The organism is Streptococcus mutans, from assembly GCF_006739205.1.
Lineage (GTDB): Bacteria > Bacillota > Bacilli > Lactobacillales > Streptococcaceae > Streptococcus > Streptococcus mutans.
The window spans coordinates 1-115,343 of sequence record NZ_AP019720.1 but is presented as its reverse complement, the minus strand read 5'-3'; the positions used below and the strand labels follow the sequence as shown (position 1 = coordinate 115,343).

Annotated in this window: 92 protein-coding genes, 20 tRNA genes, 3 rRNA genes and 4 pseudogenes (1 of these 119 running past the window's edge); 10 read left to right on the top strand and 109 right to left on the bottom strand. The window is 37.5% G+C overall.

The window, feature by feature from the left end; all coding sequences use genetic code 11:
• Both FNL60_RS00630 and pfkB read right to left on the bottom strand, forming a co-directional pair.
• A protein-coding gene (locus FNL60_RS00630) for a PTS fructose transporter subunit IIC (RefSeq protein ID WP_002280274.1) crosses the window boundary here: on the bottom strand, window positions 1-662 show its start. The gene continues 739 nt to the left of window position 1, outside the view; 662 of the gene's 1,401 nt are visible here — the first part of the coding sequence; the start codon lies at window positions 660-662; the stop codon falls past the left edge of the window.
• Window positions 663-666: 4 nt separating this feature from the next.
• Window positions 667-1,599 (bottom strand): 1-phosphofructokinase, encoded by a 933-nt coding sequence (pfkB, locus tag FNL60_RS00625; protein ID WP_002263695.1) that lies wholly within the window; start codon window positions 1,597-1,599, stop codon window positions 667-669.
• Window positions 1,600-1,727: 128 nt separating this feature from the next.
• Here pfkB and FNL60_RS00620 point away from each other — a divergent pair, with 128 nt between their 5' ends.
• Both FNL60_RS00620 and FNL60_RS00615 read left to right on the top strand, forming a co-directional pair.
• Window positions 1,728-2,477, top strand: coding sequence for a MurR/RpiR family transcriptional regulator (locus FNL60_RS00620; RefSeq protein WP_002263694.1), 750 nt, complete (start codon window positions 1,728-1,730; stop codon window positions 2,475-2,477).
• A gap of 320 nt (window positions 2,478-2,797) precedes the next feature.
• Window positions 2,798-3,658 carry an Rgg/GadR/MutR family transcriptional regulator gene (locus FNL60_RS00615; RefSeq protein WP_018110233.1) on the top strand — a complete coding sequence of 287 codons (861 nt, stop codon included), beginning with the start codon at window positions 2,798-2,800 and terminating at the stop codon, window positions 3,656-3,658.
• Between the two features lie 22 nt (window positions 3,659-3,680).
• Here the strand turns inward: FNL60_RS00615 and FNL60_RS00610 are convergent.
• The 3 genes and pseudogenes from FNL60_RS00610 to FNL60_RS00595 all read right to left on the bottom strand — a co-directional run bounded on the left by FNL60_RS00610 (window position 3,681) and on the right by FNL60_RS00595 (window position 5,923).
• Window positions 3,681-4,900 (bottom strand): annotated as a pseudogene (locus FNL60_RS00610) (MFS transporter).
• Between the two features lie 164 nt (window positions 4,901-5,064).
• Window positions 5,065-5,202: a class I SAM-dependent methyltransferase gene (locus FNL60_RS10445; protein WP_002263691.1), complete on the bottom strand. Its 138-nt coding sequence runs from the start codon at window positions 5,200-5,202 to the stop codon at window positions 5,065-5,067.
• A gap of 648 nt (window positions 5,203-5,850) precedes the next feature.
• Window positions 5,851-5,923 (bottom strand) — tRNA-Thr (locus FNL60_RS00595).
• Between the two features lie 277 nt (window positions 5,924-6,200).
• Between FNL60_RS00595 and FNL60_RS00590 the strand changes: the two are divergent.
• Window positions 6,201-6,896, top strand: a pseudogene (locus tag FNL60_RS00590) (transposase family protein).
• Between the two features lie 95 nt (window positions 6,897-6,991).
• Here FNL60_RS00590 and FNL60_RS00585 read toward each other — a convergent pair.
• The 8 genes from FNL60_RS00585 to FNL60_RS00550 form a co-directional block, all read right to left on the bottom strand.
• A complete protein-coding gene (locus FNL60_RS00585) occupies window positions 6,992-7,990 on the bottom strand; it encodes a LacI family DNA-binding transcriptional regulator (RefSeq protein WP_002263583.1) in 999 nt (332 codons plus the stop codon).
• A complete protein-coding gene (locus FNL60_RS00580; RefSeq protein ID WP_002280324.1) occupies window positions 7,991-10,186 on the bottom strand; it encodes a glycoside hydrolase family 31 protein in 2,196 nt (731 codons plus the stop codon). It abuts the gene before it with no gap.
• Complete coding sequence (locus tag FNL60_RS00575; protein WP_002263581.1) at window positions 10,186-10,599, bottom strand: PTS sugar transporter subunit IIA; 414 nt, start codon at window positions 10,597-10,599, stop codon at window positions 10,186-10,188. The genes FNL60_RS00580 and FNL60_RS00575 overlap by 1 nt, the downstream gene beginning before the upstream one ends.
• Window positions 10,599-11,417 carry a PTS system mannose/fructose/sorbose family transporter subunit IID gene (locus FNL60_RS00570; protein ID WP_002263580.1) on the bottom strand — a complete coding sequence of 273 codons (819 nt, stop codon included), beginning with the start codon at window positions 11,415-11,417 and terminating at the stop codon, window positions 10,599-10,601. The genes FNL60_RS00575 and FNL60_RS00570 overlap by 1 nt, the downstream gene beginning before the upstream one ends.
• A complete protein-coding gene (locus tag FNL60_RS00565; protein ID WP_002263579.1) occupies window positions 11,410-12,207 on the bottom strand; it encodes a PTS mannose/fructose/sorbose/N-acetylgalactosamine transporter subunit IIC in 798 nt (265 codons plus the stop codon). The genes FNL60_RS00570 and FNL60_RS00565 overlap by 8 nt, the downstream gene beginning before the upstream one ends.
• Before the next feature lie 12 nt (window positions 12,208-12,219).
• Window positions 12,220-12,711, bottom strand: coding sequence for a PTS system mannose/fructose/N-acetylgalactosamine-transporter subunit IIB (locus tag FNL60_RS00560; RefSeq protein WP_002263578.1), 492 nt, complete (start codon window positions 12,709-12,711; stop codon window positions 12,220-12,222).
• Between the two features lie 324 nt (window positions 12,712-13,035).
• On the bottom strand, window positions 13,036-13,917 hold the full coding sequence (locus tag FNL60_RS00555; protein ID WP_002280323.1) for a class II fructose-bisphosphate aldolase: 882 nt from the start codon (window positions 13,915-13,917) through the stop codon (window positions 13,036-13,038).
• A gap of 156 nt (window positions 13,918-14,073) precedes the next feature.
• Window positions 14,074-14,159 (bottom strand) — tRNA-Leu (locus tag FNL60_RS00550).
• Window positions 14,160-14,621: 462 nt separating this feature from the next.
• Here FNL60_RS00550 and FNL60_RS10325 point away from each other — a divergent pair.
• The gene (locus FNL60_RS10325; protein WP_002269676.1) at window positions 14,622-14,759 is read left to right on the top strand and encodes a hypothetical protein; all 138 of its coding nucleotides are present in this window, start codon (window positions 14,622-14,624) and stop codon (window positions 14,757-14,759) included.
• A gap of 317 nt (window positions 14,760-15,076) precedes the next feature.
• On the opposite strand, the gene FNL60_RS00545 is transcribed toward FNL60_RS10325, so the two are convergent.
• Both FNL60_RS00545 and rpoE read right to left on the bottom strand, forming a co-directional pair.
• Complete coding sequence (locus tag FNL60_RS00545) at window positions 15,077-16,687, bottom strand: CTP synthase (RefSeq protein WP_002265914.1); 1,611 nt, start codon at window positions 16,685-16,687, stop codon at window positions 15,077-15,079.
• 133 nt (window positions 16,688-16,820) lie between these two features.
• On the bottom strand, window positions 16,821-17,405 hold the full coding sequence (gene rpoE / locus FNL60_RS00540) for a DNA-directed RNA polymerase subunit delta (RefSeq protein ID WP_002280322.1): 585 nt from the start codon (window positions 17,403-17,405) through the stop codon (window positions 16,821-16,823).
• A 624-nt stretch (window positions 17,406-18,029) separates the two neighbouring features.
• On the opposite strand from rpoE, the pseudogene FNL60_RS10440 reads away from it, so the two are divergent.
• Window positions 18,030-18,767: pseudogene (locus FNL60_RS10440) on the top strand (IS982 family transposase).
• A gap of 139 nt (window positions 18,768-18,906) precedes the next feature.
• On the opposite strand, the gene tig reads toward FNL60_RS10440, so the two are convergent.
• Window positions 18,907-20,190, bottom strand: coding sequence for a trigger factor (gene tig, locus FNL60_RS00530; RefSeq protein ID WP_002265918.1), 1,284 nt, complete (start codon window positions 20,188-20,190; stop codon window positions 18,907-18,909).
• Window positions 20,191-20,427: 237 nt separating this feature from the next.
• Here tig and FNL60_RS00525 point away from each other — a divergent pair.
• Both FNL60_RS00525 and FNL60_RS00520 read left to right on the top strand, forming a co-directional pair.
• A pseudogene (locus tag FNL60_RS00525) lies at window positions 20,428-21,245 on the top strand (formate/nitrite transporter family protein).
• A 217-nt stretch (window positions 21,246-21,462) separates the two neighbouring features.
• Window positions 21,463-22,320 (top strand): mechanosensitive ion channel family protein, encoded by an 858-nt coding sequence (locus FNL60_RS00520; protein ID WP_002280092.1) that lies wholly within the window; start codon window positions 21,463-21,465, stop codon window positions 22,318-22,320.
• A 170-nt stretch (window positions 22,321-22,490) separates the two neighbouring features.
• Here FNL60_RS00520 and FNL60_RS00515 read toward each other — a convergent pair whose 3' ends face one another.
• The 21 genes from FNL60_RS00515 to ruvB all read right to left on the bottom strand — a co-directional run bounded on the left by FNL60_RS00515 (window position 22,491) and on the right by ruvB (window position 49,245).
• The gene (locus tag FNL60_RS00515) at window positions 22,491-23,054 is read right to left on the bottom strand and encodes a TIGR01440 family protein (protein ID WP_002280093.1); all 564 of its coding nucleotides are present in this window, start codon (window positions 23,052-23,054) and stop codon (window positions 22,491-22,493) included.
• 45 nt (window positions 23,055-23,099) lie between these two features.
• Window positions 23,100-23,564: an ECF transporter S component gene (locus FNL60_RS00510; RefSeq protein ID WP_002263421.1), complete on the bottom strand. Its 465-nt coding sequence runs from the start codon at window positions 23,562-23,564 to the stop codon at window positions 23,100-23,102.
• The gene (locus FNL60_RS00505; protein ID WP_002280094.1) at window positions 23,551-24,318 is read right to left on the bottom strand and encodes a bifunctional hydroxymethylpyrimidine kinase/phosphomethylpyrimidine kinase; all 768 of its coding nucleotides are present in this window, start codon (window positions 24,316-24,318) and stop codon (window positions 23,551-23,553) included. Before FNL60_RS00505 ends, FNL60_RS00510 begins: the two co-directional genes overlap by 14 nt.
• Complete coding sequence (gene truA / locus FNL60_RS00500; RefSeq protein ID WP_002280095.1) at window positions 24,308-25,057, bottom strand: tRNA pseudouridine(38-40) synthase TruA; 750 nt, start codon at window positions 25,055-25,057, stop codon at window positions 24,308-24,310. The genes FNL60_RS00505 and truA overlap by 11 nt, the downstream gene beginning before the upstream one ends.
• Before the next feature lie 301 nt (window positions 25,058-25,358).
• A complete protein-coding gene (gene dnaJ, locus FNL60_RS00495) occupies window positions 25,359-26,492 on the bottom strand; it encodes a molecular chaperone DnaJ (RefSeq protein ID WP_002263418.1) in 1,134 nt (377 codons plus the stop codon).
• Between the two features lie 527 nt (window positions 26,493-27,019).
• Window positions 27,020-28,858 carry a molecular chaperone DnaK gene (gene dnaK / locus FNL60_RS00490; protein WP_002280096.1) on the bottom strand — a complete coding sequence of 613 codons (1,839 nt, stop codon included), beginning with the start codon at window positions 28,856-28,858 and terminating at the stop codon, window positions 27,020-27,022.
• A 374-nt stretch (window positions 28,859-29,232) separates the two neighbouring features.
• Entirely contained in the window at window positions 29,233-29,772 is a 540-nt protein-coding gene (gene grpE / locus FNL60_RS00480; protein WP_002263416.1) for a nucleotide exchange factor GrpE, read from the bottom strand.
• A 42-nt stretch (window positions 29,773-29,814) separates the two neighbouring features.
• Window positions 29,815-30,849 carry a heat-inducible transcriptional repressor HrcA gene (gene hrcA / locus FNL60_RS00475; protein WP_002264691.1) on the bottom strand — a complete coding sequence of 345 codons (1,035 nt, stop codon included), beginning with the start codon at window positions 30,847-30,849 and terminating at the stop codon, window positions 29,815-29,817.
• 174 nt (window positions 30,850-31,023) lie between these two features.
• Entirely contained in the window at window positions 31,024-32,583 is a 1,560-nt protein-coding gene (locus FNL60_RS00470) for a glycoside hydrolase family 32 protein (protein ID WP_002271317.1), read from the bottom strand.
• 70 nt (window positions 32,584-32,653) lie between these two features.
• Window positions 32,654-36,925 (bottom strand): fructan beta-fructosidase, encoded by a 4,272-nt coding sequence (fruA, locus tag FNL60_RS00465; RefSeq protein ID WP_002280097.1) that lies wholly within the window; start codon window positions 36,923-36,925, stop codon window positions 32,654-32,656.
• 614 nt (window positions 36,926-37,539) lie between these two features.
• On the bottom strand, window positions 37,540-38,127 hold the full coding sequence (locus FNL60_RS00455; RefSeq protein WP_002263412.1) for a glycoside hydrolase family 73 protein: 588 nt from the start codon (window positions 38,125-38,127) through the stop codon (window positions 37,540-37,542).
• Between the two features lie 3 nt (window positions 38,128-38,130).
• A complete protein-coding gene (locus FNL60_RS00450; RefSeq protein WP_002280098.1) occupies window positions 38,131-38,880 on the bottom strand; it encodes a M15 family metallopeptidase in 750 nt (249 codons plus the stop codon).
• Window positions 38,864-39,574 (bottom strand): histidine phosphatase family protein, encoded by a 711-nt coding sequence (locus tag FNL60_RS00445; RefSeq protein WP_002280099.1) that lies wholly within the window; start codon window positions 39,572-39,574, stop codon window positions 38,864-38,866. Before FNL60_RS00445 ends, FNL60_RS00450 begins: the two co-directional genes overlap by 17 nt.
• Before the next feature lie 72 nt (window positions 39,575-39,646).
• Window positions 39,647-40,984, bottom strand: coding sequence for a PFL family protein (locus FNL60_RS00440; protein WP_002264688.1), 1,338 nt, complete (start codon window positions 40,982-40,984; stop codon window positions 39,647-39,649).
• Window positions 40,985-41,003: 19 nt separating this feature from the next.
• Complete coding sequence (locus tag FNL60_RS00435) at window positions 41,004-41,270, bottom strand: ACT domain-containing protein (protein WP_002264687.1); 267 nt, start codon at window positions 41,268-41,270, stop codon at window positions 41,004-41,006.
• A gap of 357 nt (window positions 41,271-41,627) precedes the next feature.
• Entirely contained in the window at window positions 41,628-42,929 is a 1,302-nt protein-coding gene (locus FNL60_RS00430) for an MATE family efflux transporter (RefSeq protein ID WP_002280100.1), read from the bottom strand.
• 456 nt (window positions 42,930-43,385) lie between these two features.
• Window positions 43,386-44,870 (bottom strand): threonine synthase, encoded by a 1,485-nt coding sequence (gene thrC, locus FNL60_RS00420; RefSeq protein WP_002269369.1) that lies wholly within the window; start codon window positions 44,868-44,870, stop codon window positions 43,386-43,388.
• A gap of 681 nt (window positions 44,871-45,551) precedes the next feature.
• Entirely contained in the window at window positions 45,552-47,342 is a 1,791-nt protein-coding gene (locus FNL60_RS00405; protein ID WP_002263405.1) for an acyltransferase family protein, read from the bottom strand.
• Window positions 47,339-47,722, bottom strand: a complete 384-nt coding sequence (locus tag FNL60_RS00400; protein WP_011074470.1) for an MORN repeat-containing protein — start codon at window positions 47,720-47,722, stop codon at window positions 47,339-47,341. Before FNL60_RS00400 ends, FNL60_RS00405 begins: the two co-directional genes overlap by 4 nt.
• 64 nt (window positions 47,723-47,786) lie before the next feature.
• Entirely contained in the window at window positions 47,787-48,212 is a 426-nt protein-coding gene (locus FNL60_RS00395) for a low molecular weight protein-tyrosine-phosphatase (RefSeq protein WP_002264681.1), read from the bottom strand.
• A gap of 37 nt (window positions 48,213-48,249) precedes the next feature.
• Window positions 48,250-49,245: a Holliday junction branch migration DNA helicase RuvB gene (ruvB, locus tag FNL60_RS00390; RefSeq protein ID WP_002263402.1), complete on the bottom strand. Its 996-nt coding sequence runs from the start codon at window positions 49,243-49,245 to the stop codon at window positions 48,250-48,252.
• A 216-nt stretch (window positions 49,246-49,461) separates the two neighbouring features.
• Between ruvB and FNL60_RS00385 the strand changes: the two genes are divergently transcribed.
• Window positions 49,462-50,766 (top strand): transposase-like zinc-binding domain-containing protein, encoded by a 1,305-nt coding sequence (locus FNL60_RS00385; RefSeq protein ID WP_002270793.1) that lies wholly within the window; start codon window positions 49,462-49,464, stop codon window positions 50,764-50,766.
• A 339-nt stretch (window positions 50,767-51,105) separates the two neighbouring features.
• Here the strand turns inward: FNL60_RS00385 and FNL60_RS00380 are convergent, their stop codons facing one another.
• The 4 genes from FNL60_RS00380 to FNL60_RS00365 all read right to left on the bottom strand — a co-directional run bounded on the left by FNL60_RS00380 (window position 51,106) and on the right by FNL60_RS00365 (window position 54,422).
• Window positions 51,106-52,122, bottom strand: coding sequence for a restriction endonuclease subunit S (locus tag FNL60_RS00380; RefSeq protein ID WP_002280101.1), 1,017 nt, complete (start codon window positions 52,120-52,122; stop codon window positions 51,106-51,108).
• Window positions 52,123-52,125: 3 nt separating this feature from the next.
• Window positions 52,126-52,359 (bottom strand): hypothetical protein, encoded by a 234-nt coding sequence (locus tag FNL60_RS10435; RefSeq protein ID WP_018110251.1) that lies wholly within the window; start codon window positions 52,357-52,359, stop codon window positions 52,126-52,128.
• Between the two features lie 69 nt (window positions 52,360-52,428).
• Window positions 52,429-54,051, bottom strand: a complete 1,623-nt coding sequence (locus FNL60_RS00370; RefSeq protein ID WP_002280103.1) for an HsdM family class I SAM-dependent methyltransferase — start codon at window positions 54,049-54,051, stop codon at window positions 52,429-52,431.
• A gap of 95 nt (window positions 54,052-54,146) precedes the next feature.
• Window positions 54,147-54,422: a hypothetical protein gene (locus FNL60_RS00365; RefSeq protein WP_002270796.1), complete on the bottom strand. Its 276-nt coding sequence runs from the start codon at window positions 54,420-54,422 to the stop codon at window positions 54,147-54,149.
• A 497-nt stretch (window positions 54,423-54,919) separates the two neighbouring features.
• Between FNL60_RS00365 and FNL60_RS00360 the strand changes: the two genes are divergently transcribed.
• A complete protein-coding gene (locus FNL60_RS00360) occupies window positions 54,920-56,764 on the top strand; it encodes a carbohydrate-binding domain-containing protein (protein WP_002280104.1) in 1,845 nt (614 codons plus the stop codon).
• 531 nt (window positions 56,765-57,295) lie between these two features.
• Here FNL60_RS00360 and FNL60_RS00355 read toward each other — a convergent pair.
• From FNL60_RS00355 to FNL60_RS00275, 16 genes are all read right to left on the bottom strand, one after another.
• Entirely contained in the window at window positions 57,296-58,210 is a 915-nt protein-coding gene (locus FNL60_RS00355) for a helix-turn-helix domain-containing protein (RefSeq protein WP_002280105.1), read from the bottom strand.
• A gap of 385 nt (window positions 58,211-58,595) precedes the next feature.
• The gene (locus tag FNL60_RS00350; RefSeq protein ID WP_002280106.1) at window positions 58,596-59,282 is read right to left on the bottom strand and encodes a DNA alkylation repair protein; all 687 of its coding nucleotides are present in this window, start codon (window positions 59,280-59,282) and stop codon (window positions 58,596-58,598) included.
• Between the two features lie 19 nt (window positions 59,283-59,301).
• On the bottom strand, window positions 59,302-60,600 hold the full coding sequence (gene purB / locus FNL60_RS00345) for an adenylosuccinate lyase (protein WP_002280107.1): 1,299 nt from the start codon (window positions 60,598-60,600) through the stop codon (window positions 59,302-59,304).
• Between the two features lie 293 nt (window positions 60,601-60,893).
• Complete coding sequence (locus tag FNL60_RS00340; protein ID WP_002280108.1) at window positions 60,894-61,625, bottom strand: hypothetical protein; 732 nt, start codon at window positions 61,623-61,625, stop codon at window positions 60,894-60,896.
• Between the two features lie 21 nt (window positions 61,626-61,646).
• Entirely contained in the window at window positions 61,647-62,243 is a 597-nt protein-coding gene (locus FNL60_RS00335) for a hypothetical protein (RefSeq protein ID WP_002280109.1), read from the bottom strand.
• A 103-nt stretch (window positions 62,244-62,346) separates the two neighbouring features.
• Complete coding sequence (locus FNL60_RS00330) at window positions 62,347-62,766, bottom strand: SRPBCC family protein (RefSeq protein ID WP_002280110.1); 420 nt, start codon at window positions 62,764-62,766, stop codon at window positions 62,347-62,349.
• A gap of 43 nt (window positions 62,767-62,809) precedes the next feature.
• The gene (locus tag FNL60_RS00325; protein ID WP_002280111.1) at window positions 62,810-63,421 is read right to left on the bottom strand and encodes a CPBP family intramembrane glutamic endopeptidase; all 612 of its coding nucleotides are present in this window, start codon (window positions 63,419-63,421) and stop codon (window positions 62,810-62,812) included.
• A gap of 93 nt (window positions 63,422-63,514) precedes the next feature.
• Window positions 63,515-64,207, bottom strand: coding sequence for an aspartate/glutamate racemase family protein (locus FNL60_RS00320; protein WP_002271307.1), 693 nt, complete (start codon window positions 64,205-64,207; stop codon window positions 63,515-63,517).
• Window positions 64,208-64,219: 12 nt separating this feature from the next.
• Window positions 64,220-64,900 (bottom strand): hypothetical protein, encoded by a 681-nt coding sequence (locus FNL60_RS00315; RefSeq protein ID WP_002280113.1) that lies wholly within the window; start codon window positions 64,898-64,900, stop codon window positions 64,220-64,222.
• An 11-nt stretch (window positions 64,901-64,911) separates the two neighbouring features.
• Window positions 64,912-66,003, bottom strand: coding sequence for a 5-(carboxyamino)imidazole ribonucleotide synthase (purK, locus tag FNL60_RS00310; RefSeq protein ID WP_002280114.1), 1,092 nt, complete (start codon window positions 66,001-66,003; stop codon window positions 64,912-64,914).
• The gene (gene purE / locus FNL60_RS00305; RefSeq protein WP_002311839.1) at window positions 65,990-66,478 is read right to left on the bottom strand and encodes a 5-(carboxyamino)imidazole ribonucleotide mutase; all 489 of its coding nucleotides are present in this window, start codon (window positions 66,476-66,478) and stop codon (window positions 65,990-65,992) included. Before purE ends, purK begins: the two co-directional genes overlap by 14 nt.
• Before the next feature lie 322 nt (window positions 66,479-66,800).
• Complete coding sequence (locus FNL60_RS00300; RefSeq protein ID WP_002280116.1) at window positions 66,801-67,982, bottom strand: ATP-grasp domain-containing protein; 1,182 nt, start codon at window positions 67,980-67,982, stop codon at window positions 66,801-66,803.
• Between the two features lie 59 nt (window positions 67,983-68,041).
• Window positions 68,042-69,301, bottom strand: a complete 1,260-nt coding sequence (gene purD, locus FNL60_RS00295) for a phosphoribosylamine--glycine ligase (RefSeq protein WP_002280117.1) — start codon at window positions 69,299-69,301, stop codon at window positions 68,042-68,044.
• Window positions 69,302-69,525: 224 nt separating this feature from the next.
• Window positions 69,526-69,993 (bottom strand): hypothetical protein, encoded by a 468-nt coding sequence (locus FNL60_RS00290; protein WP_002280118.1) that lies wholly within the window; start codon window positions 69,991-69,993, stop codon window positions 69,526-69,528.
• Between the two features lie 159 nt (window positions 69,994-70,152).
• The gene (locus FNL60_RS00285; RefSeq protein ID WP_002266362.1) at window positions 70,153-71,193 is read right to left on the bottom strand and encodes an SEC-C metal-binding domain-containing protein; all 1,041 of its coding nucleotides are present in this window, start codon (window positions 71,191-71,193) and stop codon (window positions 70,153-70,155) included.
• 483 nt (window positions 71,194-71,676) lie between these two features.
• The gene (locus FNL60_RS00275; RefSeq protein ID WP_002263123.1) at window positions 71,677-72,186 is read right to left on the bottom strand and encodes an HXXEE domain-containing protein; all 510 of its coding nucleotides are present in this window, start codon (window positions 72,184-72,186) and stop codon (window positions 71,677-71,679) included.
• 167 nt (window positions 72,187-72,353) lie between these two features.
• On the opposite strand from FNL60_RS00275, the gene FNL60_RS00270 reads away from it, so the two are divergent.
• Complete coding sequence (locus tag FNL60_RS00270) at window positions 72,354-72,896, top strand: TetR/AcrR family transcriptional regulator (RefSeq protein WP_002275344.1); 543 nt, start codon at window positions 72,354-72,356, stop codon at window positions 72,894-72,896.
• 182 nt (window positions 72,897-73,078) lie between these two features.
• Here the strand turns inward: FNL60_RS00270 and purH are convergent, their stop codons facing one another.
• The 52 genes from purH to dnaA all read right to left on the bottom strand — a co-directional run bounded on the left by purH (window position 73,079) and on the right by dnaA (window position 115,343).
• Window positions 73,079-74,626 (bottom strand): bifunctional phosphoribosylaminoimidazolecarboxamide formyltransferase/IMP cyclohydrolase, encoded by a 1,548-nt coding sequence (purH, locus tag FNL60_RS00265; protein WP_002311836.1) that lies wholly within the window; start codon window positions 74,624-74,626, stop codon window positions 73,079-73,081.
• Window positions 74,627-74,667: 41 nt separating this feature from the next.
• A complete protein-coding gene (locus tag FNL60_RS00260) occupies window positions 74,668-75,375 on the bottom strand; it encodes a suppressor of fused domain protein (RefSeq protein WP_002265925.1) in 708 nt (235 codons plus the stop codon).
• Between the two features lie 106 nt (window positions 75,376-75,481).
• On the bottom strand, window positions 75,482-76,036 hold the full coding sequence (gene purN / locus FNL60_RS00255; protein WP_002280381.1) for a phosphoribosylglycinamide formyltransferase: 555 nt from the start codon (window positions 76,034-76,036) through the stop codon (window positions 75,482-75,484).
• Window positions 76,036-77,058: a phosphoribosylformylglycinamidine cyclo-ligase gene (gene purM / locus FNL60_RS00250; protein WP_002280382.1), complete on the bottom strand. Its 1,023-nt coding sequence runs from the start codon at window positions 77,056-77,058 to the stop codon at window positions 76,036-76,038. The genes purN and purM overlap by 1 nt, the downstream gene beginning before the upstream one ends.
• Window positions 77,059-77,115: 57 nt before the next feature.
• Window positions 77,116-78,555, bottom strand: coding sequence for an amidophosphoribosyltransferase (gene purF, locus FNL60_RS00245; protein WP_002263130.1), 1,440 nt, complete (start codon window positions 78,553-78,555; stop codon window positions 77,116-77,118).
• A 25-nt stretch (window positions 78,556-78,580) separates the two neighbouring features.
• A complete protein-coding gene (locus FNL60_RS00240) occupies window positions 78,581-79,201 on the bottom strand; it encodes a DNA alkylation repair protein (protein ID WP_002267556.1) in 621 nt (206 codons plus the stop codon).
• A gap of 22 nt (window positions 79,202-79,223) precedes the next feature.
• The gene (locus tag FNL60_RS00235) at window positions 79,224-82,949 is read right to left on the bottom strand and encodes a phosphoribosylformylglycinamidine synthase (protein ID WP_002280383.1); all 3,726 of its coding nucleotides are present in this window, start codon (window positions 82,947-82,949) and stop codon (window positions 79,224-79,226) included.
• Window positions 82,950-82,958: 9 nt separating this feature from the next.
• Window positions 82,959-83,666, bottom strand: coding sequence for a phosphoribosylaminoimidazolesuccinocarboxamide synthase (gene purC, locus FNL60_RS00230; RefSeq protein WP_002263133.1), 708 nt, complete (start codon window positions 83,664-83,666; stop codon window positions 82,959-82,961).
• 121 nt (window positions 83,667-83,787) lie between these two features.
• Complete coding sequence (locus FNL60_RS00225; protein WP_002280384.1) at window positions 83,788-84,369, bottom strand: ATP-binding cassette domain-containing protein; 582 nt, start codon at window positions 84,367-84,369, stop codon at window positions 83,788-83,790.
• A 227-nt stretch (window positions 84,370-84,596) separates the two neighbouring features.
• A complete protein-coding gene (locus FNL60_RS00220; RefSeq protein ID WP_002280385.1) occupies window positions 84,597-84,845 on the bottom strand; it encodes an acyl carrier protein in 249 nt (82 codons plus the stop codon).
• A gap of 1 nt (window position 84,846) precedes the next feature.
• Window positions 84,847-85,845 carry a phosphate acyltransferase PlsX gene (gene plsX, locus FNL60_RS00215; RefSeq protein ID WP_002280386.1) on the bottom strand — a complete coding sequence of 333 codons (999 nt, stop codon included), beginning with the start codon at window positions 85,843-85,845 and terminating at the stop codon, window positions 84,847-84,849.
• Window positions 85,846-86,052: 207 nt separating this feature from the next.
• A complete protein-coding gene (recO, locus tag FNL60_RS00210) occupies window positions 86,053-86,808 on the bottom strand; it encodes a DNA repair protein RecO (protein ID WP_002263137.1) in 756 nt (251 codons plus the stop codon).
• Window positions 86,798-87,973 carry a pyridoxal phosphate-dependent aminotransferase gene (locus FNL60_RS00205; RefSeq protein ID WP_002263138.1) on the bottom strand — a complete coding sequence of 392 codons (1,176 nt, stop codon included), beginning with the start codon at window positions 87,971-87,973 and terminating at the stop codon, window positions 86,798-86,800. Before FNL60_RS00205 ends, recO begins: the two co-directional genes overlap by 11 nt.
• 88 nt (window positions 87,974-88,061) lie before the next feature.
• On the bottom strand, window positions 88,062-89,030 hold the full coding sequence (locus tag FNL60_RS00200; protein ID WP_002263139.1) for a ribose-phosphate diphosphokinase: 969 nt from the start codon (window positions 89,028-89,030) through the stop codon (window positions 88,062-88,064).
• A gap of 124 nt (window positions 89,031-89,154) precedes the next feature.
• Window positions 89,155-90,444 carry a glucan-binding protein GbpB gene (gene gbpB, locus FNL60_RS00195; protein ID WP_002280387.1) on the bottom strand — a complete coding sequence of 430 codons (1,290 nt, stop codon included), beginning with the start codon at window positions 90,442-90,444 and terminating at the stop codon, window positions 89,155-89,157.
• 109 nt (window positions 90,445-90,553) lie between these two features.
• Window positions 90,554-91,060, bottom strand: coding sequence for a rod shape-determining protein MreD (gene mreD, locus FNL60_RS00190; RefSeq protein WP_002263141.1), 507 nt, complete (start codon window positions 91,058-91,060; stop codon window positions 90,554-90,556).
• 1 nt (window position 91,061) lies between these two features.
• Window positions 91,062-91,880 (bottom strand): rod shape-determining protein MreC, encoded by an 819-nt coding sequence (gene mreC, locus FNL60_RS00185; protein WP_002263142.1) that lies wholly within the window; start codon window positions 91,878-91,880, stop codon window positions 91,062-91,064.
• Window positions 91,881-91,944: 64 nt separating this feature from the next.
• Window positions 91,945-92,032: transfer RNA gene (locus tag FNL60_RS00180), tRNA-Ser, on the bottom strand.
• Between the two features lie 9 nt (window positions 92,033-92,041).
• Window positions 92,042-92,115, bottom strand: a tRNA-Ile gene (locus tag FNL60_RS00175).
• A gap of 34 nt (window positions 92,116-92,149) precedes the next feature.
• Window positions 92,150-92,220 (bottom strand) — tRNA-Gly (locus FNL60_RS00170).
• Between the two features lie 6 nt (window positions 92,221-92,226).
• Window positions 92,227-92,299 (bottom strand) — tRNA-Phe (locus FNL60_RS00165).
• Between the two features lie 9 nt (window positions 92,300-92,308).
• Window positions 92,309-92,382 (bottom strand) — tRNA-Met (locus FNL60_RS00160).
• Window positions 92,383-92,394: 12 nt separating this feature from the next.
• Window positions 92,395-92,484, bottom strand: a tRNA-Ser gene (locus FNL60_RS00155).
• Between the two features lie 14 nt (window positions 92,485-92,498).
• Window positions 92,499-92,572 (bottom strand) — tRNA-Ile (locus tag FNL60_RS00150).
• A gap of 23 nt (window positions 92,573-92,595) precedes the next feature.
• Window positions 92,596-92,669 (bottom strand) — tRNA-Met (locus tag FNL60_RS00145).
• A gap of 5 nt (window positions 92,670-92,674) precedes the next feature.
• Window positions 92,675-92,748: transfer RNA gene (locus FNL60_RS00140), tRNA-Pro, on the bottom strand.
• A gap of 52 nt (window positions 92,749-92,800) precedes the next feature.
• A tRNA-Arg gene (locus tag FNL60_RS00135) sits at window positions 92,801-92,874 on the bottom strand.
• A gap of 13 nt (window positions 92,875-92,887) precedes the next feature.
• A tRNA-Leu gene (locus FNL60_RS00130) sits at window positions 92,888-92,973 on the bottom strand.
• 7 nt (window positions 92,974-92,980) lie between these two features.
• Window positions 92,981-93,052 (bottom strand) — tRNA-Gly (locus FNL60_RS00125).
• Window positions 93,053-93,054: 2 nt separating this feature from the next.
• A tRNA-Thr gene (locus FNL60_RS00120) sits at window positions 93,055-93,127 on the bottom strand.
• A 14-nt stretch (window positions 93,128-93,141) separates the two neighbouring features.
• A tRNA-Leu gene (locus FNL60_RS00115) sits at window positions 93,142-93,223 on the bottom strand.
• A gap of 9 nt (window positions 93,224-93,232) precedes the next feature.
• Window positions 93,233-93,305, bottom strand: a tRNA-Lys gene (locus tag FNL60_RS00110).
• A 27-nt stretch (window positions 93,306-93,332) separates the two neighbouring features.
• A tRNA-Asp gene (locus tag FNL60_RS00105) sits at window positions 93,333-93,405 on the bottom strand.
• A gap of 29 nt (window positions 93,406-93,434) precedes the next feature.
• Window positions 93,435-93,507: transfer RNA gene (locus tag FNL60_RS00100), tRNA-Val, on the bottom strand.
• Window positions 93,508-93,511: 4 nt separating this feature from the next.
• Window positions 93,512-93,627, bottom strand: a 5S ribosomal RNA gene (gene rrf / locus FNL60_RS00095).
• A 182-nt stretch (window positions 93,628-93,809) separates the two neighbouring features.
• Window positions 93,810-96,710 (bottom strand): 23S ribosomal RNA (locus tag FNL60_RS00090).
• A gap of 256 nt (window positions 96,711-96,966) precedes the next feature.
• A tRNA-Ala gene (locus FNL60_RS00085) sits at window positions 96,967-97,039 on the bottom strand.
• Between the two features lie 60 nt (window positions 97,040-97,099).
• Window positions 97,100-98,656: ribosomal RNA gene (locus FNL60_RS00080) — 16S ribosomal RNA — on the bottom strand.
• Together the 16S, 23S and 5S rRNA genes with 18 tRNA genes alongside form the textbook arrangement of a ribosomal RNA operon.
• A gap of 314 nt (window positions 98,657-98,970) precedes the next feature.
• Window positions 98,971-100,386 (bottom strand): APC family permease, encoded by a 1,416-nt coding sequence (locus tag FNL60_RS00070; RefSeq protein ID WP_002262635.1) that lies wholly within the window; start codon window positions 100,384-100,386, stop codon window positions 98,971-98,973.
• Window positions 100,387-100,873: 487 nt separating this feature from the next.
• Window positions 100,874-102,844, bottom strand: a complete 1,971-nt coding sequence (ftsH, locus tag FNL60_RS00065) for an ATP-dependent zinc metalloprotease FtsH (protein ID WP_002266494.1) — start codon at window positions 102,842-102,844, stop codon at window positions 100,874-100,876.
• A 21-nt stretch (window positions 102,845-102,865) separates the two neighbouring features.
• On the bottom strand, window positions 102,866-103,408 hold the full coding sequence (gene hpt / locus FNL60_RS00060; protein ID WP_002262637.1) for a hypoxanthine phosphoribosyltransferase: 543 nt from the start codon (window positions 103,406-103,408) through the stop codon (window positions 102,866-102,868).
• Between the two features lie 3 nt (window positions 103,409-103,411).
• A complete protein-coding gene (gene tilS, locus FNL60_RS00055; RefSeq protein WP_002280010.1) occupies window positions 103,412-104,683 on the bottom strand; it encodes a tRNA lysidine(34) synthetase TilS in 1,272 nt (423 codons plus the stop codon).
• Window positions 104,680-105,915 (bottom strand): serine hydrolase, encoded by a 1,236-nt coding sequence (locus FNL60_RS00050; protein ID WP_002280011.1) that lies wholly within the window; start codon window positions 105,913-105,915, stop codon window positions 104,680-104,682. The genes tilS and FNL60_RS00050 overlap by 4 nt, the downstream gene beginning before the upstream one ends.
• Before the next feature lie 9 nt (window positions 105,916-105,924).
• Window positions 105,925-106,044, bottom strand: a complete 120-nt coding sequence (locus tag FNL60_RS00045) for an SP_0009 family protein (protein WP_002264629.1) — start codon at window positions 106,042-106,044, stop codon at window positions 105,925-105,927.
• The gene (locus tag FNL60_RS00040; protein WP_002262641.1) at window positions 106,044-106,415 is read right to left on the bottom strand and encodes a septum formation initiator family protein; all 372 of its coding nucleotides are present in this window, start codon (window positions 106,413-106,415) and stop codon (window positions 106,044-106,046) included. Before FNL60_RS00040 ends, FNL60_RS00045 begins: the two co-directional genes overlap by 1 nt.
• Window positions 106,402-106,674, bottom strand: coding sequence for an RNA-binding S4 domain-containing protein (locus tag FNL60_RS00035; RefSeq protein ID WP_002271741.1), 273 nt, complete (start codon window positions 106,672-106,674; stop codon window positions 106,402-106,404). The genes FNL60_RS00040 and FNL60_RS00035 overlap by 14 nt, the downstream gene beginning before the upstream one ends.
• Before the next feature lie 129 nt (window positions 106,675-106,803).
• Window positions 106,804-110,301, bottom strand: a complete 3,498-nt coding sequence (mfd, locus tag FNL60_RS00030; protein WP_002280012.1) for a transcription-repair coupling factor — start codon at window positions 110,299-110,301, stop codon at window positions 106,804-106,806.
• Window positions 110,294-110,863, bottom strand: coding sequence for an aminoacyl-tRNA hydrolase (gene pth, locus FNL60_RS00025; protein WP_002262644.1), 570 nt, complete (start codon window positions 110,861-110,863; stop codon window positions 110,294-110,296). The genes mfd and pth overlap by 8 nt, the downstream gene beginning before the upstream one ends.
• Window positions 110,864-110,949: 86 nt before the next feature.
• Entirely contained in the window at window positions 110,950-112,065 is a 1,116-nt protein-coding gene (gene ychF, locus FNL60_RS00020) for a redox-regulated ATPase YchF (protein ID WP_002264633.1), read from the bottom strand.
• A 163-nt stretch (window positions 112,066-112,228) separates the two neighbouring features.
• Window positions 112,229-112,420 carry a DUF951 domain-containing protein gene (locus tag FNL60_RS00015; RefSeq protein ID WP_002262646.1) on the bottom strand — a complete coding sequence of 64 codons (192 nt, stop codon included), beginning with the start codon at window positions 112,418-112,420 and terminating at the stop codon, window positions 112,229-112,231.
• 272 nt (window positions 112,421-112,692) lie between these two features.
• Window positions 112,693-113,829, bottom strand: a complete 1,137-nt coding sequence (gene dnaN, locus FNL60_RS00010; RefSeq protein ID WP_002262647.1) for a DNA polymerase III subunit beta — start codon at window positions 113,827-113,829, stop codon at window positions 112,693-112,695.
• A 155-nt stretch (window positions 113,830-113,984) separates the two neighbouring features.
• A complete protein-coding gene (gene dnaA, locus FNL60_RS00005) occupies window positions 113,985-115,343 on the bottom strand; it encodes a chromosomal replication initiator protein DnaA (protein WP_002262648.1) in 1,359 nt (452 codons plus the stop codon).

Genomic DNA, 115,343 nt, shown 5'->3' with positions numbered 1-115,343 from the left:
CCGCCATTCACCGCCATCATGCCGCCAACAAAACCAGCAGCAAAGCCGGGGCGTTTTGCAATAGACTCTGCAATATAAGCCGCTAGAATAGGAGTCATAACGCCCATCGCAACACCACCAATATCTGTTTTCAGCAGTGCTGCAAACCAATTATATTGTTCGCTTTTAGGATCAAAAGAATAGATACCAAATAAGAAAGAAATGGCTACCAAAACACCACCAGCAACAACAAACGGTAACATATGGGAAACACCATTCATTAAATGTCTATAAACTTGCCGTCCAAAACTTTCTCCCTCAGTATCTGAAGAAAGCTCTGCACTTTCTATTTTAGTGCCGCCCTTAATTTGTCCTTTGCCAGCTAAAGCATCTGCTATTAATTGGTCTGCTTTTTTAATCCCATCAGCAACAGAAACTTCAATAACTCTTTTTCCAGCAAAACGTTCTGCTTGAACATCCTTGTCGGCTGCAATAATAACAGCTTTGGCGCCTGCTATTTCTGCAGGAGTCAATTCATTCTCTACTCCTACTTGTCCATGGGTTTCAACCTTAATAGAAACACCTTTTTCCTTGGCAGCCTGTTCTAGAGCTTCTTGTGCCATAAACGTATGGGCAATACCAGTAGGACAGCCAGTTGCTGCAATAAGTTTAAATTCTGACATAATCTTACTCCTTTATTTTTTTAACCATAATTTGTTCTTTTAATTCATTGACATCACTAAAGTCTGTGATACCACTTCTAAAAGCCGTTGAAGAACCAGCAGCTACACTTTTTGCTAATACCCTTTCTAAAGATTCCTGTCTGATGAATCCTGCCAAAAAGGTCCCCAATAAAGTATCCCCTGCACAGGCTGTGTTCACCACCTTTCCTCTAGGAGCATTAGCCTGATAGACATTAAAGTGAGAATCAATAAAAATAGCTCCATCTTGTCCTAAGGACAAAAGAACATGACGTGCTCCCTTGACAATTAATTGCTTAGCATAAGAAATCAATTGTTCCTCTTCCAATTGATTTTTGCCAAACCAAGTAGCTAATTCCTCCTCATTTGGTTTCAACAAAAAAGGATGAAATGACAAACTATCCATAATGATACAATCACTCACATCAAAAATAAGATTAACACCCTTTTCGTAACATAATTTAGCAATATCATATAGGATTTGCGATGGAACACCTCTGGGTAGGCTGCCAGATACAACAAGATAATCTCCTTTTTTAAATTTAGAAATTTGCTGTAATAGCCTGCATTGAGCAGCTTCATTGACCAAAGGTCCCTGATTGACTAATTTAAATTCCTGACAGGTAGCATTTACTTTAGTAAAGACATTAATTCGTGTCAGTCCTTCTACTTCAACAAAAGGGGCAGCTATCCCTTCAGCTTCTAAATTGTCTGCGACATATTTTCCTGTAAAACCTCCCGAAAAACCAAGAGCAGTGTTCTCAAGCCCAAGTCTTTTCATAATAAAAGACACATTAACGCCCTTCCCATTTGCCTGAATATCATCTGATAAAGCACGATTAACCTTAGACTCATACAGGTGTTCTGTCTCAATAAATAAATCAATGGCTAAATTCATGGTACAAGTATAAATTCCCATAAATGTTTTCCTTTCTAATTTAGTTGCAATTTATTATCATATCCTGTATATTTATGATAGCACTTTCATTTAGAATGAAATTTCTAAATAAATCATTAAAAAGAAAAATTTTTCTAAGGCGGGATTGTATGAAAAATAACAAGAAATTAACCGAAACAGAAGAATACACTTGGCAATACATCACCCGTGATTTCAATGAGATTGGGAAATTAAATATTTCTGAACTGAGTCAAGCTATTAATGTTTCAAATGCAACCATCATTAGAACGCTTAAGAAAAAAGGATATGGCGGTTTTTCAGAATTTAAACACGAAATAGAACAAAAGAAAAATAACAGCCTGCACGTGTTAACTAATAAATCTTTAAAAAAAGATACCAGACGTTCCATCATTAAAAATTATCAAGAAGTCATGCGGACACTTAATACGCTGGATGTTACCGCCATAGAAGAAAGTATTTTAATGATTGAAAAGGCACAGCGCATTATTATCTTTGCTAGGGGATTTTCAGAACTTATCGCTTCTGAAATGCTCGTCAAATTTCAGTTGCTCAATAAATACTGCGAATTACATACTGACCCTAATATTATTCGCCCAGTCAGTGCACGGTTAACATCAAAAGATCTTGTTCTTTTTATTTCCCTTAATGGCGAAACGGTTGCTTTGGTTGATGCTGCTAGAAATTGCATTAAAAATAGGGTTAAAACCATTTTATTGAGCGCTAGTGAAAGCAGTTCTCTAGCTCATTTAACCTCACTACAATTAATAGGTTTTAAAACAGAACTGTCTTACTTTCCAGACTATGAAGTTCACTCACGCTTACCACTTTCTATCCTTTCGCGCATTCTCCTAGATGCTTATGCCGCTAGTTTAAATTGAATGATTATCTAGCTCAAAGCAAAAAGAGAGTAGAGAACAAACGTAATGTTCTCTACTCTCTTTTTAAGTATTTTTATCTCTATGCCAATTGCAGAAATATTTTTTATTTTTCTTTGCAAAGATAATATTAAAACACCCTATATCAATAATTTTAAGGATTTACCCAACTTATAAAATGGTATCTTAATTTTATTTCCCAATAATTAGCTACACCAGAAATTAAGGCTTATACTGATTTTATATGACATCATTTTCAATTATCAAAATGTTATTTTTTTGCTAAAATAGATGGTGTTAACAATAAGTAAAGGAATAATATTTTGACTAAATTAGACTCGTTTCATTTAGGAGAGCTTTATAGAGAACTGCGAGTAGCTAGAGGTCTGAAAATGAAAGATGTAGTTAGTGATAAATTGTCGCAGGCACAATTATCTAAATTTGAAAACGGACAAACGATGTTGTCAGCGGATAAATTATTGACTGCAATATCGGCTATACACATGAGTTTTGCTGAATTTGAGCATGCGTACTATCAATATGAAGACAGTGCCTTTTTTAAACAAGCTAAGTTAATTTCCAAATACCATTCAAATAAAAATATTGAAGGTCTTGAAAAGCTTCTAATAATTCATGATGATAATTCCGAAACTTATGATGTCTATGATAAACTCAATAAACTTGTTATTCGTTGTGCTATTCATGATTTAAACCCAGAATACATTATCTCAGACGACGATAAAGATTTCATTACAACTTACCTTTATAGCATTGAAGAGTGGACAGAATATGAATTGTACATTTTTGGCAATACTTTACAAGTATTATCAGATAGTGACCTTATATTTCTTAGCAAGTCTTTTATAGAAAGAGATTCATTATACTTGTCCATTCCAAATAATAACTTTCGGACTCAATTAGTTGTTCTAAATATTATCTTTGTGCTATTAGAGAGGAAAAAAGATTATTGTGTTCACTATTTTATGAAACACCTAGAATCTATTCTGACTTATCAAGACATGTTTGTAAAAACCACATTTATATTTTTAAAAAAAGTTTTAAACTATCGAGAAGGAAAAGGTACTCATTTAATAGATTTAAAAAAATATATTCATGATGTTGAAGAGCTAGGGCATGAAGATGTTGCAGAATTTCTCAAAGATAATATTGTTAATCTACTATAAGATAAAAAGAACACTTGACAACTCAAGCGTTCTTTTTTGCTAGAAATAGACTAATTACTATCAATAATAAAGCATAAACAATAAAGCCAGAGTAAGCAAGCAGCATACTAATAGTAGATAGCATTGGGAATATCAGGCTTGTTAATGGGGGGCTATTACTAAGAGAGCGTTAACAGTTGTAATAATTCCACCAATTCTTTCGACTGGGTAACGATTAACCACATCAGCAGAAAATCTTGGGGCAACAATTCCTAATAAGAAGGCAAGACTACTATTAGCTAAGAAGATTATCCAAATACTATTAAGATTAAAACCAATACCTATTAGAAGAATCATCACGTCAGACCATACATTGATATGAAAAATAGAATATTTTCTAAGAATTTTTGATGTTAGGCTATTTCCAAGTATCATAGATAATGTCATAATTCCTGATAAGAGAGAAATCTTAACAGGATTACTTAACAGAACTAGTTCATTATTGCTTTTTATAAATAGAGCAAATATAGGAGTTAAACCTCCAAAAAATCCATTAAGCATTGCTAATTGAATGAGATTAATGAGCAATATATTGTCAGATAGAAAAGAACGTAAATTTTCTTTAACAACTAAGAATGTCTTCTCGTGTTCAACTATTTTTAGTTTGTCTTCTTGTTTTTTTAGAGGCGACTTAACCGACCAGTAAAGCAAGGTAACAATTAGGAAAATGAGGGCATTTAGCATCGCTAATAAACTCTCTGTATAAATGGTTAGCAATGATGCACCAATAAAAGTTGCAAAAACGGTAACTAGTTGTGTCCCAACACTGATAAAACCCTGTGCTTCTTCCATATCTTCTGATTTAATCAGTATTTTAGTAAAAGGTGAAAATAGCGCCGTTGAGTAATTCCCACTAATATCAGAAAGCAGATTTAATAAGGAGGCAAATATAACTAAAAGTAAAGTTGGAGGGTATTTAAAAATAAATCCTATACTAATATACATGACTGCTCTGAAAAGAGAACTGCCTATCAAGTGTTTTAGTTTTTGCCTTTGTCTATCAGCTACTACACCTAAAAATAAACTAATTAAGATAGGAAGAGTTTCTGAAGCTGATACTACCATAACTGCTATGCTTCCATCTGTAAGAGAGGTTGCTGTCGTTAGCATTGCTGTATAGAATAGTTTATCTCCAATCTTTGATACGAGATTAATGCTAGCAAGTTGAGTGAAGAGTTTATTTTTCTTGAAAAAATTGAACATTTATTCTCCATTATAAAACGAGGTATATTATAATAATTTGTATTATGCAATGATAATAAGACCTTGTTCTGCTGCCATAGTTCTTCACCTCCTTCAAATAGACTTTTCCTAATGTTACGCAATAATGATGAGACCTTGTTCCGTAGTCATATGCTCATTCCCTTTCATTTATTGTTTATTATTGATTTTTGAGCAGTATTTACTGCTTCGGGATTTATATCAACACCATCCACCATGTAATCTTCATCATTTAATTTTTTTACATGTCGACCAGTACCACAACATAAATCTAAAATAGTCATATCATTTTTCGAAGTGGCTTTTAAAATAATTATTCTTCAAAAAACTAATTTGTGATTCTAATTCTACATTTAACAATTCTGAATATACTTTTGAGTAAGAATAATTAAAAAATCATTTATATCATTATTTGATTGAGCTTTTTCAAAATCTCTTATTTGTTCTAGTTCCAAATTAACACCTCAAATCTTTATTACGTATAATATCACAAAAAATAACTATAACACTTTTTATTCAAATATGAATATTAAATATCGATAATTTTCATATTTAAGAAAAATGGTTACCAATTGACATATAAAAAAGATTGAAGAAACATTATTCTTCAATCTATAATTAAACTAGCGGTCACTATTTTGAATTCATAATATTATTAGTTAATTTTCTAGATTATCGTCGTTCTATTGTTCTCTACGTCCTATATTTTCTCTTTAAGATAGGTAAGCATTTTGGGGAATCGATTCAGAGGCCATTGCTAAAATTTTAAGACATAAAGATATTTCTATGTTGGTAGTTGTTTATGGGTATACCCTATAAGAAAAAATCGAGCAAGAATTTAAAGTTGTTAGAACTTTACTATGATTTCCCAACAAAAATACTTTTAATTAGCGAAAAAGCCCAATTCAAGGGCTTTCTATCTTGTATTTTTATGCCGATTGCAGGACTTGAACCTGTGACCTACGCGTTACGAGTGCGTTGCTCTACCAGCTGAGCTAAATCGGCTAACATTAGTATTTTACTATTTCTAAAAATTTTGTCAACAAAAATAAACAACAAAGATTTCAGAATATTCTGGTCTCGATCAGCATCGTGAAAAACTTTAAAATATATCATTTCAAAACTTTCTTAATAATAACTTGGAACTAAACTATATACTATATCTAAAGAAGAATAAATAAGAAGATTTATACCTAACCCGTGGTGCTAGTTAATCTTTTAGTCCACAAAAAAGTCCATTTGGACTATGCTGTTAGTGAGCAAACGAACAGAAGACATCCAAATGAACGACTTAAATGATACCGCTAAACATCATCACTTGCAATACAGTGGTGGAACGATTAAAAACCATGTGTTCTATTATCGGCGTTATGCACTTAAAGAACTGACGCACCGTCGAAATTCAACTATTGTAAAGTTAATGACAATGCCATTCTTGTTCTTCTAGTACTTCAGGCTGAACTCGGCCTCAAATCTCAACGTCAATTCTATCAGCTATGCCAGATATTTCTTGTAAAAACTGGCTTAGAGAGAACCCGATTTTATTGAAGAGCTCGGTATTTGATTCCCTTATTGAAGCTTATTCATCAAGGCATGACCGAGCCATTCCATCAGGATGATATGGTGATCAGGGATAGCTTTCCCATACCTGTTTGTTTACCAGCTCGCAACGACAAGGTTCGTAGTTTTAGGGATCAAGTAAATCAAGTAACTGTGGCCTACAATCCTCCAAAAAAGATGTGCTTTTACGGCTTTAAAGCCCATATGCTGGTGACCTTGTCAGGATTTATTGTCAATTATGGTGTGACGCCAGCCTCTGTATTGGAGGCTCAAGGCTGAAAGGAGAACCATTGAAGCGCGATTTTCAGTTTTATGTTCTGAGTTTGACATCGAAAGGCCATTAGCGAGAAGTTTAAAGGGGTTGGAGCCTTGGTTAGAGCAGACTATCTTTGCCTATAACCTAGGATTTTTTTACTAGCACCACGGGTATTACCTATATAAAATAAGCATAAATCCTCTGTAAACTATTTCGTTCACTTGACTATTTTATTCCCGGTTTATCTATTACCAGATTTACACTAACCTTTCAGGCTCAACAAAACTAACATCAAATACCTTACTATAATGACTTGGAACCTCCTCGCCATCAATTAACTTTTTTAAAACTTTGACAGCTGCCTTCACCATTGCTTCCACTGGCTGCCTAATGGAAGCAATTTGATAACTGCCTTTTTCTTGCGACTTTGAGCCATCAAACCCTATAATGTTCACTTTGTTTAAATAAGAGGGATTTAGCTCAAAAAGCACTTGTTTAGCAATGACAGCATATTCATCAGTTACACCAAATATGCCATCAAAAGTTAAGACATCTCCAGAAAAATGAGTTTTCAAATAATGGATAAATTCTTCAATATAATTCTCTTTTAAAGAAGCCTCAAAAATGTCAACAGGAAGATTATTTTCTTTCATAATATGTAAAAAACCTTCTGTCCGTTTATCAGTCGCATTATAATGATTTGTTTTTCTTCTCAAAAGTAAGAACCGTTTTGAACCAAATGTGATCAATTTCTCAGCAGCTAATTGACCTCCACCATAATTATCACTGGTAATAAGAGGGACATCTTCTGAAATAAAACGTTCAATGGAAACCAAATTTAATTTCTTCCCAATATTTATGAAATTATAAATATTGGAATAGGACATCGTAATCACACCTGTAACCTGATTCAAGGATGCCATGCGAAGAATTTCTTCTTCTTCATCAGGATCTGCATGAGAATTGGCCAATATCATTTTAAAACCAATTCGATCCAATTCAACTTGCATTCTATAAACCAACTCTGCAAAAAAAGGACTCCACGTCGTTGGTACAATTAGCACAACAGTCGATGTTTTTGATGTTTTTAACTCCCGAGCTCTAGCATTGGGAACATATTTCAACTCTGCAATTGCTTTTTCAATTTTAGCCTTGTTCTCTTCTCGAATAGTAATACCATTGATATAGTTTGATACAGTTCCTCGACTGACATTAGCCAGTTGAGCTACATCATTGATTGTAGGATTTCTTTTCATTTATTTATTATAAGATTCTCTAATATAAGCTATCTCACTTATACTATTGCGTAAATCTATATCCTCCACTGTATTTAGTAGATTTATGAAACTTCCGTATTCATAATCACAATCGATAAAAGCATCATATATCTGTTGTTTTAAATTAAATTCAGTATATGCCTGTTTTAAACGTTTGTCAATTTCATCAAAAACATCATCAATATGAAATTTGTGTATAGTCTTACTAAAGGTTCTCGTCTTAGGAATTATTTTATGAGGATCATCTACAATAATATCTAATTTTTGAGATGCCTCATTCCAATTAAATGACGTTTTTGCCACAGTTCCTTGACTATTTTCATAGAGATCAAAAGCAGCATCTTTGCCTGTAAATATCTCAATATTGATCTTATCAGGTAGTACATCAGCATAAGACATATAATTTTGATTGGTGACAATGATACTGCCTTTTCTAACAAACACAGGAAAGCTATCTAAATTACGATAGGTCTTAATAACAGTATTTCCTTTATATACAAGATGTGTGAAGTAATCAACCCACTCGCCTTTTGGAAGCCATGTTTCGCTAAAGGAGCTTTGTGTTACTTTATCATGCGGTCTTGTAATTGGAGAAACAATCATTTCAGAACCAAATAGATATTCATTCTTAAACTGATAAGCCTTTTCTTGTTCGGGCCATTCATAATATAAGGGTCTGTTTATTGGTATACCAAAAGCATGTGTTTTATAATTAGCTGTATCAATATAAGGTATCAACTTAGCCCTCAATCTTAAAAAATATTCTTGCGCCTCTTCAAAATCTCTTCTATAATTCCAAGGTTCTTTTCCAGAAAATCTATTATCTGAAGAATGCAGACGATTAATCGGGCTAAACACGCCAAATTGGATCCATCTTGTAGCCAATTCTCCATCAAAACGACCTTTCATATGGCCTCCAATATCGTGACTCCACCAAGTGTAACCAATGTTTGCCGCCGTACTTGTAAAATACGGTTGAAATGATAGAGAGTCCCAAGAAATCACTGTATCACCCGAGAACCCCACGGGATACCGATGAGAGCCCGGTCCAGCATATCTACTTAACGTTAATCCACCATTATGCGACTTTTTATTATCTTCATAATGATAGTAATTTAATAACCATAATGGATCCATCTTATCTAGTGTTTTTGCTGCTCCTTGTTGCCAATCAATCCACCAAAAATCTACTCCTTCTCTTTCTAAGGGATGATGAATATTTTCAAAGTAAACTTTTCTAAATGTTTCATCCTCCAAATCGAAGGTTGCAGGCTCTTCAGTATCTACATTTAAGCGAAGTCTTTTAGCAACCTCTTTATACTGATCTTCAAATGCACGAATCCCTGCCGCTGGATGTACATTTAGAGCTACTTTTTTCCCATCAGTATGAAGCCAGTCTATAAATTCTTTAGGGTTTGGAAATAAATCTCTATTCCATGAATACCCCGTCCATCCCGAACCGTATTTTTGAGGAATTTTTCTTCTATGCCAGTCCATATCTAGAACTGAAACACTGATTGGTATTAGCCTCTTATTAAATTGGCGCATCAATTCTATATATCCGTCTTGTGTGTAGGGGAAAAATCTGCTCCACCAATTGCCAAGAGCAAATCTTGGTAACATCGGCGGAAAACCAGTTAAGCGATAAAAATCAGTTAACTCATCTTGATAATCCCTCCCATAGCAAAATAGGTATAAATCTACCGTTCCCTTTCTTCTTGCCACAAATGAATCTGAGTCTTTTATATATAAAAAATTTGTTGAATCATCTAAAGAACTAAAACCATCTTTAGACATAAGACCGTCTTCCAGAGGAACTTCACCATCGGCACGATCCAAAGTTCTGACAGTCCCCTTAAGATTTTTTGTCCCATTTTTCTTACCAAAAAACCATCTATTATGATAAAGAGAACTGGACTTTTTAATATCTACGTATAATGATATTGGAGATAGAGAGCCACCATCATAATACAAGTGAAACGAGGGAGTCACTATTTCCAAGATATGATTATTATGATTTCGGATTATCTCCGCATTAACTTCTCCAAAGGAACGATTTAGTACTGTTGTTGAAGGACGATCTTCAAATACTTTTTCAATATCTTCCTCAATTCTTAGAAGTGAATTTGTAATAATTGAAAAGCGTACTGAACCTTCTCTAATTATTTTTTCCATCACTCATCCCCCTCATCATTTAAATTCATTTCATTTACATACACTAATGATGAACGCGCCTCCTGAACCATATAACTTACCTGTTCTTCTTCCAGATATACTTCCTGATGATTCAAAACCATGGCTAAAATAATAGGTAAGTTCATTCCTGTTATCAGATGTACATGTTCCCTAACTCTATATGGAAAAAATTTTTGATTAACAGATCCCGAGAGTAAATCAGTAAAAATAACGACTTCACATTCTTGGGGAAAATCATTAAAAATTTTCTCGATTTTATCTCCAATCGGTTTCCCATCAGTATAGGCATCTAATGTTACTATATTATTCTGGATACCAGCTAGAAATTCTATGGTACTTTTTAGACCTGATGCCATATGATTATGAGAAGCTATGATGATTCTTCTTTCCATCATTTTACACCTAAAATTCCTGTATATGCTCCTAGCAATGAAACAATAATAATTGCCATAATTATTTTAGTAGGCGTCCACCATTTAGACTCAAGCATTTTGTAAACAACATATGTCAACACCACTGCAAGTAGGGAAGGCATAATAGCATCTAAAATTTTCTCTTGCACTAACAAGGTTACCTTCCCAGCCTTGAAAGTTAAAGGCGTATATACTTTTACGACTGTAGATACCAATGTTCCAACAACCATCAGACCAAAAGCTGACATGGCTTCTGTAAAAAGAGACAACTTATCACTGAAATTAGTGACTAACTTCACACCTGATGTATAACCAATATCAAATAATTTAATACGTATCCAAAATAAAAGGGCTCCAATAATAATCCATGCAATCGTACCTAAAGGATTGCCTTTAACTGCCATATAGCCCGAAATAGAACCCATGATGGTTGGTAATAAAACCCAGATAATGGTGTCCCCAATTCCTGCAAAAGGTCCCATAAGAGAAGTTTTTAATGATTTAACTGCGTCCTTAGTTTGAATTCCATCCTTTTCTTCCATGGCAGTTGTTGCCCCAAGTATAATATTTGCCATTGCAGTCGTTGTATTAAAATAATTAAAATGATTATCCAATGCTTCTTTGTATTCCTCATCATTTGGATATATTTTTCTTAGCAATTTAGCTAAGGACCAAACAACTGAGCTTGCTTGCCCTGTTTCATAGTTATATAATGCTGAACCCATAAACATCCATCTGAGAATAGCATTGTGACGATCACGTTTTGTAATAATATTATTAATTTCTTTTTTATTCATCATAATCTCCTTCATTAATAATGCTTAAAGAGCTCATTTTTTCTTTTGAAGTAACAATTTCTTCAGCTTTACTTTGATAAATCAAAATTGCAGCTGCAGCACCAACAATTGAGACCCCAATGATTGGAACTTTTAAGTAGGTACTAAGTACAAATCCTATTAAAACTGCCCATAAGTATTTCTTTGCAGGCATATAGTGTAATAACAGTGCAATCCCCAATACCGGTAACATTCCACCAGCAATATTTAAACCATCTGTAACCCATTGTGGAATAATATTTAAAATGGATTTGATAACTCCTGGACCTACTGTCACAATAATAGTGACAATAATAACACTTTTTAACATAAACATTATTGGTCCGATCCAACCCCATAATAACATTTGTTTATATTTGCCTTCATGAGCTAATCTTTGCATTTTATGTGCCACAAAATTATTTAAAATTTTTACTAAAACATCAAAATTAATCGCTAATAAACCTACTGGTAAGCCAACTGCTACCGCAGTAGACAAACCCGATCCTGTCCTAATTGCCAAAAACGTACCAACAAGAGCAGCAAGTCCATAATCCGGAACGGAAGCTCCGCCTAGCCCAGCAACACCTAAAGACATTAATTGAAAAGTCCCTCCAATTAAAAGTCCTGTATTGATATCCCCCATTATTAAACCAACAAGCATGCCTGTTGTTACAGCCCAATAATTAAAAATTGTAATTCCAAGATTATCCATTACCACGTAGGCTGACAATAAAATAACTAAAATATTTTGAATAAACTCTATTGACATTTTTGTTCCCTCTCATTTAAATTTTTTATTTTCTATTGCCTTTTCAAAGACAATTACAGAATCATCCGGAATATATTGAATGATGATTGGAATTCCACGTTCCTCAATTTTCTTCAATTCATTTACTTCAGATTGATTCAGATTTACGAACTTACTGACATTTGTCCTAACATCATCAGCAAACACAATTCCTAAGTTTACTCTGGGAATAGAAATACCATTGTCAAGTAATTTAAGCAAAGTAGAAGGTTCTTTGACAATGATAAACACATCTTGCTTATCATAATTACCATTTTTGAAATTTGCAATAGCCTTTTGTGTATCAATAATACTCATGCTTTTCCCAGAGGGCTTCGCCATCCTCATAGAATTTTTTATCTCTGGCTGATTGCTTACAATATCATCAATAATCATAAACCGTTTAGGATTCAGTTTCGAATTCCACTGATTCACTACAATTCCATGGATTAATCTTTGATCTACTCTAGCCTCAACAACTGTCATAATAAATTCCTCCTTAAAATATTGAACGTTCAATTTCTCTCAAAAAACTACTTTAAGTGTAAGCGTTTTAGTGATTATATTATACATGGAACGTTCCATATTGTCAAGAGACCCTTTCTGATTTTCTATAATGATTTTTTGTAGTTTCTAGATTTCAAGCCTTAATTTTTACTATACTTTTTCGTTTATCCATGGTGCATCATTAATTCTAATTTTAATCTTGTGCCTCCCTCAAAAGAGAAAACAAAAAGACTGAAGAAATTATCCAAAATAGGATTTCCTCAGTCTAGGGAAAGAGAATCTTTCAATTTGTTAACCAAGTAATTAAGCTTTACCTTCTGAACCAAAGACATCAATACGTTCTTCAACCGCTTCTGTAATAGCTTCAAAACCTGGTTTCAAGAATTTACGTGGGTCAAAGAGTTTTTTCTTGTCGTATTCTGCTTCATTTGCTTCGTATTCAGCAGCAAATTTACGTGTAGCATTAGCAAATGCGATTTGACATTCAGTATTAACGTTAACTTTGGCAACACCAAGTTTAATTGCTGCGCGGATTTGGTCATCAGGAATACCTGAACCACCGTGAAGTACAATTGGGAAACCTGAAACAGCCTCTGTCAATTTTTTCAAATGATCAAGGTCAAGACCTTCCCAATTTGCTGGGTACGGACCGTGAATATTACCAATACCAGCTGCCAAGAAATCAATACCGGTTTCGACCATTGCTTTAGCGTCATCAATTGGTGCCAATTCACCGCGGCCGATGATACCATCTTCTTCACCACCGATAGTACCAACTTCAGCTTCTACTGAAATACCTTTAGCATGTGCTTTTGCAACAACTTCTTTAGCTTTTTCAAGGTTTTCTTCAACTGGAAGATGAGAACCATCAAACATAATTGAAGTATAGCCAACTTCGATACATTCAAGAGCATCTTCATAATGACCATGGTCAAGGTGGATAGCAACTGGTACAGTGATTCCCATTGATTCTACAAGAGTTTCGATAAGAACTTTACAAAGTTTATAACCACCCATATATTTGGCAGCACCCATAGAAGTTTGAATGAGAACAGGAGCTTTTTTAGCTTCTGCTGCACGCAAGATAGCTTGAGTCCATTCAAGGTTGTTAGTGTTAAATCCACCGACAGCATAACCATTATCACGAGCTGCTTGGACAAATTTTTCTGCTGAAACGATTGCCATTTTTAAAGGCCTCCTAAATATTTTTTGGGTCAAACCCATTACGTTGTTTATTTTATCACTTTTACAGTAAAATTGCCAGCCCTTATCAAAAGTTTCAACCTTTTCTCTAACTGACCTAGACAACAAAAAAAGCTGACTTGAACAGTCAGCTCACTTTGCGGAGAGAGGGACTTGAACCCTCACGACCAAAAGCGGTCACAAGATCCTTAGTCTTGCGCGTCTGCCAATTCCGCCATCCCCGCGTAGCAACTTTTTAAATTATATCAACTAACAAAGATAGTGTCAAGAGTTTTTTCACTTTTTTCATTTGAGTGTCAAATCTTAAAAAGGTCAATTGAAACCACCAAAGTAAAATCAAAACTTTTGATACTGAAAAATATATCTATAAAACGTCAACATTTTTCCCTTGAAATTATAGTAATCTCCTCATTACTCAAAGTGACTTAATACAATCAAATTCGTTATTACTTTAAGCTATTTAATACAATAATAGCTGCTAAAAAATAATTTTGCATGGCAAAAAACTTAAAAAAACAGAAAAATAACACAATAATGTCTAAATAATAAATATTTCATTACAATGATAAAATCCTCTTGAATTTTTCTTGAAAAAAACTAAACTATACGTGTATTCGTTTTGTTGGCAGCCAATTTCTTTAACTATAACGGGTATAGAAACCATATTTATTTAAAGGAGATTCAGTATGAATAGTTTAGCTTTTGAAAAGTTTGAATCTTTGGATGCTGATTGTCTTGTTCAATTCCAAGGTGAAGGTTGGCGTAGTAGTTGTTGGGGGTTGGTTACAATACGCCATTATAAAGAGGTTGTGCTGAATATATGATGTTTATTATTTACTCGTTCATACTATTAAGTTTCGCAGTATTAGTCTTAATTTCTAAGTATAGCCGAAGCGGTACTGTCAAGCTTCTCTGTTTTGGAATTTTTATGCTGGAATGTATTTTTGTAATAGCTAATATGATTTATTCATTTTTGAATTGAACGATTAGCTGTAATAATGATCCAAAAAAAGAAACACCTTCTTAAATCTCATTTACTAGATTTAAGAAGGTGTTTCTTTATAAGCAAAAGTTTAATCTACATGGAATCTCTTTATTCTTTTTACTGAAAGCTATGTCAAGTAACTCATTTTTCTATCAATTAATGTGCCTGACTGTTTTCAACCGCTGCAGTAATAAAAGCTGTATAAAGTTCTTCCGGACGATTCGGACGAGACTGTAATTCTGGATGATATTGAGCTGCAACAAAAAATTTTTTATCTGACAATTCCACCACTTCTACCAAGCGATTATCTGGTGATACTCCTGAAAATACGAAACCAGCCTCCTCAAATTGCTGACGAAAGGCATTATTAAATTCATAACGATGACGGTGACGGCGCTGTACGACCTCTTGATTGCTATAAGCTGATGCTGTTTTGCTGCCTGATTTCAATTTACATGGATAAAGGCCAAGGCGAAGCGTTCCTCCCATATCCTCAATATCAATCTGATCGCGCATAATATCAATAACTGGATATTTGGTATCTGGATCCAATTCCGCAGAATTAGCTCCTTCAAGGTTAAGGACATGACGAGCATATTCAACACAAGTCAATTGCATGCCAAGACAGATTCCTAGCATAGGCACATCGTTTTCACGCGCATAACGAATAGCTTCTATTTTCCCTTCTGTCCCACGATGGCCAAATCCACCCGGAACAATAATACCATCAGCATCTCCCAGCAAATCAGCAACCGTTTCAGGAGTGACTTCATTAGCATTAATCCAATTGAGATCAATGGCTGTATCATTGACATAGCCCGAATGCTTAAGAGCTTCAACGACTGATAAATAAGCATCTGGCAATTCTACATATTTCCCAACTAGAGCAATCTTAGTCTTTTTCTTGAGATTCATAACCTTATCAACCATTGCTGACCATTCGGTCATATCGGCAACAGGCACATCCAGTTTTAAGTGATCGCAAACAATCTGATCCATATTTTGTGCTTGAAGATTTAACGGAATTTGATAAAGATGATCCACATCAAGTGATTCAATAACAGCTTCTGGAGCAACATCACAGAATTGAGCTAATTTATTTTTAATACCTTGTCCGGCTGGCTGTTCTGTCCGAATAACAAGCATATTAGGTTGAATTCCCAAACCACGCAGCTCTTTAACAGAGTGTTGGGTTGGTTTTGTTTTCATTTCTCCTGCAGCTTTGAGATAAGGAAGCAAAGTCGTATGAATATACATGACATTATCAGCACCCACATCAGCTTTCATTTGACGAAGGGCTTCAAGGAAGGGCAAGCTTTCAATATCACCAACCGTACCACCAACTTCAGTGATAATAACATCTGAGTCTGTTGTTGTAGCTGCACGTTTAATTTTTTCTTTTAGAGCATCTGTAATATGGGGAATAACTTGAACAGTTGCTCCAAGATATTCACCTTTACGTTCTTTACGCAGAACCTCGCTATATATCTTTCCTGTTGTAACATTTGAATATTTATTCAGATTAATATCAATGAAACGTTCGTAATGTCCAAGGTCAAGATCAGTTTCAGCACCATCATCAGTCACATAAACTTCACCATGCTGATAAGGACTCATTGTTCCAGGATCAATATTAATATACGGATCAAATTTTTGAATGGTTACTTTAAGCCCACGATTTTTCAAAAGACGTCCAAGACTTGCAGCAACAATTCCCTTACCAATTGACGAAACGACACCACCTGTTACAAAAATATATTTTGTCATTAAATGCTCCTTTGTTTTATATTGTGAGGAAAATGAAAAAATGCCCCCTACAAGTAGAGAGCTTATTCTGACCTCAAAAGAGGTGCCCAATAAATAATATAAACTATCTTATGAATTTTGTCAATGAAGAAATTTATTCTCCTTCTTCATCTTCCTCATCATCAGAATAATCGTCATCTTCTTCATCTAAATCAACATTTTCGTCTAAATCTTCATCTGGAATGATTTCATTGATTTCAGAATCATAGGATTCAACCTCGGACTTTTCATCATCTGGATCTTCCTCATCATATTCTGTATTCTCTTCAGCGGTATTAAAACTTTCATCTTCAGGATCGTCATCACTGTAATCAATAGCATCCTCATCACCATCCATAAAGGCATTAACACGTTTCCTCTTATGTTTTGGTGCACCGTCTTCATCTTCTTCAAGTGTCACAATCTCTTCATCAATTTCATCAATACCATACCAAGATCGCAGACCCCATTTGTTTTCACCAAGTGGGATAAAGCTGCCATCTGTGTTTAAGTCTGAATAGAAAAACGGTAAAGCTTCACGAATGTCTGCATCTGACTTTTCTAAATAAACTTGAATAGCATTAACGAGATCACTAAAATACATTTCTTTATCTCGGCCACGTTCTTCTAAAATGGCACGGGCAACTTCAATCATTGACAATTCATTTTTTTCTTGTCCAGCAAATACTTCTAATTCCAAAGTGGTTCTCCTTATCATAATCGGTCAAGGCTAAATCCCCACAATAATCCGATTATCTATAATTATCGTTCCTTACTATTTTACGCTAAAATGTATTATTCGTCAAAGGTTAATTCTTCTTTCAAAACTGATAAAAGGGAAGTATCTTTATTTAAAATCCTAAGATAGTAAATCTCATCAAATCAACTATCACAAATTACGCATAATGCCCACCAGTCTTTCTTTGTAACAATAATGCAAAAAGCCGTTCGAAATAAAAAACTAAGTACGAATATTTTACAAATAAAATATTTCAGATTGAAGACAAACCTATTTTCCAACGTAAAAAAATTTTGAGCTCTGCAAATTTCAATTTAAATTTTTCTTATTTGCGAGCGAAGCGAGCTTTAAACGAGATTTTCCGCCGTGATAAAAGTGCCTGAAACTTTAAAGTTTCAGGCACTCGGAAGATTTGAGACCTTAGGCTCAAATCTTAGGTATGGAATTCCGAAGGAAGTCGCTACCGTCCGTATCACCTAAGGAAAGTCTCAAAAGAAGACTTTTTCTACATTCTCTTTTTTTGAAATACAGGTTTTTTAAACACAAAACAAGATATGAACGCTGCTTTTTATCATATTATTATCCATGGTGCTAGTTATGAAACAATTAAAGGCAATGTTTTCTTGCTATTATCGACGCTATGCCTCTACAGAACTGGCGCAGCGTCGAAATATCAATCATTGTAAAATTAGCAACAGCTCCATTCTTGTCCTTTTAGCGCTTCAAGTTGAACTTGACAGCAAATTCCAATACTGATTTTATTGACTATGTCAAGTGTTGCTTGTGAAAACCGGCTTAGAGCGAACCCGATTCTACCGAAGAGCTCGGTATCTTATTCCTTTATTAAGGTGAATTTATCAAGGCATGACGGGGCCATTTGATTAGGACGATATCGTCATCATGGATAGCTTTCCGCTAGCCGTTTGTTCGCCAGCTCGCAATTATAAGGTTCGTATTTGGCTGTTGCCTATAATCCTTCAAAAGAGATGTGGTTTTACGGCTTTAAAGCCCATACGCTGGTGACCTGTCAGGATTTATTTGAACTATGTCGTGACACCAGCATCTGAGTGGCCGAAGAACTGCTTGAGAACACAATCTTTCCCGTTTTTTAGCTGACTGAGGTTCCCTTAGTGAGGCCTTAAAACAATCTCTAACACAGAAAGGCTACTGTTTTTGGACTCAAATATGGCAAAAGCTAAACAGCATAATCAGGGGAGGATCAAAGCCGAAAGACTAACCATTGAAACACAATTCTCAGTTCTATGTTCTGAGTTTGATATGGAAAGACCATTAGTGAGAAGTTTAGAAGGTTTGGGGCTTTGATTAGAACAGGTTATCTTTGCTTATAGCCTAGGATTTTTACTAGCACCACGGGTATATTATCCTTAATACATTAGATCATAAAAAATCACATTTTTTGCACTCAAAAAGCCAGATGTTTCTCCCATCTAGCTTTTATTTTTTATTTAACTTTAGCAGAATCAGTAATAACGTTAACCGCTTTTTTCATTGCAATGTCATGTTTGAGCATATCTGGTGAAAGAAGAGAGCGCACTTGCTCAGCTTCCATCTTGTATTCTGTTGCAAGATCAGAAATTTCTTTTTCAATTTCTTCATCTGTCGCTTCAAAGCCTTCTGCTTTAGCAACTGCTTCAATAACAAGGTTTGTTTTTACGCGTTTGTCAGCATCCGCTTCGTATTGCTTGCGAAGATCCTCTTCAGTTGTACCTGTCAATTGGAAGTACATCTCTGATGAAATCCCTTGGCGCTGCATATTACCCATGAATTCTTGCATCGCACGTTGGACCTCATCATGAATCATTTCTTCCGGCAATTCAACGATTTCAGCATTAGCGACCGCTAAGTCAATAGCTGCTGCTTCAACAGCATCATTGTATGCAGTCTCTTTAGTAGCTTCCAGTTCCTTACGATACTTAGCTTTTAGTTCATCCAATGTTTCAACTTCTTCATCAATATCTTTAGCCAATTCATCATCAAGTTCTGGAACTTCCTTGGCCTTAACTTCATGAATAGTCGTTACGAATGTTGCATCTTTGCCTGCAAGATCAGCAGATTGGTAATCTTCTGGGAAAGTAACATTAACCTTAACTGTCTCACCAGCCTTTTTGCCAACCAATTGATCTTCAAAACCTGGTATAAACTGACCAGAACCAAGTTCAAGCGAGAAATTATCGCCTTTACCACCATCAAATTCAACACCATCAACTGAACCAACAAAGTCAATCACGACAGTATCACCTTCAACTGCTGCATCTTCTTTAAGAACCAGTTCAGCTAAATTATTGCGTTCACGTTCAATTTTTTCATCAACTTCTGCATCAGTAACCTCTTTTGATTCTTCTACTGATACTTCAAGATTTTTGTAATCTCCAAGCTTTACTTCTGGTTTTGTTACAACTTCTGCTGTAATTTCCCAATCCTTACCTTTTTCCATTGACTTAACATCAACTTTCGGCTGAGTGACAACATCAAGTTTTAATTCAGCAACGGCTTCTTCATAAGCTGCTGGTAAAATACTGTTTAAAGCCTCTTCATAAAGAGCCTCTTCTCCAAATTTTTGATTAAAAACAGTACGTGGCATATGACCTTTACGGAAACCTGGTGCTGTTAAATCCTTTTTAACTTTATTAAAGGCCTGATCAAGAGCTGGTTTGATTTTATCTTGACTGATCGTAAATGTAACAACACCACGATTGGTAGCTTTGTTTTCAAATGATGTAGACATGAAGTCATTTCTCCTTAAAATTTATTTGCCTTTCCAGTGTATCATATTTATTGCTAATTTGGAAGTTTTTTTCTTTTTGAAAAACTTCCAAACTCTCTGAAAATAGCAATTAAAGTTAGTTTCTTTCATAAAAGAAGAGGGTTTTATGAAATCCTTTTCATTTTAGTTTAAAAAAGGTATAATATAAGCAAATTTATCCTAAAAAATAACAAATTAAAATTTAGAAAGGTACTATTTATGACTGATACAACTATTACAAGCACTTTTTATGAAAAAATTGCTTCCGCCTGTCGCAAAAAAGAGGCACTTTTTGATGAAAACCTTGGCCGTTACGCTCTGCGTTCCATGTTTGCTGGTGCTTATTTGACAATGAGTACTGCAGTCGGTGTAGTTGCAGCCTTGCAGCCGATGTTATTTCACAATTCTCACTTGCCTTTGGACGATTTGCTTTTGCTTTTATTTTTAGTTTCGGCTTGGTTTATGTTTTGCTCTTCAATGGTGAGTTAGCGACATCAAACATGATGTTTCTCTCTTCAGGAGCTTACTACAAACACATCTCTTTCAAGAAAGCCATAACCATTTTATTGACATGTACTTTTTTCAATTTAATCGGTGCTATCATTTTAGCTTGGCTCTTTAACCAATCTTTCTCTTTTGCTCAATTGACACATAAAAGCTTTTTAGTTAATGCCGTTCAAACCAAATTAGCTAAGAGCGATTGGCAAAACTTCTTTGAAGGCATTACAGCCAATATGTTTGTCAATATTGCGATTTTAGGGTACATGCTTCTTAAAGAAGAAAGTGCCAAAATTACTATTGCTCTTTCGGCTATCTTTATGTTTGTCTTTTTAATCAACGAACACTTGATCGCCAACTTTGCCTCATTTATGCTGGCAGCTTTTAGTTCTGTAGAACACATTAAAGGACTTGAATTTTTCAATGTTATCCGTCAATGGATTATTGTTTTCTTCGGTAACTGGATTGGTGGCGGCATCTTTATCGGTCTGGCTTATGCTTGGCTTAATCAGACTAAAACGCCGCATAAAGAACAATAACCTATTAAATAAGCCAGTAGGCATAATAACTTGATTCATGGCTTTCAAAGGTGTTATTGTTTTTATTAATCTGCTTTGAAAGCCTTATGATATGTTATTGTACTGATGAAGTCAATTTCATTGCTCCCATTTCCCATCTCAAGCAGAATTGAGAGCCAAATTAATTCTTGTAGGATTCACATTTCCCTATTTTTTCATTTTTTGATAAACTAAATTTATGAAATTGATTACTTCTTATTTTGGCCGTTTTAACTTAGAAAACCTCTTATTTGAATTTGCGTCAAAACTATTGTCCCTTCTGCTCCTACTCATTGTTTTTATTATTGCTAAAAGAGTTATTAGTTATCTTTTTGAAAAAACAATTGCAAGATCCACTGCTCTAGCTAGATATAGCCAAGGCCGACAAAAAACCTTGATTAAGCTTTTTCATAATATCATGGATTATAGTCTCTATTTTCTGTTGATATATTGGATTTTAGCTATTATTGGTCTGCCTGTTTCAAGCCTTCTAGCTGGTGCAGGTATTGCAGGGGTGGCTATTGGTCTTGGTGCTCAAGGATTCCTTTCCGATCTGGTAAATGGCTTTTTCATTTTGTTGGAACGTCAGTTTGATGTTGGAGATTCCGTTAAATTAAGAGCAACAACGGGTTCAATCTCTGGAACAGTCTCTAGTGTTGGCATCCGAACCACACAAATTCGTGATTTTGATGGCACTCTGCATTTCGTCCCCAATCGCAATATTACCATCGTCAGTAATTTGTCACGCGGTGATATGCGAGCACAGATAGATATTCCTATCTATGCTAATACTAATCTTAGACAAGTAACTACCATTATCAAGCAAGTCAATGAAGACAATATCAGTCAGTTTCCTGAAATCGTTGGTGTTCCTAATATCTTAGGAGCAACGACCTCTCCCGTCACAGGTCAAATCGTTTTTCGAATAGATATTTTTGTTCAAAATAGCAAGCAAAATCATATTTACTATACTTTTTATCGCCTCTATCAAGAAGCATTGCTGGCAAACCATATTTCCCTGCCAACAGCTAATACCATCTCTATTGCTAAAAAATAAGAAGGCTATTATCACAAATCAACAACTAGAAAATAAATGTAGGTCAAACGCCTACCACTACCGTTGATAATAATTTCCAAAACAGACCACAAACGCTAAAAGCCCTCATTAGAATGATTTCTAATGAGGGCTTTTAGCTTATTCTTATTTCCAAATTCATTTTTACAATTTTAAAATTTACGAATAGGATCTGGCTGATAGCTAGCACGGCTGCCACCGATTAACTTAGGCCGACTGGCAAGAGCCGTTAAATGAGCACCCTCCAGTTCTCTTAGGAGAGGACGCAAAGGAACTTGGACGCGTTTCACGTGCATACCAATAGCAGTATCTCCAATATCAAGACCTGCATCAGCTACAATTTCTTCAACTTCCACAGGATCTTTCATGTATTTAAAAGCTGCTAGTTGACCACTGCCGCCAGCATGAAGATTAGGCAGGACATTTACAATTTCCAAATTTCTTTTATCAGCTAACTCTCGTTCAACCACAAGAGCACGATTGAGATGCTCACACCCCTGAACCGCTAGGTAAATTCCTCTGTCATTGAGATAAGTAAGAATCGTCTTAACAATAACTTCTCCGATGTCAAGATTAGAATTCTTCCCAATTATACCACCGGCAACCTCACTGCTGGACAGACCTAAAACAAAAATCTGTCCTTTCTTGATGTCGCTTCGTTTAATCAGATCTGCTAGAACAATTTTCGTTTCTTCGGCTAAGTTTTCTAAATCCATTTTCAACCTCTTTATTTTCGTTTATCATCACTAAATCAGAAATGATCAAGGCTTCACGCGCCTATAGGCAAGGCTAAGCGTATAACCAACAAACATACCAAAAAAGTTTTGCAAAATATTTCCCCAAGCACCGGCAATTGAAGCTCCTAATCCATACATAGGAATGGAACAGAGCAAATAAATACTAATCATAGACAGGGAAGCTAAAGCCAGACCTAAAAATTGTTTTTTCCCAGTCCAACCAGCAAAGTAACCTTGTGAACCATGCGCCAAAAAACTGATAAACATCCAATTAGGGTAACCGGCAATCAAATCAATTAAAAAACCAGATAAACCACCAACAATCGCGGCTTCTTGGGAGCCTAGATAAAAGGCTGTAAAATAAATACCTGCATCTAATAAAGTTAAAAAGCCAGTTGGTGTCGGAATTTTAATAAATAACCCAAAAACAACGCTTAAAGCTGTTAAGACAGCTAAAAGACTGATTTCTTGTAAATTACTGTTTTTCATAATGTTGATTGACTCCGTATTGATCTGAATGCTGAATAGCCTGATAGACAAATTCTTTGGATACTTTAACTGCTTCTAAAACGGACTTACCTAACACTATTTGACTGGCAATGCTTGATGCAAAAGTACAGCCTGCACCGATATTGTTATTTGCCAGCAAAGGATAATCCAAAACTTCCATCTTTTCACCATCAAAAAAGACATCTATCGCTCGTTTTGAACTCAGTCTCGTGCCTCCTTTAACAACAACATTTTTAGCACCTAAATGATAAAGGCATTTGGCAGCTGCCTTCATATCATCAAGATTTTTTATCGGCATTTGCGTCAATAATTCAGCTTCAGCCAAATTCGGAGTAATAACAGCAGTATGAGGGAAAAATTTTAAGAGTTCATCCCTCAAAGCACTAACCTCTACATCATGACTTTCTTTACAAACCAAGACAGGATCAAGTACTACTGGAAGATCGTCATGTACCTTAACAAAATCCAAAGCCTGCTCTGCTATGTCCACATTAGGCAAAAGACCAAGCTTAATACCTGAAAGCGGCACATCTTTGAGACTACTGAGCTGATGGCCAAAAACAGTGTTGTCTGTTGCAAACACTTCAAAGCCTTTATCAGTCATTGCTGTTAAGCAAGTCACTGCTACAAAACCATGTAAATGATGGCTTGTGAAAGTTGCTAGATCTGCATGAAGCCCACCTCCACTAAAAATGTCGTTACCTGAAATAGCTAAAATATACTTAGTCATCATAAATAATCTCCTTAAGATAAAGTCCATTGCTTGCAGCTGTCGGACCAGCTAGACTGCGGTCCCCAGATTCTAAAATTCTGTCAATTTGGTCAATCGGCATGCGGCCATTGCCAATTTTTAATAGGGTTCCAACCATATTTCTGACTTGTTTGTAAAGAAAGCCACTTCCTGTAAACGTAAAAATGAGAAATCCAGTCTTGTCGTCTTTTTCAACAGTAGCACGGCTGATTGTTCTAATCTTGTTTTCCACGCTAGTACCAGCCGCTGTAAAGCCAGTGAAATCATGGGTTCCACGTAATTTTTTAATAGCCGCTTTAACAACTGAAAAATCCACTTTATACGGAAAATGGGTGGCATAATGGCGCATCAAAGGATTCTTAGGTCTCCCCAAATCTACTAAAAATTCATAGGTTTTGCGATGCTTTTGGTAACGAGCATGAAAATCATCTGCTACTTGTTCAACCTGAATAACATCAATATCATCTGGTGTCTGTGTATCAAAGCCAAAACGCAGTTTTTCTAAATCCCTTTGCTGCGGCAAATCAAAATGAATGACTTGACCATAAGCATGCACACCCGCATCTGTTCGGCCAGCCCCATGTATCTTAACAGCCTGCCCGCTATTCAAACGTAAAAGAGTCTTTTCAATTTCCTCTTGCACTGTTCTCATCTGCGGCTGCCTTTGGAAACCCGAAAAATTAGTGCCATCATAGGAAATAATCGCTTTATACCGTATCATAAGAAAAATTATAGCATGACAATTATCTAAGAACAACACACAATCAGAAAAATTGTATGGGGACAGGGTTGGTTAAATCTTCTTTTTAATCAAAGCATTAATTTAGCTTAACTTGTTTATATACTTAACATAGCAACTGCTGTGGATATCACTGCCAATTGTCATACTGTCTGCCGCTAACTTACACCTGTGACTGCCTATTCTGTCCTACCTAGGATTCGCCGATTTTTTATGAGAAACAAAAAAGCAATCGTAATGACTATGCCCAAGCCAACTGCGATTGCTCTTATATTAACACATTCTACATCTCATCAAAAGCGTCCTTGACTTTATTAAAGAAACCTTTTTTCTTAGGATGAACAGGATTTATACCACTAGCCTTAGCAAAATCTTGCAGGGCCTCTTTTTGGGCATCATTAAGTTTTGTTGGAGTAACAACATTAACAGTAACGTGCTGATCTCCCTGTCCATTTCCACGCAAACGCGGAGCTCCTTTACCTTTGAGACGGAATGTCTTACCTGTCTGGGTACCTGCTGGAATAGCGAGTTCAACATTACCATGAACTGTTGGTACTTCAACAGTATCACCAAGTGCAGCCTGAACAAAATTAATGTCCATACTATAGTAAATGGTTGAACCATCACGTTCGAATTTATCACTCTTGAGAACATTGATAATGACAAAGAGGTCACCATAAGGGCCGCCATTAAAGCCAGCTTCCCCTTGTCCTGCCAACCGAATTTGCTGACCGGTTTCAACACCAGCAGGAATCTTGACAGAAACTTTATGGCTTTGCTTTTCATGACCCGTTCCATGACAAGTTGGACAAGGCTCTTTAATTTCTTGGCCCGTTCCATGACAAACATCACAGGTTACTTGACGACGCATCATACCAAGTGGCGTTTGGGTATCCATATTGATAACACCTGAACCATGGCATTTGCTACAAGTAACAGGACTAGTTCCTGGTTTAGCTCCAGAGCCATTACAAGTATGACAGCTTGCTTCACGATTATAGTGCACTTCTTTTTCTGTTCCAAAAACAGCTTCTTCAAATTGTAAATTAACACGATATTGAAGATCATCACCCTGACGGGGTGCATTAGGATTCCTAGAGGCTCCGCCGCCAAAGAAGCTTGAAAAGATATCTTCAAAACCACCAAAGCCCGAACTATCAAAGCCACTAAAACCACTACCATCACCAAAGCCGCCATTAGCTCCAGCTGGACCGTACTGATCATAAGCAGCACGTTTTTGTTCATCGCCTAGTGTATCATAAGCCTCTTGAATTTCCTTATATTTTTCCTCCGCACCTGGTTCTTTATTAATATCTGGATGATATTTTTTAGACATCCTGCGATAGGCTTTTTTAATTTCGTCTTGTGAAGCGTCCTTTGAGACACCAAGACGATCATAATATTCTTGATTGTTCATATAAGATATTAAGCCGTTAAGCGACTCAAAGAAAAATAGGAAATCCAACGAAGATACCAGGGTATCTAGGAGGTATTTCTCTTTTTCACAGAGTCGTAGGCGTATTCAGTTTCATTCAAAATGATTAGAATGCACCAACCTAACGCCTGTGTTCAGTTACAAACACTTTTCCTTTCCGCTATTTTTATTTCTAGGAATTGAAGATCGGGTTCAGTTCCTTTCTTTGAAACTTAGAAGGTTGTAATATTTTGAGGACTTGTGCTGAACAACTCAGCAATTCCTTTTTGCATCAGCCATATTCCAAAAACAGAGGCTGGTTTGCAACCTCTGAATTTAATTTGGGCTTATAGTCATGACGTGAGATTTTCGAAATGATACTTTTCGAAAATCAGGCTAGTAAGACGTTTGGGACATTCGCCAAATAACAATTGCTGTAGAGAAAGACAATCACTTTAGTAATTAGTCATTCTTAACTACCTCACTCTCCTGATTTTCAAGCTCGGGATAAAATAGTCCACTGAACTATTTTATTTCTCCGTAAACTCTCCATCTACAACATCGTCGCCGCCCTTGTCTGATGAATCAGAATCAGATGATTGAGCTCCCTCTTGGCCTGCTTGTGCTTGTTGGGCGGCGGCAGCTTGTTCATAAAGTTTCATGGCAAGAGCTTGAGCTTTTTCATTAAGTGCTTCAAGTTTAGCCTTCATATCGTCAAGGTTACCTGATTCTTGGGCTTTCTTCAAGTCATCAAGAGCGACCTGAGCGGCATCACGTTCAGTATCGAAACCTTTTCCTTCAGTCTCTTTGATAGTTTTTTCGGTTGTAAAGATAGCTTGATCAACCTCATTCTTAAGATCAACTTCTTCTTTACGCTTAGCATCAGCTTCAGCATTTGCTTCAGCATCTTTCATCATTTTATCAATTTCTTCATCAGTAAGACCTGAGTTAGATTGAATGACGATTGTTTGTTCTTTTTGAGTTCCAAGGTCTTTAGCCTTAACAGATACGATACCGTTCTTATCAATATCGAATGTGACTTCGATTTGTGGCACACCACGAGGCGCAGCTGGAATATCTGTCAATTGGAAACGGCCAAGTGTTTTATTGTCCGCTGCCATTGGGCGTTCCCCTTGGAGAACATGGATATCAACGGCTGGTTGGTTATCTGCAGCTGTTGAGAAGACTTGTGATTTAGAAGTTGGGATTGTTGTATTGCGATCAATGAGTTTAGTAAAGACACCACCCATTGTTTCGATACCAAGTGACAACGGCGTTACGTCAAGAAGAACGACATCTTTGACATCACCAGTGATAACACCACCTTGAATGGCAGCCCCCATAGCAACAACTTCATCTGGATTCACTGATTTATTTGGTTCTTTGCCAGTTTCAGCTTTAACAGCATCTACAACAGCTGGAATACGTGTTGAACCACCGACTAAGATAACTTCATCAATTTCTGACAATGACAAACCAGCATCTGAAAGGGCTTGACGAACAGGAGTTTTAGTACGTTCAACTAGATCGCGTGTTAAATCATCAAACTTAGCACGAGAAAGGCTCGTTTCTAAATGAAGGGGTCCTGCTTCACCAGCGGTAATGAAAGGTAAACTGATTTGTGTTGATGTTACACCTGAAAGATCTTTCTTAGCTTTTTCAGCAGCATCTTTCAAGCGTTGAAGAGCCATCTTATCAGTTGATAAATCAATACCATTTTCTTTCTTGAATTCTTCAACCAACCAATCAATGACTTTTTGGTCAAAGTTATCACCACCAAGTTTATTATCTCCAGCAGTTGCCAAAACGTCAAAGACACCGTCACCTAATTCAAGGATTGATACGTCAAAAGTACCGCCGCCAAGGTCGAAGACTAAAATTTTCTCATCTTTATCTGTTTTGTCAAGGCCATAAGCAAGTGCTGCAGCTGTTGGTTCGTTGACAATACGTTCTACTTCAAGACCAGCGATTTTACCAGCATCTTTAGTTGCTTGACGTTGTGCATCGTTAAAGTAAGCAGGAACTGTAATAACGGCTTTTTCGACTTTTTCACCAAGGTAATCTTCCGCATAACCTTTCAAATATTGCAGAATCATAGCTGAGATTTCTTGTGGCGTATACTCTTTGCCATTAGCTGAAACTTTTTCAGAAGTCCCCATCTTAGATTTGATGGAAAGAATTGTTTCTGGATTAGTCACTGCTTGACGTTTAGCAGCATCACCAACAATGATTTCACCATTTTTAAATGAAACTACAGAAGGAGTTGTACGGTTTCCTTCGGGATTAGCGATAATTTTGCTTTCAGTTCCTTCAAGAACTGCAACTGCTGAGTTTGTTGTACCTAAATCAATACCAATAATTTTAGACATAATAATGATACCAAGAACGCCGAAAATGCAACTGAAAATTAGGAAACCAACGACGCATTCAATGAGTGCTAGGCGGTTTATCTATTTTCCGAAGTATTGGTTCGGGTTCAAATCCTTTCTTAATTCCTCTTTAAATTTTTTTCTTTTTTGCTATTTCCCTTAGTGGTGGAGATATGAGCAACTCCCTTTCGGGATTTCATCACTTATTTTTGAGACTGAAGTCCCAAAAAATCTCCTTGTTCCAGTAGCGCAAGCTACTGAAACTTTCACCACATCGGGAAATATCGCTGTAGTTCGCTTCGCTCACTGTAGGCAAAGCTGAGCTCATGTTTTTAACTTTTTTCATAGTTTACTGTCGTTTCGGACAAATTGTTTTAGTTATAGACAACTACCATTGCCGGTCTTAACAAACGTTCATGGAGCTGATACCCTTTTTGAAGGACTTGTGCAATACTATCTGCTGGATGGTCATCATCTGCATCAAGAGTCTGCACAGCCATATGCAAATTAGGATCAAAATTCTCAAGTTCAACCTCTTCCACACCTTCTTCTTTCAAAGCCTGAATGAGACTCTCCTGAACCATTTCCAATCCTTTCTTGACATCATCTGTCAAACCTTCAACAGCAAGAGCACGTTCAAGATTATCAAGTGAAGGCAAGATAGCTTTGGCTAAATCCTGAGAGCGATACCTCTGCAAACTTTGTCGCTCTTCATTAGCGCGACGCTGAATGTTTTGCATTTCAGCATGAGCACGCAAATATTTATTTTCAAAATCTTCAGCTCTCTCAAGTGCTTCTTGCAACTCCTTGTTTTCAGAAGTTTCTTCAGCGACTTCTTCTACGGACTCTTCAGTTGTAGGCTCAGTTGCTTCTACTTCTTCCTTGATCTCTTCTTTTTTATCTTTTTTCGACAAGGCTTTACCTTCTTTCTTTATATTTTAAGATACAAATCATCCCTAATGAACCTCGTAATGATTGCTATTGAGATAACGATAGAAATCGCCTAGTTTTACAGCTAAAACACGACTAATAACATTAATCAAGCTTATTGTTCTTTGATAATCCAAATCTACTGGACCAATTACGGTCAAAATTCCAAACCCTCTATAAGGAATAAGAAATTTCTGACTGATAACGGTTAAATCTGCTAAACTCTTTTCTTTACTATCAGCAACTTGAACTCGATGAAGTTCATCTTCAGGTAGGCTTTGACGAATTTCAAGAGCTACTGATTGTAGATTTTCCAAGAATTGATAAGTGTCAAGTCCAGCAAATTCCAAAGTTTTAATTTTACCAGAGATAAAAACTTCTTCTTGAAAAATAGGATTAAAAATGTGATCAAATAGATCTAAAACATTGTCCGTTCGTGGAAAATATTTCTGAATAATCTGCGGCAGCTCCGTTCGTAAACGATAATGAATATCTAGAACCGTTTGATTTAAAAAACGTTCCCGAGCTATTTTAGCCACTGTCATTAAATCGCTGTCCAAAAAATTTTTGGGAATGGCAAATTGCACCGTTACAGGACTGGCTTCATCTAGAGTCAAAACAGCTAAAGCATCATGATTGCTAAGCTTAACAATATCAAAAGTAGTCAAACGTTGCTTTTTAGGCTCCACATCCAAAATCAGTGCTGTATAGCCAGTCAGATTCGCCAAAACATCACTGGCTCTTTGTAGAAGATCCCCTAAACGAAAAGCTTCAAAATCAAATGCCTTAATGACTTGATAAACATCCTGTTCGTCCAAACTGTCTGGATTCAAAGAATGTTCAACAAAATAACGAAAGCCTTCTTGACTGGGCAAACGACCGCTGGAGGTGTGCGCCTTCTCTAAAAGTCCTAATTTTTCTAAAGCTGCCATATCATTTCTGATGGTAGCACTGCTTGATGCAATTGAATTCTGGAGTGTTTTAGACCCAATGGGCTCATGTGTCTTGGTAAAAAGCTCAACAATCAAATTGAGAATATCCTTTTGACGCTGGGTAATCACCTAAGTCCACCTCCCATCTTTAATCAATAGAGTTAGCACTCTTAACAGACGACTGCTAACTTCATAATTCCATTATACTCCATTCCTAATTTCTGTCAAGAGAAAAACACAAAAAATTAGCACTCTTTCTACTTGAGTGCTAAAAATCCGACTTAAGACTTAGTTTTATTGCTGTTACGTTTCCAAATTAGCTAAATCTGCCTGTAAACGGTTGCTTCCACTAGTCTCAATAACGATATCCATATCACTGGCAGTGGACAATTTGACCATGGAGTAGGTCTGACCATTCGGCAGAGCAAATTCCAAGCTGCTTTTGTCAGCTACGAGATAAATATTAAGTTCCTTTTGCCCATTCCAGTGGCTATCAACAACATATGAGCGTTCATAATTCACTTTTTGGCTGCCAATTATTTTAGAACTGGTTCTTTTTACCTCATAGTAACCATTATCAGTATTGTAGTCAAGAGACACTTGGGCATCTGCTTGTTTGAAAATTAAACGAATATGTCCGTTTAGGGTTGCAGCATTAGCTTGAAATTTCAAAGATAGTTCCTGTGAATGCCATCTTGATACCGATAATAAAGTTTTATGGTAGCCATCATCAGCAAGTTTTGCCGTATCAGCGTTGCTTTGGTAGCTAACAGTGTTTGTTCTAGAGTTGTTATTTTTAAGGTAAGACTCCAAAACATATTTATCATCTCTTTTAACCATTGTAATATCTCTAGCTGAACTAACGGAACCTAAATGTTTGGATTCTTGGCCTTGATCATCAAGAATCTGCCCTTGCAGGTAATCCCAATTCCCCATCCAAGCTATACTCTTAACGACACGATCGCTTTCTTGATAAAAGTTGGCACCGTAATAGTCTGAGCCTTGATCCAAACGTTCTGCATTTTGCTCTGGCACAAAGTTTCCTTGAGTATCTAAATGACCAACCATATAATAAGTTCCTGTCGTCGAACCATATTGGTAACCATTTGCACCAAAAAAGAGAACATGTTTCGTCGTATTCGTGGCAGAATCATAAAAAGTTTTTAAATTTGGGCATTCCACAAGACCTAAGTCTTTTCCCCCTAAGGTATATTGATTAAGGACAGTCGCCCCTTGATAAGCCCAATTTTTCCCATCTGAACTAGCATAGGTCCCAATTTTATCACCCTCAGCTAGGTACATCATTAACCTTTTGGAATTAGAATCATACCAAATGTAAGGATCTCGCGCATTTTGCTCTTTTGTTTGTGAAGTCATAACTGGCTTACCATTATTGTAAGGCTGGTAGCTGCTGCCATTATCTAACGAATAAGCGACATATTGATGTTGACCTGTATCAGTATAGCTGGTAAAGTAGGCTACAATCGCACTGGTAGGTAAATCTTTGAAAAATTGATTACTATTTTGAAAAATTGACCCTGTTGCTACTGCTGACCAACCATTAACAAATTTAGGAATAGCTACTCCTAAATTTTCAAAATGCTCCCAATCTTTAGTTCTCACATGGTACCATTCTGTTCCATCATTTGCCAATTTATAGTTACTATTTAACAAATAATACATATGGTAGTAACCATCACTCCCCTTAAAAATCGTCTGAATATCATTCATAAATCCTTTAGGTGTATTATAATGATTGGTTTGCTGATACTCAGCACTTTCGCTGCTTCCAGCGTAAATTTTAAGGGAGCCAAGAAAAGCAATTAAACCGATTAATAAACAAACTAATTTTTTCTTTAGCATAAGACACCTCTATTTATTGTTAGCCAAAAACAAACCTCTAGACGCGTCAAAATCTAGAGGTTTACTTTAATCAATCCTTGCTTTTTTTGAAATAGCCAGCTATTTCTACAAGAAATGAGCCAATCATTGCCAACACTCCTAATTGACTTAAATCTGTCTTATGATCACCAGTATCTGGCAGCGTTGCTTTAGATGAAGAACTCATTACTGAAGGTTCTGTTTGTTGAACACTATTGACATCTGCTGTCTTATTTGCAGCATATTTTCGTGAAATAGATGAAACCTTAACTTCTTGTTCTAAATTTAATGGATAAGAAATAGCAACATTGTCTTGCTTTTCTTTACTCTTAAGGTTTGTTTGATTTTCTGCTTGATAGACTAAGCCGTATTCACTAAAGTGTTCTGCTGTAAAGCGAACATAACTTTGCTTCTTACCATTGCTATCTGTCAAACTCACAATCGTAAATGGAAGGTTTTCTTCTTTGTCCGTATTTGGTAAATACACCACTTTATCTACCACTTTTCCAGCATCAATTGGCAATAAGACTGTCGCTGGTTTCGTAATAGCAACAACTTTCTCATTTTTATCAATAGGTGTGATATTGAAGAGATCATAGTCTTTTGCATTTAGAACAGCTGGTGTATGAGCATCATTCGTTTCGATATGGCTGACCTTTACTCTAACGATAGAAGCTAGCTCCCCTTTTTGAAGAATGACACGGACGCCAGTTGCAGGGTCAATCAATTCCCTTTCTTGAGCCAATGCTTCTGGTGCATCTGGTTGCGGTGTCGGATCAGAATCTGGTTTGGGAGTAGTCGCATGATCTGTTACAAAGAAGTTTTGGAATTCAACAGCTCCGTCCCACAAACCGAGACCTACATAAGCATCATTAAAGTATGAGTCCACCTGATCAAAGTTATGACTCATCACTTCTTGACCATCTACTGATATGATTATACTATTTTTTGTTTTTGTGACTTTAATATGGTGGTATTGATCATCATTGATTCGTTTACCCATATTAGCTTCTGCAATAGTATCACCAGCAAAACGGTAAAGCCGAACAGTCTCACTGTCACCAAATTGTACAGAATATGCTTGACTCGGATCAATATTGCCAGAAGCAACAAAAAGATTAATTAAACCACGTTGATATTTGAGATCAATATCGTAATCATATTCTTTGAAACCCGGTTTTTGAGAAGCCATATAGTAATCATTCGAACTTGTATTACTATCATAGAGCGTTTCATCATCAACATACCACTTACCAGTAACAGACTGCAAACCTTTGAGGTTAGTCTTGAAATTATTTAAGGTGATACTGATTGTAAAGGTTTTACTGAGACTTGGGTTTTCTTTAGAAATTGCTGTAATGGTAAGCTTTCCTTTTTTCACAGCGGTCAAATGAAGAACATTACCTTTTTGACTTGTCCTAACAAGACTTGGATCACTGATCGTCCATTCCACATCTTGCCTAACACTTGCTGGTGCCAGATAGACTTGCAGATCCTGACTTTGACCAACTTGAAGGGCTAGCTCTTTCGCAGTTGTTGTGTTCATAGCCACCGGTTTTGCCGTATCTTTCTTATCTGTCCAAATCGTTTTCATTTGATAAACAGAGATATCTGCTTGAGCTTTGCCGCCTTCTACAATAATACTGGCACCTACAGCTTCTGGATTAGGAAAAATTTGATTAGCACCAGCCACTGTATTATTTTTGGAAAAGACTTCAACACTGGCACGATCAACATAAATATGCAAATCAATGGAGCCATCTGCATTTTTAGTCACATGCTGACTATTAACTTTTGCAAAAGCTGCAGATAAGATAGTACCCGACTGACTACGGTCAATAGACAAGGTTTCTGTCTGCAAGTCGTAAATCACTTTCGTTGCTTGACCATTGCCAACACGAAGATTGAAGCCTACTTTTGTGGTCTTCTCATCTGGTCGGAAATGAGAAACAATTTCATAACTGTCTCCTTTGAAGTCCTTCAAAAGAGTATTATTAGCGTCTACTGTCACATCTTTGAAATGCAAGGCAGTATTCACATCACGAAGACTATCATAGGCCTTAACAGGCGTTTGCGTCAAGATGTACTGACCGTTTTCATTGATAAGGCCAAGATCAAGGTTTAAATTAAACGTACCGTTAAAGTCCTGTCCAACTGTATCTGCTACAAGATTACAATAATCTTCCCAGGTGTTCATCCAGTTGACTTCTGTTAATTTGGGAATGGTTGGTCGGGTTTCTGTACCAAAATCGTGTACATAGTAGGTCATGGCGGCATAAGAATCTTTACCGAAGTTCATGACCTGATCCTTATCTTTATAAGCATCATCTGCTATAAAGGTCCATTTACCATCTACTTGTTTGAAATCACCAACCTTGTAAAAACGACCGCCGCGAGACAACACCCATTTAAGCACACCATCATTAGCAACAATTGGATACATATCTGGACATTCTGTATGAAGATCAGGATAAGTAGACTCCACTTTCCAATCTTTCAAATTGTTAGAAGAATAAATGCGAAGCGGACCCCCTGCTAGTACCATGAACCATTGGTTATTCCAGTGAAAAACTTTTGGATCACGAAAATCCTGATTTTGCAATGGGTCATTTGACCAATCGGCTACAATCCTGTCATATTTCTGCCAAGTCTTGCCTTCATCTTCACTATAGGCAAGTTCCATGCGCTGTCCATTTCCATTAGCTGTGATAATCGCAACTAAACCACCCTTAGCCGTCTTAAATAAGCCTGAACTGTTATGTTCGTCAACCACTACACAGCCCGAGAACATGTAGCCGTTTGAATCTGGGTAAAAAGCAATTGGCTCTTCTTTCCAGTGAATCAAATCCGTACTAGTCGCGTGCGCCCAGTGCATAGGGCCCCATTTCGTATCATCGTAAAATTGATGGAAGAGATGATAAACACCATTGTAATAAACCAAGCCATTAGGATCATTAGCCCAGCCGTCTTTTACAGAATAGTGATATTGGTCGCGGTAAAGTTCATTATAATAGACTTCGTCATTTTGCCGACGGTGGACATTAATACGATAAGTCAAGGTTACTGTACGACCAAATGAATCAATAACTGTACTTTTAACAGTGAAATAATTAGCTCCTACATTAACTGGAAGATGAGAAGGATCTGTGTAAACACGACCAGTTTTATCTTCTACTGTGACAGTAGCTGCAGGATTATGTTTAGCAATATCCAAGCTCACTTGAGAGGCATCATTGCTAACATATTGAATATGAAGGGGTTCCTCAGAGAAGAATTGCCCTTGTTTTTCGACATTCCCTCTATCAGACCTTACTGTAATATTATCAATCAACGGAGCTGTTGTATCATCCAATAGGGCAAATTTTGTATTTTGGAAAACCATATCGCCATTCCAATTCAAAAGACCAAAGTGTCCCTCAGGAATGACAGTGTTTTGTCCTTTATCAGCTTTTTGAAGGACATAATCACCTGTGCTAGCCATCAAAACATCATTGACATAATAAGAAATCCAGTTATTAACCGCCAAAACCTTAAGAGTATAGCGGTTATCAGCTGTCGGTACCACATCACGTTCATCAATTAATTGGATATCTTTATTGTCAACCCAACGCCAAAATTTAGCCTTGTGTCCGCCTATATCCACATTGACCGCATACATATTTTTGTTATTGCTATCGTTGTTACTTCTAAAAACAAGAGCTGCTGCACCGCTGTTTTGTTTAAAAGTAACATCTGTTGCATAGACAAAATTCTTACCACTTGACTGAGAATACAAGAAAGAATCACCTTTACCAATGGCATTAGAATGAATACCATCTTCTCGTACTTCCCAAGTCCCATTCGTATCATGTGACATATCTTCTAAATTGGTCACAGGGTTGATCTCTTCTTTCTTAGGAGCTGCTGCTTGTTGAACATCCGCCTTTGCTTGAGGTTCAGAGTCAGCAGGAGTGAGAGTTTGTTGAGGTTCTGTCGTGTCAGTCACTTGATAAGGACTGCTCGCACCATCAGAGGAACTGATGGGTTCATTATCAGTAGGCTCTGTAGTTTGATCTGCTACCGCCGGAGTTGTCAGTTGTTTTGAAGCAGTTTCCTCAGATTGAGTCGTTTCTGTAACTGCGGTTTCTTGAGATGACGTCTGGCTGCTGTCTTCTGTTCTTACTTCTGTAACAGCAGTATCAGCAGCAGTTGTTTGACTTATTTCTTCAGCTGCCACCGGTAAAGCAGTTGCCAAACCTAACACAAAAAAGACGGCACAGCCAAAAATCCAGCTTTTACCACTTTTACGCATGAACCAATTTTTACAAACTGTTTCTTCTTCCATTTCCTTGCTCTCCTTTTCAAATTTATGAAACTGACAAACTCTAATTAAACAGACAGCCATAAAAATTGGCTGCTCGAAAATTTTTAATACCTCATTTCTTTCCTATTTAAGTCGGTCAGTATTTAAGTTTCAAAAATTTATTTAAAATGTTGTAAGCGCTATCTTATCCTCAGTATACCAAATCGCTATCTATCTTCCATCTAGCAATTGTCATTTCCTTAATATGACAGATGTCATTAATGCTCAATAAAAATCAAAAAAATAGATTAGGCAAGGCGGCAAAGTTAATAGGTGCTAAGTGTCTCATTAATTAATGGTAGCCGCTAGTGACAAGTCTGACTGTCTCATTAGATCTTATTATTGACTGCTCAAACACATATCACAACCACCTATAAAACAATATTGGAGAGCAGAGAAAACTCAAAGATCTGTAAAACCTTTTGCTTTGAAGTGGGAAACGGAGACAGCGAAGCTGTTAGTATCAAGACAACAATCGTTTTGATTGTTGAAGAATATAGCTTGAAAACAATTAAAAAAAGCATTCTAAACGATGCTGTTTCATCAGTCAGATATCTTTATCTAAAACTAATAAACTCAACCATTTTTTAGAATACCTATTTATCATAATCTGTTAAATTATTTTCCTCTATAACAGCTATTAACTTGTCTGCATAGTTAGGATCACTATTAAAACCAGCTGCTTGTAAGGCTCTTGCAACTGTTTTATAACCACTAGAAGTCATCATCGTTGTATACAGTGCCTTATCCCAAATTTTATTTCCATGTAGAATAGCCATGTAATCATAAAGGGATTCTTTCCAAGATTCATAAACAAGGTAGCGATTTGTCACTTCCTGCCAACGCCCATTCTTGTACTCATGGCTTTTTAAGCGAACAGCTCCTTGACCTGGACTTGCTTCAATGCTAAAAAGATTGTGATATTTACTAGCTAACAAAGTACTGCCAAAATGACTATCCAGCGCTGCTTGTCCAATAATAATAGAACTCCTCACGCCATAGATTTTTGATAACTTTTGAGCTGTTGGAGCAATTTCTTTGACAAACTCTTTATGACTATAAGGACTTGGCATTTTTTTGTTAGCATCGGCCAATCCTCCACTCGCCAAAATCGGGAGCAAAATCACCAGCAAAAGAAGTAAAACAATTACAACAAAAGACTTAAATTTGAGTCTTGCTCTCATGAGCTACTTCTCCTTTAATTTTTTTAAATATTCTTCTAAGGTTAAATCATGTTTGGTCATATACTTAGCAGATTTAACACCAACATAGCGATAGTGCCAGTCCTCATAATCAATACCCGTAGCATCCTTTTTACCTTCAGGAAAACGAAGGACAAAACCATATTTAGGCGCAATGGCAGCAACCTTAGCAACGACATTAGCGTCACTTTGATTAAGACTGTCAACTGTACTCATATCAATAGCCAGTCCCGTTTGGTGTTCACTAGAACCCGGCGGCTGAGAATAGGTTTGAACCTGTTTTTGCGCCTCCTCTTGGCTAAGGCTGGGATTGTTGGCTTTTTCTTGAGCTATATAATTATTATAGAGTTCTTCTTGATAGGCAACACTACGATAGCCTGATATCAAATGTTCACTGGAGTCAATTTCTTGCGCAGCTGCTAAAAATTTCCTTGTATTTTCTGCAATGCGAGAATCCACCTTAACACCATCAATATCAGTTACATCAGGGTTCATTTCAGCAGTGATATGATCACGATTAACCAAAACTAACTCCCAATCATTTGCTGAAACATTTGGTAAGCCTGCTGTTTGTTTGCTCTTTTTTGTCTCAGCAGCTTGCTGCGTTTTATTCCCTACCGTATTTTCTTGTGCCCCTTGTTTACCTTTATGTAAAAAAAGATAAATGCCCAAAATGAAAACAAAGATAATACCTATTTGCAGCACAATTGTTAATAAACTAGAATTTTTCTTCATAAATATCTTCCAAAATTTTTCTTCCTTGATGACGATAAGACATATCTGCAATCGTTTCAATAGAAAACGTATTATCTTTATAGGAAACAACAGAAACACTGCCATTATCAATAGCCGCTTTTTCCTGCTTATGATCTATCAGCCACATAAAAGTACCAATAGTCATTCCATGGCTGACTATAATAGCATTTCCGCCTCCAGATTGTTCAACTGTTTGTGCCATAGCTTCAAAACCATCATAAATACGCTTGCTAAGAATCTGCCAAGGTTCAGCCCAATTAGCTGTGTCCACTTCAACGATACTAGCTGCTAATTCAGGGTAAGTCACTTCTTCAAAGGATTTGCCAGTATTAAAAGCTGCTGTTCGAGGCAAGACACCTTGGAAAAGATCCCCATCATATCCTCCATCGAGACTCCCAAAGCACCATTCTCGAATCCGTTTATCTCGTACATAAGGCAAATTCTCATTATTCGTTTCACGAAGGATAATCTCCATTGTTTGCATGGTTCTGCCGCTGTCACTGGAAAAAGCGGCTTTAAAAGGGATACAGGCTTCCCTTAAACCAATTCCCAATTCCCGTATCCCTTCTTCACCCGCTTGTGTAAGAGGAGTATCACTCCAACCTTGAGCACGGCCAATTGTATTAAACATTGTCTTTCCGTGTCTAGCTATATAGAGTCTTGTTTCTGCCATTTTTCTCTCCCAATCTAGCCTATATTATAACATTAAAAGAAAACACTTGCAAAAGACTTGCAAGTGCTCTACTTAATTTTTAAAGCTATGAATAGGTGCCGGAATCTGTCCGCCACGCGCAATAAAGTCTGCAGATGATTTTTTATTAACCGGCATGACAGGAGCATAACCGAGTAAACCGCCAAATTCAATCATATCCCCCTCTTTACCTTTAGGAATAATACGAACAGCTGTTGTTTTTTGATTGATAACACCGATAGCCGCTTCGTCTGCAATCATGGCTGCAATCGTCGTATCTGGTGTATTTGCCGGGATGGCAATCATGTCAAGACCAACCGAGCAGATAGCTGTCATGGCTTCTAATTTTTCCAGATTAAGAGCCCCCTCCTGCACAGCAGCAATCATCCCCTCATCTTCGGAAACCGGAATAAAAGCACCCGAGAGACCACCGACCTGATTACAAGCCATAACACCGCCTTTTTTAACCTGATCATTGAGGAGTGCCAAGGCCGCTGTTGTCCCATGAGTTCCGATGGTTTCCAGCCCCATTTCTTCAAGAACACGAGCTACAGAATCTCCGACAGCCGGTGTCGGTGCAAGAGATAAATCCACAATACCAAATTTGACACCAAGACGTTCACTAGCCAAGCTACCGACTAACTGACCAATACGGGTAATTTTAAAAGCCGTTTTCTTAACAGTCTCAGCCACCACATCAAAACTTTGACCGCGAACCTTTTCTAAGGCACGCTTGACAACACCCGGTCCAGAAACACCAACATTGATGACAACATCTGCTTCCCCAACACCGTGAAAGGCTCCTGCCATAAAAGGATTATCTTCTACTGCATTGGCAAAAACAACCAATTTTGCCGGTCCCATTTCTGAAGCCGCTGAGGTCTCTTTAATAATGCGTCCCATATCGCGGACAGCTGTCATGTTGATTCCCGACTTGGTTGAACCAATATTAACAGATGAACAGACAAAGTCCGTTTCAGCAAGAGCTTTTGGGATCGAATTAATAAGAATTTCATCCCCTTTTTGATAGCCTTTTTGTACTAAAGCAGAAAAACCACCGATAAAATTCACTCCAATCTCTTTTGCCGCACGGTCAAGCGCCTTAGCTAAGGGCACATAATCCGTCGCATCTGTTGCTGCACCAATAACTGAAATCGGTGTAACCGATACACGCTTATTAACAATTGGAATACCGAGTTCTGCTGAAATATCGTCCCCCACTTGAACCAACTTGCCAGCTTTGGTTACAATTTTGTGATAAACCTTTTCAGCTGCTTTTTCAATATTCGAATCAATACAATCAAGAAGCGAAATTCCCATGGTAATTGTCCGAACATCAAAATTCTGCTCTTCAATCATTGCAATCGTTTCGGTAACCTGTTTAATATCCATCAGACTAGAACTCCTATTCTTACAAGTTATGCATAGCGTCAAAAATAGCTGAACTTTGAATGTTAATTTTGACATTCAAGGTCTCACCGAAAGCTTCAAACTCTTTCCTAAGCTGTGCAAAATCCTGACTTCCTTGAGAAGATACGACTGCCATCATCGTAAAATACTCATCTAAAACAGTCTGTGTAATATCATCAATGTTAAGACCTAACTCTGCAATTTTAGTTGACACACCTGCTACAATTCCAGTCCTATCTTTTCCAACCACTGTAATAATCGCCTTCATATTAGCCTCCAAATATCTTCTACGTTTTTTTATTTTAGCATAAAAAAGCTGAAAGTTCTATATTAAATACAATGATAATGTTCGGACTTTTCTCTATCTTTCTTTTAAGAAGCAAAATTTAATAAGACTATCACCCTTTTCTTTCTGTTACCTTGCTTTCTAGAAAAATAGTCAAAAAAGAGGGAAAATCATCATGAAATTATGATATCAATTGTGTTGTTTTACCTAAAGTTGATTAGGTATTGACACGAAGCGACATTTATGAAATTAGATAAATATTTTCAATCAACCACTGCATAATAAAAAAGTCGAAGCACTTTTGTTCCAACTTTCTTACTTAAGCCTTATCGCTGGCTGTTATGAACTGGATAGGTTATTATTGAATCCCTGCATATACTTTCTATACAAGCAATAGAGAAACAGCCATCTAAAAACATTATCAGCTAAGGTTGCTAACCAAACACCCGCTAAACCAAGATTTAAACTAACACCTAAATAATAACCTAACACAATCCGAATCAACCACATACCAACCGTCGTTGCATAGAAAGTCAATTTAGCTTTTCCTAGACCTTGCCAAACTGCTGTGAAAACCAGAGTTCCTGATGTTGCTAGCCCCCCTATAAAAGAATAAAACAACACAACTAAGCTCGCCTGAAGAGCTGCCTTATTTTCTGTAAAAAGATAGGTTAGCTGCCTACCTCCAAAAAAGATGCATGCTCCTACTAACAGCATAAATACGGTAGAAATAATATAAGATTCTCTAACGACTTCCTTAATGACCTTCTTTTTTCCTTGCCCTAAATTATGGGCCACTAAGATAACTGTTGCTGTGGCAACCCCCATTCCCGGCATATAATTAAACTGTGTCAGGGTCTCACCAATAGCATTTCCAGCTACCGCAGCTGTCCCAAATTTAACGATAATAGCAATAATAACAACATCACCTGCTCGCATCATTAAACGCTCACCAGCTGAAGGCAAAGCAATAGCTAGGAAGGCCTTGTCAATTTTAATTCTCATTGACCTCAAAATAGCTTTAATTGGTAATTGACAAGCTAAAACGAAGGTTCCAAGAAAACGTGAAAGGACTGTTGCTGCCGCAACTCCAACAATTCCCCAATGTCCAATATAAATAGCTGTAGTTGCTAAAATAACATTAACAATATTGGTTAGTAAACTGACATACATGGGCAAACGTGCTTTCCCTTGTGCTCTCAAAATAGCACCCAGCGTCGTTTGTAAGCCAAGACTGACAACTAAACCGCCAACAATAGCTAAATAAATTCCTCCTGCCTGTGTGACACTATCTGTTGTTCCTAAAAGATGAAGCATATTGCTACCAAAAACAAAAGATATAAACCCTAACACTACACTCAGCATTAATGTAATAGCAACGGACTCAGACTGATAAAACCTCACTCTGGCTTGGTTATCTTCACCTAAACTTTTAGCCACTAAACTAGATACTGCCGCCCCAAGTGCAATAAAAATGGCCTGATAAATCGTAATAATATTATTAGCAACCGAAACACCAGATACAGCAACTAAGCCAATCTGAGCCACTAAATAGTTATCAACAACTCCCATTAGCATTTGCAGTAAATTCTCTGCCATAGCTGGTAAAGCAAGTTGAACAATTTTCTTTCTTTGATTCATCTTGATTATGTATAAAGGTTTTTCATATGTTATTGAATTTTCAAGCAATAGAAAAAAAGCAGTCTTTGCTGTATTTTCAGCAAAGCAATTAAAACTTTTTCTCCATCACACATTCAAGCATTAACCTTCTTTATCTTCCTTCCTATAAATGAGAGGATAGGACAGACTTCTATGATTGCTGTGTAACTATCCATAAAATAGTGTAAATCCAAATCCATAAGATTACCTATAAAAAATAAGTAAATCATAATAAAAAGCGATATTGATTTTATCGTCCTACCTTTCGCAAAATGGATTAGGCATTAATACAAACTGAGCTTCATGGGACTAGATAAACCCCAACAGTTTAGTGAACTAATACTAAAAACCAAGAAGCAAAAATCCCAATCAACTACTGCGTTAAACGAAAACCACTACACAATAAAAAGGTCGGAACACTTTTGTTCCAGCCTCCTGTTAAATTCCTAAATATGACTCTACTGCTTTTTGCATATCAGCTGTCGCGACAACCTTTCGATGACGAACTTCAGCAGTTTCAAGGCCATCAACTGCCCTTGGCACTGATACACCTGATAAACGACTCAGCTCACGTACAGCTGCAAAATCATCTTTTGGATCTTTACCTCCGACTGCAGAAACAACGACACGCGGAAATTTATAAGGGCTAGCTGTTGAAGCTATTACAGTTGGGCTTTGATCACCACTAGATTTCCTATAAGCATGGTAAACAGCCGAAGCAACTGCTGTATGCGGATCTTCAATATAACGCGAAGCGGTATAAACACGTTTAATCTCAGCGGCTGTCTCTTCTTCGGTCGCAAATCCCGCAGCAAATAAATCTAAAATAGCTTTATCAGCTTTTTCTAAAGTATACTCACCCTTTTCAATCAAAGCCTGCATGAGTTCTTTTGTTTTAACAGAATCATTTCCCAAAAGATGAAAAATAAGGCGTTCCAAATTAGATGAAACAAGAATGTCCATTGAGGGACTGGTTGTTACACGAAATTCTCTTTTCTTATCATAAGTCCCTGTTTTAAAGAAGTCAGTCAAAACATTATTTTCATTTGAAGCACAGATAAGTTTGCCAATTGGCACACCAATTTGACGTGCATAATAAGCAGCCAAAATATTTCCAAAATTTCCTGTTGGTACTGTAAAGTTAACCCTATCACCGTTTTTAATGTCACCTGACTTAAGCAACTGGGCATAAGCATAAACGTAGTAAACCACTTGTGGCACTAAACGTCCGACATTCATAGAGTTTGCCGATGAAAATTGGGCACCGTGCTCTAAAAGTTTTGCTCGCAGGTCACTATCGTTGAACATCTTTTTGACATTTGTCTGAGCATCATCAAAGTTTCCTTCAATAGCAACAACATGTGTATTATCTCCTACCTGTGTCGTCATTTGTAATTCTTGAATCTTACTGACACCACCATTAGGATAAAAGACAATAATTTCTGTCCCCGGAACATCCGCAAAGCCTGCCATAGCTGCCTTACCAGTATCTCCAGATGTCGCTGTTAAAATAACGATCTTGTTATTAATGCCTTGCTTTTTAGCTGACGTTGTTAAAAGATAAGGCAAAATCGAAAGCGCCATATCCTTAAAGGCAATAGTTGAACCATGAAAAAGTTCAAGATTATATTGGCCATTAAGTTTAACTAAAGGCGCAATGACCGGTGTATCAAACTTAGCATCATAGGCATTAGCAATACAATAATCCAATTCTGCTTCTGTAAAATCATCCAAAAAAGCTGATAAAACCAACTTGGCAACTTCTTGGTAGGAAGCCGTTTTAAGCTGGTCAAAATCCAAATCAACTTGTGGATAAGATGTCGGCGTAAAAAGACCGCCATCTCTTGCTAAGCCTTGCAAAATAGCCTGACTGGCGCTTACTTTATTATTTTCATCACGGGTTGATTGATACACTAATGTCATGATTCATCCTCTTTTTATAGATAGTTTTTTAAGCATTATACCATAATTATCAGACAATTTGCTCATATTTATTTAAAAAAGAAAATGAGTCAAAAATCGGTAATGGTAAATCGCAATGAAACTGCGATGTTGATTTTGTTGTCTCGCCTTTCGCAAATTGGATTAGGTATCAACATGATCGGACGTTCATGGGATTAGATAAACACATCGTTTCCTGAACTATTGAAGGTTTAAGTCTAAAAACTAAGAGGCAAAAAGTTCAATCAATCGCTGCATCAAACTAATACCACCGCACAATAAAAAGGTCGGAACACTTTTGTCCCAACCTTCACAAAATATTAATGACCCCAACGAGCATCCACGCCAGCAATAGAAATCCAAATTGCTGCTAAGGTATCATAAAACAAAGCAGACATGCCATATCCTCCATTCCTCACATCTTATGTCACCACAATTATAACGCAGAAGCGAGCTCTTGTAAACTGAATTCAGGCTCTTTTTTATCAATTTTTTAATGTTATTACTTCTAACATCTTTAGTAACTTAAAAGCACCTATAAATCTAAAATCAATTTCGTCGATCCAATCAGCACAAGACACTCAAAACAACGAAAAAAATCTCAACTTTCTTCTTTATCTCGCGCTTCGATTTAAGTCAAGACCTCCCCTCTAAAGACTATGGCTAGGGTTGTTTTTCACCCTTAGCAGGCTGCTTTGCAGATGTCTGAATGGCTTTTTTTATAGTTTCGACATAAAGTTTAGCACCTTCATCACTGCTGTCATTATAGTGAACACCATCAGATTCTGTCCAAATTTCAGGATGTGCCACAGCTGCTTGATACCAATCAGCTATCGTGACAAACTGATATTTCTTTGCTAAATCTAATTCGTAATCACGAACATCTGGAATACGTTCATCTTTAGTATTATAAGGAGTCACAATAATAAGTCGATGTCCATCCGGGAGATTATCAATGAATTGTTGAATATTATCTTTGTAACCTTCAACCGAATTAACTCCAACCGCTAAAACAACTGTTTTTGATAATGTACTATTATCAATATGATTTTTAAAAATATCATAGGCATTCCCAAAATTACGGCTAACTGCCGCATCTACCTGAGCTTCCGGCAGAAGTTCAGAAAAAGCAGTACTTGAGCGCAAAGCAACTGAGTCACCAATAACAGTGATATCACTAATAGCACTTGCGTCTCCAGCAGCCAGCGTATGTGTCCGATTCATATTATTATCAGCTTGGTTGAGCGCATCAACTAAAAGTCCTGTTTCAAAAGAGCCGACACTTGGTGCCGTAAAGGCAATACCTAAAGTCACAACGGTTAATAAACCAGCCAAACTGTAGAACCATTTTTTGTAATGCTCAATAGGAACAGCCAGCCCAAACAAAACAGCTTGCTTTCCTGCAATATAAGGTTCAACAACATAATAAGAAATCGTTGCAAAGGTAAGAGAGAAAAGAACCGTAAAAATGACAGCCAACCAGTTATTCATTAATTGCCCAAAGATAATATAAAAAGGCCAGTGAAAAAGGTAAACACCATAACTGATATCAGCTAAATAAGTAACAAAAGCAGGTTCTTGCAAATGTGGCGTTTGGTCATTTAAGACACGGCTGGAATAAACCATTACAGCCGTGAATAGACTGGCTAAAGCAAAACCAAATAAATAAGTGATTATATTATTAAAGTCAAGAATAAATCCCAACAGAAATAACAAGGCTGCACTGCCAACCATGAAAAAGACAACGCGTTTGGTCTGCCAGAGCTGCACATTTTTCTTAAAGCGTTTCGTTGTCTCACTAATTCCTGACATCGTTGCAAAAATGGCTCCTAAAAAGAAAGGAAAAATATGTGACAAAGTTGAAAAATAAATCGTCGAAAAACTATTAACAAAAAAGGCACGCGCAAACATAGTAAAGAAGCTCAGCAAAAATAAACCAACTGAAATCAAAAAGATAAGGCCGCGAAATTGCGTAGGATCTTTAACCTTTTTTGATAAGAACCAGACAAGAATCCCCCAAAAAAGGTAAAAATGCACTTCAATAGCTAGGCTCCAAGTATGAACAAAAAGGTGGGGGATGAATTGGCTTTCGTAACTGCTGCCAGTAAAAATTTCATAAAGGTTAGTTGTAAAACCTAGAACAGAAGCAATTTGGCGGCCAATATCTGCCACAAAATCCTTCCTAATTAAAAAAGTAAAAGGCAGAACGACCAAAACCATAATGACAACAGGCGGTACAATGCGATAGAAGCGCCGCCTTAGAAAGCCCAAAAGATCAATCATCTTATTTCTGGCAAATTCATCAATCAGTAGAGCTGTAATCAAATAACCCGAAAAGGTAAAGAAAACGTCTACTCCTATAAAGCCGCCCGGAAAAGCTCGTTGGAAAAAATGATAAAGCAGCACCAAAAGCAGCCCTGTAACTCTAACAAAAGAAAACCATTTTATTCTCATTTTTGATAAATCCCTTGCTTAAATGTCCCTTTATAAATTTTTTTGTCCTTAGCCGTTAATTTCCCATGACCATCTGCTTGTCCTTTTTTAAACTCGCCAACATAAGACCAGCCCATGCTAGACTTAAAGCGGCCATGACCGTTGAAAATACCATTAACAAAATGCCCCTCATAAACATCACCATTAGGATAAGTTAGTTTCCCTTGACCATTCATTCGATGATTGAGAACATAGCCTGTATAGTTAATCTTACCACCTTCATAAGTTAAGGTTGCTTTGCTACCAAATTTAAGGGTGAAAACAGATAAACCACATACAAGGATGACAATAACTGCTAACAGCTCTAATTTTTCTCTCGTTATCTGTATTTTTCTCATCATATTCCTTCAATTTTTCTTATCATATATGTCATTTTACTACAATTTGAAAATATAACAAGATGTACTATTTAATTTTTTTCAACCAAGTTTGACAGCCCTTTTCGACCAGATGATAAGTTTCTTCGAAGTCTCCGGTATAGTAAGGATCCGGTACACCACCATCAATAAAAAGAAAGATTTTATCATCAAATTGTCCTTGAGATAACCTTTTGAGATCACAGACATTAGTCTCGTCCATTCCAATGATCCAATCAAAGTAAGCAAAATCAGCCAAACTAATTCGTTGAGATCTCTTAGAGGAATCGTAAGCAATTTTATATTTTCTAAAAATCCCTTGCGTTCCGCGATGAATAGGATTTCCATGTTCCCAGCCTGACGTTGCCCGGCTGGCAATCTCTAGACTCGCATCGGATGCTGCCTCTCTCATCACAAATTCAGCCATAGGACTGCGGCAGATATTACCCAAACAAACAAAACAAATTTTCTTCATGCTATTCCTTTAACTTTTCTTGTCAGAATGACTACTGTTATTCTGTGTAACGATAACCCAAATGTTCATAAGCTTTGGCAGTGGCTACACGTCCACTGCGAGTCCGTATGATAAATCCTTTTTGAATAAGATAGGGCTCATACATGTCTTCAACGGTCTCACGTTCCTCGGCAATATTAACTGACAGAGTCCCCAGACCAACAGGCCCGCCATGGTACATCTCAATCATCGTCTTAAGGATCTTCTGATCAACATAATCAAGGCCTTCATGATCAACATCAAGCATGGTCAAAGCTTTATCTGTTATTTTATCATCAATAAGACCATCTCCCATAATTTGGGCATAATCTCGGACACGTTTTAAGAGTCGGTTAGCAATACGCGGAGTCCCACGGGAACGCCGTGCTAATTCTAACGCAGCTTGATGGGTAATGGTCATCTCAAAAATATCCGCTGTTCGCTCAACAATTTCAGTTAAATCGATATCTGTATAATATTCCATATGACCTGTAATCCCAAAACGCGCCCGCAAAGGATTTGACAACATACCTGCCCGTGTTGTCGCCCCAATTAAAGTAAAAGGCGGCAAATCCAAATGCACGCTGCGAGAAGTTTCTCCTGCACCAATCATAATGTCAATATAAAAATCTTCCATGGCACTATAAAGAACTTCCTCAACAGCCATAGGCAGCCGATGAATTTCATCAATAAAAAGAACATCCCCAGGCTCTAAATCATTTAAAACAGCAACCAAATCACCAGCTTTTTCAATAGCTGGACCGCTGGTTTGCTTAAGATTAACCCCCAATTCATTGGCAATAACAAAAGCCATGGTGGTCTTACCAAGGCCAGGAGGACCAAATAAAAGGACATGATCCAAAGCCTCATCACGTTGTTTAGCTGCTTTGATGAAGATCTTCAGCTGGTCTTTAACCTTATCCTGACCAATATATTCCTGTAAATACTGCGGACGAAGTGTGCGTTCTGCAAATTCCTCATCACCCATAAGTTCGTTATCTAAAATTCTAGTCATAAGACTATTATAACAGAAACGAAGTAAGCAGAATAGCACAAATCTTTCTAGGTTATATATTCCAATAATAGGGTGGTCTCTAACAAACTTTATTTGAAGGGGTATTTTAATTTTAATTTACTCAGATTCATCACTTTCTCGTTGTGAATTAAATTTCGTTTTATGATATAATTATGGTGTATATAATTAAACTATCTGAACGGATTGAGGTGTTTTATGAGCCAAAAAACGCTAAACTTGAACGATGTAATCAACTATGTTTCTCAATTACCTTTTATAGATTTCAATAAAGTCGTATGTCAGTACGCTAATAGGCAAAAGATTGATATTAGTAATACTATGAACTTTGTTGTCGTTTCAAACTTTGAAGAACGCTTAGCGAAGTTAGGTGTCAATAGTTTATGCCCTCAATGTGGTTCAACATCAATTAGCAAATATGGTAAGCGAAATAACATTCAAGTCTTCAAATGTAAGGACTGCTCTAAACGTTTCACTCGTTTTTCAGGAACTGTTTTAGAAAAAACAAGGTGGCACTGGGATATTTGGCTTAAAGTCCTTAAAATGACACTAAACGGGTATTCTATTGAAGATATGCGTAATGTCCTTATCAACGACTATTCTTGTGTTGGAATTGATATTAAGACAGTTTGGTTATGGCGTTTAAAACTTATTACTGCTATGGCTAATATTCCAATGCCTATATTAAGTGGTATCGTGCAAGTGGATGAAACTTTCGTCCGTGAGAGTCAAAAAGGAAGTCGTCATCTTAGATCAATGGTTGCACAAACTGAAGAACGAAAACCTCGTTATGGTCGCCAATCCTCTAAGTTTGGAGTCATGGGTTCTGAGTTTGCAACAGTTGTAACTGCCATTGATAATCGTGGTTACTGTGTTTGTAAGGTCGCAAGTTTAGGAAAACTATCTACCAATATTTTCTATGAACTTTTCCATGAACATATAGATAATCCTGCTTTTCTATGTAGTGACGCTAATAATATCTATGAAGAATATTGTCGTGCAACCAATACACCTCACTATGTTAAACCATCTAACTTTCTTAAAGTCATAGGGAACCATGGTTATATTATTCAAGCAACCGATGAATCTGAAAAGAAGGTTAATAAGAAGATATTAGAACACTTATATTATGAAGGCATAACTGACAGAATCACTAATCGTGGCGAAATTCTCTTTGATAAATTCAATGATATTAAATATCAAAATGGCTTATCATTAGCTCGTGTCAATGAATTACATAATGACATCAAGCGTTTTATCAACCGTGATATGACGAATGTTTCTACTAAGTACCTACAAGACTATATTGGCTATTTCACTTATATCCGCAATTGGAGAGTGAAACACGGGCACTACCCAACTTCTAAAGCAGATGCTGAAGCCATTTTTACTGACATTTTAAAGACAAAGAAAAACCTTACTTCAACTGAAGTAAGGCAAAAAGAATTAGTATTACCAAAACCAAGTCCTCGTTACATGGGAGTCCTTAAAAGAGCAAACTAAGAAAGCAAGAACAGCTATTAATAACCCTTATTTCAAATTTAATGAAGAGGATGGGGTTTATTCTTTTAACAAGCGTGAGTACCTTCTTGACCTCCCTAAAAGCCGTCTCTTTGAGATAGCCAAGGAGTGTCACTTAACTAAGTATAGGAAATTAGCCCATTGGTCTTTAGTATCACTGATTTTAAAACAAGAAAAAATTCAAGATATTATCTATCAGCAGTTAGCTAGAGATAGAAACCAACTTATAGACGAAGAAGATTTAGAGGTTATGAAATCTAGTGGGTATGTGTTATAAAAATTGACTAAATAGCACTGTCCTAATAATTACTAATCTTAAATCTAGGTTCTCTTAGAAGTCTTTTGATTTATATTTTTCATAAATTCATCAATATAGTTATAATCCACTTTATCGTTATTATCTACTGGAAGGGGTATAACATCATTTTCCATTACTTCTTTTTTCCACTTGTCATTAAATTCGTATTCCTTCCCTTTTGTTTTTAATAGTGTAGCAAAAAACAAAGCACGATTCTTAGTGATTTCAAATTTCGGATATAAAACATTTACATCGTCAGATGCCCAAAATTTTTCTTCTTGAAAAAATGAAGCTCCAACTGAACCATTATAGCAGACTGTTATTGTGTTAGGGTCATGTAAATGTTCTATATTTGCAATTTTAGCAGTAACACCATTATTGAATTTTGATGATCCAATATAATTTATGTCGCCTTCAATCATATTCTTTTTGGTTAATCTTTTTCCTTTTTTTACTTCGAATAATTCTGAAATTTTAAAGTCTTTCCACAAAGAGAGATCGATGGGTGCTGAGTATTTTTTTACTTTACCAAGTAGAGCTACACTAACCCTCGTACTATTCAAACATTCTTCCATGAACTTATCAATAAATTCCCAATCAGGTTTACCACATTTTGAAGGTAACTTAATAACTTCGTTTATAATACGCGAAGGTATCATTCCATCCTTAAAATCAAAATTCTTAGTAAAAGTTGACTGTAAGACAGTCCTTAAAAATAAATTTTGATTCTTGTTGAGATGCCTTGTATCAATATAATACATCTTATTTCCTGTAATATATTCCTCTTCTTGATAAAAGAAATCTGCATTTTCAGCCCCAAATGATATTGTTCCTTTGGGATTTACTTGAAAATGATCCTCTTTTATTACTCTACCTTTTAATCCATTATCAAATTTTGTGCGTGTAATGTAGTTTATTGTTTTAGGCCCATTATTAGTAGCATAAATTACATCTTTTTGGTGATAGGGTATGGAATTATAAATCTTAAATAGTCCACCCTTTCCACCAATTTTGAAAAAAGACCAATTATTTGTGATCACAAATTACTCCTTATCTAATTTAATAACAATTTTATCCTGACTTTCTGAAATATCGCTTGAATACATCACATTCTCTGTTAGCATATTTTGAAATGCAATAATATCTTTTTTCTCTTTATAAAACTCATATTCCATAGCCGTCTTATTAAAATCAGACATCGTTACCTCAAAATATTCTTTAGGTTTAGGATAACTTAAGCCAACCATCTTATCTAAATCTGGATAAACCTCTATCATTTCATTTAAGTATAGGGAGTTATTTTCACCCTCTTTTATAATCCCAACCCATTCATCTTCTATTTGTTGTCATCTTTGCTTAGTGTCTTGTCTTCCCTGATTTTTAACTGTCTCTAGCCCATCATATCTTATCCAAAAAGTTTTAATTGGTTTTAGGTGGTGTGGTTTACCTGTTTCAAAAATAAATATTGAGGTTGAAACACCTTCTTTAAAAGTTTCTTCTGGAAGTTTAATAATATTGGTTATTGTATTATTTTTTAATATTTCTTTAGTTAAAGAAGGCTTTCCTTTTTCTAATTTATGGTCTGGGAGAATAAAGGCCGCTTGTATTCCTTTTGGCACATTAGACAAGACATTATTTACAATATCTAAACAACCATATTTAGTTTCAAACGGAGGGTTCATTAAGACTTTTGTAATGTGATTTTTTTTAAGAATCACCTCTTTCTCAATTGTAGCTTCCTCCTCTTCGCCATCTCCTTCAACAACCTTTTGAGTTACTTTGAAACTAATATCGTAAATCCATTCACAAGCTTCTGGTGTACGAGTATCTAACTGTTCAAAATTACTTTTACCATCTTTGTGAATTAGCATGTTGGCGCAAGCCAGTGCATAGATTTCCCTATCAAATTCAATTCCATACAACTGTTTCTGCTTAATATGTTTAATTTTTTTAGAATTACCACCTGATTCTTTTATCATATTACTCATTGATTTTGCTAGAAATCCACCAGAGCCACATGCTCCGTCAAAAACAACTGAATCTTTGTCAACATCAATCAGACGATACATTAGTGAGGTAATGTGTTCTGGTGTGAACACCTGTCCACTATCTGATTTTGCTTTATAGCGATTAAATTCGTTAAAGAAAATCCCCATGACATCTTCACCACTCCAATACTCAGAATTTATTGATTGAGAAATTTCATCTACGCAATCAATAAAGGTGTCAATAGCTCTTTGACTTCCTTTTGAATTCATTTTTATTTCACTATAAACCTCAGCAAGTATATGAACTTTTTGATTTTTGTTTTTATCTTCTTCAAGAGATTTGCTGATTGCATTGAGGATAGAAGTGTGCATGTAATCAAAATCCATTCCTTTTTGCAATATTATTACCGTACTTACTTTTTGAGCCACTAATGCACAGGCCGTAAAAATCATCCTATGATATAGATTTTTTATCCCAAATTGATTGTGTAACAATTCGTTAATCGTTTTGGTGAGTTTGTAAATTTTGTCCTTATCAATTTTATTCTCTTTAAAAACTTTTAGGTAATAATCTTTGTCTTGAAGTTCATCCGCCACCTTTATCTCAGATATGAAATTACCTTCATTTTTGTAAGCTATAATTTCTTTAGAATTATACAATATTCCGACGACATCTTTGTAGCCTTCCATGATTATTTTCATGTTTTTCTTGACTTCATCTTTGTGTTTTTTAGTTAGTTTCTCACTTGAATTTTTAACTTCTAGCACCAAAGCTGGCTGTGTTCTATCCTTAGGAAGATACCACCCATCTGGTTTATCGGCGACTCCTTTCCAAATATTAGGATTTCCGATTTTCTCATCTAATTTGTTAAAAGTCGTTAGCTGACCTGTTCCCATAACCACATTTTTAGTGCTTCTTTTAAATCCTAGAATTTCTTTTGCTAAATCTCTAACTTCATCTTCTGTTTTATGTTTAAGCATTCAAAAACACCTCCATTTTCAGTATTTTTGAATACACTGAAAAAAGGCAGTAGTACCTGTGCTGCGCTAATAGGTATAACATCGTTTTCTCCTTATCAAATGTTATTTTTAAGCATAAGTCGTAGAACTTTATGACCTTGCTCAGTAATCTTGTATTTTCCACGTTTATTTTGGTAAGGAACCACAAAATTTCCTTCTCGTAACTCTCGCATGATACGATTGGTTTTTAATTTAGACATGTGGTTCATATCAGCTATCTCCTGCTGAGATAGAGTAACGTACCAGTGACCTTTTACTTCAATTTGATGTTCCTTCAAAGATTTTAATACTTTAAAGGAATCATTAGCAAAAGATTCAAGAGTAAATTCCATAAAAATCCCCCTTTACAGTTATGATTATATCATAATTAAAGTGCAGCAAATCAAACTACATCAGAAAAATTTTCTGATTCTCAAAGTGAAAATAACAAAAATAAGCTATTTTACCTTATTTTCGGTAGAATAGCTTTTCTTACGCCTAAAACTACAAGGGGTTCAAAGATTTTGTGGATTACCACTTACTGATTGGAATATATAACTTTCTAGGAATCTGCATTCGCAGAAAAATAGTTTAGTTATGAGATAAGCACTAGCTAAAGAGCCCTAACGGCGGCGCGCCATCCTGCCGTTTCTATCATCTAAGGAAACCGTTAAAAAAGTTCGGAATTCAGGTTTTGACAGCGCCCTTGTGAATTTTCTGAATTTTGATATAATAGAACGGTGGTAAAAAAGAATGATCAAGTTATCATTCTTTTTTATTATATTTTTAAAGTTGAATAAGTTTTTAAGAAAACTGCTATTCATACTTTTTAGAAGGGTTAGAAACTATAATGAGTAAAAAATTTCTTTTTAATCGCTCTGTTTTCTCAAATGCTAAGGGACATGATGTCAAACGTAAATCCTCCAAAGGTCTCGTAACAGGCATTGCCTTAGCAGGAGCTATTGTTTTACTTGGAGGCAGCCAAATTGCTTCTGCTGATAACGTTACTGCTTCAGGAAACAACACAACCACATCCTCAACTGCAGCTGACACAGACACTGCAAACTCTCAGACAGTTGACAGCACTGATAGTGACAACAGCCAAGTTACTTCTGAGACTGTCTCATCAGAAAATAGCACAGCAAGCAGTGAGGCTGCTTCTGAAAGCAATGAAGCTGAGACAAACAATGACGCAACAGCTTCTGAGTCAGCCGATCAAAGTGATGATGAACTTTCCGATGAAACAACAAGTAATGAAGCTCAAGTTAAGTCTCAATCAGTCAATGCTTTAAAATCAGCAAAATATGATAAAGATGATGATGATGAAGAGGAAGAAGAAGTCAACGAATACAAAGAAGATGACAAATCTGAAAAAGCAGATATTAAATTTGACAACACAGGCGTAAAAACAACTTCATCTGGTGTGAACATTGATGGAAAAAACATTACCATTACATCAGCAGGAACTTATACCCTTACAGGGTCTGCCAGCGGCTACAGCATATCAGTAGCAGATAAAGTGACTGATACAGTGAAACTCAAACTCGATGCAGTGAATTTGACTGACTCCACTCTTTATTCATCAAGAGATTTAGATATTAAAGTCCTATCTGATAGCTCTATTTCGTCTTCTTTGAAGAATACAATCGAAACAGGAGGAGCACTCTACATTTCAAGCAAAAAGAAAAGCGGTTTGAAAGTCACAAGTACAGCTGGTCACGCTATCAAAGCAAACAGTTTAGAAGCTGATAAAGTAACCTTAGAGCTGTCTTCTACTGCTAAAGATGGGATTAATGCCACATCAAACGTCTCCATTAAAAAGTCAAATGTTACCATTTCGGCAGAAGATGATGGGATTCAAGCTGAAGATAATACCGATGTCAATTCAGGTGATATCCAGATCAAAGATTCTATTGTAAAAATCACCTCTACAAGTAAAGGAATTACAGCGAACGACGAGATAACCGTTAAAGGGTCAACTTTCATAACAATTACATCTGGCTCTGAAGGAATCGAAGGCCGCTATGTGAATTTGAAAAAAGGTCAAATAACGATCAATGCTGGTGATGATGCTATCAACGCGACTGAATGGACAACAAAAGACGATGCTGACCTATCGCATTTGAAAAACAGCAAGAAAGATATCGAAAATGAGGTTGCTATTGTTATTTCTGGTGCTAATATCAGCGGTATTGGCAAAGATGACGGTGTGGATTCAAATGGAAATCTCTATATTACCGATGGTAGTCTCAAAATTCAATCAATCACTGATTACAGCTCAGCCATTGATTATGATGGTACAGGGTTTGCTTCCGGAGGAACAACTTGGGCAATTGGCCATATGGGATTTGCTCAGGGCTTCTCAAAGGGAACCAAACAAGCTTATATTGCTGCGATTGTTTCAGGATTAGCCGGTGATACCATTACTATAACTGACTCAAAAGGACATATCGTTGCAAAAACAAAGGCAGATGTAGACTTTGACCATGTTGTCTTTTCAAATAAAACCATCAAGGCAGGCAAAACCTACACGGTTACAACATCTGATGGTCATAAAGCAGTTATCAAAGCAACAAAAGACACAACCACTCATCCTTCAGGCAGGCATGTATCAAAAGATACTGTTCCGCTCCTTCCAAATGGCCACCATCCAGCCTTTCCTGGAAACGGAACCCCTCCAAATGATAAGAACTGATAAGTTAATTTAAATTCTCTAAAAATAAGATATACTAAAAGGTGTGTATTTATTAGAAATCACACCTTTTAGCATGCCATTAATAGATTTACTCAATCAAATGAGTCTGAGACAAAAAGATTTCTCAGCTAAGAAAAACAGAGATTCACGTGTGATTGTGATGTGAGTCTCTGTTTTAGTTAGTGACTTTAGTCCCAGACTCATTTAACTTTTGTTCATCCAGTCTTCCTATCTGAGCAAGATACCACAAGTTTAATGCAGCAGCTGATGCCGAAGACTTCGTTGATTCTATCTTGAGTCAAATGTGATATGTCTATTGAATTTGCTTCTCTTTTTATTACTGTGTCGTGTTAGCAAATACAAGAGTTAACACTATCTCAAAATCATCATCTGACATAAGGGCTGTCTATTATAAGCTCCACCAGTCAAGACCCATCAAAATACTTGTTAAAATTGAAAACATCCTGTTATTCTCCTTTCTTTTTTGATATCATTCATTATAAATGATCCTTCAAAAAAAGAACAGGACATTTATGTCCCGTTCTGAGAATCTTTTTGCCATTCTTTCTCCAAATTTTCTCTTAAATTAATGTTTTCTGTTAACTGGGCAAATAAGATAGCAGCATCATAGCTCTTTTTAGCTTTCGCATAATCTTTTTCAACAAATAAATGATGCTTCCATGTCAGAAGATTAACAATAGGCTTTTTTTGAAAATCATGAGTTCTAGCCATGATTTTATTGCTAACAGCAATAAGCTGCTTAACAAAATCATATTTTTTCAATTCTAAAAGGAGTCCAAAATTATTCAATAAAACATTATTTAAAACGAAAAGATCTTCCAATGGAAGGCAGTCTACCTGCTTAAGCAATGTCTCCAATAATTGATTATATTTTCTTGAATCAAAAATAGCTGAATCCAAACCACTAACAGTTAAGCAGGAAAAATAGAGATCAATCAGAATCAAATCATTGACCTGATAATTGGTTTTTCTTAAAATCTGATCAAAATAGTCATTTAAAATACCAACGCCAAAATCGATATTGTCACTAAAATGAATATCTAGTTTCGATTGTAAACCATCAATAATCAATTGTTCTTCTTCAGGCAAATCATCATAAAACTGACTAAAAATCTCGTCAAAATAGGTTTCTTTTTCAGTTAATCTTTGTTGGTCACCATAGGTTGGCGTTCGTAATAATAAATACTTTAGTTCTTTATAACGACTGGGTAACTCGACATTTTCTCCGTCCGTTAAATAGCCAAGCGTTACTCCTAAACGTCCTACAATATAAATAGCTTTATTAAGAGTTGGCATAGACTGTCCTGATTCAATTCTAGTCAGCTGCCGTGTTGACAACTGCGATTCATCAAGGCAGACAGCCTCTTTGGTCAGCCCCTTTTCTAACCTCAGGCTCTTAATTTTCTTCCCAAAATCTTTTAACATAAAACCTTTTCCTATAATCTCTGTCTAAACTTTTACTATTTTATCATAACTCTATAATATAGTAAATTTACTAGACTTCTATATATTTTTTCTGACATCTTTTGGGAACACATTCAGTGAGTTTCAAAAAGGAAGCATAAGACATAAGCGTAGTCTTGCAGCAAACGATTAATCTTTGTTTTCTTATTCTTTATACTTAGAACCTATACTTACAGAAATCATTTTAGTTATAAATAAGCGTTAGCTTATTAAAAGTGATTGCAAGGCCGCAATAAAATAACTTATGAATACAGGCTCTTAAAAACGACTGGCTAGCAAAACTTCAGCTTATCCTACTTGCCCAGCGGTTGTTTTTCGTGTGATATAAAATATGATAAGCGACTTATCATAAATATTTGCTAGCTTCTTTAATCGATAAATTTGCCATCTGATTTTTATGCTTTTCAATAAAAGTTCTAACCCAATCTGGATTGGTCTTAGAGTAGTCTCGCAAGATCCAGCCAATAGCTTTATTGATGAAAAATTCGCTTTGATTGAGATTGTTAATGAGAATCTTCTCCAAAAGATTTGTCTTCATCTTATCTTTTCGTAAAAGCTGGTGGTCAATTGCCACGCGCCGCAGCCAAAAGTTATCATCAGAGGACCACTCTAACATAGTTGCATCAACTATATTACTGGGAAAGTTGATCTTGCCAATGGTTCTGTCCAAACTGTCCGTTGTATCCCACCAAGACTTGGTTACAACCAGCTGTTTGAGACGAGGCAGATCTGCTTCCGTTAAAAAGATCTGCATAGCCCGTAAATAATCACAAGCAGCGTACTGAAATTCCCGCTCATGCAGTTCCCACAACTCTTCCACAAAAACCCAATCAACCGCCTTAGACGCCTTAGATTCTTTAACAAAGTCCTTCTCCAACTGACGGCGAAGCGGAGTGGAAAGACCTAGAAAAGGAAACTGGTCACGCATATAGGCTGCCATAGCATGCGCCCGCTCTTGGTCTGCATGATCATAAAAAGTTTGAATAAGTGTTTTCTTGTCCATAGCTTGATTATAGCATAAAAGGCAGCCCATCGGCCGCCTTGTTTTGTATTTAGTCTCCCAATCCAATCCGGTCAAAGATTTCATCCACACGCTTGGTGTAGTAGACTGGATTAAAGATTTCGTCGATTTCTTCTTGGCTCAAGCGAGACGTGATCTCTGGATCTGCTTCCAGCAACGGTTTGAAGTCCACTTGGTTGTCCCAAGACTGCGCAGTCTTAGGCTGAACAAGGTCGTAAGCCTGCTCGCGGGTCATGCCTTTTTCAATCAAGGTCAGCATAGCACGCTGGCTGAAAATGAGACCAAAGGTAGAGCCCATGTTGCGCTTCATATTTTCTGGGAAAACGGTCAAGTTTTTCACGATATTACCAAAGCGATTGAGCATGTAGTCAATGAGAATGGTCGTATCAGGCGCGATAATGCGCTCAGCTGATGAGTGGGAAATATCGCGTTCGTGCCAGAGGGACACATTTTCATAGGCTGTCACCATGTGTCCGCGAATCACACGCGCAAGACCAGTCATGTTTTCAGAGCCAATAGGATTGCGTTTATGGGGCATAGCAGAGCTGCCTTTTTGCCCCTTGGCAAAGAATTCCTCTACTTCACGCTGTTCGGATTTTTGCAGACCACGGATTTCAGTCGCCATGCGCTCGATTGATGTGGCAATGCTTGCCAGTACTGCAAAATACTCGGCGTGCAAATCACGCGGTAAGACTTGAGTCGAAATTTCCTGAGCTCGAATACCTAATTTGTCACAAACATATTTTTCCACAAATGGCGGAATGTTGGCAAAGTTCCCAACAGCACCAGAGATTTTCCCAGCTTCTACACCAGCGGCAGCATGTTCAAAACGCTCAATATTACGCTTCATTTCACTGTACCAAGTCGCAAGCTTGAGACCAAAAGTCGTTGGCTCCGCATGGACACCGTGCGTGCGCCCCATCATGATGGTAAATTTGTGCTCCTTAGCCTTATCAGCGATGATAGTAAGGAAATTATCCAAGTCCTTACGAATGATGACGTTAGCCTGCTTGTATAGGTAGCCGTAGGCCGTGTCCACCACGTCTGTTGAGGTCAGCCCAAAGTGTACCCACTTGCGCTCCTCACCCAACGTCTCAGAAACCGCACGAGTAAAGGCCACCACATCGTGACGGGTTTGCTGCTCAATCTCCAAAATGCGATCAATATCAAAATCCGCCTTCTCGCGAATCTTGACCACATCTTCCTTAGGAATCTCACCCAACTCAGCCCAAGCCTCGTCAGCCAAAATTTCCACTTCCAACCAAGCACGGTACTTGTTTTCTTCACTCCAAATGTTCGCCATCTCAGGGCGTGAATAACGGTTGATCATTTTTTATTTTTCCTTTCTTTTTTATGTTTCACTTAAGTGGGGTGGACGTCAGCAGCTTCCTTCGGAATCTCATGACTAAATCTTGAGCCTAAGGTCTTAAGATTTCCGTCGCTTACGCTCTCCCCACGGCGTGAAACATTGGGGGGCGACCAGAAAGCGACTGAATTTTAGGAAACCAACGACGGACGCTTGCGTCCTAGGCAGTTTATCTAAATTCCGAGCTTTCCGTCCGGGTTCAGTTCAATAATCGCGTTACCCTATATTCCTTTCTGTTTTTACAATTTATAGCCGATTTAATCACTTTTTAAATCGTAGAGTCTATCATTCAAATCTTTTAGAGATGAATTGATATCATCAAATTTTATTTCTATCTCTTCCTTTGTCAATTTGTTGAAATTGTGAATATCTTTTTCTAATTTCATCAATTTTGAATCTATTTCTTGAGCATACTGTTTTAATTCCTCCTCAAAACATAGAATAGCGATTGCTTCTTTAATATTGTCTGCTCTCCACTCCTCCAAATAAGTTATTATTTTTTTTACAGAATCGCTACTTATAAATTTTTGAGGCAATAATCTTTTATCGCTAATTTGTTCTTTAAGATTTTCAATCTTTAAATGTAACTCATTATCTTCTGCATTCAAAACTGATAATTTTTGATTAAAAACTATCTGTTCCTCTTGTTCAATTTTACTTCTTTGATCAGCAAAATCTATGTAATATTGTTTAATTACTTTTCTTTTATTCTCATTATATTTTTGAAGTTCAGTACTTTTTTTATCTGCAAGCGGTTTAATAAGTTTCATTGGATTATACAAAGCAAAATCTTTTGGACCATCACCAATTTTATCTTTTATATATTTCGACAAATATTCTTTATCAAATGCTTCAAGTAAACTATTTTTAGAGATATTCAATGCTTCAATGTCATTATTTATCTCTTTTTGTCGATCAGTTGCATTTTCGTAGTCTTCTATTACTTTTAAAAATAACTCCAACTCACTAATAAGATTTTCATTTTTCATGAGATTATATCTGTCTTCAACCTAGTCTATTTTTCTAATAAGCGAAGAATTATTTAGCTCTCTTTTATTCTTTTTTTGATTATTTTTTTCTATAAAATTTTTTAATTGAATAATATTATCATTCAACTCGAACTTACCATCCTTATCACCAACTTCTAAATCATTCAAAATAATATCTATACTTTTTAGTAAATTCATATCAACTTTATTTTTAAATAGTTTTGCATTGTCAATATATTCTTTAATAGCTAACTTTAAATCTAACTTTGTTGATGATTGTACAGTATTTTTGTTAACTTCTAAAATATATAATGATAGGCAACTAATTAAATTATTATTTATTCTATTTGCCTTATCTTGACGTGCTTTTGAACCCCTATAGATAAGAGCTCCTACAGTCACAACTCCAATCGTAATACCGCCGATCAACACCGCCATATTTTCTAAATTCTTGCTATCTTCAAGATTAATCAGATGAAATTTTCCCCATTCAACAACACCTGTATTTCCCGAATCTGGATTCCATACTACATTTGCACCTTCTATACGAGCCTGACCTTTATTAATTAATTCTTGAGCATTATCTGTTATCTCAAGGACTCCTTTATATTCAGTCATAAATTTACCTCACATTTCTATAGAAAATTTATAGCAACCTCTATTGATAAAGACAAGATCCATAAACTTTTCCAAAACTCCTGCACCTCAGCACTAAACACCGTCATATATCTCTTTTTACAGTTTTGTTTTTCGGCAGCGCTTTTTCTAAATCTCGAAAATACTGCTTTTGCTGCTTTCTTAAATAAAGCCACACAAATGGTGTCAGGAGGGCATTTTTAACAGTGATATTTTCTGTAAAATCTAGAATGGTTTGTCCATCCTGATAATCAAAACGACCTATCCAAGTACCTTGGAGATTTTTATTTTCAAATTCAAGCTCCCAGAGCTTATGCAAATTGACTTTTGTCACCTTAAAGTTCGTCTGAAGACCATTTTGAGTGTATTCAAGAAAATGATTGTCGTCTACTTTTTCAAACTGACCAAGTTCACTTCTCCAAGTTTGATTGGACAAGTCGGTTACAAGTTTCCAGACCTGATCAATCGGATAAGAAAAACTCGCTTTTATACTCGATTTCACCATAAATCTGCTCCTATATTACAATCTTTCAACGACTGAGTTGACACTAAATCAACATAAATGCGGTACATATGCCTGAAAAAATATTAGCTGCTGCATGGATAAGCCAACTCGGAACAATGGATCCTTGCGTCTTTTTTTCATTGATGTACCCCATTCCATAAGCAATTCCAAATATAAACATTGTAATCATTATTGTTGAACCAATATCCAGTAGCTTGAAAAACATAAAACTGTGTATTAAAGCAAAACATAATGACTGAATGAAGTTAGCCAAAGGAAATGCCATCTTTGACATAAGACGTTTTAATAAGAATCCTCTAAAAAATAATTCTTCTGGCAAAGCGGTATTAAATATCCCATAAATGAGAATAGCCGGCAAGACTGTATAACCACCACCTCGAAAAACTGTTGTTGCCGTTGACACTCCCTTTAAGCGAAGTAAGATAAAAAAGGAAGCCAATGAAAATAATAGAATCATTCCCAACACGGGTACAAAGAATCGTTTAAAATCATGTTTACTAACTTTCTTAAATCCTAACCAGTTTAGAAAAGTAGACTGTTTTCTTTCTGTGAAAATCCAGTAGAGAAACGGAATTGCAACAGCTAATATTATTTCTAAAAAGCTACTGACTATCTTTGCGATGAATAGTTCCATGTGTTAACCTCCTGATATCCATACCACTTCAGCATCTTTTACAAACCCAATTGCATAGCCTTTTGTAGTTACACTTCTAGTTTAACACAATAATCACCCATTTATTGCTAATTCCGCCGCTTTTTGAGCATGGATAGTTGTTGTATCATAGAGCGGAAGGGCTGTGTCTGCCTGTTTGACTAAAAGGCCAATCTCTGTACAGCCTAGGATAACGGCTTTAGCGCCAGCATTTTTCAAATCATCAATAATGGTAAGGTAAGTCTGCTTTGAGCTGTCTTTGATGTCTCCCAAGCACAGCTCATCATAGATGATTCGGTTGACTTCAGTAATGCCAGCTTGGTCTGGAATCAGCACCTCAAGCCCTGCTTCAAGCAGCTTTTCCTTGTAAAAGTCTTGAGTCATGGTATACTTGGTGCCCAAGAGACCAACTTTTTGAATGCCATTTTCAAGAAGAGCCTCAGCAGTTGCCTGCGCAATGTGCAAAATTGGAATCGCGATTTGCTTTTGAATCTGCGGAGCCACCTTGTGCATGGTGTTGGTGCAGATAACAATAAAGTCCGCACCAGCCTGCTCCAGTTTCTGGGCAATTTGGCTCAGGACTTCCGCACTCTTAGCCCAGTCACCGCTGGCCTGATAGTGCTCAATCTCCGCAAAATCAACACTGTAAAGCAGAATTTTAGCCGAATGCAGTCCGCCAAGCTCTTTTTTAATTGTCTCGTTGATAAGCTGATAATAGGAAGTCGTACTCTCCCAGCTCATGCCACCAATAAGGCCGATTGTTTTCATAGTGTTCATTTATCAAACTCCTGATGTAAAATGGAACAAACTATACTCCAATTTTTTCTTGAAACCAACAATACTTCTATCATCTTCACCAATATAAAGACTACTTTTTAAAATAGTCGCTACAAATCGTCTATCATAAGTAAAAGCTTGAACAGTGAGATAGTAAACTAATAAAAATAGAATTATTATCAACATTAACTGTCCTAAAAGGCCAATAAAACTATTTTGTAAACTGCTACCTTCACTAATTAGCAGTTCTGAAAGTTCTTTTTTAGTAATAAGATGATTAAAGAAATTAAGATATGTTGTAGTAATAAATATTGAAATAGTAGCTAGAATACCACAGCTCCAATTTGCAAAACTATTTATTTTATTTAGTGATAATTCTATGTCAGAAATCAACATCTTCGTGCGCTTATCATCTAGAAAATTTCCTTTTCTAAAAGCTATCGTCAAATTTTTTATATTAATTTTCTCAAAAAGAACAGTAAATCGATAAAGTCCTCCCATAATTAATAGCAAAATAAAGAGCTTTACTGAATCACCATCAGTATTTTGAGTTTTTCCAATTGCAAAAAATACAAGCAAGAACCCATACAATAACATATACTTTAATAACTTATTCATAAGAGAGTCAATCAAACCTATCTGACTTCTTAATAATTTTTTGATTTCAAAATACTTTAACGGCATTAGAAGACCTCCTAAAATTCCTTTCCTTCCCCAAACTCTCTCACCTCATCAGGCTTATCACTAAACAGGGTCACGTGGCCCATTTTGCGGTTGTGTTTGGCTTCTGCCTTGCCATAAAGGTGGAGGTGGGCGCTAGAGTTTTTGGAGACATATTCTTGAGCTTGTTGAATGTGCTGGCCGAGAACGTTGAGCATGACGGCTGGGGCGTGGAGTTTGATGGCTGGGAGGGGTTGGCCGAGGACGCCTAGGATATGGGTGTCAAATTGTGAGAAGTCACAGGCTTCGATGGAGTAGTGGCCTGAGTTGTGGGGGCGTGGGGCGATTTCGTTGACAATGATATCGTCTGCTGTCGCAAACATTTCCACGCAGAGCGTTCCTGACAGCTGGAGCTTTTGAGCAATGGTCACCGCCATGGCTTTGGCCTTCTCGGCTAGCTGGTCTGAAATGCGGGCTGGGACAATGGTTTTTGAGAGGATATTGTTGCGGTGGATATTTTCCTGAACGGGGAAGACCGTCACGTCCTTGCCGTTTCCTGAGATAATGACCGAGATTTCAAGGTCAAAGTCTACAAACTCTTCCAAGACACACTCAGCAGAGTTTGCTAATTGGTTCGCGGCAGCTAAATCGTCGTGTGATTTAATAACGACTTGACCGTGACCATCATAACCGCCTGTGGCCGTTTTCAAGACGTAAGTCTTGCCCAAATCCAAATCCTCCAAGTCCAAACTAGAGGTCACCACCTTATATGGAGCGACCGTCACGCCAGCCTTGTTGGCGAGGAAGTTCTTTTCAAAAATACGGTTTTGCGAAATGCGCAGCAAATCAGTCCCCTGCGGCAGCTGAGCGTCTCCTACGACCGCATCAAGGCCGTCAGCGTCGACATTTTCAAACTCATAGGTCAGCAGGTCGCAACGCACAGCCATTTCTCGCAAAACATCCACATCATCGTAAGGCGCCACAATCATCTCAGACACGCGCGAGGCAGGACAGTCCGCCGTCGGATCCAGCGTTACCACCTTGTGCCCCATGTAAACCGCCGCGATAGCCATCATCTGACCCAGCTGACCGCCGCCGATTATGCCAATGGTTTTAGTTGAGTTCATTCGTTGACTCCTCTGCGATTTTTCCTTGTTCCTCTGCGAAATCTGCTAACGCGGCTGCCAAGTTTTGGTCTTCAATGGCCAAGATACGCAGGGCTGTCAGGGCAGCGTTGGTCGCTCCCGCTTCACCAATGGCCATAGTTGCCACAGGCACACCGCCCGGCATCTGCACAATGGAATAGAGTGAGTCCAAGCCGCTGAGTGCGCGTGATTTAACAGGTACACCGATAACAGGCAGTGTTGTTTTAGCTGCCACCATACCCGGTAAATGCGCGGCACCGCCTGCGCCTGCAATGATGACCTTGATGCCGCGGCTGCGGGCTTTTTCTGCATGTTTGAACATGAGGTCTGGTGTGCGGTGGGCTGAGACGACTTTCTTTTCATAAGCCACGCCGAAGTTATCCAAAACTTGAGCGGTTTTTTGCATAGTGCTCCAGTCGGATTTGGAGCCCATGATAATAGAAATAAGTGGTTTCATAATAAGATACAAACGCCATAAAGCGACCTCCAACAAAATGGGCGGTAAATCAGAAAACTTTGATTCCGCTGATGCACCCCATCAGGACGACTAGGACTTTCTTAGCCTACTGGCGTAGAAAGTTCAGACATCTACAGCATAAGTCTTTCCTAGAGGCTTGTGCCTCGTCGTCAGACTCATCTTTTTGCCCAGTGTTGTTGTCGTAGGCGTGTTTAATTCCTTTCGTTTTTTATTTTATAGCGACTTTTTGTCGCTTGCAAAATTTTCATAGAAAAATAGGAAAACTAACAGAATGTTCCTTTGAATAAACGGAATCTTTTGCTCAAATATTTTTTAGAGTGGTCGGTTCCACACTATAATGTTTAACGGTCTTATCAACCAACTTGGTGACACTTCTAGGATTTATCAATAAGCGACCGATAATAATCGCAAGAGGTATAAAACTTAGAGGATCCTTCCAAATAGGTGTTAACACCTCTTCACTGTCACTGTTAAAAAGCCACTTCCTCATTGTCCGTACAATCTTCTTTCTACTCTTCGTTCGCTCAGCAGTACCGATAAGCAAAGCCATCAGGCTATGCGTCCCTACCCCTGCTTGCCCAACACTAACATCAGATTTGGAATAGCAGCCATTGGCTAACTCTATCATGATTTTTGGGAAGTTAACTCCTGCTTTATAGGCATTAGCAGGTTCAACCATTCTAGGATTGCATTCTATGTAATAAAAATGACCGTCGGTACGTATAAAATCTAAAGTTAAAGCACCATGCCATTGTAAAAATTGACCTAATTTTTCGACATGCTCTCTCGTTTTCTCAGATTCTATACTTAATCTAGCAGCAGCTGAACCACCGGCACCAGAACCCACTTTAACACTAGAATGAACCGCAAGTAACTGACCATGATGAAATACTGCTTGAACCTGACCATAGTCTCCGACTATGTCTTGCTGAACCATCCATTTTTCATCACTCGCTGTTAATCTGCTCGCAGCTTCCGCCAAATCTTCCTTACTTGTGATTTTATAAACTGAACGACCGGCAGTACCATAGTCTGCCTTTAGCCAATAAGGATAAGAAAGAGAAACAGATTCTAAATTTTCCACACGCTCCCATTTAGGAATTGGCAGATTTAACTGATCCGAAATTTCAGCAAACGCAATCTTCCCAGCCAGCTTTTCAATTTGTTCCTTATCAGCAAGCGCTACTGGCAAACGAGTTGGTAAAAATTTTTCCCCATTTGCCAATAACCAGCCTTCCTCATGTGTCGGCAAAATAGCTGCATAATTTTTTTGATGAAGCAACTGATTAACTTGTTTCAAGTAATCTAAAGGAAAACGATTTACATCAACTGTCGGAATTCTATGAGTGAGTCGACTGAATGTTGCAATAGAAAACTTATCAGGAGACAGGACATCAACTTTGTAGCCTTCTTTTAGCAATACTGTTAGAGTCTCTCTTGAAGTTAAGCTAGAACCTTCTAAAAATAGCAGTCTGTTTTTCATTTTTCAAACACCAGAATTCTATATTCAAGCCTCACGGCTCAAAGTTTAATACATTTGATTTACAAAGCCTTGCTTCCGATGTCCGTACGATAAAAGAGGCCTGTTGTGTTTTGTTTATTCAACTGGGTGTAAATTTTGTCCTGCACAGCCTTGACGCTGTCGGCTGTAGTAACCAGCATGTAGACGCGGCCGCCGTTTGACAAGAGCAGCTGGCTATTGCCATCAAACTTAGCCCCTGCATAATAGGTGATTATGTCGCCACCGGTCTTTTCTGGCAGAAGCACCCCTTTTTCGTAGGCGAGCGGATAGCCATTTGAAGCAACCACCACGCCTAGGGTCACGCCCGAATCCAGCCAAGTGATGTCAGGGTTCCTGCCAGCCAAAATGTCCGTGATATTCTGTGCAAAGTCAGAAGTCAGGCGCGGCAAGATAACTTGGGTCTCGGGATCGCCAAAGCGAGAGTTGAACTCGATAACCTTAGGACCGTCCTTAGTCAAGATAAGCCCCGCGTAGAGCACGCCAAGATAAGGGCGGCCCTCAGCAATCATACCCTCAAGCACTGGCTTGACAATGGTATCAACCGACTGGTCAATCACGCTTTTCGCCAGGTGAGGAACAGGAGCGTAGGCCCCCATACCGCCTGTGTTTGGTCCCTTGTCACCATCATAGGCACGCTTGTGATCCTGCGCCGCAGGCATAATGTAAAACTTGTCCCCATTGACAAAGGCAAAGAGAGAGAATTCTTCGCCATCAAGGAACTCCTCAATAACCACGCGCGCACCCGAGTCGCCGAACTTATTGTCCAGCAGCATTTCATGCACCGCCTCGACCGCCTGCTCCACGGTTTCAGCCACGACTACTCCCTTACCCAATGCCAAGCCATCCGCCTTGACCACGATTGGAGCGCCCTGCTTTTCGATGTAGGCTTTAGCTTTCTCGAAGTCGGAAAATGTGCCATAGGCTGCTGTCGGAACGCCGTATTTGACCATGATTTCCTTAGCAAAATCCTTAGACCACTCCAGCTCTGCTGCTAACTTAGTTGGACCAAACGCCTCAAGCCCAGCTTGGTTAAAATCATCAACGATACCAGCTGCTAGTGCATCATCAGGACCAATAAAGGTCCAAGCAATAGCATTTGCTTTGGCAAAGTCAATCAACTTGGAATGTTCGGAAATTCCGATATTCACCAAATCCAAACCATCCAGAGTCATGCCATCATTGCCGGGAGCAACAAAGACCTGCTCAACATCCCGAGATGCCAACAACTTCTTGGCAATCGCATGCTCACGACCACCAGAACCAACAACCAAAAGTTTCATAATGCAAGATACCTCAATATAAAACAATCACAGGGGCATATGCCCAAAACCAAACATTTTCGCAAAAACTAACAACTTTTCACGAATTATACAGGACTATTATAACATATTTGTTCGGGAGTTTGAATTTCTAATCCCATTTATTCGGAAAAGAAAAGCACCACTGATGTGGTGCGGGGGGAAACAAAATATGAAATTTTATTTTTTGGGGTAATTATAATTTTTTATAATAATCTTCTAAAGAATTCTCTTATATCAGTATTTCCTATGTCAACAAACCAGCCTAAAAAAACCAGTATTAGAATCAATAGAAAAAGTATGTTAAGCCAGAAAACTTTATCTCCAAACCTTTCTTCACTTTCATTAATTTTAAGTATAAATCGGAACATATAGTGCAATGAATTTAGTAATAACATCATGATTAAGATGATTACAGCAATCAATCTATATATGCTTACATCTTTCATATTCGCTAACACAGAAGTTGTTAACACCAAATTCCCTATAAACGCCAAGATAACTCCTGAGAATATCCCTAATATCGAAATATATTCTCGCTCCATATGCTTGATTTCATTTTTTAAATCAGACTTAGTACTCTTAATTCCAACAGATATTTGATTCTTAGAATTAGCAATTCCCCCACTATTTTTATTCGGAAAAAAATACTGAATTAGTGTAGAAAAAGTCACATAAAAAAGACATTATGAAGTTTTTGAAAGTGTCAAAAATTCCATTACTTATCTCACCTCATTTTCTTTTATCAGCATTAGTATACTAAAAAAATTCTAAGAGATATTAAACTTCTAGGAAGTTTATAAGAATTATAAATGTAACAACAAATTAACTGATTATAACTCAAACAAATTTGCCCCAATGTCTTCTCTTGGATCACTTCCACCAATTAATACTTCCAAAAAAGGGTCAAGTTGTTGCAAAAAGAGCTCTTTCTTTTCCTTAGAAAGAGAATCCCATGATTCAGGATTTATTGCTATATTTTCTCCAGAACGCAGCAGTTCATTTGATATAAAATTTCGCCTTTCATTATTGTTTAGTTTATCTAGGGAAAAGCCATAAGACTTAAACAATAATTCATCTTTCTTTAACCACGATATTATGGCATAAGTCTTTCCCTCTTGTGGAAAGACTGTTAAGAAAACATGGCTTAGTGGTTCATTAACATTCTCTGCATTTTGAATTCTTTTTCCCTCAAAATCTTTTTTCGGAGAATAAAAACAGCTCCCTGCAAATTTCACTTCACCCTCGAATTCCCACACTCTGTTGATAAGGAAATTAAAACATTTATTTTGGATTAAGTTATCAAATTCTTTTTTATCTAGTAAAAAATCCTTAATTGCTAACTCAAAGCCTAATTGATTATCATGCCTATGGTTAGTCTTTTGGGACATTATCTCCAAAAAATTATTAACTTCTAACTTTCTATGATACTCATAAGCAAATGTTCTATAAGTATACAAAAAAGTTTGTTCTTCTGTTTTAGTAAACTTCCTATCTTCAATTGGTTGAAAGAGGATTTTATCATGTTTTTTACAAAATCCAGTAAAAACACTAGCAACCTTTCTACCGTATCTATCAATTGTTACAAATGGCAAATTATTTTTCGACAAGGGCATATATACTTCACCATTAGTTGAAATCCTCTTTAATATTCTATTATTTTGGATTGAATGTGCTTTTATAATTTTTTCATCGCACTCTTCCGTATTGGGATGTAAACACTGCTTAATATAGGCCTCACCACGTGACTCTCCAATCAATTTATGCATTTTTTCAAAATACAATTCTTGAGATGATTTTTTCAAACAACATTTTTTATATTTTTTTCCACTTCCACATGGACATTTTTCATTCCTACCAATTTTATTTCTCATACATGGCTCCTAATTATAATTTCTTTCTTACGTTTTGAGGAAATTAGCTTTAAAAACAATAAATTCAACTTTTCTATATTTCCTATTATAACTCTAAATAGTTAAGTTTATTCTCTTACAGCAACAAAAAAGCAAGCCTCTCAGCTTACTTCTTATAAACATCTTTCCTATGTCCGCCGTTGACAGCTACAATAATCAGCCCCTCATCTTCAATACGGCTGATGATGCGATAGTGTCCGACGCGGTAACGTCAGAAAACTTTGATATTGCCAATTAATGCCTTGCTGTCTTGTATTGTCAGTACCATCAATTTCTCAAACCAAAATGAAAAACCCGCTTGAAGCGGGCTTTTTAGGAGATTTATGAAAAAGAAAAGTTTTAGGATTCCTATTGCTAGGATGACTATAGTATATAAGAACTTTCTTAACCGCTCCTTAAACTTTTCTTTCAGAAAGCTTAAAATAGTTCTCAATTAATCATTTTTTATTTCATGTATTTTTCTAGGCTTAATTGAATTTTTGGCATGATTTGGTGCATGACTTTAAGATTAGTATAAGCTATTGCCATAGCTATGAAAAGATAGACAATGACTGACAGCAGGGAAATGTCAGAAGGCCAATAGCAGAAAATAATCATTAAAACAATTGGCAATTCTAAGCTTGCCGTGACGACTCCGGGAACATAGCCCTTAAATCGCAGGCACATGATATAATGGATCGTGAAATGAGATGTATAAGCTATTACAAAAGATAAATAGAGTAAGGTATTGTGGGTCATTTGACAAAGACCAGAAATAAGCAGCAAGATGACAAATTCCTCTAAAACGCCTACTGCAAAGGCAGAACCCTGCGTAACAGAGCCAAAGAACGGTTTTTTAAAAGTCACTAACTTTTGATGATGCCGTTTTTTCCACAAGGGCATAAAGATCATTTCTTCAAAATCATGTAAAATAAATAAAATAGGCAGCATCCAAACATTAAAAAGAATGCTCATATTTTTACCTCCTTAATAACAACTAACAATTGTACAATGTTAAGGATAAATGATAATAATATATCACGCGCAACACTTTTAGTATAAAGACAAACTGTTACAAAAACAAGAGACTAAGTGAAATTGGCACAGTTTGACCAGAAGTGTGACAGGAAAGGAGAGCTACCATGGAATATCAAACACGGCAATGGCTGGAGGAAGCCTTGTTCGATTTATTAGCAACTAAGAAATCCCTGCATAATATCAGCATTGCAGAACTCAGCGAGCATGCCCAGATTGCTAGACGAACGTTTTATCGTTATTACCATTCAAAAGAGCAAGTCCTTACGAACTATTTAGACCGCTTAATCCAAGACTACATTATTGAGCTTCAAACAGAAAAACTGATTAATTTTGACGATTTAGTGAACCTTTTCTTTCAGTATTGGAGCCAGTACACTGAGTCATTAAAAATTTTGCAGGATGCAAACCTGCTAGTGCTTATCTTGCAAAGGTATTATGATAAGCTCCCTGATGCTTATACCACTGTCATGGCACCTTGGCACATCACAAACAGTGAACAAAGACAAATCACCTATGATAGTAGATTCATTATCGGCGGTCTCTACAGTATTTTTGATGAATGGTTAAAAACAGATCACCAAACAATGCCTGTTAATGAACTGGTCACTACAGCCTTAAACACCATAAAACGTATGAAAGATAGTTAAGCGAGAAGCTGAGTTTTTCGAGATTAAGCATGAGCAGCTTAAACAAATCGTTTTAATCATTTCTAAAACTAAAGTACTCATTGTTTTAGACATACAAAAAGAGAAGACGACTTGCATCTCCTCTCGTTGTTAGTGATAAGTCATTCATCACAGTTAATAATGAGCTAATTTTTAAATACCCATCAATGTCTAAAATGTCTCACACCCGTAAATACCATAGCAATGCCGTATTTATCAGCCATATCGATAGACTCTTGGTCACGGACGGAACCGCCGGGTTGGATGATAGCTTTGATACCAGCAGCTGCAATTTCTTCAACGTTATCAGCAAACGGGAAGAAAGCGTCAGAAGCAAGAACAGCCCCGTCAAGGCGATCTTTAGCTTGGTCAATGGCGATGCGAACAGAAGCGACACGATTGGTCTGACCCGGACCGACACCAAGTGTCATGTGGTCATTGGTCACGATAATGCCATTAGACTTGACATACTTGATAGCTTTCCAAGCAAATTCAAGAGCAGTTTCTTCCGTTTTAGTTGGCTGGCGCTTGGTAACGACCTGCCAATTGGCTGGACTTTCCTTGACCACGTCTTGATTTTGCACAAGGAGGCCACCAACCACGCCAGTATACTCTTTTTCAGCCTCGCTAGCTTCTTGAGCGTCAAAGGGAAGTTGCAGAATACGCAGATTTTTCTTTTTGGTTGTGAGAATAGCTAGCGCTTCGTCTGTATAAGATGGCGCAATGATGATTTCTAGGAAGATAGCGTGCATCTTCTCAGCTGTCGCTGCATCAACCTCACGGTTTAGGACAACAATGCCGCCGAAGATCGAAACTGAATCAGCCTCATAAGCGTAATCCCAAGCTGTTTCAATGTCATCAGCCTGACCGATACCACATGGATTCATGTGCTTGAGCGCCACAACGGTTGGACGGTCTTTAAAGTCACGAATGACACGGATAGCCGCATCAGCATCGCGAATATTGTTGAAGGACAATTCCTTACCGTTGAGCTGCTGAGCAGAGGCAATAGAATAAGCAGTTGGCAAAGCTTTTTGGTAGAAATCCGCATCCTGCTGTGGATTTTCACCGTAACGCATTGGCTGCTTGAGGTCATAAGTCAGCGTTAGTTTTTCAGGTTTTTCTTCACCCACTTGAGCAGTGAAATATTCAGCGATGAGGGCATCATAAGCTGCGGTGTGACGGAAAACTTTTGCTGCCAGACGCTTACGAGTTTCATAAGTTGTTTCTCCGTTCGCTGACAATTCGTCAAGAACCTCAGCGTAGTCAGCAGGGTCAACCACAACCGTCACACTGGCATGGTTTTTAGCTGCTGAGCGCAGCATAGATGGTCCGCCGATATCAATATTTTCAACCGCATCCGCATAGGTCGCATCTGGTTTGAGGATTGTCTCCTTGAATGGGTAGAGGTTGACAACGACCAAATTAATCGGTGTGATTCCATGTTCCTTCATAGCATTAACATGACTATCAAGGTCGCGGCGCGCCAATAGACCGCCATGAATGTTTGGGTGAAGAGTCTTGACACGACCATCCATCATTTCAGGAAAGCCAGTCACGTCGTCAATAGCGATGGTGTCAATCCCTGCCTTGTCAAGGGCAACCTTAGTTCCACCGGTTGAGACAATTTCCCAACCCAAGTTTTTCAATTCTTGAGCAAAGTCAACAATGCCCGATTTGTCTGAGACGCTGATAAGTGCGCGTTTAGTCATGTTTTTTCCTTTCATTTTATCAATAGATTCCTTCAAATTATCTAAACTAAGGACTGGCGATTATAGTCTGTAATCTGATTTCCAAGCTCTTGCAACAATTTCCTTACCTCAAGCTTACTTGTTTCACTTTCATAAACACTTCGCAGTTCTGCATCTGTCGCACCAATCAGAGTGACAAATTCTACTTTTCCATGAGGAGTATCTAGAGGCTTAGCTAGATTGTCACTAGCGGTCAGAAAACCTGTCAGTTTAGATTTCTGCTGGATATCGATTCCTACCGTTTGCTTCATATAAATATATTCTTCTGGTAAAACTACTTTTCCTGTTTTAAAAATATATCTTGCAACATACTGCAATAAACCACAGCCATTTTTGATTTCTTCTTCGTCATTAGTAGATTTCTTTAACTTAAAAGTCAATTCAATCCCATAACCACTGTATTCTGAGTCGGTGCTTTCTTTTGTATATAACTCCGACAGGCCATAGCTGACAAAATGCCAAAAATCTCCCGCATCGTAGACACTTATACCGTCAAGCGGATCTGGACCCCCAAACATATACTTGACAACCGTCCCATAATGAAGAGGATTGGGCTGATCAGGATATAAACGATCAAATTCTGCATCAATCGCTTCCCATCCTGGAGCGCTATCATCTGTATCTTCAGATTTAACAACAGTCTTATCTCCATCTTCAATTGGTGTCTCTTCACTGGAAGATTTCTTCTTAAAAAAATCAAATAGACCCATAAAATTCTCCTTAGCTAACGCCCCTACTCATGATTTACCAACCCTGATAGAAATAGTTTATGAACAGGTCTTTACCTTTACCATAAAATCATCTCTCACTACCTTCTTATCTTCTCTCGATCCCTAAACTCTCCAGCACTTGAGGATAGAGCTGATACTCAGCAGCATGAATGCGTTCTTCAAAACTTTCAATCGTGTCATGAACTAGCCGTGGGACACGGACTTGTTTAATGACCTTGCCAGTATCCACACCTGAGTCCACCCAGTGAATGGTCACTCCGCTCTCAGTGACACCGGCATTCCAGGCATCTTCGATACCATGAGCACCTGGAAATTCTGGCAAATAGGCTGGATGGATATTGATAATGCGACCTTGATAGGCAGCCAGCAAGGTTGGGCCAACGATTTTCATGTAACCAGCTAGGCAAACAAGATCAATAGCATATTTTTCCAAGAGGTCAATGATAGCCTGCTCATAGGCAATTTTGTTGTCAAATTCCTTGAGTTCAAATGCGTAACTTTTGATACCGAGATTTTTAGCACGCTCCAAGACATAGGCATCACGATGGTCAGAGAAAACAAATTCTACTGGGAATTGCTCGCCGATGACCTGAAAATTTGACCCATTACCAGAAGCGAAAACAGCAATTTTTTTGCTCATTATTTGATCACCACACTTGCGTCAGCTTTTTTCACGATACGCCCAAGCTCATAAACAGGCTCATCAAGGACTTCCTTGACACGGTCAACCTTTTCAGGACTGACAGCCAGCATGAGCCCGATACCCATGTTGAAGATTTCAAACATTTCGTCGTGCTTCAGCTCACCATATTTTTCAAGCGCCTTGAAGATTGGCAGAACTGGCACCTTGTCTTCTTCGATTTCGGCTGCCAAATCGTCCCCAAACATACGTGGGACATTTTCGATAAAGCCGCCACCTGTGATGTGGGCAATACCGTTGACTAATTCTTCCTTAATCAATGGCAGAGCTGCTTTGACATAGATACGAGTAGGTTCAAGTAAGACATCTTTGAGTTTTTTACCTTCCAATTCTGGCAGTTCTTCCTCACCAGTATAGTCTGCAAAGACACGGCGGACAAGCGAATAACCGTTTGAATGAATACCGCTGGAAGCCAGACCTAAAAGCATATCACCTTCTTTGACTTTTGAGCCGTCGATGATTTGTGATTTTTCAGCCACACCGACCGCAAAACCAGCCAAGTCGTAATCGTCTTCGCCATACATACCGGGCATTTCGGCTGTTTCGCCGCCAATCAGACCAGCACCAGCTTGGACACAGCCTTCAGCCACACCAGCAACCACCTGCTCCAGTTTAGCAGGTTCATTCTTACCCGTTGCAATGTAGTCTAGGAAATAAAGAGGTTCAGCCCCCGCTGCAATGATGTCATTAACACACATGGCTACACAGTCTTGGCCAATAGTGTTGTGCTTGTCATATTTAATCGCAAGCATGAGCTTGGTTCCGACACCGTCCGTTCCTGAAATCAAGACAGGCTCTTTGACGTCCAGCTGGGACAAATCAAACATCCCACCGAAGCCACCGAGAGCTCCCATAACCCCAAGACGCTCCGTACGCGCCACGTGTTTCTTAATCCGAGCAACAACCTCGTATCCCGCCTCAACATCAACACCAGATTGAGCGTAAGCATTTTTTTCTGTCATAATATTTTTCCTTCTTTTTTCTTTGGAAATAGCAGAGCTGCTATTGAGTTCGGTCTATCAATAAAAGCTAACCTTCTCATCCAAGCTTCTACGATACTCTTCTTCGTAATCGTAAAGCGGTGTTGGGTACTTGCCATCAAAGTAAGCAACACAGAGACCGCCGTTTGGGGCATCTGTTTCAAGTCCGATAGAGTCAATCAAACCGTCAATAGACAAGTAAGTTAGGCTATCCGCACCGATAATCTGGCGTGTTTCTTCAACAGAATGATTAGCCGCAATCAATTCACGCCGTGTTTGAATATCAATCCCATAGAAACATGGATAGGCCAGCGCTGGGCTACCGATAGCCACGTGAACCTCTGTAGCACCAGCTTCTTTCAAGAGCTGAACGATACGACGTGAGGTTGTCCCACGCACGATGGAGTCATCAATCATGACGACACGTTTGCCTTTAACCACTCCAGATACGGCAGAAAGTTTCATGCGAACCCCTTGCTCACGCAGTTCCTGCGTCGGCTGGATAAAGGTTCGTTGGGTGTATTGATTTTTGATGAGCCCCATTTCATTTGGCAGTCCTGATTCTTCGGCGAAGCCCATAGCTGCGCTGAGTGAGGAATTAGGTACACCGACCACAATGTCTGCCTCATGTTTGAACTCACGCGCCAACTGTGCTCCCATACGTTTACGAGCAGTGTGGACATTGACCCCGTGAATATTTGAGTCAGGACGGGCAAAGTAGATGTATTCCATTGAACAAATAGCCAGCTGCGTATCTGTCGTGTAAGTGTCGTACTGGATACCACTGTTATCAATGATAACCACTTCACCCGGCTTGACATCACGAATCCACTCGGCACCCACCACTTCAAAGGCACAGGTTTCACTGGAAACAACGATGGCACCATTTGCCATTTTACCAATAGAAAGCGGACGAAAACCGTTTGGATCAAGAGCTGCAATCAGCTTATCTTCCATCATCAGAAGATAGGCAAAACCACCTTTGACCGTATTGAGCGCTTCCTTAACCTTGCCCATAAAGCTTGGATTATGGCTGCGGCGAATAAGATGAGCCAGAATTTCCGTATCAGATGAAGAAGAGAAGATAGCGCCGTTATGTTCTAATTCTTTCTTCAGAGTTTTCGTATTAGTCAGGTTACCGTTATGTGCCAGACCAAATTCCATATCGTAAAACTTAAAATGGAAAGGCTGGATATTATCAATGGAGGCTTCTCCAGCCGTTGCATAACGGACATGCCCAATAGCAGCCTGACCTGTTAATTTTTCCAAATTAGCTGGATTTTTGAAAACTTCTGAAATTAATCCTGTATCACGATGTCGTATCAATTTGCCAGCATCATTTGTCAGAATGCCAGCACCTTCTTGACCACGGTGTTGCAGACTATGCAGTCCAAAATAAGTGACTTGAGCTGCTTGAGGATGTCCCCAGATACCGAAGACCCCACATTCTTCGTTGAGAGATTTTACTTCGTATGTCATTTTATATACCTTTTGTACTTAAATTCTAGGCATCAATAAATTTACTTGCCAATTTATAAACTTGGTTAATTTCTTTACTTTCTAATTTCCAATTTTTCAACTCAATTTTAACTAAATCTGGAAATTTTTTGCTAATGTCTCTTAAAGCATTCCCTACTGATTTTCTAACATATTCGCTTACATCCTCTTTTAAGTCAGCTATTCTTCTGATAGCTTCATTAGGGTTCTCTTTAAAGTATGGTCTATTTGTCCATATTCTTAACCCTTCTGTAGCAGCTCTCCTCGTATGGAGATTGCTACTTTTTAACCATTCATCAATAATTGGAAGTGCTTTTTTATATCCTATTTTCTTACAAAATTCATCAAACGCCTTTGCTAACACTTCTTGAACTCTCCAGTTATTATCTTTAGAAACTTCATCTCTCATGAATATTAAAATTTCTTTATCTTTTGATAAGTATCCGAAAAGGAATACAGCGTACATTCTTACTTGGTAAACATCAGATTGATAAGCTAAAAATGCTAATTTCTTGATATACTCACCATCGTTGGATTTATAATCAGTTAAGGCTCTTTGTTCTTCCTCTTTAAATCCGTGTTCTATGAGTGAAAAATCTTTTTCTAGCCTTGCAACATACTGTTTCATAATATCCCTTCTATTAAATAGGCTATTTCCCAGTAAAGTATTTCACTGCACTTTCAAATAGGCCTTGGTCTTTGTTACCTGGGATGTTTTGAAAGAGCCCATTTTCATAGCGTTCCGAGTGTCCCATCTTACCAATGATTTGACCGTTCTTGCTCGTAATCCCTTCGATAGCGTTGAGCGAACCGTTTGGATTGTATTTAGAATCCATAGAAGGCTTACCATCAAAGTCCACGTATTGGCTCCAGATTTGACCATTGTCACGCAGTTCCGCAAATTCTTCAGCTGTCACGACAAATTTCCCTTCACCGTGAGAGACTGGAATCGCATGGATATCACCGATCTTAACACCTGCCAACCATGGAGAGTTAGTATTAGTGATACGGGTTTCCACCATCTTAGCCACGTGCTGATTGGCATCATTGTAGAAGAGGGTTGGGCTTGTCTCACCAACTTCTTCAAAGTCACCATAAGGCAGAAGACCGGATTTGACAAGAGCTTGAAACCCATTACAGATACCGATGATGAGGCCACCCCTTTCAATGAAGCTGTCAATAGCAGAGCGAACTTTTTCATTAAGTAAGATATTGACGATAAACTTAGCCGAACCGTCTGGCTCATCTGCCGCTGAGAAGCCGCCGACAAAGAAGATAATATTGGCTTTAACAATGTTGTCAACCATGGTGTCAACAGAAGCCTCAATCGCTGCTTCATTAAGAGTCACAAATGGCACTGAGTTGACTTTGGCACCAGCTTGTTCAAAGGCCTTAGCTGAATCGTACTCTGAATTGGAACCAGGGAAAACTGGGATATAAACCAGAGGCTGTGCAATTCTTTCTTTAGCTTTAATAACAGCATCAGATACCACAGCAGGTATTTCTTCAAGAGCTGTTGACTGTTCAAATTCGGTTGGGTAAACCTCCTCTAACCTGCCCTCAAAAGCTGCAAGTAATTTCGCAGCAGACAGGTTGACACCATTGACAGTTACTGTAAAGTCTGCCACAGTTTGACCAATTTTCACTGCGTCAGCAATGGCTTCATCAGATGTAAAGACAAAACCACCAAGCTGCGCTGTCAAGCTGCTGTCAAGCTCTGTCAATTCTACAGAAGCACCAATATGATTACCAAAGCTCATGAGTGCTAGGCTTTCAAGAACACCGCCGTATTTAATAGCTGAAGCTGCTGTTACTTTATGCTTAGCTTGAATGGCTTCAAATTGTGCAAAGTTAGCCTTGATATAATCAAAATCAATGTCTTCTGAAATAGCCTGTCCTGAGATGTAGTAAATGTTCTCACCAACAGTCTTGAATTCTGGTGAAAGAACCTGACGACTATCTACTGTTGTCACACCAAAGGCAACCAAGGTTGGCGGTACCGTCAATTCTTCAAAGGTCCCTGACATGGAGTCCTTACCACCGATTGATGGCAAACCAAGTTGGATTTGTGCCTCGATCGAACCAAGCAGAGCAGCTACTGGCTGACCAAAGCGATCCGCTTGTTTATCCATGCGTTCAAAGTATTCTTGGTAAGAGAAACGCGCACGAGACCAATCAGCACCTGTTGCTACCAAGCGAGCTGTTGCTTCAATAACAGCGTAAGCTGCACCATGATAAGGTGACCACTCCGCAATATAAGGATTGAATCCCTGTGCCATGACAGAAGCTGTCATTGTGACACCATTTTGTACTGGCAATTTTTGCACAGAACTTTCAGTAGGCGTAATTTGATAACGACCGCCGATTGGATGATTAACTGTTGAACGCCCAACCGAGCTGTCAAAGATAGTTTGCAACCCTTTTTGACTAGCGTGGTTAAGATCAGACAGAACTTTCACTGTGTCTGCTTCAAGTGTTGCTGCTGATGTTGTACGCACCTCAGGAAGGGCAACATCCTTATCCACAACGTTTGCATCAACAACCACACGCACACCGTTAGTATCAAGGAAAGCACGTTCCAAGTCAACGATGGTTTCACCATTCCAAGTCATGACAAGGTTTGGTTTTTCAGTAACAGTCGCGACAACAACTGCATCAATGTTCTCTTTATGACATGCTGCAATAAAGGCGTCCACATCACTTGGACGAACAACAACAGCCATGCGTTCTTGTGACTCAGAAATGGCAATTTCGGTACCGTTAAGACCTTGGTATTTTAGTGGCACTTTGTCCAAGTCAATTTCAAGACCATCTGCCAATTCACCAATAGCCACACAGACGCCGCCAGCACCAAAGTCATTTGATTTCTTGATGAGACGAGTGACATTGCCATTGCGGAAAAGACGTTGAATCTTACGTTCTTCAATAGCATTCCCTTTTTGCACTTCGGCACCTGCTGTCTCAACCGATTCAACCGTTTGAACCTTAGATGAGCCTGTAGCACCACCGACACCGTCACGTCCTGTTTTTCCACCAAGAAGGATGACCACATCACCAGCTTCTGGTTTTTCACGCACGACATTTTCTTTTGGTGCTGCACCGACAACAGCACCTAGCTCCATACGCTTAGCAACGAAGCCTGGATGGAAGTACTCTTTGACATAGGTAGTCGCAAGTCCTATTTGGTTCCCGTATGACGAATAGCCGTGCGCCGCCGTTTTAGAGATGACTTGTTGTGGCAATTTACCAGAGCGTGTTTCTGCTATTGGTGCGGTAATATCACCTGCACCTGATATACGCATAGCTTGGTAAACATAAGAACGACCTGACAATGGGTCACGAATAGCACCACCAATACAAGTTGCAGCTCCACCGAAAGGCTCAATTTCCGTTGGGTGATTGTGGGTTTCATTTTTGAACATGAGCAGCCAAGGTTCTTTGATGCCATCTACATCTACCTCAATTTCAACCGAGCAGGCATTGATTTCGTCCGACACTTCCATGTCGTTCAAACGACCGTTAGCACGCTCATAACGACCAAAGATTGTCGCCATATCCATAAGCGTCTGTGGCTTTTCAGAACGTCCCAATTCGTCACGCAGGGCAATATATTTATCGTAAGTTGCCTGCAATTGTTTTTGGAACTTAGAAGCTGAAAAGTTAATATTTTTCAATTCTGTCTCAAAAGTCGTGTGACGGCAGTGGTCAGACCAGTAGGTATCCAAAACTTTCAATTCCGTTTCTGTTGGCACACGCCCAATTGATTTAAAATAATCTTGAATAAAAACAAGATCATCCACTTCCATAGCCAAACCTTGTTCCGCCTTGTAAGCCGCAAAATCTTCAGCTGTATAAGTCTTAAAGAAATCCAAATTTGGAATTGTTTTGTCAGAATTTGAAAATTCCTGTGGACGAATAGGCAAGGTGATATCTTTGAAACGCGAATCAACTGGATTCAAAAGATAATGTTTCACCGCTTCCAACTCATATGCATCAATATCCTTATTAACCAGATAAAGCTGGGCAGTATTAACCGTTACGTTGCTGTCACTACCAAGTAAGAGCAAAGCCTCTTGTGAACTTGCTGCCCGCTGGTCAAACTGACCCGGCAAAGCTTCAATAGCAAAAAAAGCATGGCTGTTAAGATCCGCCTGCACAGTTGCTTCATCTAAAATTGTATCTGTCACCTGCTCAGAAAAGACATGCTTTTGCGCACGCGCAAACAGGCTTTCTTCTAAATTAAAGATATCATAAACCTGCACAATACGTAAAATTTTTAAGGAGGTTAACTGCAAATTATGTGTTAGTTCTTTGACCAGTGACTCCGATTTAATGCTAAAGTTAGCTTTTTTCTCAACAAAAATACGTCTATCCATGTTCAATCCTTACTTAAGTTCTTGCAATTTTTCCCATACCACTTCGTAAACATCCGTTAATTCTCCTAACCCTCTTCGGAAGACATCTTTGTCCATGTGATGCCCTTGCGCATCCCAAAGACGACAGTTATCTGGTGAAAACTCATCTGCTAGGATAATTTTACCATCTTTATCAAAACCGAATTCCAATTTAAAATCAATTAATTTAAGTCCGATTTGATGGAACCAATCTGACAAGAGTTTGTTTATCCGACGTGTTTCAGCTTTAATATAGGCAATATCTTCATCGTTAGCAAGCTTTAAAAATTTCACATGTTCATCATTAATAAAAGGATCATCCAAATCATCATTTTTATAGTAAAATTCAACAATTGGCTTTTCCAACTGAATACCTTCCTTAACGCCAAAACGTTTGGAAAAAGAGCCTGCTGTCACATTACGCAAAACAACTTCAAGCGGAATAATCTTAACTTTTTTATTCAATTGTTCTGTTTCTGAAATCTTTTTAATAAAATGCGTTGCAACCCCAGCCGCATTTAGTTTTTGAAAAATTAAAGACGAAATCTGATTATTAAGCTGCCCCTTACCTGCGATTTGTTCTTTTTTCACTCCGTTAAGAGCTGTCGCTTGGTCTTTATATTGTGCAATAATCACATTTTCGTCTTCTGTCGTCAAAATATCCTTAGCTTTACCCGAATAAATAAGTTCTTTTGCCATCAAATCGTTCGCCTTTCATAAAGTATTCATCTTATTTTAACATACCTTCACTTCAAATTCAACAATATACAAACTTTATAATAAAACTAAAAAAGATTGTTCGCATTTAACGAACAATCTTTCAAAGAGTCGTCATCAAAAATGAGAAAGGACGATGATTTATTCTGTCCTTAATTTTCTCTCCAGAGTCAATCTCAACAATTCGATCAGCATAATAAGAAACACTGCCTCGGTGAGCAATAAAAATAATCGTGCGATTCAATTTAGATAAATTGGCAATAACTTTTTCTTCGGTATCACGATCTAAACCACTAGTTGCCTCATCAAAAATCAACACAGGCTGTCTGGTTAAGAGAGCACGTGCAATAGCTAAACGCTGTTTTTGACCACCAGATAAACCTCCGTCTTCTGAAATCTGTGTTTGAAAACCTAAAGGCATTGCCTTGATATTGTCTAAAATTTCAGCAATTGAACAAACTTCCATTAAGCGATCATCCGTTACTTCCTCTTCAGCACCAAGAAGCAGATTATCTAAGATTGTTCCTGTAAAAACATAAGACTGCTGTGGCACATAAGTTACTAATTGGCGCAGCTGGGAATAATTTATCTTTTCTCCATCTAAGAAAGAGTCACCGCTACTAACAGTATAATAGCCTGCAAGAATTTTTGCCAAAGTTGTCTTTCCAGAACCACTTTTCCCCATAACAGCGATCTTTTCACCACATCGAATAGATAAGTCTAAATTGCGTAGCGTTTCCTGCTGATAGCCAAAACGATGTCTAGATGTCTACTCCTTCAAGCTATGATATTATTATAAAAGTGGCAATGCAAAAAAAGTAGTGACAAAAATGTCACCTGAGAAATTTAAAAAAAGGATTTAGCTTTCATATAACTAAACCCTCCATTATTAACAATATTAGTATTATTTATCTAAGAACTCTTTAAACGCCTAGAAAGATAGACGACTAATTCTCCCATGGTCTGAATATCTTCCACATCTTCATCAGGAATGTTCAGATTAAATTCATCTTCAAGCGTAATGATAAACTCCATAAGTGCAATGGAATCAATTCCTAAGTCCTCTTGAATATTGGTCTTCACAGTAACTTCTATTTTTTCATTGTGCAGCTGTTCTTTAATGAGATTAGAAATCCTGTCAAAAATCTCTTCATTAGTCATCTTAGTCCCCCCTGTTTGAAAATTCTTCTACTAATTGACCAACAACATCAGTTTCAAGCATGATTCGGATTTGCTTAATAGTGTAGTAAACAGATTTAGCATCACTTGAACCATGACATTTAACAACAGGAGCCTTAAGTCCAAAAAGTACAGCCCCGCCTGCACCTGAATAATCCAAAGAATCTTTCAAATCATAAAGACTATTTTTGAGTAAAAGAGCTCCTAATTTTGCTCTTAAACCAGCTTGCTTAATGGATGTTTTCAGCTGTTCCATAATGCCAAGCGCTGTTCCTTCAATGGATTTCAAAACAGCGTTTCCCGTGAAACCATCTGTTACAACAACATCTGCGACACCGTTCATCAAATCGCGTGCTTCAACATTTCCTATAAAATTGAGGGTTTCATCTGCTGCTAAAAGAGCAAAGGTTTCTTTACGCAGTGGATCTCCCTTAGTTGTTTCTGTACCGTTATTAAGTAGACCAATCCGCGGATGAGCAACGCCTCTGACATTCTTAGCATAAAAAGAGCCAAGAATAGCATATTGATGCAAATGATGAGCTGTATTTTCAGCATTAGCTCCTAAATCAAGCATATTAAATCCTTTACCATCAATCGTAGGAAGTGATGACATCAAACCAGGACGGTCAATATCTTTGATACGTCCAACAACAAGAAGTCCAGCAGCTAACAAAGCTCCTGTATTCCCAGCAGAAAGAACTGCATCAGCCTTACCATCTTTAACAGCCTGTGCTCCTAAAACCATTGAAGCCTGTTTTTTCTTCCGAATAGCCTTTACAGGTTCATCATCTGAATTAATTTTTTCATCCGTATGGATAATAGACACACGATCATTTGCTTTTAAATAAGTCTTTATTTTTGCTTCATCACCATAGAGTTGAATTTCAATATCTGAAAAATCTGCTAAAGCCTGATTAACTCCTTCGACAATAGCTTGAGGGGCATTGTCTCCACCCATAGCATCAACTGCAATTTTCTTCATAATCCAACTCCTCGTTATAGTTATTCTTAATTATACCATGAATAAAAGAATCTTAAACGTTACAAAAAAATAACAAATAAACAATTCAGCAAAATTAAGGCTACTTTTTACTAATAATCAATTATTTTAGCATATCATTTTTTTCATGACAAACTTAGTGATTTTAAATGCCTATCATCAAAAGTGTCTCTTTTTTGAAATTTTCCTTTATTTCATAACTTGTCCCCAGTGATCTAAATCATCAATAAATTTTTTACTTTTGAGACGAAGACCAATATAGTCCTCATAAACTTCATCAATAAATTTTCTCAGCTTTTGTTTCATGTCAGGTTTAACTGAAATGGTCTTTAAGCTATCAAAATGTAAAGTTTGAAATTGGTTCAAAAGGTAAGGGACATTAGGATCTAAGTGACTACGATAAAGATCTTTTTCATAATGTTCAGGACACAAAAGACCTGAATAGCGATGTGAAAAATCAAAAGCTAAACCGACACGATGGCAAAAAACACAGTCATGAAAATTAAGTTGAACGCCAAAGCGATCTAGAATTTGGATTTCAAAAATATTGGTCAATATTTCATAATCAAGACCTTCATCCATCAATTCTAGGGTCTTAATTAAAAAAGCAAAAAGAGGGGCATCATAGACAGCATCTGAAATAGCAGCATCAGCCAAAGACACAAGGTAAGTAGCATAAGCTAATTTATAAATATCTGCATTAATTTCCTTAAAAAGAGAGACTCCCTTATAATCTTCAATATAAGAAAGTCCATGATTATTAATTTTTAAAATAAAATTAGCTAGAATCAATGGTTGAATGACAGAAGACAATTTTGAATTAGTAGCATGACGCACAAAAAACATGTGTTTGCCGGAAGTTTCCGTAAAAATTTTAACCAGCTTATCATCCTCTCTAAATGGCCGATTATAAAGCACTAAACCTCTTGTTTCTTTAGTCTGCATATTGCTCCATAAATTCTTTAAGGCGTTTCATCGCTTCTTTTATAGTCTCCATGCTTGCTGCATAAGAAATTCGTAAGTAACCTTCTCCATATTTTCCAAAAGCAACACCAGGAATAAAAGCTACTGCCTTCTCTTTAGCAAAATCTTGTAGGAACTTAAAGGAATCTTGTCCTTGCGCAACTGGTATTTTAGCAAAGATATAAAAAGCACCATCAGGTTTGATGATTTTAAACTTCATTGCTTCCATTTTTTCAATGATATAATCACGGCGCTTAATATATTCTTCTTTCATTGGCAGAGCATCATCTTTACCATTGGTCAAAGCTTCTATAGCAGCAAATTGTACACTGGTGGTCGCTGCAGTTACCAAATACTGATGACTCTTAATCAACTGTGCTGTCAAAACAGCTGGTGCAAAAATCAAGCCCAAACGCCAACCTGTCATGGCATGTGATTTCGATAAACCAGAAATCAAAATCGTTTGGTCAGGTAAATATTCAGCAATAGAAACGTGTGATTCTCCTGTATAAGTCAGTTCAGCATAAACTTCATCACTGATGACAAAGATAGGATATTTTTTAAGAACCTCAGCCAAATTTTTGATTTGCTGGCGCGAATAAGTTACTCCTGTTGGGTTGGTTGGATAGTTGAGAATAACAGCCTTAAGAGCCTCTCCCTCTTTTAAAATAGCCTCTTCAAGCATCTCTGGTGTTAGGACAAAATCATTAGATCTGGTATCAATCTCAACTACTTCAGCCCCAACCAAATTAACAACAGGCTCATAACCGGGATAAGCTGGTGCAGGCAAAAGCACTTTATCACCAGGTTCCAAAATAGCTGTTAAACTAGCTGATAAAGCTTCTGTAGCTCCAATTGTTACTAAAATTTCATTATCAGGATTATAGGTAAGATGATATTTTTCTTTTACAAAAGCACTAGCTGCCTGCCTTAATGCCAAAAGTCCTGCCATTCCTGTGTAATGACTTTCATCAGCATCAATTGCCCTTTTAGCAGCCTCCTTAATATGTTTTGGAGTTGCAAAATCTGGTTCACCCAAAGTCAATTTCAAAACATCTGGAATATCTGAAATAGATTGATCAAACTGACGAATCATAGAGACTTCAATCTTATTTAAATTTTTATTAAAACGTTTACTCAAATCCATAAAATACCCCTTACAAATAGATTAACACTATTATACAAAAAAAAAGCAGGTTTTTCATCCTATAAAAAAATCGCTATTTCAGCGATTCCTAGTTAAAAGTTGTAAATTCAAATAAAGGTGATAGCGGTCGTTTTTCATGAATACGAATAATAGCCTCAGAAATCAAATCAGTAATTGAAATTTGTTCAATTTTATCTATCAATTTTTCTTCAGGAAGGTCAATTGTATCCAAAACAACTAATTTTTCAATAGCCGAATTTTGAATATTATCTAAAGCAGAACCAGACAGAACTGGATGTGTACATGAAGCATAAACTGCAGTAGCACCTGCTTCAGCAAGGGCGTCAGCTGCATGAGCAATTGTTCCTGCAGTATCAATCATATCATCAATTAAAATACACGTTTTCCCAGAAACATTGCCAATGATATTCATGACTTCACTTGTATTCATTTTGTTAACATTTCGTCGTTTATCAATAATTGCTATCGGAGTTTGAAGAAATTGGGCTAATTTACGCGCACGTGTCACGCCTCCATGGTCAGGACTAACAACGACATAGTCGCTGCCACACATACCACGACGAACAAAATAATCCGCAATTAAAGGGGCTCCCATCAAATGATCAACAGGAATATCAAAAAAACCTTGAATTTGTGCTGCATGCAAGTCAACAGTCAAAAGACGATCAACTCCCGCCACAGCAAGCATATTAGCAACTAACTTGGAGGTGATGGGTTCACGCGAACGTGCTTTTCGATCTTGACGAGCATAACCATAATAAGGCATGACAACACTGACAGTCTCAGCACTAGCACGTTTAAGAGCATCAACCATAATCAAAATTTCCATTAAGTTATCATTTACAGGTGAACTTGTTGACTGTAAAATAAAAACATGGTTTCCGCGAATAGATTCTTCAATATTAACTTGAATTTCTCCATCAGAAAATTGACGAACAGTTGATTTTCCAAGACTAATACCAATAGTCTTAGCCACTTTCTCTGCTAATTCTTTGTTTGAAGATAAAGCAAACAATTTTAAATTAGAATAAGACATAAATCCTCCAAAGTTTTAATCCTCTTTCATTTTAACGTTTTTAGAATAATTTTTCAATCCAATTATGATGAATATAAGGAAAAATAAAAAGATAAGATAAATCTTACCTTTTTATAATATTAAATTAGTTTGGATAGATATAGCTTACACTACCTGGATTAAACCAACCACGGTAGTTACCAATAGATTGGTTACCTGCATAGTTAGCTTCTTGAACTTGAATTTGGCCACCTTGAACACCTGTAACATAAGCAACGTGTCCATAACCGCCATCATTCCATACAGCTACAGCTCCAGCTGAAGGTGTAGAACCAACTCTATATCCTGCCGCTGCTGCACTTGCTGCCCATTGTCCACCATTACCCCAGTAGTTTCCTACCCAAGGAGCTAATGATTTAACACCCCAAGTACATTGCCCTGCTGGATATGTATTAGCAGAAGAAGTATTAGCTGCTACAGCAGCTGTCGAAGCACTAGAAGCTGATGGTTGTGCTTCTGTTGCTGTAGTACTTTCTTGATCAGAATTATTTACTGCTTGTGCTGCTGACTGCTCAGTTGAATCACCTGTTTGTGCTGCTTGAGTGTTATCAGCTGCCGCTGCTTGTTGGTCAGAAGCATCTGTAGCTTGAGTATTATTATTTGCTGCTGCTTGCGCTGCTTGTTCTTGTAAAGCTTTCGCTTCTGCTGCGGCCTTAGCTTCTGCTGCCGCTTGTGCTGCTGCTGCTTGGCGTGCAGCTTCCTCTGCTGCCGCTTTTTGAGCAACTAAAGTAGCTTTTTGATCTTGTGCAGTAGTCAATTCAGCTTGCAAGTTTAGTTGTGCTGCTTCTAATTGAGCTTGCTGTGTATTTAAAGCATTTGTATTTTGAGCAATTGTCTCCTGATTAGCTGCAACAGTATTAATTGCTGCTTGATTTTCTTGTTGCTTTTGCTCAACAGCTGCTTTATCTTGCTCTTGTTGTTGAAGCATTTTTTCATTAGCAGATACAACTTCACGAATAGCCGAAACACGATTAATAGCATCAGAAACTGATTTTGAATTAATGATAGCATTAATATAGCTGGTAGCTGCGTTACTTTTTTGAGCACTACGAGCTTGTTGCTTCAAAGATTCATTACGTGCAACAATTTTGCTTGAAAGTGTTTGAATTTGTTGACCCAAAGTAGCAGACTGAGCTTCAAGTCTTTGATTTTCAGCTTGTAATTCAGCTTGTTGTGTCTGTAAAGCACTTACTTGTCCTTGAATCGTATTAACTTGTGCTTGTGCTGCTTGCTGTTGTGCGGTCAAGTTGTTGATTTTAGAATCTTGTGACGCAATCTGCGCATCAAAGTCATCAGCTTTTACAGCTGATAATGTTGTCGCAGAACTAAGAGTTACACCACTCACTAAAACTGCTGATAAAATTCTTTTTTTCATTACAAATATAACTCCTTTTTCGATAAGACTTTATAATTATATCAAAAAAAACCTTTTCATATATTACGTCATTATTACATTTTTATTTAAAATGCTTTAACATCACCTTTCATAGGTAAATCCTTTCTAAAAGTTTTTGAAAGAAGAGAAAAGCCAGTATATTAAAAATTAAGGAAGGTGCTAAATTATAAGTGATAAAATCATTTAAAGGATAAGCTGTCAATTGATATAAATAGGCCATACCAATACTAGCAAAATCAAGAAAAAAGATTAGGATAAAAAAAACTAGAAAGCGTTGAACAGGACCATTTGGAATATGTTTCCATAATTTAAACATAATAACAATTGTTAAAGGATACAACATAGTTGCAATTCCCAAATTATATACCCCTAAATAATAAAAATCATAAATAATTCCTAAAACACAGGCAAGTCCAAAAATAAAATAAGGATTGAATACAAGAGTATAAAACAATAACACAATGAATAAAAAATGACTTGACACAATAAACTGATTTTGAAATAAGATTCGTGATAATAAAGATAAATGCCCATCTACAAGTAACATAAGAAAGGCAAATAAAATGACAAATAATTTATTTTTAAAGATAGACATATTAATCACCTACTAAAGTTACATGGGAGATATCAGATAAATCTACCGCTGGTTTAACGAAAATTTTCCGAGAAAGATTGTTTGAATTATTTTCTTCAGATACAACCTTACCAACAGACACACCTTCAACACTTTGTCCATCTAAGCCACTTGTTGTAACACTATCCCCTTTCTTAACATCTAAGGAGGAGGTTAATTGAGTAATTTCAAAAGTACTGGTTTTAGGATCATAATGTGTTAAAATGCCAAAAACATCCCCCTTTTGGGTTGCAATTTTGACTGGAATTTCATCAATGCTTTTAGTATTGGAAAGCAGTTTTACAGAACTAGAGGTAGCAGTAACTTGAGTAATTTTCCCCACTAAATTACCATTTGAAAGGACTAACATATTTTTTGTCACCCCATCATTTTTTCCTAAATCTATAGTTAATATATCTAACCAAGAAACCGGGGAACGAACAATGACTTTAGATGACAAAACAGTTAGATCAGGGAAATTTTCTTTTATTTTTAAAGTCTTACGAAGTGCTGTGTTTTCTTCTTTTAATCTCTCTAAATCACCTTTTTGCCCCTCAAATTTTTCTAACTTACGCTTTAATGTTTTATTTTCTGAATTAGTTTTAAACAAATGCTTAGTATTATCAATTACTTGAAAAGGCCAATGTACGATCTCATCAGCGCTAGAAACAACTAAATTAACAGGCTTTGATACCGATTTTATAATAACAGAATCTTGGAAAATAAAAAAAAGTCCTATTGAAATTGTTAATAATACCGTGATAACAAAAACAATAAAACGTGACAATCTCATTTTTTTCATCTCATCCCACCCGCACACAAACGTATAATTAAAACGAGATATCAATAGATAATCTCGTTCACTACGGAGAATGGGGGATTCGAACCCCCGCGCCGGTTTCCCGACCTAACGATTTAGCAAACCGTCCTCTTCAGCCTCTTGAGTAATTCTCCAAATATATATGGGCACGAGTGGACTCGAACCACCGACCTCACGCTTATCAGGCGTGCGCTCTAACCAGCTGAGCTACGCGCCCAAGCCTATGCTTGGTTTATCTTTTATAAAAGAAAAGCGGGTGACGAGAATCGAACTCGCGACAACAGCTTGGAAGGCTGTAGTTTTACCACTAAACTACACCCGCTAAAAATGGCGCGAGACGGAATCGAACCGCCGACACATGGAGCTTCAATCCATTGCTCTACCAACTGAGCTACCGAGCCTTCCTCTTATTGCGGGAGCAGGATTTGAACCTACGACCTTCGGGTTATGAGCCCGACGAGCTACCTAACTGCTCCATCCCGCGATATGTCTATAAAGGAGGATGTGGGATTCGAACCCACGCACGCTTTTACACGCCTGACGGTTTTCAAGACCGTTCCCTTCAGCCGGACTTGGGTAATCCTCCGCAGAGATATAATATGGACCTTGTAGGACTCGAACCTACGACCGCTCGGTTATGAGCCGAGTGCTCTAACCAGCTGAGCTAAAGGTCCAAAACACCCACATAATTAATTTATAGCGGCGAAGGGGATCGAACCCCCGACCTCCCGGGTATGAACCGGACGCTCTAGCCAGCTGAGCTACACCGCCAATAATCGGGAAGACAGGATTCGAACCTGCGACCCCTTGGTCCCAAACCAAGTACTCTACCAAGCTGAGCTACTTCCCGTAAAACCTCTCCTCATCATTAAAGTGTGCTAGTCCTTTACTAACCCCACTCATGCACCCTGCAGGATTCGAACCTGCAACCGCCTGATTCGTAGTCAGGTACTCTATCCAGTTGAGCCAAGGGTGCTCCTTCTTATTTATGCCGAGGACCGGAATCGAACCGGTACGAAGGTTCCCCTTCGCAGGATTTTAAGTCCTGTGCGTCTGCCAGTTCCGCCACCCCGGCCTCCTAAAGCGAACGACGGGATTCGAACCCGCGACCCCCACCTTGGCAAGGTGATGTTCTACCACTGAACTACGTTCGCAATGCCGGCTACATGACTTGAACACGCGACCCTCTGATTACAAATCAGATGCTCTACCAACTGAGCTAAGCCGGCCTATCTCCTCTATATGCGGGTGAAGGGACTTGAACCCCCACGCCCTTAAGCGCCAGATCCTAAATCTGGTGCGTCTGCCAATTCCGCCACACCCGCATCTCTTGATGACCCGTACTGGGCTCGAACCAGTGACCCTTTGATTAAAAGTCAAATGCTCTACCAACTGAGCTAACGAGTCGATGATCCCTCTCTTTTCAGAAAAAGACGGTCCCGACGGGAATCGAACCCGCGATCTTCGCCGTGACAGGGCGACGTGATAACCGCTACACCACGGGACCTCTAACTAATCACTTTAGTTACTTAGTTATGGGAGTTAACGGGCTCGAACCGCTGACCCTCTGCTTGTAAGGCAGATGCTCTCCCAACTGAGCTAAACTCCCTCTTGCTAAGCGATGACCCTATCTCACAGGGGGCAACCCCCAACTACTTCAGGCGTGCTAGGGCTTAACTGCTGTGTTCGGCATGGGTACAGGTGTCTCCCCTAGGCTATCATCACTTAACAAGCGTGATCGCTCACTCACGATTGAATAGCTAGCCACTGAAACCGACGCTGCGCCTGCTTTCTTTAAAAAATGGTACTCGGGCTAAATCCTTGGAAAAAAGAGAAATGGTCTGGTGTCCATCAAACACTGCACCCATTTCCTATTTTTCAGGCGGATTTTACGCCCTTAGTCACTTATTTTTGGATAAGTCCTCGAGCGATTAGTATTGGTCCGCTTCACGTCTCACAACGCTTCCACTCCCAACCTATCTACCTGTTCTTCTCTCAGGGCTCTTACTAACTGAACGTTATGGGAAATCTCATCTTGAGGGGGGCTTCACACTTAGATGCTTTCAGCGTTTATCCCCTCCCTACTTAGCTACCCAGCGATGCTCTTGGCAGAACAACTGGTACACCAGCGGTAAGTCCACTCTGGTCCTCTCGTACTAGGAGCAGATCCTCTCAAATTTCCTTCGCCCGCGACGGATAGGGACCGAACTGTCTCACGACGTTCTGAACCCAGCTCGCGTGCCGCTTTAATGGGCGAACAGCCCAACCCTTGGGACCGACTACAGCCCCAGGATGCGACGAGCCGACATCGAGGTGCCAAACCTCCCCGTCGATGTGAACTCTTGGGGGAGATAAGCCTGTTATCCCCAGGGTAGCTTTTATCCGTTGAGCGATGGCCCTTCCATACGGTACCACCGGATCACTAAGCCCGACTTTCGTCCCTGCTCGACTTGTCTGTCTCGCAGTCAAGCTCCCTTATACCTTTACACTCTGCGACTGATTTCCAACCAGTCTGAGGGAACCTTTGGGCGCCTCCGTTACACTTTAGGAGGCGACCGCCCCAGTCAAACTGCCCGTCAGACACTGTCTCCGTAGATGATCAACCTACCGGGTTAGAGTAGCCATCACACAAGGGTAGTATCCCAACATCGCCTCCAAGTAAACTAGCGTTCACTCTTCCTTGGCTCCTACCTATCCTGTACATGTGTAACAGATACGCAATATCAAACTGCAGTAAAGCTCCATGGGGTCTTTCCGTCCTGTCGCGGGTAACCTGCATCTTCACAGGTACTAAAATTTCACCGAGTCTCTCGTTGAGACAGTGCCCAAATCATTACGCCTTTCGTGCGGGTCGGAACTTACCCGACAAGGAATTTCGCTACCTTAGGACCGTTATAGTTACGGCCGCCGTTTACTGGGGCTTCAATTCACACCTTCGACAAACGTCTAAGCGCTCCTCTTAACCTTCCAGCACCGGGCAGGCGTCACCCCCTATACTTCATCTTGCGATTTCGCAGAGAGCTGTGTTTTTGATAAACAGTTGCTTGGGCCTTTTCACTGCGGCTGACTTATCGCCAGCGCCCCTTCTCCCGAAGTTACGGGGCCATTTTGCCGAGTTCCTTAACGAGAGTTCGCTCGCTCACCTGAGGCTACTCGCCTCGACTACCTGTGTCGGTTTGCGGTACGGGTAGAGTATTCATTAACGCTAGAAGCTTTTCTTGGCAGAGTGACATCACTAGCTTCGCTACTAAACTTCGCTCCCCGTCACAGCTTGGTGGCGCAGAACTAAGCATTTGACTCAGTCCTCACCTCACTGCTTGGACGTGCTCTTCCAATCGCACGCTCTAGTTAGCCTGCTGCGTCCCTCCTTCACTCAATACTCTAGTACAGGAATATCAACCTGTTGCCCATCGGATACACCTATCGGTCTCTCCTTAGGTCCCGACTAACCCAGGGCGGACGAGCCTTCCCCTGGAATCCTTAGTCTTACGGTGGACAGGATTCTCACCTGTCTTACGCTACTCATACCGGCATTCTCACTTCTATGCACTCCAGCGCTCCTTGCGGTACACCTTCTGCGCACATAGAACGCTCTCCTACCATCCCCTAAGGGATCCACAGCTTCGGTAAATTGTTTCAGCCCCGGTACATTTTCGGCGCAGGGTCACTCGACTAGTGAGCTATTACGCACTCTTTGAATGAATAGCTGCTTCTAAGCTAACATCCTAGTTGTCTGTGCAACCCCACATCCTTTTCCACTTAACAATTATTTGGGGACCTTAGCTGGTGGTCTGGGCTGTTTCCCTTTCGACTACGGATCTTAGCACTCGCAGTCTGACTGCCGGTCTTAACTCGTTGGCATTCGGAGTTTATCTGAGATTGGTAATCCGGGATGGACCCCTCAATCAAACAGTGCTCTACCTCCAAGAGTCTCGCGACCGACGCTAGCCCTAAAGCTATTTCGGAGAGAACCAGCTATCTCCAAGTTCGTTTGGAATTTCTCCGCTACCCACAAGTCATCCAAACACTTTTCAACGTGTCCTGGTTCGGTCCTCCAGTGCGTTTTACCGCACCTTCAACCTGCTCATGGGTAGGTCACTTGGTTTCGGGTCTACATCTACGTACTTAACCGCCCTTTTCAGACTCGGTTTCCCTACGGCTCCGTCTCTTCAACTTAACCTCGCACGTAAACGTAACTCGCCGGTTCATTCTACAAAAGGCACGCTCTCACCCATTAACGGGCTCGAACTTCTTGTAAGCACACGGTTTCAGGTTCTCTTTCACTCCCCTTCCGGGGTGCTTTTCACCTTTCCCTCACGGTACTGGTTCACTATCGGTCACTAGGGAGTATTTAGGGTTGGGAGATGGGCCTCCCAGATTCCGACGGGATTCCTCGTGTCCCGCCGTACTCAGGATCCTGCTTGGCATCAAGTGAATTTCAAATACGAGGCTCTTACTCTCTCTGGCGACTCTTCCCAGAGTCTTCTTCTATTCCCTTGGCTGCTTTATCGCAGTCCTACAACCCCAGAGTGTAAACACTCTGGTTTGCCCTCCTGCCTCTTCGCTCGCCGCTACTGAGGCAATCGCTCTTGCTTTCTCTTCCTGCAGCTACTGAGATGTTTCAGTTCACTGCGTCTTCCTTCTCATAACCTTAACAGTTATGGATAACAGGCATTACCTGTTGGGTTCCCCCATTCGGATATCTCTGGATCAAGGCTTACTTACAGCTCCCCAAAGCATGTCGTCGTTCGTCACGTCCTTCATCGGCTCCTAGTGCCTAGGCATCCACCGTGCGCCCTTATTAACTTAACCTTATTTCTCGTTTCTCTGGCTTTTCAGCGTCTCGGTTTCTTTTTTGTTTCCCTATAGCTGCGCTATAGGGCTTTTACTAGCTATTCAATTGTCAATGAACCATCTCTAGGATACTTAACATATCCTAAGTGGATTTTATAGACTTCCTTGTCTTAAACAAGATATGAAGTTGAACTCCAGACTGACTTCTTAGAAAAATAGATAATCTTCTACAGAAGTATTCGCAAGCGAACCGTCTGTTAGTATCCTGTTTTAATGGAGCCTAGCGGGATCGAACCGCTGACCTCCTGCGTGCAAAGCAGGCGCTCTCCCAGCTGAGCTAAGGCCCCACTTACCCTCTCAAAACTAAACAAGAAGTTCCCCCTAATGTGCTTTGCGTTTTTCCTTAGAAAGGAGGTGATCCAGCCGCACCTTCCGATACGGCTACCTTGTTACGACTTCACCCCAATCATCCATCCCACCTTAGGCGGCTGGCCCCTAAAAGGTTACCTCACCGACTTCGGGTGTTACAAACTCTCGTGGTGTGACGGGCGGTGTGTACAAGGCCCGGGAACGTATTCACCGCGGCGTGCTGATCCGCGATTACTAGCGATTCCGACTTCATGGAGGCGAGTTGCAGCCTCCAATCCGAACTGAGATCGGCTTTCAGAGATTAGCTTGCCGTCACCGGCTCGCAACTCGTTGTACCGACCATTGTAGCACGTGTGTAGCCCAGGTCATAAGGGGCATGATGATTTGACGTCATCCCCACCTTCCTCCGGTTTATTACCGGCAGTCTCGCTAGAGTGCCCAACTTAATGATGGCAACTAACAATAAGGGTTGCGCTCGTTGCGGGACTTAACCCAACATCTCACGACACGAGCTGACGACAACCATGCACCACCTGTCTCCGATGTACCGAAGTAACTTCCTATCTCTAAGAATAGCATCGGGATGTCAAGACCTGGTAAGGTTCTTCGCGTTGCTTCGAATTAAACCACATGCTCCACCGCTTGTGCGGGCCCCCGTCAATTCCTTTGAGTTTCAACCTTGCGGTCGTACTCCCCAGGCGGAGTGCTTATTGCGTTAGCTCCGGCACTAAGCCCCGGAAAGGGCCTAACACCTAGCACTCATCGTTTACGGCGTGGACTACCAGGGTATCTAATCCTGTTCGCTACCCACGCTTTCGAGCCTCAGCGTCAGTGACAGACCAGAGAGCCGCTTTCGCCACTGGTGTTCCTCCATATATCTACGCATTTCACCGCTACACATGGAATTCCACTCTCCCCTTCTGCACTCAAGTCAGACAGTTTCCAGAGCACACTATGGTTGAGCCATAGCCTTTTACTCCAGACTTTCCTGACCGCCTGCGCTCCCTTTACGCCCAATAAATCCGGACAACGCTCGGGACCTACGTATTACCGCGGCTGCTGGCACGTAGTTAGCCGTCCCTTTCTGGTAAGCTACCGTCACTGTGTGAACTTTCCACTCTCACACACGTTCTTGACTTACAACAGAGCTTTACGATCCGAAAACCTTCTTCACTCACGCGGCGTTGCTCGGTCAGACTTTCGTCCATTGCCGAAGATTCCCTACTGCTGCCTCCCGTAGGAGTCTGGGCCGTGTCTCAGTCCCAGTGTGGCCGATCACCCTCTCAGGTCGGCTATGTATCGTCGCCTTGGTAAGCTCTTACCTTACCAACTAGCTAATACAACGCAGGTCCATCTACTAGTGATGCGCTTGCATCTTTCAATCAATTATCATGCAATAATTAATATTATGCGGTATTAGCTATCGTTTCCAATAGTTATCCCCCGCTAATAGGCAGGTTACCTACGCGTTACTCACCCGTTCGCGACTCAAGAAAACACGGTGTGCAAGCACAGTGTGTTCCCTTGCGTCCCACTTGCATGTATTAGGCACGCCGCCAGCGTTCGTCCTGAGCCAGGATCAAACTCTCATTTAATCGTTTGAGTTCTTTCTCATTACTGTCCACTGACAGATTTATGTTTCGTTCTTTGACAGGTCACATTTCTTTATGTCACCCTGCACTTTGGTTGGTTCGTCTTCTTGTTCAGTTTTCAAAGGGCTCTGCCTCTTTCTGAGACAACTTCTTTATTCTACCAGCTCTTCCCCCCTTTGTCAATAGCTTTTCTCGCTTTTTTTCTGTTTTAACTGAGATCATTTGGTAAAGAGATAGACAAGGTTTCATTTTTGGTTAAAAATAATACCAAATCTAGCAGAAAACTCGGCATTACCTATGACTATTTACCAAAAGGTCTATCTAATTTTTGGATTATTTTTTATGAAAATAGTTGAATGTCTATAGCCATATGCAAAGTAAATTAAGAAACCTATAGATGTACTGATTCCAAATGCAATCCAAGTGACAGACTTATATTGACTCATAAGAGATAAGCATATAACTATAGAAACAATAGGTAAAAATGGGATAAATGGTGTTTTGAATTCTCCAATTTTAGGTTGTCCCTGATCTTTTCTGAGCTTGATAATAGCAATGGCCAACATAATAAGATAAGCTAGGGTACAAATATTTAAAAATTCTGCAATGCTAGAAAGCGGAAAAACTCCAGCACAAATCATAGAAGCAAAACCAACAAGAAGAGTAGCATTTTTCGGAACCTTGCTATGTTTGGTAACAATGCCGAGTTGTTTTGGCAATAATCCATCACGACTAATACTATAAACGGTTCTAGCTAAAGCAAAAGTCATAGAAATGCAAACTGTTATAAGAGTCAGAATCGCAACAACTGAAATATAGTTTGCTGCCCATACCAAACCCGCTTGACGAAGTGCAAAGGCAACTGCATCGGCAACATTTAATTTAGAATAATGAACAATACCAGTTAATACAAGAGTAACACTAACATAAAGAATGGTAACAATCGTTAAAGAAGCAATAATACCTTTGGGAATATTTTTTTGTGGTTTTTGAACTTCATCCACTGCCATTGAAATAGATTCAAACCCCAAAAATGCAAAAAACATCAAAGAAGCGCCAGCCATTATTCCAGTTTGTCCACCATAAATTTTTCCAAAACCAAAAGGTGCAAAATTAGACCAATTTTCAGGTTTTATATAAAACAATCCAATAATTATAAAAAGGGCTAAGGCAGAAAATTTCATTACAACTAAACTACTATTAAAGCGTAAGGCAATTTTAGAATTTAATAACACGATTCCTGTGACTAAAAAAATGACTAAGGCAGGAAGCAAGTCAATGTAATTATTTTTAGCTGGATTAAAAGTACCATTAAGCAAAGATGGTAATTCAATACCATAGCTTGATAACAATCCCTTGAAATAACTTCCCCAACCAGATGCTACACTTGAAATTGCAGTAAGAAATTCCATAATAATGTACCAACCAGCTAACCAAGCGGGAAATTCTCCCAAAGTAGCATATAAGTAGCTGTAAGCTCCACCATTTGCAGGTATTCGAGAAGTAAATTCAGCATAGAAAAGTGCAGAAATTCCAACGGCAATTGCCGAAACAATAATTGAAATAATCAAAGCAGGACCCGCATACTTAGCTGCACCAATACCAGTAATTGTAAAAATTCCTGTTCCAACCATTGATCCTAATCCAAGAAAAATTAGATCAATTACTTTAAAGTGACGTTTCATTTCTGTTTTATCTAAATTAGTATTCTTCTTTCTGAAAATAGTCATCATTTCTCCTAACTTTATTAACAGCCTTATTAGTTTACCATAGTCAGTAGACCTCTGTAAATTTAAACGGCAAAAAACAGTTGGGAAATTGTGTAAAATGTAGGTAAACTTTTTTAAACCCTGCAAATTAAAGATTATTTCTTTTATTGGCATTGGCGAGCGACTCAAACCTTGAATGAAACTTTCTACCATTCGGAATATTTGAGTTTAAAATTTCAAATCTTAATTAAACACGGGCGTGGATTGTGTCAAAAAAGGAACCCTCCTAGAATCTTAAAATTTTATCTTTCTATAACATCCGATAAATTACAACAAAATTAAAGGGGATTTGGTTTTATAATAGTATAAAACCAAATCCCCTTATTAATATTGTTAGTTATGCCAATCAATGAATGGTAACCCTCTATGGTTAATAAATATTAAGCTGAGTGTTTGATAAGCTCTAATATTCCTATTCCAATCCTTATTGGTTGGTTTTTAACAAGACCCATTAATCAGTATTATCTTCAGACATTTTTTCTTTTATTTCATCATAAGAAAGCGCATGTGCATCCTTTGAATCCTCTGATTTTTCAGGCATCTTACCAGTCTCATAAATAGATTTAATTTGCGCTGCATCCAAAGTTTCATATTTAAGAAGCGCTTCTGCAATTAATTTATGCGTTTCACGATTATCATTGATAATTCCAGCTGCCTTATTGCGAGCTTCATTAAGAAGTTCACGAACTTCTTCATCAATAAGAAGGGCTGTTTGTGCTGAATAAGTCTTTTCTGATGCAAATTGTCCTGGCATCATTGAATGATTACCTTCATATTGAACTGGACCGAGCTTTTCACTCATACCATATTCTGTTACCATTGATCGTGCCAATTGAGTGGCTTGTTCAAAGTCATTTGAAGCACCTGTTGTTTGAGCATTGAAGATAATTTCTTCTGCGACACGTCCTCCCATCAGTCCAGCTAACTGTTCCTTCAAATCACTTTTTGATAAGAGATTTTGATCTTCTTTTGGAAGAGCAATCATGTAACCGCCAGCTCGACCACGAGGAACAATAGTAACTTTATGAACAACTCGTGCATTCGATAAAACAAGTCCTACAATGGTATGTCCAGCTTCGTGGTAGGCAATCATCTGACGTTCATGTTCAGAAACAGTCTTATCTTTCTTAGACGGGCCTGCAATAACGCGATCTTCTGCTTCATCAATATCACTGGCATCAATAATTTTTTTACTGCGACGGGCAGCAACAAGAGCAGCTTCATTCAGAACATTTTCTAAATCAGCACCTACAAAACCTGGTGTTTGTTGCGCAACAACTTTTAGATTAACATCACTAGCTAGAGGTTTGTTTTTAGCATGAACACGTAAAATCGCTTCACGACCTTTAACATCTGGTTGACCAACAAGAACTTTACGGTCAAAACGACCTGGACGAAGAAGGGCTGGATCCAAGACATCACTACGGTTGGTTGCTGCAATAACAATAATATTTTCATTACCTTCAAAACCATCCATTTCAATCAACAGTTGGTTAAGTGTTTGTTCGCGTTCATCATTTCCGCCGCCCATACCAGCGCCACGGCGACGACCGACCGCATCAATTTCATCAATAAAGATAATGGCACGCTCTGCTTTCTTAGCATCTTCAAATAATGAACGAACGCGGCTAGCACCAACCCCAACAAACATTTCAACAAAGTCAGAACCAGAAATAGAGAAGAACGGAACACCAGCTTCACCGGCTACTGCTTTAGCAAGAAGTGTTTTTCCTGTTCCTGGAGGGCCTTCAAGCAGAACACCGGCTGGAATACGAGCACCTAAAGCCTTATAACGTTTAGGATCTTTTAGAAAATCAACAACTTCAATAAGTTCTTGTTTTTCTTCTTCTGCACCAGCAACATCTGAGAATCGAACCTTAACATCACTTTTAGAAGAAGAACGAGCTTTATTTTTACCAAAACTCATGGCACCACGGGCACCGCCGCCACTTTGATTTAACATCATAGTGAAGAAGAAGATCATTATGAGAATTGGCAAGAAGCTCATTAAGAAGGAGATCCAAGCTCCGCTTGAACTCTCTTGTTTAACAGAAATTTTAGTTCCTTTATCTTCTGCTAATTTTTCAATTTTTTCAATAGAAGTACTATTAGGAAGGACAATTGAGGTAAACTTTTTAACTTTTGTTGTTGTCCCGTTGAAAAAAGCTAAGTCACTGTTAGTTTTAATTTCCCGAGACTTTGTGTAATCACCTGTTACTTGGACGATACTGCCACTTGGTTGGTAAGTAATTGATTTTATATCACCCGATTTGACGCGTTTAACGAGAGTTGTATAACTAATTTTTTCACTTTGTGAACCTGTTCCTCTAAAAAAATATTGAAAACCTGTCACAATAGCTAAAATCAATATGATATAAACAAGAGAATTTCTAACAAATCCATTATTTCGATTATTTTTCATATATTAATTAAAACCTTTTTCTTATTTTGAATAAACGTCTTCTTTTAAGACTCCTACATAAGGAAGATTACGATAGTTTTCAGCATAATCTAATCCAAAACCAACAATAAATTCATTAGGCACTTTATAACAAACATAATCCGCGTCAATATCAACAACACGACCTTCTGGTTTGTCAAATAATGTGGCAATCCTCACAGAATTTGCTTGACGATACTTGAACATATCACGTAGATATTTCAAGGTTCGGCCTGTATCAATAATGTCTTCAATAAAGATAACATCGCGATTTTCAATGTTAGTATCAACATCTTTTAAAATCTTCACTTCACCACTACTCGTGGTTCCGCCATGGTAACTTGATACGACCATGAAATCAATCTCAATATGAGTATCAATATGTTTCATTAACTCAGCCATAAAAGGGACAGAACCTTTTAAAACACCCACTAAAAGCGGATTTTTACCAGCATAATCTTTGGTTAACTGAGCACCTAATTCTTTTGTTTTAACAATGATTTCCTCTTCAGAATAGAGAACTTTCTTAATATTCTGTTCAAGCATTTCTCACCAATTTCTATTTTGAATATACAGTCTGCCTTTCATTATATCATCTTTAAAACCTTTTCTCAAATAAGTAACTCCATCTAAAAGAATTAATATAATATCGCTATCTTGTTCAACAATAATAGCATTTGAACGTTTAAAAATAGGAATTTTTTCATCTATAAATAAACGTCGCAATTTTTTAGAATGACTTCCTAATTTGATTTTGTCCCCAGGCTTACGGCGTCTTATAATAATAGGAAAATCATTTTTTACAGGGATTCCTTTTTTTGAATCTGAACCCTCTTGAAAAGAGAAAATGTACTGACCATATTTGACCATACTGCCATATTCTAATACTTTTTCGCCTTCAAATCTATCCGTCTCAGGACCTATTTTACAAATTTTGAACCTTTTTTTGTCTTTTTTCAAATAGTAATTATTTTTTAAATAATCATAGTAATAATCTTTTGTTTTCAGAATATGAAGCAAATTATCAAATTGAGCTTTGCTGACTTCTAAATTTGGAAATTTTCTTAGATAGTTCTGCAATAAAAAGTACTGTATTGCCTCACTTTGACTTCTAAAAATTTGACAATCTTGAATATCTAATTGCGAGGTTAAATCTGAAAAAGCCTTGAAAAGGAGATTTGTTTCTTCACTCATTTGGATTAAATGCTGACTTAATTTAGGATTTTCCTGTGTCAAAATAGGCAAGTAATGATTTCTGATTCTATTTCTAAGATAAGAATTTCCTTGATTTGAATCATCATCAAAATGGAAAATATTTGGTAGTTCCTTCTTGTGAAATTTTAAAAAAGGACGAATCAGTTGGCCATTGCCAAACTCCTGAATTTCTTTAATACCAGTCAAATATCGTAAGCGTGATCCTCTGAGTAAACGTAAAAAGACTGTCTCAGCCTGATCATTAGCATGATGAGCCGTAACAAGAGCTGTATATCCATGCTCTTTCATTATATTTTTGAAAAAAGTATAACGAAAATCACGCGCCTTTTTTTCTGAAAAAATTCCCTTAAAAACAGCAGTATAAAAAGGAATATGATTGTCTCGTGCCCAATTTTTAAGATAAATTTCTTCTTCATCAGCTTGTGGTCTCTGTTTGTGATTCACATGAGCTATAGCTATTCTAATTTGCAGTTTTTTCTGGTAAATATGCAAAAAGTGCAGCAAATTCATCGAATCTACCCCACCTGATACAGCTATTAGAATATTATAATGCGTCTCAAAAAATTTTTTCTCTTGAACATACTTTAACACTTTTTCATAAGTCATTTTAAAATACCATAGACATCATCAGCTATAGCTGATATGTCTTCATAAGATGATTTATCTGTAAAAATTGATAAGATAAAAGGTTGGTCAGCATAAATAATAGCAACATCATGCTTATAATCGTAAGCGTCTCCAATTTTATGAGCTACAGGAACTGAAATATCACGTGAAATGCGTGTATTATCAAATTCTGTTGAAGTTAAGTAGCTTATAACAGGACACTTTTGGGAATAAAGTGCTTCCATAACATTTGCTGCTGTTTTAGAGGAAACATTACGGCTTTCCATGTTCCACTTAACATCTGCAACCCTTAAAACCGTTTTTTGATAAGTTTTATCGTACTGATGGGCAATATAGTAACCTAAAATATTACTAGCAACATTATCTGAATGCTGAGCAACAGCTTTTAAAAGACTATCAACAGTATAGTATTTATTGTCAGCTTTTTTAGGCATTTCACCACTACCTTCTACCTTATAAGCTCCTTTAAACTGGTTAACTTGTTCAATATACTTAAACTTATCAGTTAGTTTAACCCTACTATCCTTTATCTGTTTTTCAATAAAATATAGAATTGGCAATTTAGTTACACTAGCAGAATACATTGATTTATCTTCATTTATTCCAGCTGTTTTTCGCGTTTTTAACTGTTTTACATAAATAGAATAATTGGGTTTATTATACTTTCTAGTCAGTAAAGCTTGTACCTTTTCCATTCGGTTATCTTGAACAGTTAAATCCTTTTCATTAATCCAACCCTGGCCGTCAGCTTTTAAATAGATACCGTGCTTAGTAATAGCTTTTTGGGAAATATGTACCTTGTTATAATTCGTTAGTTTGGTATTAGCTATTTTTGTTCCTGCAACATAAGGTGTTTGATAAACGGTAAATGTCTTTTTTAACCAGTAGCTTCCCTTAACATTTTCTCGTCGAAGAACAATATCTTCATAAACATTATCATGACTTGCCCTAATGAAACGACCATTGGATAGCTTAAAGACTGGTGTTTTTGCCTTATTGGTAATAAGAGACATAATTTTAAATTTAGAACCAAGTTTTATTTTTTGAACCTTACCAGTTAAATCAGCAGTTGAAAAGCTGGAAACGTCATGATAGAGATTCGGGTTGGTTGGTATTTTATCAAAAAATGCTATAGGCTTTTTTTCTGTGCTAATAACAAAAATAGGAGTAGAAAAAACAAACATTAACATTATGGCTAATAGCTTTTTCATTTTTTCCTCCTATTTTGATTTTTGACGAGATGTTTCTTCTCGTAAAGCTTGATTCTTTTTGGCTAATTCTTCTAATTTTTCATCAGAATAAGTTAAAAATTTCTCAACTGTTTCAATTAAATTTTTCATTATTTAGGTAATAAATTTGGAGCAGGGTAAATATTTTCACCATCTATTGAATAATAATATTTAGCACGTGCATACTTCTCAACATAATTATCATCTTTTAAACGATCAGCAAATTTTTTCTCAGCATCTGTTTTAGCATCTAATCTTTTCTGTTGATTTTGTAGTTTTACAATTTGTTCTTTTTTACTTTGCAAATTCATATAACTAGCTACAAGGTTATAGGCCGGTAAAATAAATAATAAAATAATAAAAATCAAAATCCACCCAATAAAACGGTGGCGACGTTTGGTTTCTTCTTCTTCATAACGTTTTTTAGTTTTTTCATCATTAATGTATTTGTTATTAAGCTGAACAATGTTAGGTTTCTCCATTTAAGTCAATCCTCGTCTCACTTATTATTTCATACATTTTTACAGCATCTTCTTTTTTGGTGCTATCTTTCATTTCTAAAACACGAACAGTCAATAATTTATTACCAAAACGTATTTCAATGGTGTCATTTATTTTTAAGTCTGTTGAACTTTTAGCCAGAATGCCATTTACTTTAATTCGTCCTCTATCAGCAACTTCCTTGGCCACAGACCGACGTTTAATAATACGTGATACCTTTAAATATTTATCTAATCTCATTTAATTACTCCAGTTTATCCTTTTTATTTTATCATTTTTCTTTATAAAAAGATAGAAACAATAGTAAATATCACAACAAATAAGTTTCCTCTACTCAGTTAGAAAGTTCAAAAGTAATTTAATAAATTGTTACTTTTTCTTATCTTTTAGTTTCTTCAAAATTTTTCCAAATTTAATTAATTCTTCTAAAATTTCATATTCCTTTTTAGCTCGCACATCAAAAACAATTTCAATTTTTCCTTTATTTTCACTAATACGAGCTTTTAAATTAGTTTTAGACAAAGCTTCAAAATAATCTTGGGTTAGATAAAATTTTAATGAAATCTTTTCAAAACACACTACTACTGAATTTTGTTTACGATCAAGTGATTCTACAAAGGCATCATCTAGATAAGCTTTTAAAAGACCAATTTCTATCAGATAAGCAACCTGATCTGGATAATCACCAAAACGATCAATCAGTTCATCTTGTAAAGCCTGATAGTCTGTTTTACTTTCAATTTCTCGAATACGTTTATAAATTTCAATTTTCTGACGCTCATCACTAATATAATCCGTTGGTAAATAAGCATCAATTTGTAAATTAATTTCAGCATTTCCCTTAGAACGCGTTTTTCTTTGACCTTGTTTTGCTGCAATTGCTTCTTCTAATAACTGTGAATACATTTCAAAACCTACAGAATCAATGAAGCCACTTTGAGAGGAACCAAGAATATTTCCTGCACCACGAATAGACAAATCTCTCATAGCAATTTTAAAACCTGAACCAAGTTCTGTAAACCCTTTAATAGCTTCCAAACGTTTTTCTGACACTTCTGTTAAAATCTTATCAGGATGATACATAAGATAAGCATAAGCAATACGATTTGATCGACCAACACGTCCCCGAAGTTGATACAAAGTTGACAAGCCCATGTAATCAGCATTTTCAATAAACAGAGTATTAACATTTGAAATATCAATACCTGTTTCAATGATTGTTGTAGTTACTAAGAGATCGTATTCACCACTGATAAAGTCTAGTAAAGTATTTTCAAGTTGAATTTCGCTCATTTTTCCATGAACAAAACCAATGTTGGCTTCTGGAATCAATTCTCTTAGTTCAGCAACTTTTTTGTCAATTGTGTCAACCCTGTTGTAAATATAAAAGATTTGTCCACCTCGATCAATTTCACGCATAATAGCTTCACGAATGACACTTGCATTTGTTTCCATAACATAAGTCTGGACAGGGTAACGATTACTTGGAGGTGTTTCAATAACTGATAAATCTCGTATACCAAGCATAGACATATGTAATGTCCGTGGAATAGGAGTTGCTGTCAAGGTCAAGACATCAACCTTAGTTTTTAATTCTTTCAATGTTTCCTTGTGTTTAACCCCGAATCGTTGCTCTTCATCAATAACAAGCAAACCAAGATCTTTAAACGTAACATCTTTAGAAAGTAGTCGATGTGTTCCAATAATGATATCAACCTGTCCCTTAGCTAATTTAGTTAACGTTTCAGACTGTTCAGTCTTGGTTTTAAAACGACTCATCATGGCAACATTGACAGGAAAATTTTCAAAGCGCTCCTTAAAAGTATTATAGTGCTGTTGAGCAAGAACTGTTGTTGGCACCAAAACAGCAACTTGTTTATCATCATTAACTGCTTTAAAAGCAGCTCTCATCGCTACTTCCGTTTTTCCAAAACCAACATCACCAACAAGAAGACGATCCATTGGTTGGTCTTTTTCCATATCCTTTTTGACTTCTTTAATGGATCTTAATTGATCTTCAGTTTCAACATAAGCAAAATCATTATCAAATTCTTCCTGATTTTTATCATCAGGAGAAAAAGCAAAACCTTTTAATTGACTGCGTTCAGCATAAAGTTTTAAAAGATCATCAGCTATATCTTCAACTTGTTTTGATACCTTTTGTTTAATCCTTTGAAAACGGCCATCGTTAAGCTTATTGATCTTTGGCTCTTTACCATCACTAGCAACATATTTCGAAAGGAGTTCAATTTGTTCAATAGGAATGGAAATACGATCAGCATTTTGATATTGAATGGTTAAATAATCTCGGTGAACACCTGACACTTCAATCGTTTCAATCCCTAAAAAACGTCCTATGCCATGCACATTATGAACAACATAGTCTCCCTTTTCTAATTCATTGTAATCCTTAAGACGCTCAGCATTACTAATATATGAACGACGACGTTTATGCTTTACTTTTTTATGAAAAATTTCTCTTTCAGTGATTAAGACAAGCTTTTCATCAGCAAAATAAAAACCAGTTGAAAGATTTCCAATTGTTAACTGAGCTTGCTTTTTTAACAGATTATCAACTTGACTAATTGGTAAATTGAAATTATATCCCTGTAAAGCTTTTTGTAAATGTCCTTGACTCTGCTGTGAATCTGTTTGTAAAAGAACAGTCATCTCAGATTTTTGATAACGTCTAATTTCATCAATTAATAAAGGAAATTGATTAAAAAATTCCTGCATTGGATACTGTGTAAAGTTATAGAGATAATCAAATTTAAGATTTCCTAAACCTTTATGAAAATTAGAAAAAAAGGTCGCAGGTTGATAGTGTCTTAAATCTTTGTAATTATTAGCAAAATAAGATAAACTTGACACTGCTTTACTATTTTGTAAATCTTCTATCAAAAGGTTAGCAATATCCAAATCAAAACGACTATTCCGATCAATAATTCTTTGAAAATCATCAAAAAATAGTGGTGTTTGTTCAGGTAGATAATTTAAAAGAGTCCATTCTTTTTGATAGAAAAAGGATAAAAACTTTCTAACATCTTGATGACGGTAATGATCTTTCGTAACAGATAAAACCTCTTTTAAATAAGGTTGTAAACTATCATTTGCAGTAATAAGTGCTTTTTCTAAATTATAACAGGCTTGATCAAAATCACTATCTGTCAGGATGATATCATCAGATGGGATCAAAATAAAAGAATCCAGATTACTAAGGGATTTTTGATCATCAGGATCAAAAGTGCGAATGCCGTCTATTTCATCTCCAAAAAATTCAAGACGATAAGGATAGGGCTGATTGATTTCATAAATATCTAAAATATCCCCTCTTTTACTAAATTCTCCAGGATTATAAACTTGTGCTACTTTTTGATAACCAATATTTGACAGTTGCTTGATAATATTGTCAAGATTATATTCTTCACCAACTTTTAATTTAAATTGAGCTGCTTGGTAATTTTGGGGACTTGGAAGTAAAATCCTTATACCAACAATACTTGTCATTAAAATTCCTGATTTTTCTTTATCTAAAAGAAAATTAAGGCTTTCTACACGAGAATTTGTTTTATCTTGCGATGCAAAAATAAACTCTGCTGCTGCAACATCATCAGCGAAAAATTGATAAACTTCTTCCTCACCAATTAAGCTAATTAAATCAGTTGCAAGTTTTTCAGCCTCATTTTGAGTTGACGTCACAATTACTATCTTTCCCTTTTGCTGCTTATAAGCAGCTGCTATTGCCAAAGCTTTACTAGAGCTTGAAAATCCCATTACTAATTGTCTAGTAGGAGCAGAGAGATGTTCTGTCCACTCTTTAATTTTTTGATTTTGTTTAAATAAATCTATTAAATTCATCTTACCCATTAAATTTTTGCATTGTTTGTTCAAAATTTTTCGTTTGTAAATAGTAATTGACAGCTTTGTCAACTTTATCAAGTGTGTTAAAAATAGTTATTTCATCTTTTTTATCAAATTTTCCTAAAACATAGTTAACGACTGTCATCTTATCCTTTGGACGGCCAATACCAATCTTGATACGATCAAATTCCTGAGTCCCAATTTCCTTGATAATGCTTTTTATACCATTATGTCCACCAGCAGAGCCTTTTTGACGAAAACGTATTTTTCCTACTTCCATATCAAGATCATCATAAATAACAATTAGATCTTCCACAGTTAAATTATAATAAGCTAGAAAAGCTCTGACAGCTAAACCACTGGCATTCATAAATGTAGTTGGTTTAATAAAATAAATTTTTTCACCATTAATAAAAGTCGCTACTGTTTCTGCTTTAAATGTTTTATTTTCTGTAAACTGAACATTCAAAGGCTTGACAATTCTGTCAAGAGCCATAAAGCCAACATTATGTTTCGTTTCATGGTATTTACTGCCTGGATTTCCAAGGCCAACAATTAATTTAGTCATGATTTCCTTTCCAAAATGAATTTGTAAAGATTAAGAAGCCCGAACTTTTGTCCCAGCCTCTTTTTTGTTATTGTTCTTTAATTTCCTTAAACATTGAATCGGAATTCCATAATATCACCATCTTGAACAATATAATCTTTACCTTCTTCACGTAGGCGACCTGCTTCTTTTACAGCTTTTTCAGAGCCATATTTTATAAGATCATCATAAGACATGGTTACAGCACGGATGAAGCCTTTTTCAAAATCTGAATGGATAATTCCTGCAGCTTGTGGTGCTTTGATTCCACGTTTAAAGGTCCAAGCACGCACTTCTTTTTCACCAGCTGTAAAGTAAGTTCCAAGACCCAACAAATGATAAGCTGCCCGTGTCAATTTATCAACGCCTGATTCATTTAAGCCCATTGCTTCTAAAAACTCTGCTCTATCTTCATCATCAAGTTCAGAAATTTCTTCTTCAGCACGCGCTGAAATAACAACAACTTCAGCATTTTCCGTTGCTGCAAATTCACGGATTTGTTGAACATAATCAATACTATCTGGATCAGCTACTTTATCTTCATCAACATTGGCTACATAAAGCACTGGTTTAGTTGTCAATAAGAACAAGCCTTTGACAATTTTTGCTTCATCTTCTGTAAAATCAATGGTACGTGCTGACTTTCCATCTTCAAGAACAGGTTTTATCTTTTGAAGAATGTTAAACTCGGCTACAGAATCCTTATCTTTTTGCGTACGTGCAATTTTTTCTACACGCGCATAGCGCTTATTAATAGACTCAAGATCTGCCAAAATTAATTCTAAATTAATGGTTTCAATATCGGCTATTGGATCAACAAAATCAGATTCACGTCCTTGTTCACGCATAACATTTTCATCATTGAAAGCACGTACAACATGAACAATAGCATCTACTTCACGAATATTAGCTAAAAATTTATTTCCAAGACCTTCACCCTTTGACGCTCCCTTGACAATACCTGCAATATCTGTGAACTCAAACGTTGTTGGCACAGTCTTTTTAGGTACAATAAGTTCTGTCAACTTCTGTAAACGTATATCTGGTACTTCAACCATACCCACATTAGGATCAATCGTTGCAAAAGGATAGTTGGCAGCTTCTGCTCCTGCCTTTGTTATTGCATTAAAAAGCGTTGATTTTCCAACATTAGGCAAACCAACGATACCTGCTGTTAAAGCCATTTAAAATCTCCAATATTTTATTCAATCATTAATATTATAGCAGAAAAGATAAGAAAAAGCTTGTCAATTAACAAGCTTAATATAAAATTCAATAATACTGAACCAGCACTTACCTTTTCTATTAAAAATACTGATTTAACAATTTTTCAGCTACATAAGTCTTTTATAAAACCTTTTTTATCTTACGTTCAAAATCATGGCGGCTCATCATGACCACATGATCACAGTTGGTGCATTTGATTTTGATGTCAGCACCGATACGTACGACCTCCCAACAATTGGCTTTTTTACCTGTCGTCTTAATGGTGCAGGCATGGGGCTTTTTCATTTCAACTAAAGATCCTAATTCGTACATTGATTCTCCTTTTTACAGATAAACTTTTCTTTGATAGCAGCTAAACTTTTCAGTTGAAAGTTTAAGCACTTTTCCATCAATTATACTATAACTATTTTTGAAACAGTTAATTGTCCTATACAATTTTTGCCTTAAACTGTGGATAAGTTTCTTTAATTAATGTTGTTTTTTTAGAGTGTTTTTGTCCCTTGAATTGGGATTTACTAAAAATATAGAGCATATAGGTCATTATATCATATTGACAAAAAACAACGCCTATAATAGGCGTCATTTTAGTTTGTGCGAACAGGTGTAATCAATTGAATGAAGTTTTCACTGTTATCACTCGGTGTTAAAGTGAAAGGGCGAATTGGGGAAATAAAACGAATTGTGACAGTCTCACTTTTAAGAGCTTTTAAAGCTTCGATCAAGTAAGTTGGGTTAAAGCTTATTGTTAAATCATTTCCTGATAAGCTTTCAATATCAAGTTCTTCATTGACTTTTCCAACCTCAGGTGAATTAACATGTGCTGTTACTTGATTGTTGATAATCTCCAATTTAACAGTACCATTTTGGGTAGCATTTGAGATTAAATGAGCACGCTCCATAGCATAACGAAGAGCATTAGTATTGAAGACAACTTCTGTTTCAAAGTTATTGCCCAACAAGCGATCAGTATCAGGATAATTTCCTTCTAACAGGCGCGTATAGAAGCTAATATATTCACTTCTAAAGAGGATTTGACTGTTAGAGAAAAATACCTCAACAGATTCAATATCATCTGTAAATACAGCTGCAAATTCACGTAAAGAACGGCTTGGAATGACGACATCAAAATCATCTGATGAATGGTCAAGAGTTAATTTTCTTTGACTCATGCGATGAGAGTCTGTAGCAACAGCTTTAAACTCTTTATGATTTGTCAATACCAAATGGACACCTGTTAAAATTGGTCGACTTTCTTGGGTACTAGCAGCAAAAGCTGTCTCAGAAATAATTGTTTTTAACAATTTTGTTTCTAAAATTAAAGGATTATTTGTTCCAACTTCCTGCAAACGAGGATATTGTTCCACATCTTTACCTTTAAGTGTGATTTCTGATTTTCCACTATTTAAAACAACTTGATGTTGTTCAATTTCTTCAAAATCTAAAGTGATATCAGGTAGGCTTGAAACAATATTAATAAAGAAATTAGCTTCAAGTAAGATAGCTCCTGAAGAAGTAACCAATAGTCCAGCATTTTCTTCTTCAGCTGAAATCGTATTTTCAATAGAAATTTGTCCATTAGAGCCTGTTAAAGTAATGGACTGAGAATTCACTTCAATTTTTAAACTAGAAAGAATAGGAATAGCATTTTTAGAACTAATAGCTCGCTTGGTAGCATTTAAGGCTTGTAAGAAAAAAACTTTATTAATTGAAAATTTTATCATAGAAAACTCCTTTATTTTATAAGTAATAAGTTAGTAGTGGTAGTAGGTTTTGTGTATAGTGAGGATAAGTATAACAATCTTATATTTCATCAGTCTTAAAGATTGTTCACAACTTGTGGATAAATAATACGTTTTCTTTATCTTATACACAGGATTTATTTTATCTTATTTTTAATCGTTTCCATTTCTATTTTTAGACTGTCATCCTGTGCTAACATATTTTTGATTTTATTATAGGCATGTAGAACGGTTGAATGATCTCGCCCTCCAAATTCCTTTCCGATTTTTGGAAGACTGTTATCTGTCATTTCACGTGCTAAATACATGCCAACTTGGCGTGCTAAAACAATGTTTTGTGTTCTCTTGGTTGATTTGATTTCTTTAACAGTTACGCCATAAAATTTTCCAACCTGTTTTTGGATATCTTCAATAGGGATAACAATCATCTTAGGACTGCTATCTTGCTTTCTTGCCCTGATAGCTTCTGCTGCAACTTCAACAGTAATAACATCAAGTTTTTTAAAATTAGCCACAAGACTGATATCTTTTAGGGCACCTTCTAGATCACGGACGTTGGAGTCGAACTGTCCAGCTAAGTATTCAATTGTTTCAGAGAGAAAACTATAATTATATTCTTGAATTTTATTGTTTAAAATAGCTACTCGTGTTTCAAAGTCAGGAGGTGTAATGTTAACAGTTAACCCCCATTTAAAACGTGTTACCAAACGTTGCTCAAGATCGTTAAGGTCATCTGGTGTTCGATCACTGGTAAGGACAATCTGCTTATTATTATCATGTAAAGCATTAAAGGTGTTGAAAAATTCTTCTTGAGTGGCAGCTAAACTTTTCTTGGCTAAAGATTGAATATCATCAATTAATAGTAAATCTAAATTTCGAAATTTCTTCTTTAGCTCATCCATATTTTGTAGTCTAATGTGGACAACAAATTCATTAATAAAATTTTCGGCAGAAATATATTTTATACGAGCTTTAGGATTGCTTGCTAAAACAGAGTTACCAATGGCATTTAGAAGGTGGGTCTTTCCTAAACCGGGTCCTCCATAAATAAAGAGAGGATTATAGGTTGTTCCAGGAAGGTCTGCAACAGAAACGGATGCTGTAAAAGCCCAACGATTTTCATCACCAATCACAAAGTTATCAAAACTATATTTTGGATTAAGATCATTTTGCACAAAAGGAAGTGTTTCTGTTGCAAGTTCTGCAGTTTTATTCTGAGAAATTTGTGGGCTGTTTGATGTGGATTGAGTTTCTTCAAAAACATACTCAATTGAAATTTCTGTATTAAAGACCTCGAATCCAGCTGTTAGAACAACAGGCTGTAAATTTTTTTCCCAAAATAATTTTTTCATATCATCAAGAAGGATAGTCGCAATATTTCCTTCAACTTTCAATAATTTAGCATCTGAAACGAAAAAATCAAATGTCGCTTGCTTTAATTGACTTTGTGCAAGTTCTAAAACCCTATTCCAAAAAATTTGTTCATTTTCTGTCAT

Bases quoted from the DNA above. Each gene is read 5' to 3' on its own strand.
- pfkB (WP_002263695.1), bottom strand. From the start codon at position 1,599: ATGGGAATTTATACTTGTACCATGAATTTAGCCATTGATTTATTTATT.
- FNL60_RS00620 (WP_002263694.1), top strand. From the start codon at position 1,728: ATGAAAAATAACAAGAAATTAACCGAAACAGAAGAATACACTTGGCAA.
- FNL60_RS10445 (WP_002263691.1), bottom strand. From the start codon at position 5,202: ATGACTATTTTAGATTTATGTTGTGGTACTGGTCGACATGTAAAAAAA.
- FNL60_RS00585 (WP_002263583.1), bottom strand. From the start codon at position 7,990: ATGAAAAGAAATCCTACAATCAATGATGTAGCTCAACTGGCTAATGTC.
- FNL60_RS00580 (WP_002280324.1), bottom strand. From the start codon at position 10,186: ATGGAAAAAATAATTAGAGAAGGTTCAGTACGCTTTTCAATTATTACA.
- FNL60_RS00575 (WP_002263581.1), bottom strand. From the start codon at position 10,599: ATGGAAAGAAGAATCATCATAGCTTCTCATAATCATATGGCATCAGGT.
- FNL60_RS00570 (WP_002263580.1), bottom strand. From the start codon at position 11,417: ATGAATAAAAAAGAAATTAATAATATTATTACAAAACGTGATCGTCAC.
- FNL60_RS00565 (WP_002263579.1), bottom strand. From the start codon at position 12,207: ATGTCAATAGAGTTTATTCAAAATATTTTAGTTATTTTATTGTCAGCC.
- FNL60_RS00560 (WP_002263578.1), bottom strand. From the start codon at position 12,711: ATGACAGTTGTTGAGGCTAGAGTAGATCAAAGATTAATCCATGGAATT.
- FNL60_RS00555 (WP_002280323.1), bottom strand. From the start codon at position 13,917: ATGGCAATCGTTTCAGCAGAAAAATTTGTCCAAGCAGCTCGTGATAAT.
- FNL60_RS10325 (WP_002269676.1), top strand. From the start codon at position 14,622: ATGAATAGTTTAGCTTTTGAAAAGTTTGAATCTTTGGATGCTGATTGT.
- FNL60_RS00545 (WP_002265914.1), bottom strand. From the start codon at position 16,687: ATGACAAAATATATTTTTGTAACAGGTGGTGTCGTTTCGTCAATTGGT.
- tig (WP_002265918.1), bottom strand. From the start codon at position 20,190: ATGTCTACATCATTTGAAAACAAAGCTACCAATCGTGGTGTTGTTACA.
- FNL60_RS00520 (WP_002280092.1), top strand. From the start codon at position 21,463: ATGAAATTGATTACTTCTTATTTTGGCCGTTTTAACTTAGAAAACCTC.
- FNL60_RS00515 (WP_002280093.1), bottom strand. From the start codon at position 23,054: ATGGATTTAGAAAACTTAGCCGAAGAAACGAAAATTGTTCTAGCAGAT.
- FNL60_RS00510 (WP_002263421.1), bottom strand. From the start codon at position 23,564: ATGAAAAACAGTAATTTACAAGAAATCAGTCTTTTAGCTGTCTTAACA.
- FNL60_RS00505 (WP_002280094.1), bottom strand. From the start codon at position 24,318: ATGATGACTAAGTATATTTTAGCTATTTCAGGTAACGACATTTTTAGT.
- truA (WP_002280095.1), bottom strand. From the start codon at position 25,057: ATGATACGGTATAAAGCGATTATTTCCTATGATGGCACTAATTTTTCG.
- dnaJ (WP_002263418.1), bottom strand. From the start codon at position 26,492: ATGAACAATCAAGAATATTATGATCGTCTTGGTGTCTCAAAGGACGCT.
- dnaK (WP_002280096.1), bottom strand. From the start codon at position 28,858: ATGTCTAAAATTATTGGTATTGATTTAGGTACAACAAACTCAGCAGTT.
- FNL60_RS00470 (WP_002271317.1), bottom strand. From the start codon at position 32,583: ATGCTAAAGAAAAAATTAGTTTGTTTATTAATCGGTTTAATTGCTTTT.
- fruA (WP_002280097.1), bottom strand. From the start codon at position 36,925: ATGGAAGAAGAAACAGTTTGTAAAAATTGGTTCATGCGTAAAAGTGGT.
- FNL60_RS00455 (WP_002263412.1), bottom strand. From the start codon at position 38,127: ATGAGAGCAAGACTCAAATTTAAGTCTTTTGTTGTAATTGTTTTACTT.
- FNL60_RS00450 (WP_002280098.1), bottom strand. From the start codon at position 38,880: ATGAAGAAAAATTCTAGTTTATTAACAATTGTGCTGCAAATAGGTATT.
- FNL60_RS00445 (WP_002280099.1), bottom strand. From the start codon at position 39,574: ATGGCAGAAACAAGACTCTATATAGCTAGACACGGAAAGACAATGTTT.
- FNL60_RS00440 (WP_002264688.1), bottom strand. From the start codon at position 40,984: ATGGATATTAAACAGGTTACCGAAACGATTGCAATGATTGAAGAGCAG.
- FNL60_RS00435 (WP_002264687.1), bottom strand. From the start codon at position 41,270: ATGAAGGCGATTATTACAGTGGTTGGAAAAGATAGGACTGGAATTGTA.
- FNL60_RS00430 (WP_002280100.1), bottom strand. From the start codon at position 42,929: ATGAATCAAAGAAAGAAAATTGTTCAACTTGCTTTACCAGCTATGGCA.
- thrC (WP_002269369.1), bottom strand. From the start codon at position 44,870: ATGACATTAGTGTATCAATCAACCCGTGATGAAAATAATAAAGTAAGC.
- FNL60_RS00405 (WP_002263405.1), bottom strand. From the start codon at position 47,342: ATGAGAATAAAATGGTTTTCTTTTGTTAGAGTTACAGGGCTGCTTTTG.
- FNL60_RS00400 (WP_011074470.1), bottom strand. From the start codon at position 47,722: ATGATGAGAAAAATACAGATAACGAGAGAAAAATTAGAGCTGTTAGCA.
- FNL60_RS00395 (WP_002264681.1), bottom strand. From the start codon at position 48,212: ATGAAGAAAATTTGTTTTGTTTGTTTGGGTAATATCTGCCGCAGTCCT.
- ruvB (WP_002263402.1), bottom strand. From the start codon at position 49,245: ATGACTAGAATTTTAGATAACGAACTTATGGGTGATGAGGAATTTGCA.
- FNL60_RS00385 (WP_002270793.1), top strand. From the start codon at position 49,462: ATGAGCCAAAAAACGCTAAACTTGAACGATGTAATCAACTATGTTTCT.
- FNL60_RS10435 (WP_018110251.1), bottom strand. From the start codon at position 52,359: ATGATAGAGGTTTATCCAGATTTAGATAAGATGGTTGGCTTAAGTTAT.
- FNL60_RS00370 (WP_002280103.1), bottom strand. From the start codon at position 54,051: ATGCTTAAACATAAAACAGAAGATGAAGTTAGAGATTTAGCAAAAGAA.
- FNL60_RS00365 (WP_002270796.1), bottom strand. From the start codon at position 54,422: ATGGAATTTACTCTTGAATCTTTTGCTAATGATTCCTTTAAAGTATTA.
- FNL60_RS00360 (WP_002280104.1), top strand. From the start codon at position 54,920: ATGAGTAAAAAATTTCTTTTTAATCGCTCTGTTTTCTCAAATGCTAAG.
- FNL60_RS00355 (WP_002280105.1), bottom strand. From the start codon at position 58,210: ATGTTAAAAGATTTTGGGAAGAAAATTAAGAGCCTGAGGTTAGAAAAG.
- FNL60_RS00350 (WP_002280106.1), bottom strand. From the start codon at position 59,282: ATGGGCTGCCTTTTATGCTATAATCAAGCTATGGACAAGAAAACACTT.
- purB (WP_002280107.1), bottom strand. From the start codon at position 60,600: ATGATCAACCGTTATTCACGCCCTGAGATGGCGAACATTTGGAGTGAA.
- FNL60_RS00340 (WP_002280108.1), bottom strand. From the start codon at position 61,625: ATGAAAAATGAAAATCTTATTAGTGAGTTGGAGTTATTTTTAAAAGTA.
- FNL60_RS00335 (WP_002280109.1), bottom strand. From the start codon at position 62,243: ATGACTGAATATAAAGGAGTCCTTGAGATAACAGATAATGCTCAAGAA.
- FNL60_RS00330 (WP_002280110.1), bottom strand. From the start codon at position 62,766: ATGGTGAAATCGAGTATAAAAGCGAGTTTTTCTTATCCGATTGATCAG.
- FNL60_RS00325 (WP_002280111.1), bottom strand. From the start codon at position 63,421: ATGGAACTATTCATCGCAAAGATAGTCAGTAGCTTTTTAGAAATAATA.
- FNL60_RS00320 (WP_002271307.1), bottom strand. From the start codon at position 64,207: ATGAAAACAATCGGCCTTATTGGTGGCATGAGCTGGGAGAGTACGACT.
- FNL60_RS00315 (WP_002280113.1), bottom strand. From the start codon at position 64,900: ATGCCGTTAAAGTATTTTGAAATCAAAAAATTATTAAGAAGTCAGATA.
- purK (WP_002280114.1), bottom strand. From the start codon at position 66,003: ATGAACTCAACTAAAACCATTGGCATAATCGGCGGCGGTCAGCTGGGT.
- purE (WP_002311839.1), bottom strand. From the start codon at position 66,478: ATGAAACCACTTATTTCTATTATCATGGGCTCCAAATCCGACTGGAGC.
- FNL60_RS00300 (WP_002280116.1), bottom strand. From the start codon at position 67,982: ATGAAAAACAGACTGCTATTTTTAGAAGGTTCTAGCTTAACTTCAAGA.
- purD (WP_002280117.1), bottom strand. From the start codon at position 69,301: ATGAAACTTTTGGTTGTTGGTTCTGGTGGTCGTGAGCATGCGATTGCC.
- FNL60_RS00285 (WP_002266362.1), bottom strand. From the start codon at position 71,193: ATGAGAAATAAAATTGGTAGGAATGAAAAATGTCCATGTGGAAGTGGA.
- FNL60_RS00275 (WP_002263123.1), bottom strand. From the start codon at position 72,186: ATGAGCATTCTTTTTAATGTTTGGATGCTGCCTATTTTATTTATTTTA.
- FNL60_RS00270 (WP_002275344.1), top strand. From the start codon at position 72,354: ATGGAATATCAAACACGGCAATGGCTGGAGGAAGCCTTGTTCGATTTA.
- purH (WP_002311836.1), bottom strand. From the start codon at position 74,626: ATGACTAAACGCGCACTTATCAGCGTCTCAGACAAATCGGGCATTGTT.
- FNL60_RS00260 (WP_002265925.1), bottom strand. From the start codon at position 75,375: ATGGGTCTATTTGATTTTTTTAAGAAGAAATCTTCCAGTGAAGAGACA.
- purN (WP_002280381.1), bottom strand. From the start codon at position 76,036: ATGAGCAAAAAAATTGCTGTTTTCGCTTCTGGTAATGGGTCAAATTTT.
- purM (WP_002280382.1), bottom strand. From the start codon at position 77,058: ATGACAGAAAAAAATGCTTACGCTCAATCTGGTGTTGATGTTGAGGCG.
- purF (WP_002263130.1), bottom strand. From the start codon at position 78,555: ATGACATACGAAGTAAAATCTCTCAACGAAGAATGTGGGGTCTTCGGT.
- FNL60_RS00240 (WP_002267556.1), bottom strand. From the start codon at position 79,201: ATGAAACAGTATGTTGCAAGGCTAGAAAAAGATTTTTCACTCATAGAA.
- FNL60_RS00235 (WP_002280383.1), bottom strand. From the start codon at position 82,949: ATGGATAGACGTATTTTTGTTGAGAAAAAAGCTAACTTTAGCATTAAA.
- purC (WP_002263133.1), bottom strand. From the start codon at position 83,666: ATGGCAAAAGAACTTATTTATTCGGGTAAAGCTAAGGATATTTTGACG.
- FNL60_RS00225 (WP_002280384.1), bottom strand. From the start codon at position 84,369: ATGGGGAAAAGTGGTTCTGGAAAGACAACTTTGGCAAAAATTCTTGCA.
- FNL60_RS00220 (WP_002280385.1), bottom strand. From the start codon at position 84,845: ATGACTAATGAAGAGATTTTTGACAGGATTTCTAATCTCATTAAAGAA.
- plsX (WP_002280386.1), bottom strand. From the start codon at position 85,845: ATGAAGAAAATTGCAGTTGATGCTATGGGTGGAGACAATGCCCCTCAA.
- recO (WP_002263137.1), bottom strand. From the start codon at position 86,808: ATGCAGACTAAAGAAACAAGAGGTTTAGTGCTTTATAATCGGCCATTT.
- FNL60_RS00205 (WP_002263138.1), bottom strand. From the start codon at position 87,973: ATGGATTTGAGTAAACGTTTTAATAAAAATTTAAATAAGATTGAAGTC.
- FNL60_RS00200 (WP_002263139.1), bottom strand. From the start codon at position 89,030: ATGTCTTATTCTAATTTAAAATTGTTTGCTTTATCTTCAAACAAAGAA.
- gbpB (WP_002280387.1), bottom strand. From the start codon at position 90,444: ATGAAAAAAAGAATTTTATCAGCAGTTTTAGTGAGTGGTGTAACTCTT.
- mreD (WP_002263141.1), bottom strand. From the start codon at position 91,060: ATGTCTATCTTTAAAAATAAATTATTTGTCATTTTATTTGCCTTTCTT.
- mreC (WP_002263142.1), bottom strand. From the start codon at position 91,880: ATGAAAAAAATGAGATTGTCACGTTTTATTGTTTTTGTTATCACGGTA.
- FNL60_RS00070 (WP_002262635.1), bottom strand. From the start codon at position 100,386: ATGATGACTATTTTCAGAAAGAAGAATACTAATTTAGATAAAACAGAA.
- ftsH (WP_002266494.1), bottom strand. From the start codon at position 102,844: ATGAAAAATAATCGAAATAATGGATTTGTTAGAAATTCTCTTGTTTAT.
- hpt (WP_002262637.1), bottom strand. From the start codon at position 103,408: ATGCTTGAACAGAATATTAAGAAAGTTCTCTATTCTGAAGAGGAAATC.
- tilS (WP_002280010.1), bottom strand. From the start codon at position 104,683: ATGACTTATGAAAAAGTGTTAAAGTATGTTCAAGAGAAAAAATTTTTT.
- FNL60_RS00050 (WP_002280011.1), bottom strand. From the start codon at position 105,915: ATGAAAAAGCTATTAGCCATAATGTTAATGTTTGTTTTTTCTACTCCT.
- FNL60_RS00045 (WP_002264629.1), bottom strand. From the start codon at position 106,044: ATGAAAAATTTAATTGAAACAGTTGAGAAATTTTTAACTTATTCTGAT.
- FNL60_RS00040 (WP_002262641.1), bottom strand. From the start codon at position 106,415: ATGGAGAAACCTAACATTGTTCAGCTTAATAACAAATACATTAATGAT.
- FNL60_RS00035 (WP_002271741.1), bottom strand. From the start codon at position 106,674: ATGAGATTAGATAAATATTTAAAGGTATCACGTATTATTAAACGTCGG.
- mfd (WP_002280012.1), bottom strand. From the start codon at position 110,301: ATGGGTAAGATGAATTTAATAGATTTATTTAAACAAAATCAAAAAATT.
- pth (WP_002262644.1), bottom strand. From the start codon at position 110,863: ATGACTAAATTAATTGTTGGCCTTGGAAATCCAGGCAGTAAATACCAT.
- ychF (WP_002264633.1), bottom strand. From the start codon at position 112,065: ATGGCTTTAACAGCAGGTATCGTTGGTTTGCCTAATGTTGGAAAATCA.
- FNL60_RS00015 (WP_002262646.1), bottom strand. From the start codon at position 112,420: ATGTACGAATTAGGATCTTTAGTTGAAATGAAAAAGCCCCATGCCTGC.
- dnaN (WP_002262647.1), bottom strand. From the start codon at position 113,829: ATGATAAAATTTTCAATTAATAAAGTTTTTTTCTTACAAGCCTTAAAT.
- dnaA (WP_002262648.1), bottom strand. From the start codon at position 115,343: ATGACAGAAAATGAACAAATTTTTTGGAATAGGGTTTTAGAACTTGCA.